The organism is Streptomyces pseudovenezuelae (assembly GCF_029892565.1).
GTDB classification, from domain to species: Bacteria; Actinomycetota; Actinomycetes; order Streptomycetales; family Streptomycetaceae; genus Streptomyces; species Streptomyces pseudovenezuelae_A.
Genome location: NZ_JARXVH010000016.1, coordinates 1 through 115,343, shown reverse-complemented (window position 1 = coordinate 115,343; position 115,343 = coordinate 1). Strand labels below are relative to the sequence as shown.

Here is a 115,343-nt window from a genome sequence, read left to right as displayed (position 1 = left end):
CCAGGGCGACTTCGTCCCCGGACCGCAGCCGCAGCACCGCTGCCCGCAGCCCCTCCGCGTCCCCCGGCACGGTGCGCAGACGTGCGTGCAGCCGATCCTGCGAGGGGGCGGACAGACGTATCCGGGCCAGCAGCGCGCCCGACTTGAACTCCGCCCAGCGATCGAATCCCAGGCTGCGGAACGGCGGTTCCTGCCATGGCCGCAGCGCGTCCAGGCGCACCAACAGCCGCCGCAGGAAGTCCCGGACCGTCGGCTCGTCATGCGGCTGCCAGGACAGATCGTCCTCCCAGGTCGCGGCGGCGACGGCTTCCGCGATGTCGTCGTACTGCTCCTCGATGGTGAGGTCGTAGAAGGGCCGCTCCAGGATCATGTGCGCGATCCGCTGGACCTCGTCGTCGCTCAACTCCTCGCTGAACTGAACGCAATAGAGGACCGCGACGACCACCCCGAGACGCATGCGCACAGTATGACCACGCGAGAGGTTCCGGTCATGAGGCGAGGGCGGCGAGAGGCCCCACGCTACGAAGCGGCGCCCTTCCGGCCGACCGTCGTGCGCCACAACTCCAGGGCCTCCTCGGCCGCTCCCGGCGCGACCAACAGCAACGGCTCGTCGTACGCCGGAAGTTGGGGAATCGCCACCGCGCCCGCCTCGGTCGCGATGAGGAGGGCGGGCAGGCCGTCCACCGGGTGGAACTCGCCGATCGCGGCGGCCGTCGCCCGGCCCGCCGCGACCTGGGCGAGGGACAGAGCGGTCGAGCCCATCACGCGGGCCGTGCAGTGGCGGGCCGAGAGCTGGGCCAGGAGGGTGTCCAGGCCGGCCCAGTGCGCGTGTGCCGCCCACTCCGTCATGAAGACATGGCCGGTCAGCGTCGTATGGCCCGCCGCGTGGATCGGGACGCCGTTGAGGTGGGCGCCGCCGCCCCGGACCGCCGTGAAGACCTCGCGCCGCCAGGGGTCCGCCACCACGCCCAGCAACGGCGAGCCGTCCTGCTCCGCCAGGCCCAGCGAGAAGGAGCACCAGCCGATTCCGTGGGCGTAGTTCGTCGTTCCGTCCACGGGGTCGATCACCCAGTGCGGCGCGCCGGACGCCCCCTCCTGGGCGCCGTACTCCTCGCCGTCGATGCCCCACTCGGGGTACTCCCGCCGCAGCACCGACCGGACGTGCGTCTCCACGGCCTCGTCCGTGTCCGTCACGATGTCCGCCGGGCTCGCCTTCTGCCGGACCGGGCCACCGGCACCGCCCTTCCCGCCGCGGATCGTCTCCGACGCCCACTCGGCCAACTCCACGGCCACCCGCAGGGCGCCGTCCAGGTCATGCCCGGTCACAGCTCTCCACCACCTTGATCACGTCGTCGCGGCTGTCTCGGCCGGTGAGGCCAGGGACATAGGACACGTGCCACGCCCCATGTCCGTCGTCTCCACGGCATACATGACCGGAACGATGGGTCAACAACCAGGGCCAAGCGCGCGCCGCACTGAGAGGATCTCTCCATGACGCGATCCGTTCGATCCCAGACATCCTGCGGCCGCCCCGGTTCCGGCTCCCGGCTCTCCCTCTGTTCGAAGAACTCGGTGCTGTCCATCGGCTCGGTGGACTCGTTCATGTCCATCGGCTCCGCCTCCTCGGTGCTGTCGATCGGCTCGGCCGCCTCCGCGTTGTCGATCGGTTCCGCCGCCTCCCTGCTGTCGCTCGGGTCCGCCACCAGCGTGCTGTCCATCGGGTCCGCGCTGTCGGCCGGTTCGGTGCTGTCGTTCGCTTCCGTGGGCTCCCGGCTCAGCGCCGGATCGCTCTTTGCCGGCCGCCCCTCCCGGGCCCTGGCGACCGGGGCGCTCGCCGTGGGAGTTGTCCTCGCACTCTCGACCACCCAGGTCGCCCGCGGCCGACGCCGGCAGCGCGGCGTCGGCCTGTAGGACGGCCCACCGGCGAATAAATCCCGCACGGTCATCGCGCGTACCGCCCTACTGTGGCGCGATGACAACTCGGGTGATCGTGTTGAACGGCGGTTCCAGCTCCGGCAAGTCCGGGATCGTACGGTGCCTGCAGGCCGTGCTGTCCGACCCGTGGCTGGCCGTCGGCGTCGACGTGCTGGTCGACGCGATGCCCGCCTCCCTGACGGCCTCGGACGCGGGCATCGAGTTCGCCGCGGACGGCGGGGTGAGCGTGGGCCCGGAGTTCCGGAACCTGCAGGCGGCCTGGCGGGAGGGCGTCGCCGCGATGGTCCGCGCGGACGCCCGGATCGTCGTGGACGACGTCTTCCTCGGCGGGGCCGCGTCCCAGCAGGAGTGGCGCAGGGCCTTCGAGGGGCTGGACGTGCTGTGGGTCGGTGTCCGGTGCGACGCCGAGGTCGCCGCGGGCCGCGAGATCGCCCGCGGGGACCGGGTACGGGGGATGGCCGTGTCGCAGGCGGAACTGGTCCACCAGGGCGTGGGCTACGACCTGGAGGTGGACACCTCGCGCACCGAGTCCCTGGAGTGCGCGCGGATCATCGCTGCCTGCGTCAAGTGAGCGGCGGGGCGTCGTCAACCCCGTGCGTCCTGGCGCAAATCCGGTGAGCCGGGCGGCCACCACTTGTTAGGTTCACCGAAGGCCGACCCCACAGGCCGGCCAGAACTCCGCTCGCCCTCCGGAAAGAGCACCATGCCGACGACCGCAGACCCCGCCACCCGCGCCGCCCTCCAACAGGCACGCCGTGACTACGCCGACCTCCGCGACCGCAAGCTGTCCCTGGACCTGAGCCGGGGCAAGCCCTCGCCCGCGCAACTCGACCTCGCCGCCGACCTGTTGTCCCTCCCCGGCGACAGGTACACGGCCGCCGACGGCACCGACTGCCGCAACTACGGTGCCCCACTGGGCCTGCGCGAACTGCGGGAGATCTTCAGCCCCCTGCTCGACGTGCCCACCGACCAGCTGCTCGCCGTCGGCAACTCGAGCCTGGAACTCATGCACGACTGCGTCGTCCACGCCCTGCTGGGCACCACCCTGCCGGGCGCGCAAGGGCGTTGGGTCGACGAGGGCCGTATCGCCTTCCTGTGTCCCGTGCCCGGATACGACCGCCACTTCGACCTGTGCGAGCGGTTCGGCATCGACATGATCCCCGTACCGCTCACGGAGACGGGTCCCGACATGGCGGTGGTGGAGGACCTCGTCCGCACCGATCCGCGGATCAAGGGCATCTGGTGCGTGCCCAAGTACAGCAACCCCTCCGGCACCACCTACAGCGACGACACGGCCCGCCGCCTCGCCGCCATGCCCACGGCCGCCGACGACTTCCGCGTCTTCTGGGACAACGCCTACGCGGTGCACCACCTCACCGACGAGGAGACCGAGGTCGCCGACATCCTCACGGCGTGCGCGGAAGCTGGTCACCCGGATCGCGCGTTCGTCTTCGGCTCCACCTCGAAGGTCACGTTCGGCGGTGCCGGGGTCGCCTTCTTCGGCTCCTCGCAGGCCAACGTCGACTGGCTGCGCCGGTACAGCGCAAAGCGGTCCATCGGACCCGACAAGGTCAACCAGCTCCGGCACGTGCTGTTCCTGAAGGACGCCGACGGAGTGCGCCGCCACATGCTGCGGCACCGCGAGATCCTGCGGCCGAAGTTCGACACCGTGGACCGCGTCTTCACCGAGCAGCTCGACGGCACCGGCCTCGCCGACTGGACGCGGCCCAAGGGCGGTTACTTCATCACGCTCAACGTCCTGGACGGCTGCGCGCGGGAGATCGTGCGGCTGGCGAGCGAGGCCGGCATCGCCCTGACGCCGGCGGGAGCCACCCACCCCTATCGCGAGGACCCGCAGGACAGCGTGATCCGGATCGCGCCGACCTATCCGACCGCGGACGACGTCGAGCAGATCGCGCACGCCGTGACGGTGTGCGTGCGGCTGGCCGGCTACGAGAAGCTGGCCGGCTGAGGCGGGACCGGGAAAGGCACCGATGTCAGGACGAGACGTCCTTGTCGAGGTGCCGGCGCAGTTCCGCGGTGACGGCCGGGATCTCGCGGCGGAAGGCCGCCTGGTCCAGGCCCTCGTCCGTCACGACCGCGAGCAGGGCCCGATCGCCGACCGCCGTCACGATGACATGGCCGGTGCTGCAGCGCGCGCTGATCTCGCGGAGCTGTCCGGTGTCGCCCTGGTCGGCGAGGCGATGACCGAGGGAGAGCGTCGCCGCTGCGACCGCGGCCATGGACTCGGGATGGGTCTTGTCGACGTCACTGGCGACGACGAGCCCGTCCACGGTGGCCAGCGTGGATTCGGTGACGCCCATTACGTTGTCCCGCAGGGCGGTGAGGAGGTCGATCACGGGGTCGCTCATATCGTCTTCTTCCTGTTGCGGGCAGACGGTTCAGTCCTGAGGCCGAGGCGCCGGCGAGGAGGTGTTGCCGGGGCGGCGACGCGGGAGCGACACGGGTTCGGGGGCGGCGGGCGACACCGCGGAGGGTGCGCCGCGTGCCGCCGTACTCGGTCTGGTGTCGGCCGAGGGCGTACGGGGTCGGACGAGCCCGCGGTCCAGCAGCTGCCGTAGGTCGACCATCACGGCGAAGAGACCCCGGCCGAGCGCGAAGGCGATGTCCCTCGCCGTCCTGCGTCCGTCCGCGTTGGCCAGGACGTCCTGGTGTCGAGCGGGCAGCGTGCCGACGGCTCCGGGGAGGCCGGCGGCGGTCGCCGACTCCATGCGGGTGCGGGCGAGCGCGGCCACCGAACCGGGTTCCCCGGCAAGGAGGTTGATACGCCGGGACACCTCGGCGAGGAGTCGCTCGGGGGTGACACCGGCATTGCGGTAGAGCGTCGGTACGGGATCGGTGACCTCCCAGCTGTCGGGTGTGGCGAGGGAGAGCGCGAAGGCGGCGTCGAACAGCGCGCTCAGGCTGACGACTTCGAGTTCGCCGGCGCCGACGAGGCCCCGGTGCACCAACTCGGCGGCGAGGTGTTCGTGTGTGGTGTCGGTGGCGCGGACCGACGACCATGCCTCTTCGCTGACCCGGCCCGACCTGAGCAGCAGGCCTTCGACACTCGGTGCGCCGGGGGTCTCCATGGCCACCACGAGGCCGTCCCGCACGTGGATCGAGCCGCCCGGAGCGCCGGCGACGACCACGGTGCAGGACCGCTCCTGACTCCGCAGGGCCGACAGCAGCGAGGGAATGTTGCGGGAGCCGGTGAGCGGCTCCGGGGGGCCTTCGGTCATGCGAGCAACTCGTCGGCGTACCGGGTCAGTTCGCGCAGCGCCCAGGTGAGGTTGGTGCGTTCGCGGTCCACGGTCGCGCACAGCAGCAAGGGATCGCCCTGCCGCGGGAGTTGGATCGTCACGATGTACTGGGTTGAGGTCGTCACGATGACGTTCTCCAACTCGCCCGACGCGCCCGCCTGCGTGAGGCGGGTACGGGCGAGTTCCGCTATCTCGCAGGAATCCCGACCGGCACTCACCTCGCCCGACTCCGCGTAGGAGAGGCCGGTGACGGCGTCGAGCAGTGCGGCTCCGCTGATGCCGGGCGTGTTCAGGGCACGGCTGAGCGCAGCGTCGAGCGATGACAAAGGGCCCCCCTTCAGTCACTCCGGCGAGCAGACTACTTTATTTGCCAACTATCGCAACACTGACCAAAGAATGGTGTTGTCTGATCTCGCACGGCTCGCATTGAGACCGTTTTCGGGGCGAGATCCTCCGTCTTGCCCGGTCGTGAAGGAAACGAGGCACCACGTGAACATTGAGGCGACACTCAAGGAAGCGATGACTATCGAGGGGGCCCTGGGGGTGTCCCTGGTCGACTACGAGAGCGGCATGACGCTCGGAGTGCTGGGCGGTGGGCCGAATCTCGACCTGGAGGTCGCGGGGGCGGGCAACACCGAGGTCGTACGGGCGAAGCAGCGGACGTTGAAGTCCATCAACGTGGACGACGAGATCGAGGACATCCTCATCACCCTCGGTCGGCAGTACCACCTGATCAGGCCACTTGTGCGCACACGCGGCTCCCTCTTCCTGTACCTGGCGCTGGACCGGGGGCGCAGCAATCTCGCACTCGCGAGACACCACCTCAAGCGGCTTGAGGCCGGCCTGGAGGTATGAACTCTCTCCGGCATATGACGATTGGGTAGTCGCGAGGTCGGTCGGCCTCGGTGCGTGAATATCTGCCGAGGCCGCCCGGTTCTTCGGAATGCCGTATTCCGGGGTGCCGTGCGGGCGGTTGAAACGGCCTTAATTGTCTAGGCCAGAAATGTCTAGTCCACTTTTTTTCATCTCGCCCAATCGGGCGGTCCGGCCGCATAGTCCAGCGGAGGTGCAATTGCCTGGACGTCCGCTCCCTCGCCGACCCACAGGGCGATGAATAGGGCCGCGGTCGCCTCCAGGAGTCCCGCCCTTTCGAGACCGCCGCCGGCCACGGGCGAGCAGCCGATGTCCCGCACCAACTCGTGCACGCGCGCTAGGGCGGCCTCGTCGTCCCCGCAGACCGGAACGGCCAGGGGCCGACCGTCGAAGACGGGCGGGCGCATCCGCCACACGTCCTCGTGACAGAGGTTGAACGCCTTGACCACCTGGGCGCCCGGTGCCGCCGCCGCCAACTGCCGTGCGGCCGAAGGGCCGCTCTCCGTCAGGAGCCGGAATCCCGGCCCGACCGGATTGACGCAGTCGATCAGCACCTTGCCGTCCAGAGCCGTCCGCAGCTCCCGGGCCACATCCGCCGCCGCGCCGAACGGCAGCGCGACCAGCACCACTTGAGCGAACTCTGCCGCCTCCGGCAGGCCGCCGGACCTCGCGCTGTACCCGATACGCCCCGCGAGCCGCTCCGCCCTGCCGACGTCCCGTCCGCCGACCGTCACCTCGTGGCCCGCCCGCGCCCAGTGGGTGGCGAGGGCGTCCGCCATGTTGCCCGTTCCCAGCACGCCGATTCTCATCACGCGATCCCTCTCCGTGCCCGCTTCGACCGTTCGGGACGACGCTAGGAGGCCGGTCGGGCACCATTCGGTACGTGACGACCGACGACTTCCTCGCCGACTGCCGTGCCCGACTCGCCTTCGATCTGCTCTCGAACACGTGGAACGCCGTGGTGCTCTGGGCGCTGCGCGAGGGCCCCAGTCGACCAGGCGAACTGCGGGAGCGGATCGGGGGCATCAGCTCCAAGGTCCTCACCGAGACACTGCGCCGGCTGCAGTTCAACGGACTGGTGACACGGCACGCACATCCGGGGGCACCGCCGCACGTCGAGTACGAACTCACCGCTCTGGGGCGGACCTTGCTGGCGCCCATCGACGCCTTCGGGGCATGGGCGTTCGAACACGGCGACGAGGTCATGGCCGCCCAGGAAGCCGCATGCACCACACCACGCCCACCTCTTACGGGCTGACCGGATCAAGGGGGTGGCTGCACCAACTGCCGTTTCTCTAGGATGGTGGGTCCGGCGGTAGGTCCGTCGGTGCGGTGTGGAACTGGGGGAGACGATGGAGTCCGAGAAGCGGTTGTCCACCAAGATCGATGCCACGGTACCGACGGCCGCGCGGATGTACGACCACTATCTCGGCGGCAAGGACAACTACGCCGTCGACCGGGCCGCCTGCGAGGAACTGGACAAGGTGGTGCCCAGCACCCGCGCGCTGGCACTGAACAACCGGCGCTTCCTCCAGCGGGTGGTCAGGACGCTGACGGGGGAGTACGGCATCCGGCAGTTCCTGGACCACGGCTCAGGCCTGCCCACCCAGGACAACGTGCACCAGGTGTCGCAGGGCATCGATCCGGCCTCGCGCGTGGTGTACGTCGACAACGACCCGATGGTCCTCGTGCACGGCCGCGCCCTGCTGGAGCAGAACGAGCGCACCGCCGTCATCCAGGCCGACCTGCGCGAGAACGACCAGATCTTCTCCCACCCGGACACCCAGCGGCTGATCGACTTCTCGCTGCCGGTCGCGGTGCTCTTCAACTCGGTCTTCCACTGCATCCCCGACAGCGACACCGACGGACCGCTCTCGGTGATCGGCCGGGTCGTCGAACAGCTCGTGCCCGGCAGCTGTCTGGTGATGTGTCAGCTGGTCAGCGAGGACGCCGAGGTCCGGAAGTTCGTCACGGACTTCATGGACCAGGCGACGCAGGGTCATTGGGGCCGGGTGCGCGAGCAGAAGGACGTCGCGGAGTGGTTCGAGGGGATGGAGATCCTCGACCCGGGACTGGTGGAGGTGTCCACCTGGCGCCCGGACACCGAGGTGGCGCCGCGTCAACTCACCCAGGAGTGGATCGAGTTCGGCGGAGTGGGCCGGCTTCGCTAGGGGACGGCACCCGAGGTCACGCCTCCGGATACCGGCTTGCGACGGTGTCACGGAGGCGGGCCAGGGACTCGCGCGGGTTCAGGGCCTCGTCCGCGAGCCGGTCGAGCACCACCCGGTATTCCTCCGTCTCGTCGCGATCCTCCAGGAACGTGGCGCTTCTGATCTGCTCCAGATAGACGACGTCGGGCAGGTCGAGGCCGCCGAAGCGCAGATAGGTGACGGGGATGTTCGGCGCGGAGGCGTTCGTGACGTCCAGTGGCACGATCTGGACGGTCACGTGCGGCAGTTGTGCCATCGTCACCAAGTGTTGGAGCTGCTCGCGCATCACCTCACGGCTGCCCAGCACGCGCAGCAGCACCGACTCGTCGACGACGGCCCACAGCTGCGGCGCGTTCCCACGCTCCAGCAACTCCCGTCGCCGCATGCGCAGTTCGACGCGGCGCTCGATCTCGCGGGCCGGAGCCGAGGGCAGCCCGCGCTCCACCACGGCGCGGGTGTAGGCCGGAGTCTGCAGGAGCCCGGGAACGTACTGGATCTCGAAGGTACGGATGGCGGCAGCCGCCTCCTGGAGTCCCACGAGCCGATCGAACCACTCCGGCATCAGCCGCTTGTCGAAGCGCTGCCACCAACCGGGCTCTCCGGCCCGCCGCAACAACTGCAGCAGGACCGACGTCTCGTAGTCCTCGGTCTTGTACAGCTCCAGGAGTGCGCGGACATCAGCCTCGGTGGGCGGCTTGCGCCCCTTGCCCGCCTCGATGCGGGACAGCTTCGCCGGGCTGAACCCCACCATGCGGGCGGCCTGTTCCTGCGCGTACCCGGCGTCCTCGCGGATGCCCGCGAGCTGGACCCCGACCAGCATCTTCAGCAAGGTCGGGGCGGGCTCGGTGCGATTCAAGTACGGTTCGAGGCGGGAGACGCGCGGTGACTCGGAGGGCATCCTGGCTCCCGGTGGGCAGGGAATGACAGCTCGCATTATCGCATTCCGGCCGCCGTCGGCGCATCTGTCGGCCGAAGCGGAACCCCATTGTTCGGCTGTGCCCCATCGACGACCGACCCGCCGAACACGCCCTCGCCGCCGACCACTTCACGCCGGACGGCCTGAGGCCGGAAGCCTCACAGCAGGTGGTCGAACTCGCCGTCCTTCGCGCCGGCCAGGAAAGCGGCCAGCTCGGCGGGCGTGTAGACCAGCGCCGGGCCGTGCGGATCACGGGAGTTGCGCAGCGCGACGCCTCCCTCGGCCAGGGCGGCGACCTCCACACAGTTGCCTTCGGCATTGCTGTGGCGGCTCTTGATCCAGTGGACGCCCAGTGAACTCGCTCGCACTCCGTTGGGAACTGCTGCCACAGCACTCTCCTTGCACGTGTTCCGCCACGGCGACCACCCGCCGACCACAGGTCAGGCATGTCTCGCGTGACGTCGACTCCCTTGACTCGTGCGCAATTTCTCGTGAAATTGCACAGAGTCGCTCTCGTCGTGGATAATAACCAAGGCGTCAACCTCTGTGTTGGCGCCCCGTCCTGACATCACCTCAGGGAGGCGCCGTGCCGTTGCCCGCACATGCAGCACCCTCGTTGGGCCCGTCCGCGTCAGCTGCCGCGGAGCGGACCGCCCCCGCAGGTGTCCCTCCGCGCAACGCACCGAAGACCGCCACGCTCCGCCTCTCCGGCACCGACCAGGGGCGCATGCAGGCCCGCGACTTCGTCGAACGCACGCTTGGTGACTGGCAGTTGGACCAGTGCCGTGACGACGCGCTGACCATCGTCACCGAACTGGCCGCCGGAGCCGTGCGGGACGCCCTGGCCGACAGTCCGGGCGACGAGACGGCCCCCGAGGTGTGGCTGAAGCTCACTCTGCGCCCCGCCCACCTGGTGTGCGCCGTGACCGACCGGAGCCGCAGCCTGCCCGGATACCCACCCGCGACGGGCCCGCTCAAGGAGCACGGCCGTGGCCTGCACATCGTCGAGGCTCTGTCCGAGCACTGGGGCTGGACCCGGTACACCCCTACGGGCAAGACCGTCTGGGCCATGCTGCCCACCCGGCCGCGCACCTGAGATGACGGAACGGCGAACGCCCGGAGCGATGACCACCCCTGTGAAGAGAGCGAAGCCGTCCGCGACGCTCGGGGACGTCCGGCACGTGCCCTGGCATGACATCAAGGACGCCACCGGCTCCGCCGCGGCCATCCCCTTCCTGCTCGCCGCCATCGCCTCGGGCGACCCGGCCGCCGCCACGTCAGGCCTCGACCGACTGCAGAACCGCATCTGCCAGTACGGCTTCGTCGTCGGCCAGGCGACAGCCGTGACGGTCCCCTTCCTGTGGGACCTCGCCCAGCGCCCGCAGGTCACCTGCCGGGTGCAGATCCTCCACCTGCTGAGGAACATCGCCGGCGCACGGCAATGGGGAACCACGGCCGACGCCTACCCCAAACTCCGCCGCCACCGCGACAACTACGTCGAATGGGAGTCCGCGGCCCGCCGGGCCGTACGCGCGGACGGCGGCGCCATCCCGCGTCTGCTCACCGAACGGGACACCGCACTCGTCCACGCCACCGAGGAACTCGCCGGCGCTCTGGCCGAATGAGACCGACCGGACCCGGGCCTCACCGTCTGCGCCGCAGCCGCCTTATGCGCGGTGCCGCAACGCCTTATCCGCGCTTGGGCAGGGCCGCGTCGATCAGAACCGACGCCGCCGCCCGGGCGGTCGCGCCCGCCGAGGGGTCACGGTCCATCCGTGCGGACAGCCCGCCTCCGTCGTACAGCAGGTGCAACTGCCGGGCCAGCGACTCCGGATCAGCGGCACCGGCGTCCCGGGCGAGTTCGGTGAACAGGGTCCGGATGGCGGCGCGGTAGGTGTCGGTGGTCTCTTCGATGGCACTGCCGTGCTTCGCCTCGGCGCTGGCGGCCACGAAGGCGCAGCCGCGGTAGGTGGGTTGGGCGAACAGCTCGCTCTGCGCCTCGAAGACCGCCAGCAGTCGCTCGCGCGGGTCCTCGACGCGGTCGATGGCGCGCAACAGCCGGCCGGTCACCGAGGCGTGCCGCGACTCGAGATACGCGAGGATGAGCTGTTCCTTGCCGCCGAAGGTGTTGTAGAGCGACGCCTTGGCCACTCCGGCGTGCTCGATGATCCGGTCGATCCCGACGGTCTGCACGCCCTCGGCGTAGAACAGTTCGCCCGCGGCCGAGAGCAGTCGCTCCCGTGCCGTCGGCGTCTGCGCGGTCCGCGTCTTCGCCATGCCGCTCACCTTCTCGACAGAGACTTCAAGTCTAACTCTTGACCAGACAGGTCTACTCAATATCGACGAGGGGGCCGGGGTCGCCTCCGGAAGACCGGGAGGGCGGGCGGCCGTCACCGCGCCGCATCCGCCTCCGCCAACGAGGCCCGGGCCCGCGCCGCCCGCACGGCCGCCGACAGAGAGGCGACGTCGTACGCGCCGTAGTGCCGTCGGCCGTTCACGAAGAACGTCGGGGTGCCCGAGACGCTGCTCAGATCCGCGGACTCGACATCGTCGGCCACCCGCTCCGCACCGGCGCGCGCCCGCAGATCCCGGCGGAAGGTGTCGGCATCGAGCCCGATCTGCTCGGCGTAGGCCAGCAGATCCTTCAGCCGCAGGTCTCCCTGATGGCCCATGAGGATGTCGTGCATCTCCCAGTAGCGACCCTGGAGGGCCGCTGCCTCGGCTGCCTCGGCGGCCAGTTGGGCGTTGGGGTGGACGTCCGTGAGGGGCAGGTGGCGCCAGACGTAGCGCAGGTCGTCGCCGAATTCGGCGAGCAGCTCGCGGACCACCGTTTCCGCCAGGCCGCAGTACGGGCACTCGTAGTCCCCGTACTCGACCACGGTCACCGGTGCGTCGAGCGGTCCGCGCACATGGTCGCGTGCGGTGTCGACGGGCTCGCTGAGGTCGACGATGGTGTGGCCCTGGCCGAGCAGGGCGCGAGTGCGGGCCGGCGCGGGCAGCAGCGCGATGATCCGCGTCACCGCCCAGGTGATCAGGAAGGAGGCCACGACGGCCGCCAGAATGCCGATCTTCGCCTGTTCGAGCTGCGGGCCGTCGAACGCCAGCGTCGCGATCAGCAGGGACACCGTGAAGCCGACCCCGGCCAGGGTCCCGCCCGCGGTGACGGCGCCCCAGCCGACCGCCGGGCGCAGCCGCCCCCGGCCGAGGCGGGCGGCGATCCAGGTGGCGCCGAGGATGCCCGCCGGCTTGCCCACGACGTAGCCGAACAGGATGCCGAGCGTGATGGGCGAGGTGAAAGCATCTTTGAGTGCGTCGACGCTGATCGTGAGGCCGGAGTTGGCCAGGGCGAACAGCGGCACGATGACATAGCTCGTCCAGGGGTGGAACATCCGCTGGAGCCGCTCGTTGGGCGAGAGCGCGGTGGCCAGACCGCGGCGCAGGGTGCGTTCCAGCTCGGGCGTCGGCTGTTCCCGGAACCCCAGGAAGAGCCGGCTGACCCGCTCCAGCGCGTGCCGCTCGGCCGGATGGGCATACGTGAGCAGACCCATGGCCAGCCCGCTCACCACGGGATCAACCCCTGACCGCAGCAGCGCGCCCCACAGGGCGATGCCCAGGACCGCGTAGACGCCGGAGGTGCGTACGCCGGCGCCGCGCACGACGAGGAGTGCGGCGAAGATGCCGACCGCCGTCAACAGGGCGGGCAGGTAGATGGAGCCGCTGTAGGCGAAGGCGATGACGGCCAGGGCCAGGAAGTCGTCGGCGACCGCCACGGTGAGCAGGAAGACGCGCAGACCGCTCGGCAGACGTGAGCCGAAGACGGCCAGCATGCCGAGGGCGAAGGCCGTGTCGGTGGACATGGCCGCGCCCCAGCCGTGCACCGAGGAGTCGCCGGCGTTGATGGCGAGATAGATCGCGACGGGTACGAGCATGCCGCTGACGCCGGCGACCGCCGAGAGCATGAGACGGCGGCGTTCACGCAGCTCACCCAGGTCGAACTCGCGGCGGGCCTCCAGCCCGACGATGAAGAAGAACAGCGCCATCAACCCGCTGTTGACCCACTCGCGCAGATCCAGGGACACGCCGACCGACCCGATACGGAACGACATCACGGTCTGCCACACGGATTCGTACGCGTCCGGGGCGGCGTTCGCCCAGACGAGCGCGACGACCACCGCGCCGAGCAGGACCGCGGCGCTGCCGGTCTCGGTCTCCAGGAAGGCACGCAGCGGACCGTGTGCTCCCTTCGGACACTCGGTCTGTCCGGTCATGGAGTCGTTCGCGGAGCCGTTCATGGACGACGCGGTCGTCCGTGGCGCTTCGTCTTGCACGCGCATCCCGATCACTCGTCGTGTGTGCGTCAGTGTAGTGAGCAACCGGTCAGGACACGCGTTCCGCGCTCTCCACCTCGACCGGCCGACGCCCGGTCACCGCGGGTCCGGAGGCCGCGGTCAGGCCGGGAGCGGGCTGTGGCCTGCCGCGCAGCAGCAGAGCCACGAGGGCCAGCAGGGCGAGGACGATGACCAGCGCACCGTACTCCTCGGAGGTCTGGATCAGGCCTCCGCCGTGCACCACGAGGACGCCCGCGATGACGGAGGGGATCCCCATGCCCAGGTAGGAGGTGACGAAGAGCAGGGACAGGACGCCGGAGCTCTCGTGCGGCCTGGTGAGCGGCAGCACGGTGCGGATGCCGCCCTGGAAGCCGCTGCCGAAGCCGAGGCCGGCCACGGCCGTGCCGACGAAGAACAGGGCCGGCGAACTCAGGTGGATGGCCAGCAGAGTGAGTGCCACTCCGGCGACGAGCGCCGCGATGCCGGTGTACATCACGGTGGTGGTCTGCGCCTTGCGCAGCGCGAGGACGGACATGGCCGCGACGATCGCGAGGACGAAGAGGCCGAGGCCGCCGTAGACGGCGGAGGTGGAGCCGACCAGGGTCCGGACCAGAGCGGGGCCGAGGGAGCCGTAGAACCCGGCGAGTGCCCAGACGGCGAAGATGACGGGAGCGGCGGCCAGGACGGCGCCGCGGACCGTGCGCGGGAGCTTGATCTCGGGCACCAGGCTGGCCAGGGCGCCGCGCTCACGGGTGACGGTTTCGTCGATGAGTGAGACGGCGATCGCCTGGACCACGAACACGGCGAGCAGGCCGAGGTAGATCGCGTGGGTCGGAGCGGGCAGGTACTGCACCACGAAACCGCTGACCAGGGCGCCGGTGGCGGTGCCCAGGCCGGGTACGAAGGCGTTCGCCATCGTGCCGCGCGGCCGGTCGATGTCCATCATCGCGGCGCCCACCGCGCCCAGCGCGGCCCCGGTGGACAGACCCTGGACGATGCGGGCCAGAAGAAGTTCGTCGACACCGCCGGCGGTCGAGAACAACACCATCGCCGCCGCCTGTGCCGCGATCGCGCCGATCAGGACGGGACGGCGTCCGACATGGTCGGAGAGCTTGCCGAAGACCAGCAGGCTCGACAGGACGGCGATCGCGTAGATGCCGAACACGACCGTGGTGGTGATGGGAGTGAATCCCCATTCCGCCTGGTAGGCGGCGTAGAGCGGGGTGGGCGCGCTGGACGCGGCGAGGAGGGAGACCACGATGGAGGCGAGGACGTAGAACGCTGCCCGTGGCGGTATGGGCCGGCTCGACGTCGTGGTGCGGTCGGGTAGTTCGAGGGGGTTCATTGGAGGCCCTTCGCGAGGACGAAGACGTTGATCATCGGAGTCCTGGGCTGTCTGCGCGGCGGTGAGTAGACAGGTCTGTCTGTGTTGCGGGGCAACAAGGTAGACAGCTCTGTCTATTCCCGTCAAGGTGCGGCGGAGTCGGCGCGGCCGGTGCTGTGGGAGCATGCGCCGGTGGGTGAGCTGACCGTGTTGGGGAGCTGCGGTGCCTGGCCGGAGGCCGGGCGGGCGGCGAGCGGGTTCCTCCTGGAGTTCGACGGGTTCTGCCTGGTCATGGACCTCGGTTACGCGACGCTGCCCCAGCTGCTTGGGCGGTGCACGGGGCGTGAGCTCGACGCGGTGGTCATCACCCACGAACACCCCGATCACTGCGCGGATCTGAGCGCGTTGTGCCGGGCGCTGCTCTTCGGTGAGGGGCGTGAGGGCCGTGTGCCGTTGTACTGCCCCCAGGGGGTGCTCGGGCGAGTGCAGGCGATGGAGCCGACCGAGGATCTCCGTGAGGTCTTCGACCCGCATCCGCTCCCGGGCAGCTACCAGGTCGGTCCCTTCCGGTTGGACGGACGGTTGCTTCCGCACCATGTGCCGCACGCGGGAGTGCGGTTGACGGCCCCAGGACTGACCCTTGCCTACAGCGGTGATGCCGGACCCGGCCACGCGCTCGGCCAACTGGCGGCCGGGGCGGACCTGTTGGTCGCCGGCGCGACACTGCAGGGCCCGGCCACCGATCCCTACCTGCTGAGTGCGGCACAGGCCGGCCAGTGGGCCGCTCGTGCGGGAGCGGAGCGCCTGCTGCTCACGCACTTCTGGCCCGGCACCGAGCGCGGGCGGTCCGTCGCGGAAGCGGGCGTCGCGTACCAGAGGGAGATCCTGGCCGCACGCGAAGGGATGACTCTTCCGCTCTGACGCGATCCTGACCGATGTTCGAACTTCCGTGTCTCGTACGGAGTTTCGGCCGACGGGTCGTCAGCTGCCCCTAAGCTGGGCCGCGCACATGGGGCAAAGCAGGTACGCCAGGAGGTAGTTGTGGCAGCGCTGGAGTCGGACGACCCGGGATCCGTCGGGGCGTACCAGCTGATCAGCCGACTCGGTGCGGGCGGGATGGGACGGGTCTACCTGGGGCGTTCGCCCGGTGGCCGGCTCGTCGCGGTGAAGGTGGTGCACGCCGAGCTGTTGCGGCGGCCGGAGTTCCGGTCGCGGTTCCGGCGTGAGGTGCAGGCCGCCCGGTCCGTGAGCGGCGCCTTCACCGCCCCGGTGATCGACGCCGATCCGGACGCGCCGCTGCCCTGGCTGGTGACCAGTTACATCGCCGGGCCCTCGCTGGAGCAGGCCGTGGCGGAGCAGGGACCCCTCACACCACCCGCCGTGTCCGCGCTGGCCGCCGGGCTGGCCGAGGCCCTCGTGTCGATCCATGCCGTGCACCTGATCCACCGCGACCTCAAGCCCTCCAACGTGCTGCTCGCCGAGGACGGGCCGAGAGTCATCGACTTCGGGATCGTACGCAGCGTCGAGGGCGACTCGCTCACCGGGACCGGACTCCTGGCCGGCTCGCCGGGATTCATGTCTCCCGAGCAGGTCGCCGGGGCCGGGATCACGCCGGCGAGCGATGTGTTCTGCCTGGGCGCGGTGCTGGCGTTCGCCGCGACCGGCGCCAACCCCTTCGGCGGCGGGCCCACCCCCGCCCTGCTCTACCGGGTCGTGCACGGCGAGCCCGACGTCGATTCCATCGCGGACCCCGCGCTGCGTTCGCTCGTCAGCGCCTGCCTCGCCAAGGACCCGGCCGCCCGGCCCACCCCGCACCAGATCCTCGCCCATGTCGGCCCCTTGGCCGCCGCGCACACACCTACGCGGGTCGGCCCCGCGCACACGGCCGGGACAGCCGCGCCGGGCGGCGGGATACGGGAGTACTCGCCCACGCAGGTCGCGACCGCGGCCCTCCCGCTCGCCCGCCCGGCCACCCGCCTCGACACCACGCCGCCCACGCTCCAGCCGGCGCCCCGGCCCGCGCCCTCGCGCCGCCGCTTCCTCCTCGCCGGCGCCGGGACCGCCGTCGCCGCGCTCGGCGTCGGCACGGGCCTGTGGCTCACCCGCGACGGGGAGTCCGACAACGAGGGCGCCGGGGCCGTCGTATCCCCGACCGCCTCCGCCGCCCATCTCCCTCAACCGGTCGGCGACTGGCCCCTCGACGAGACCTCCGGCGACATCGCCCGCGACGCCCTCGGCGGCAACGACGGCACCGCGACGGGCGTGCAATGGCAGGACGGGGCCGCGGTGTTCGACGGCACGAGCGGCCAGATCGTCACCGCCGGGCCGGTGATCGACACCAGCAAGGGACGCAGTTTCACCGTGTCGGCGTGGGTGCGGCTGAGCGCGGTCCCCGACGGCTTCGCCACCGCCGTCAGCCAGGACGCCGACGACCACAGCTGCTTCTACCTCCAGTACTCCGGCGACGACCGGCAGTGGGCCTTCGCCGGTGCCACCCAGCGCGCGGTGGCCCGCACCGCCCCCGCGGCGGGTGTCTGGACCCACCTCGCCGGCGTGTGCGACGGCCCCGGACGCCGGCTCCGTGTCTACGTCGACGGTGTCCAGGAGGGAACCGTGGCCGACACCACCGAGGCGGGCGGCTCCCTGGTGATCGGACGGGCCAAGTACAGCGGCGCTCCCGCCGACTTCCTCCCCGGCGCCGTCAGGGACGTACGCGTCTACGACCGGGCCCTGACCTCGGCCCAGATCGAGGAACTGAAGCTCACACCCTGAGCGCGTCGCCGCTCGACGCCTCCTGAGCTCCAGTGCAGAGCCACTCCGGCGATACCGGCCGCCCGCCGCTTCACCGCGCCGGTTTCACCACCGCCAACACCCCTGAGATCGCTCTGAAACCGCGCTGAATGCGTGGTCGGCGACGCTCCGCGGCATGAAGACAGCCCCGCTGGGGGCGGCGGACCGGAAGGGGACCACCATGAACAGCCTGCGACTGATCCGTCGGCACGCCGCGGCCTTCGGGCGTTTCGCGGGGCTGGGCTGCGGGGTCACCCTGGCGGCCTCGGCGGCCCTGGTGCTGCTCGCGCAGTGGATCCCGTGGATGGCGGCGAACGCGCTGACCACCGTCGTCTCCACCGTGGTCGCCACCGAGTTGCACGCCCGCGTCTCGTTCGGCCACGGTCGGCCCGGCCTGGCCGGTCACCTCAAGAGCGCGGCCACCATGGCGCTCGGCTGGGTGGTCACGTCCGTTGCGGTCGGCGCTCTGGCCGCGCTCCGGCCCGGCAGCGGACTCGTCCTGCAGCAGACGGTGTACCTGTCGGCCACCGCGCTCGTCGGGATCGGCCGCTATCTCGTACTGTGCCTGGTCGTGTTCGCGGAGCGCGCCCCGCGGTCTCGGACCGGCGGGAGTGTGCGGTTGCGGGTCGCGTACGACGCGGCGGCGTGAGGGGCGAGGGGGGGCCGGACAGCTGTCCGGCCCCCCTCGCGCCGAAGCGCATTCACCACGCGCCCTCGACGTCGCGCACAACTGACGTGGCTCGCCGCTTACTTGAGGCGCGGGCGCAGTCATCGGCAAGGTCGCCCACCACCTCCGTCATGTTCATGCCGCACGACTCTGGCTTCGCCGAGATTCCCTGAGTTACCGTTGGTAACATCTGGCTGCCGCAGCAGGCTCCCGCGCATCTCTTACCCCCCTCACCTCCTCTGGAAGGCAGTCCATGGAGAACTCGTCTGCCCCTGCGGCGATCACCCGTCGGCACGCCCTGACCGTGACGGGCGGCGTGCTCGCCGGTGCCGCCCTCGCCGCGAACGCCGTCCCTGCCTTCGGCGCCGAGTCGCAGGACGCCGACGCGATCGTCGTCGGCCACGGACTCGCCGGACTCGTCGCGACCTCCGAACTCGTCGCCGCCGGCCGAAAAGTGCTGCTGCTCGACCAGGAGCCCGAGGCGAGCCTCGGCGGCCAGGCCTTCTGGTCCTTCGGCGGACTGTTCTTCGTCAACTCCGACGAGCAGAGACTCATGGGCGTCCAGGACACCTACGACCTGGCCTGGCAGGACTGGCAGGGCGCGGCAGGATTCGACCGGGGCGTCGACGACCCGACCGGTCAGGACTACTGGGCCGCCAAGTGGGCCAAGGCGTATGTGGAGTTCGCGTCCGGCGAGAAGCGGTCCTGGCTCTCCGGGCTCGGCGTGCAGTGGTTCCCCATCGTCGGCTGGGCGGAGCGCGGCGGCGGCCTCGCCACCGGACACGGCAACTCCGTGCCCCGCTTCCACGTCACCTGGGGCACCGGCCCGGCCGTGGTCGAGCCGTTCGAGAAGAAGGTGCGGGCCGGCGTCGACGCGGGCAAGGTCACCTTCAAGTTCCGCCACCGCGTGGACGAACTCGTCACCACCGGCGGAGTCGTCACCGGCGTCCGCGGCGCGGTCCTGCAGCCGAGCGACGCCGCTCGCGGCAAGCCCAGTTCGCGCACCGTCGTAGGTGACTTCGAACTGCGTGCCCCGGTCGTCGTCGTCACCTCCGGCGGCATCGGCGCCAACCAGGACCTCGTCCGCCAGAACTGGCCCGCCCGGATGGGTACTCCGCCGAAGTTCATGGTCACCGGCGTTCCCGCACACGTCGACGGTCGGATGCTCGGCATCACCGAGAAGGCGGGCGGCCGGATCGTCAACCCGGACCGTATGTGGCACTACACCGAGGGCCTCAGGAACTACGACCCGATCTGGCCCAACCACGGCATCCGCATCCTCCCCGGCCCGTCCTCGATGTGGTTCGACGCCACCGGCAAGCGGTTCGACTCGCCCGACATCCCGGGCTACGACACCCTGCACACCCTCAGAACGATCACCGCCTCCGGCTACGACTACTCCTGGTTCGTCACCACCCAGAAGATCATCGCCAAGGAGTTCGCGCTCTCCGGCTCCGAACAGAACCCGGACCTCACCAACAAGAACATCTGGCAGCTGCTGTCCCGTATCTGGCAGACCCCGGAGCCGATCGAGAAGTTCAAGAACAAGGGCGCGGACTTCGTCGTCGCCACCACGCTCACCGACCTCGTCACCGGCATGAACAAGCTCACCGGCGACCACCTGATCGTCCTCGACGAGCTCAAGCGGCAGATCGAGGCCCGCGACCGGGAGATCACCAACTCGTACACCAAGGACGTCCAGGTCATGGGCGTCCGCAACGCCCTGAACTACACCGGCGACTCCCTCAGCCGTACGGCGGCCATCCACCGGATCCTCGACTCCAGCGCCGAACCGCTGATCGCCGTACGCCTCAACGTCCTCACCCGCAAGACCCTCGGCGGCCTCCAGACCGACCTCTCGGGCCGCGTCCTGAACGCCTCGGGCAACCCGATTCCCGGTCTGTACGCGGCCGGTGAGGTCGCGGGCTTCGGAGGCGGCGGCGTCCACGGCTACCGCTCCCTGGAGGGCACCTTCCTCGGCGGCTGCCTCTTCTCCGGCCGACAGGCGGGACGAGCCGCCGCGGCGGCGACCGCGACCTGACCGGCGGACGGCTCGCGGAGCGCGCCCACTTGGCCCACGCGGCCCTGGTGACTAGGCGCGCTCCACGAGCAACTCCGCGAGGTGGTCCACGAATTCGGTGAGCATGTCCAGCAGTGGGCCACCGCGGGCCATCCGGAACCCGTTGCGGCGGGCCCAGAACGCGGCCTGGACGGCGTGGAACTGGGCCCACCGCTGGACGCGTTCGCGGTCGACCTCCGCCGCCTCGGCGAAGACGTCCATGATGCGGTGGACGGCCTTGAGCGGGTCGTCCGCTTCCACGATGCTGAGCGCGCGTGACTTGAGCAGAATACCGCCGTCGTAGGCGGGGTCTCCCACGTAGCCCTTGGGGTCGACGGCCAGCCAGGGCTCACGCTCGGCGCGCAGGATGTTCCTGCCGTGGAGGTCGCCGTGGATGAGGAGGTCGGGCTGGTCGCGGCCCACCTCGCGGACGGTCGTCACGGCGGCGTCCACCGTTCGACGCGACAGCGCGTGACTCAACTCCTCGGCATCCGTGCGCAGTTGCTCCTCCCAGGCATCGGTCTGTTCCCGAAGCCGGGGCAGGTCGGGCGGTGCGGGAACGGCCAGGCGTCGATTGAGTCGGCCGGCCACCTTCACCACCTCGTCGCCGTCCTCGACCTCCGCCAGCGTCGACGCCCGCACCCGCTCCAGCAGCATCGCGTACCGCTCGTCGTCGCGCGCGTGCATCAGGACGGCTCCGCGTCCGCCCCAGGCGTCGAAAGCGTCCGGTTCATGGACGTTGCCGGGGTGGGGGAACGACACCTTCATCACCGCCGCCGACCGGTCCGGCCGCCGCACCGGGACGATGACCCCGACACCGCCGTGCATGACCTCGCCGTCCGGCGCGCAGCCCCATCGCTGCATCAACTCTTCGACGATGCCAGGCAGTTCGGTGAGCCAAGCCGTCCCCGTCGCGCCCTCGCGCTCGACCGTGCTCCGCGCGAATGTCTCCGGTACCTCGATCATTGGGGAACCCTACGCGCGGCCGTAGGACCCCGTCTCCCGGACCGGGCGATGACGCCCGGCCAGGAGACCGAGGCAGTGATCAGGCCTGGGCCGCTTCCTCCGGCGCAAGCAGGATCGCGGCGTGGCTGGTGTGGGCGACGGCGTCGCTGACCCGCGGGTCGAAGAGCGCCTCGAGGGATCCCCGGTGGTGCGGGGTCAGGACGATGAGGTCGGCGCCGAACTCGTCGGCCGTCTCGGAGATGGCGGCGGCGACCTGGGTGGTCAGGCCCCGGGCCAGCGCCGGCTCGGCCTTGATCCCCTTGTCCCGCAGGGCGGCCACGGCCTCGTCGAGGATGGCCTTCGCCTCGGCGTCGTCCTCGAGCGGGACGACCGCGGCGATGGAGGCGGCGGAGGCCACGACATGCAGGACCCGGACCTCGGCGCCGGTCAACTGGGCCATCTCGCCGGCCAGCCGGATGGTGGAGTGCCGGGCGGGGCTGGGGTCGACGGCGACCAGAATGCGCTTGAACATGGCTGTTTATTCCCCTTCTAAGAAGACCCGGGGGCCTTCGCTGTGATCAGGGACGCCGAAAACCGGTGTCATACGCATCAACATCCGGCGCGGCGCCAGGCTTCCCGAAATCCACCGCGTGATCGTTCTGTCCGGTGATCACCGGATCGGGATCGAGGTCCGTCGAGGATTACGGTGCTGTCATGCACGATGAGGCCCCCCACCGCGAACTGATCCGACGTCTGCACAGCGACCTCCCCGAGGGCCGCGTCGTCACCGACCCCGGCGTGATGGCGGGGTACGCGCACGACGAGGCCGAGTGGGCGCCGTACGGCAACCCGGCGGCGGTGGTCCGCCCGCGGACCGCCGAGGAGGTGCAGCGCGTGGTCCGCGCCTGCCTCGATCACGGGGCTGCGGTGGTCACCCGCGGTGCCGGGACCGGGCTGTCGGGCGGAGCGAACGCCGTGGACGGGTCGGTGGTGCTGTCCACCGAGGCCATGACGGCCATCAAGCAGATCGACCCGCTGGAGCGGCTTGCGATCGTGGAACCCGGTGTCGTCAACGACGACCTGCGCGCGGCCTGCGCGGAGCAGGACCTGTGGTACCCGCCGGACCCGGCCAGCGCCCCCTGGTCCACGATCGGCGGCAACGTCGCCACCAACGCGGGCGGGCTGTGCTGCGTGAAGTACGGGGTGACCCGCGACTACGTCCTGGGGCTCCAGTTCGTCACCGGGACCGGCGAACTGGTCCGGGTCGGGCGCCGTACGGCCAAGGGCGTCGCGGGCTACGACCTCACCGGTCTGCTGGTCGGATCCGAGGGAACGCTCGGCGTCATCACCGAGGTGACCGTGCGCCTGCGTCCCAGCCGCGCCCCGGAACACACGGTGGCCGGTTTCTTCTCCTCGGTCGTGGACGCGGGCCACGCCGTCGCCGCCGTGGCCGCCGCCGGGGTGGTTCCGTCGGCGCTCGAACTGATCGACCGGTACTGCCTCGAAGCGGTCGATGCCTGGAAGCACATGGGCCTGTCGACGGAGGCGGACGTGGTCCTGCTGGGGCGGACCGACGCGCCGGGCAAGGCAGGGGAGGAGGAGGCCGAGACCATCCGGCGTTGCTTCGAAGGGGCCGGTGCGACCTGGGCGGTCCGGTCCACCGACCCGCAGGAGGCGGACGCCCTGTTCGAGGCGCGGCGCCTGGCCTATCCGGCGCTGGAACGGCTCGGTCCGGTGCTCACCGAGGACATCTGCGTGCCGAAGTCGGCCGTGCCGGAGATGCTCGGCCGCATCCACGCCATCGCCGAGCGCCACGAGACCCTCATCGCGAACATCGCGCACGCGGGCGACGGCAACCTCCACCCGCTGCTGATCACGCCGCCCGGCGACGAGCCGGCGCGGGCCCGGGCCCAGGCCGCGTTCCACGACATCATCGCCGAGGCCCTCGCCCTCGGCGGGACGGTCACCGGCGAGCACGGCGTGGGCCTGCTCAAGCGCGAGGGCCTGCGCGCCGAGGTGGGTCCCGAGGTGATGGCGCTGAACCATGCCGTCAAGGACGCCCTCGACCCCCGGGGCCTGTTCAACCCGGGCAAGGTGCTGGGCCGTTGACGTGCGGATCCGACGCGGACCCGGGCAAGGCGTTGATCCGTTGAAGAGCGGACTCGACGCAGTGCCCGGCATCGCGAGCAGGTACGACTCGGCCCGCGGCGACATCCGCCGCCCCTCGGCCGGGCCGCATTAATGTCGTAGGCATGACCGACAACTCACTGCGCACCGTCACCGTCGAGCGAACCGCCCCCGGACGCTTCGTCGCGACCAATGTCCGCGGCGGCACGATCGCCTTCGGCACCGGCTCCGATGCCGACGACACCGCATTCACCCCCGTCGAACTGCTGCTCGCCGCGCTCGGCGGTTGCACCGCGGTGGACGTCGACGTCGCCACCAGCCGGCACGCGGAGCCCACGAGGTTCACCGTCACGGTCAGCGGCAACAAGGTCAACGACGAACTCGGCAACCGCCTGACCGATCTCGCGGTCGCCTTCTCCGTCGCCTTCGCGGACGGCGAGGGCGCCGATCGCGCCCGCGCGATCCTGCCCCGCGCGGTGAAGACCTCCCACGACCGGCTCTGCACGGTCAGTCGCACGGTCGAGATCGGTACGCCGGTCACCTCGACGGTCGAGGACGCGTGACCGGCGGCCCCTGACCCCGGCCGGTGGTCAAGCCGCCTGGTGCACCTCGTGCCGCCAGAACCCGGAGAAGGTGATGCGCTCCTTCGGCAGGCCGGCACGTCGCAGGTGCCGGCGCCCTTCGGTGGCCAGCGTGGACTCGCCGACGACGAAGGCGTATCCGGCCTCGTCGGCGGGGGAGTGCCGCAGGAGTTCGTCGAGGGCCGCGCTGCCGGGTACGGCGGTGGGGTCCTCGCGGACGACCCAGGTGACGGTGACTCCGGCGGGGGCGTCCAGGTCACGGCGGTCGTCCGGGGTGGGTACTTCCTGGATGATCCGGCCCACCGTCTCGCGTGGCAGGGAACGCACGATGCCGGTGGTGGCGGGCAGTCCGGTCTCGTCGGCGACGACCAGGACCTCGGAGGCGTCCGGCGGGCAGTCGAACAGGAGCCCCTGGTCGAGCACGGCGAGCGCGTCGCCGGGACGGGCGCGGCAGGCCCAGGTCGCGGCCCGTCCCGCGAGTTCGCCGGTGGGACCGAGGTGCACGACGAAGTCGATGTCCATCTCCGCCGCTTCGGGACGGAAGTCGGCCACGGTGTAGTTGGCGCAGTGCGGCCGTACCTCCTCCGGCATGGCCAGGTAGGGCGGCCACCAGCGCGATCCGGTGAACTCCGGCAGGTGAGCCGCTGTTGGTGGGGGAGTCGCAGGAAGAGACGGAACCAGTGGTCGTAGCCCTGCCACTGGAACCCGGAGAGGTCCGCCCCTGCGACCGTCACGCGGTGGATCGAGGGGGAGACACGCTTGGTGCGCGCGACTTCGGCGCGGAACATCCCGGGCTGCTGCGGCATCAGTCTGCGGATCTTCGCCATGCAGGAAGGTTAGCCTAACCTTCCTGAGTCCGGTCCGCTCTGATGACCTGGCGCCCTTTCCGGCGCTCCGCCAGTATTGGTCGCAGTTAGGTTAGGCTAACCTTCGCTCGTGAGTTCTGGTGAAGAGACGAGCGAGCCGTCCCGTCCGCGCGGACACGAGCTGATCGCGCGGGACGTGACCGTGGCGTACGACGGAACCGACGTCGTGCACGAGGCGGCGATCATGCTCCGACCCGGACACGTGACCGCACTGGTCGGCCCCAACGGCAGTGGCAAGTCGACGCTGTTGCGCACCCTGGCCCGACTCCAGCGCGCCCGCACCGGCACCCTCGGACTGGGTACCGAGGGCGGCGACACCACCGACGGACTCGCCCTGACCGCCCGTGAGTTCTCCCGACGGGTCGCACTGCTGACCCAGGGTCGTACCGCCCCGAGCGGGCTGACCGTGCGGGACATCGTGGAGTTCGGCCGCTACCCCTACCGGGGGCGCTGGGGCAGGGCGGACCCGGACGGCGCGGCGGCCGTACGACGGGCACTGGCCCTGACCGACGTCGAGAGCCTCGCCGACCGGGGCGCCGAACACCTCTCGGGCGGTCAGCTCCAGCGCGTCTGGCTCGCGAGCTGCCTCGCGCAGGACACCGGAGTCCTCCTCCTCGACGAACCCACGACCTACCTCGATCTCCGCTACCAGGTCGAACTGCTCGATCTCGTACGGGACTTGGCGGACGACCAAGGCATCGCCGTCGGCGTCGTCCTGCACGACCTGGACCAGGCGGCCGCCGTCGCCGACCGGATCGCTCTGCTGCACGCGGGACGGATCGTCGCCGACGGCACGCCCGAGGACGTACTGACCGCCGAGCGCCTCACCGAGACGTACGGCATCCGCATCGAAGTCGACACCGACCCGCTGACCGGCCGACTGCGCACCCGCGCGATCGGCCGCCATCACGCACGTACCGAAAGGCTCAGCACCACCTCATGAGACGTTCCCTCACCGCTATCGCCGCCGCTGCCGTCCTGACCGGATGCGGTACGACCGAACCCGCCGCCACCAGCTCCGAGAAGAGCGCGAAGAGCATCACCCTCACCGACGCGAGCGGCGCGAAGGTCAAGCTCGACGGGCCCGCCGAGAAGGTCGTCGGCACCGAGTGGAACGTCGTGGAGAGCCTCGTCACGCTCGGCGTCGACCCCGTCGGTGTCGCCGACGTCAAGGGCTACAAGACATGGGACACCGCAGCCCCGCTGAAGAACACGCCCAAGGACATCGGCACCCGCGGCGAGCCCAGCATGGACACCATCGCCTCGCTCTCCCCGGACCTCATCGTCGCCACCACCGACCTGACGGCCGCCGCCGTCAAGCAACTACGGAAGATCGCACCCGTCTTGGAGGTGCGCTCCGCCCAAGGCTCCGACCAGATCGCGCAGATGGAGGAGAACCTCGACCTGATCGCCGAGGCGACCGGCACCACGGCGAAGGCAGACGCGGCGAAGAAGGCCTTCGACGCCAAGGTCGCCGAGGGCAGGAAGGCACTCGCCGACGCCGGTCTCGGCGGCCGGAAGATCGCGTTCGCGGACGGCTGGGTCGCCTCCAACCAGGTGTCCGTCCGCCCCTACACGAGCAGTTCGCTCATCGGGGCCGTGAACGAGTCGATAGGCCTCAAGAACGCCTGGACCCTCAAGGGCGACGCCGACTACGGTCTGGCCGCCACCGATGTCGAGGGCCTGACGGACCTCGGCGACGTCGAGTTCGCCTACATCGGCAGCACGGAGAAGGCCAGCGATCCCTTCGCCAACGACCTTGCGAAGAACGCCGTTTGGACTTCGCTGCCGTTCGTGAAGAAGGGCAACGTGCACCGGCTGCCCGACGGCATCTGGATGTTCGGCGGCCCGCAGTCCATGCAGGCGTACATCGACGCCGTCGTCACCGCCCTCACGAAGTAGCGCCATGACCGTCACCGCACCAGCTCCCACCACCGGCGCGCCCGCCGTCACTTCCAGGACGGGCGCGACCGCGGTGACGGCCGTGCTCGTCCTCCTCGTCGCGGCCCTCGCCGTCGTCGACATCACCCAGGGCACGGCGGCCGTCGGCCCCGCCGAGGTGTGGAAGGCGCTCGCCGGCCACGCCGACTCCGCCGACGCGTCCGTCGTGATCTCCTCGCGGCTGCCCCGCATGACCGCGGGCCTGCTGGTCGGCGCCGCGCTCGGCATGGCCGGCGCGGCCCTGCAGTCCGTCACCCGCAACGTGCTCGCCGCGCCCGACACCCTTGCCGTGAAAGCCGGTTCCTACCTGGCCCTGGGCCTGCTCAGTGTCACCGGCGCCTCGCTGCCACTGCTCGCTTCCTCCGGCGTGGCGTTCCTCGGCGGGCTCGGCGCGGCGGCGATCGTGCTGTCCCTGTCCGGCCTCGGCACGGGGACGGTCCGTCTCGTCCTGGCCGGCAGTGCCCTGACCCTCGGGCTGTCCTCGGTCACCGAGGGACTGCTGCTCCTCTTCCCCGAGCGGACCCAGGGCCTCTACCAGTGGAACCAGGGCAGCATCGGCCAGAACGGCTTCGACGGCGTGGCACAGATGGCGCCCGTCGTCCTGGCCGGACTCGTCGGAATGCTGCTGGTGGCCCGCCGCGTGGACGCCCTGGCCCTCGGTGACGAAGCAGCCCGCGGCCTCGGCGTCCCGGTCCGGGCCACCAGGGTCACGGTCGTGGTGCTCGCTTCGCTGCTCTCGGCGGCAGCCGTCACCCTCGCCGGACCCATCGGCTTCGTCGGCCTGTGCGCACCCGCCCTGATTCGACCGCTCGCCCGGCACATCCGGCCGTTCGTCCGCACCAGGGCGAGCCTGCCGGTGGCGGGGCTGGCCGGTGCCGGACTGGTGCTCGGCGCGGACGTCCTGCTGCGCGCCCTGGTCTCGGCCGAGTCCGCGGTCGCCGTACCCACCGGAGTCGTCACCAGCATCCTCGGCGCGGTGTTCCTGATCACCATGGCCCTGCGGGTACGCGACACCACCACCGCGACCGGCCCGGAACGGCTGCGCATCCCCACCAGAGCCGTGTTCCTGACGACGGTGACGGCGCTGGTGGTCGTCCTTCTCGCGGTGACCGTCGCCGGTGTCCTGCTGGGCGACACGAAACTGCTGCTGGGCGATGTGGCCAACTGGGCCCAGAGCCGGGCCGCGCAGTCCGTCTCCTTCGTCCTGGACACCCGGGTCCCGCGCGTCCTGGCCGCGCTCCTCGCGGGCGCGGCACTGGCCCTGTCCGGCACCCTAGTCCAGGCCGTCACCCGCAACCCGCTCGCCGAGCCGGGCACCCTCGGCGTCCTGGGCGGCGCCGCCCTCGGCGCGGTCCTCCTCGTCACCACGGCATCGGCCGCCGGATCCTGGGGCGTAGCGGGAGCGGCGTTCGCGGGCGCGGCCCTGACCGCAGTCCTCGTGTTCGGACTCGCGGCGCGCGGCGGCTTCGGCCACAACCGGCTGGTCCTCGTGGGCATCGGCGTGTCCGCCGCCACGACCGCTCTCATCAGCCTGTTGATCGTCCTCACTGACCCCTTCAACGCCACGAAGGCACTCACCTGGCTGTCCGGTTCCACCTACGGCCGCACCCTGCCGGACACCCTCCCCGTCGCCGGCGCCCTCGTGCTGGGCCTCGCGGTGGCCGTGGCACGACGCACCGAACTCGACCTCGTGTCCCTCGACGACGACACGCCCGCTCTCCTGGGCCTGCGCCTCGCGCCGGCACGGCTCGGATTCCTGGTCGTCAGCGTGCTGTTGAGCGCCACCGCGGTCGCCGCCGCAGGCATGATCGCCTTCGTCGGCCTGGTCGCCCCGCACGCGGCCCGCACCCTCGTCGGCCGCCGCCACACCCGGGTCGTACCGGTGGCGGTCCTCCTGGGCGCGGCCCTCGTCGGCACGGCCGACCTCCTCGGCCGGACGGTGATCGCACCGGCACAACTGGGCGCGGGCCTGATGACCGCGGTCATCGGCACGCCGTACTTCCTGTACCTCCTGGTCCGGACTCGGCACTAGTGCGCGTGCGCCGGGGGTCGGGTCACGGCTCGGGGCCGCGTGCGCTCGGCTTCGCCTTCAGTTTCCGCGTCAGCTGAGGGGCAACCCCCAACGAGGCGCGTCCTCGTTCGGTCGTACGGGGGTGATGGTCAGGTCGGGCCGGTCGCCCCTGGCGGTGATCAGTGCCGACTCGCCCTTGCGCAGAGGGATTTGGATCGCACCGTCACCCGCGTCGGAGTGGCGGAGGGTACGGCCGTGCCCGTCCCGTACGTCGATCGGTCCCGTCAGTCCGTGCCGTACGACGCAGGGAGCGCCGGCCTCGCTGATCAGCCGGACCCAGCGGGTGGAGCCGCCCTGACGGCGAGCGCTGAGCAGGAAGGCGCCCTGTGTACGGAAGTTGTGGACCGCCAGATCCGCCCAGGCGGCCGGCAGTGCGGGGAAGACCTTGATGACACCGCCCCACGACTGGCACACCATGTCGTGCAGGGACTGGGCCGCCGACAGGGGTGTCTCGATGACCGGCCCCGACTCCTTGTACATGGTGTTGGGCTGGATGAAGCGGGTCATCAGTTCGCCGAGGTAGTTCAGGGCGTCCTCGCCCTTGCCGAGCAGCGCGGACATCGAGGCGGCGCCCGTGAAGGTGTAGCCCTGGAGGGCGCCCTCGAAGCCGACCCAGTGTGCCAACGACCGCTCGATCAGGGCGCGTTCGTCGGGGGTGCGGCCGGTCACCTCGTACAGCGGGTAGACCGCGAGGAGATGCGAGTAGTGGCGGTGCGACTTCGCGAAGGGGATGTCCGCGCCGATCATGAAGCCGTTCGCGTCCGTCGGATACGCCACCCGCTTCGCCAGTACCTCGCGCCACCGGGGCGCCAACGGGTCGTGCATGCCGAGGAGTTCGGCGCTCTCGAGAAGGGTGCGGCAGCCCCAGGTCAGGAGCATCAGGTCGTAGTTGCAGTCGCGTGAGTTGCCTCCGTACTCCGGGGAGAACGTGGCGGGCAGGTGGAGCTTGCCGTCCGGGCCGGGCTCGAGGAAGTGCAGGTAGTAGTTGACCGCCTTGCGCAGGAGCGGGAAGAGGACGTCCCGGAGGATCGCCCTGTCCATCGTGTGCCGGTAGGTGAGCCAGACGTTGTGCAACGCCCAGGTCAGATCGCCGACTTCGGGGGTCGGCGGGTCCTGGCCGGGGATGCCGACGCCGTAACCGGTGAGAGTGCCGGCGGCGCCGTTGACGAGGTGCGGGTCGGTGGTGCGCGGGATCCCGAGCGAGTCGGCCCGGTAGGGCTGGGCCACCTCTTTGGCGAGGTTGTCCCGGAACTCGCTCAACGCCCTTGTGATCGCGTCGAGTTCGAGGTGATTGGAGCCGTGGATGAGCCAGTACTCCAACTGGGCGTTGAGGTTCCACCAGGTGTTGGGCCACGGGGTGGGCTCCAGCCAGGGGCCGCTCGTCGCCATCACCGGGGCGTCGCGGCGGGCGGCGGAGGCGGTCTTGTACAGCTGGATCCAGTAGAAGCGCTGTATGCGGGCGTCGGGGAGGGACAGGAAGCTCTTGCGGTAGTAGGCGTGCCACCAGGCGCGATGGTCCAACGCCAGGGCGGAGTAGGGGAGTCGGGCCGTGGCGCGGACGGTTTTGAGGGCCCTGTCCAGGGCGGTGCTGCGTGGGTACGAGTGCGCGACATGTACGTACAGCGTCCGTGTCCCGCCCTTGGCCTGCTCCCGCCACGCGGTCACGTGCTGGCCGCCCGAGAGGAGCGGCTGCACGGCGGCGGTCACCCCGTCGTGATCGGCGACCTCGGCGGGCGGGTTGCCCTGGTAGCCGTCCGGCAGCGGCTTGAAGGCGGCACGGGGACTGATCGCGTCGGCGGGGTGGAACACCCAGCGGAAATCGCGCTCGCCCGCACTCGGCGTCACCTCCACGGCGAGGACCGAGCGGTCGTTGTGGACCAGGGCGCGCAGGGTCAGGCTGCCCTTCTCGGTGGTGAGCGTGCCGGTCAACTCGGCGTCCTGCAGCGACAGTCGCCAGTCGAGACCGGTGATCGCGCCGACCGGCTCCAGCGTGAAATACCCGATCGGCAACCGGGCCAGGCCGAACAGCGAGCCGAACTCGGGACGGTGGTCCTGTACTTCGGAGTGCTGGACGTTGAAGCGCACGGCGGTCGAGGTGGCGCCGGGCTCGGCGTAGATCCCGGACCCGAGGAAGCCGTTGCCGAGGAAGGGGCCTTCGTACCAGGTCGTCGGCATGCGCTGCCAGACCAGATCGGCGTCGTCCAGAACTGCGCGCCAGGGGTCGGCAGCGTGCTCGGCTTGACGTCCGGCGGGGTGTCCGGCAGAGGCCTCGGCGCGATCGGCCGCGCTCGCCTGTGCGGTCGTCAGGCCTGCGGTGACCAGTGTCCCGCCGAGGGCGGATCCGGTGGCGAGGACGGTACGTCTGGACGGGGCGGGCTCGGAGGGGTTGGGCATGTTGCCTCCAGGCGGCTCGGGTGATTCATCGGAGCTATCCCGTGACGCAACATAGAGATGGTGGTGAAGCGAGTCAATGCAGAGGGATAGATCCGATGTGTTCGTTGCCCGGTAGCCAACCGCCAGCCCCGCCAGGAGGCTCAGCCCGACCCGGTCGCCGCCTGGTCCTCCAGCATCCAGGCCCGCGTCCCGAACGAGGCGGACGCCCGCGAGGCCACCACGGCCGCGCCTCGCAGTGCCCGCACGAAGCCCTCCGACGTCAGGCTCAGGTGCCCTCCCTGAGCCCGAGCCTGAACCGCGAGGTAATAGGCAAGCGCCCCGTGCAGTACATCCCCCGCACCCAGCGTGTCCGCCACCCGGACCGTGGGCACGTCCACCGTGCCACCGCCCTCGGGCCCCGCCCACACGATCGGCTGCCCTCCCCGGCTGACCGCCGACCAGGCGACCCCGTGCTCGCCCAAGAACCTCAGGGTGTCCGCCGCTGTGCTCACGCCGGGCGGGTGGAAGTCGGCCGAGCAGACGGCAACGTCGATCCACGGCAGCAGGTCCGGCGTGCCGTCCTTCCAACTGCCCCCGTCCAGAACGGTCGTACGTCCGACGGCACGCGCCGCACGGGCCACGGCCACCGCGAGCTCCATGTGGTGACCGTCGAACTCGACGACGTCGCGGTCGGCCACCAACGCGTCGAGATCATCGGGCGGGGCCAGCCGGTGACCCGTGGCGTTGGTCGACGCGACCGCACGCTCGCCGGTGGACGCGGTCACCAGGATGGAGGACACCGCGGGCGGCTCGACCGCGTCGGCCGCGAGGTCCGACACGGCGACGCGCAGCCGGTTCAGGTCGGCCGTGACCCCGAGCCCCAGCGGATGCGAGCCGATCGCGGTCAACAGCTCGGCCGTGCCCCCGAGATGACGGAAGGTCACGGCCGCGTTCGTCGCCGGACCGCCCGCGGCGAAGGTCTGCTCACGGGCCGTCAGTTTCTCGTTGGAGGACGGCACATGGTCCACGAGCTGGATGACGTCCAGCGTGCACAGCCCCACGAACAGCCCGTCAGGGCGTCCCCGTTCCGTCGCACTCACCTGCCCGCACCTCCTCTTGCCCGTCCCTCCAGCCGCCTCAGTATCTCCGTCAACTCCGCCACGCGAGGGGCCGGTAAGGAGGCGGACACGCGTCGGTAGCCCGATCGGCCCTGGCGCACGAACAGTGGGTAACCAAAAGTCCCCTTCTCCTCGTCGTTGACGGCTGCTTCGCCTGTGTTCACCTCCACCGCCCACGCTTGCCATGGGCATGCCGTGCAGCGGGTTCGTCAGCATGCCTTTCACCTCGCAGCGATCAGGAAGGGCGACCTGATGGGGCCAACTCAGCGGCGAAGACGGCCAGATGACGGACACGGACTGCGCGGCACCCACCGCCTCGTAGGAGTGGTCCTCACCGCCCTGCTGCTCGTGAGCGGCAATCTCACGACGGCGTACGCCGACACGGATCCGGAGGAGCGCGGCCCGGGTCGGGACAAGTCGGCGGGGGCCACCAGCCTGCCCACCCTCACCCCCGGCGAGGGGGCCTACCTGGAGGGCACGCAGAAGGTCGCGGCCACGCCGACCCTGGCCGGTGACTCGGTGACCAAGCTCGCGGTCGACGGCAAGGCGATCGACGCCGAGCGGACCCTCGGCGTGTCCCGGCTGAGTTTTGACGTCGGCTCGAACTCGACGGAGGCCCGCTACCACAACTACGTCCTGGTCAACGGCGACTACCGGGTCGACATCGGCGATCTCGTCAACGAGCGCGGCACGATGGAGATCCCGAACCAGGAGCTGGTCAAGGGCGAGAACCGGATCGAGATCTTCGCCGGTACGGTCGACAGCTCCTGCGGCACCAACTACGACGACTTCGTGCTCTCCGACATCGGCCTGGACCTGCTCGGCGAGGTCGCGGACGGTGAGGAGAACGAGTACACCTACTCCTTCGGCGACGGCAGTTGCGGTTCCAACACGTCACTGCTGACGAAGGCGACGCTCAGCTTCTTCGTGCTCGGCGATCCGCAGGGCACCACCGGACGCACCGTCGACCTCGACTCCACAAAGCTCGCCAACGGACAGCACACCCTGTCCGCTACGACCACTTCGGGCAAGACCGTCAAGAACAAGGTGACGGTCAACAACGCCCCCGCGGGCGCCCCGCGGCTGCTGCCCAAGGACGGCACGCTCGTGGCGGGCCGTCAGCCGGTGTTCGCGAGCTTCCCGGCCGGCACCGACGGTTCCGTCGACTCGCTGACCGTGGACGGCAGGGCGCCGGCCACCGACCCGCACCTCGGCAATGGCGCGGCCACCTTCTCCTTCGACGTCGGCTCGAACTCCGTCGACGACCGGTACGACAACCACCTGCTCGTCAACGGCAAACGCATCGACCTCGGCGGCACCTGGGTCAGCCAGCGCGTCGACATCGCGATCCCGGCGCGCTTCCTGATGCCCGGCGACAACGTCATCAAGGTCGTCACCAGCCCCTACAAGGAGAGCTGCGGCAACAACCGCGACGACTTCGACCTCGCGGACCTCGCCCTCGCCCTGGACGGCGCCACCGTCACGGGCCACGACATCGCCGACACGTACGCCATGGGCGACGGCACCTGTGGCAGCACGGACACCCGGCTGCGCGAGGCGGAGCTGCGCTACACGATCGACGCTCCGGCCGTGCCCGTCACCGAGACACTCGGCTCCGGCAACGCGACACTCGGGTTCACCGTCGGCAGCAACTCGATCGAGGCCCGCTACCAGAACTACCTCCTGGTCAACGGTCAAAAGCACGTGCTGGACGGCGACTTCGTGAGCCGGCACGTCGACCTGGCGCTCCCGAACGAGTGGCTCGTCCCCGGCTGGAACACCGTCGACTTCGTCACCGGCACCTACACGACCTCGTGCGGCGACAACCGCGACGACTTCGCCCTCTCCGGCATCACCCTCACCCCGGCGAACGGCACCGCCGAGGGCCGGATGCTCAAGGGGTCGTACAGCTTCGGCGACGGCAACTGCGGTGACAACGTCAATCCGTTGACGGAGATCGACCTGGAGTTCTTCGTCGACGGCCCGGCCCAGGGACTGCGCGCCGACCTCGACACCAAGAAGATCGACGACGGCGCGCACACCCTGGCCGCGACGTCGAAGAGCGGCAAGAGGGCGACCCGCGTCCTGGCCACCGACAACTCGGCGCCCCGGGTGACCGCCAGCACCCCGGCCGCCGGGCAGAAGATCACCGCCTCGGTCGTCCTCGACGTCCGGATCGACGACTTCTCCGGTGTGGTGACGGGTCCCGACGTCAAACTCGACGGCCGCCCGATCCAACTCGGCGCCTCCGTCGGCCCCGGCCTCCCGGCCGGCGAGCACACTCTCTCGGTGTCCGGCACGGACAGCCTCGGCAACACCGGTACCAGGGCAGTGAAGTTCAGATCCGCCGGCATCCCCGACGCCCCCGCCGACCTCACCCCGAAGTCCGGCACGACCGACGCCGGCAAGAACGTCACACTCTCCGCCAAGGTCGCGGAACCGGACGGCGGCAAGGTCGACGCCACCTTCTCCGAGGCCGAGATCCTGACCCCGGGCCGGGTGTACGAGGGCACGGCCCCGTCCGTCCCCACGACCCTCAAGGTCAAGGGGGAGCGACGGGTGAAGGCCTCCGGCCTCGAACCCGCCGACGGCAGGACCCTCGACGCACCGGCCGGCGAGGACGTCACCTTCCAGCGCTTCGACGTCGAGGTGAAGGGTCACGTGGACGCGCCGGTACTGCGCTGGGAAGGCGTCATCGACCCCGAACGGCTCGCCGCCCTGCGCGTGTGGAACACCGGCACCAAACGGTGGGACGTCCTGACGAGCACCCGCGGCGCCGCCGACGGCGACACCGTCCTCAGCACCGTCGTCGACCGCACCTACGTCGACCGGAAACAGATCCACGTCATGGTCACCGGCGAGGACCCGTTCGCCGACGACATCGACGCCGGCGACCCGAACTCCTTCGCCGACCCTGACTCGTACGACTTCTCGATCGTCCACTACACCGACACGCAGTACCTCTCCGAGGGCGCCGTCGAGCAGGAGACGCCCGAGGAGCGCGCGGTGTGGGAGAAGGCGTACGGCGATGTCTCGCGCTGGATCGTCGCCAACAAGCAACAGCGGAAGATCGCGTACGTCGCCCACACCGGCGACATCATCGAGAACAACATCCGCAAGCCCGCCGACGAGGCGACCCAGCGGGAGGTCGTGGGCGAGATGGAGGTGTCGTCCGAGCAGCAGAAGATCCTGGACGACGCGGGCGTGCCCAACGGCGTGATCGCGGGCAACCACGACAACCAGTCGGGCACCGAGAACGGCGCGGACGCCATCTACAACAAGTACTACGGCCCCGAGCGCTACGAGGCGCTGTCCAAGGGGTGGGAGCACGCCGAGTACGGCGGCCCGTGGCGCGCGGGCGACAACCAGAACCACTACGACCTGTTCTCGGCCGGCGGCCTGGACTTCGTCGTGGTGGGGCTGTCGTACGGGGTGACACGCGAGGAGGCCGAATGGGCCGACTCGATCTTCAAGCGCTACCCCGACCGCAACGGCATCCTGCTCTCGCACGACTACCTCGCCCCGAGCAACAACCCCGACGGACGCGGCGCCGCGTTCTCCCCGCCCGACGGCTCGATGCTCTACAAGACGGTCGTCCAGGACAACCCGAACGTGTTCCTGATCCTCGCCGGTCACGAGCACGGCGTGGGCACCAACGTGAAACCGCGCGTCGGCGAGGTCGCGCACGACGTCGTCGAACTGCTCGCGGACTACCAGTTCTACACGGTCTCCGCGGACCGGCTCGGGCTCACCGAGATCGGCGGCTACCAGCCCGACACCCAGCTCCAGTTCGGTGCGAGCTTCTTCCGGATGCTCCAATTCAACGTCAAACGCTCCGAGTTGACGGTGGACACCTACTCCCCGCTGCTCGACGAGTTCGGCTCCACCGAGTACGACACCCTCCACCGGTACGACGGCACCGAGGACAACATGGTCCTCCCCGTCGACCTCGGCAGCCGCAGGACGACCTTCAAGACCGACTCGCTCGCGCTGTACAACCCGGTGAGCGTCATCGGCCGGGCCAAGGTCGACTCCGGCAAGGTCGCCTCGGTGACCTGGAAGGGCCTCAAGCCCGGCACGACCCACGCCTGGTTCGTCACGGCACGCACCACCGGCGGCGGGGTGACGGCCTCCGAGCCGAGCGTCTTCGTCACCAAGGACGCCCATGGCCGCCCGGGTACGTGGGGACCGGACGTGCCCGGCTACCAGTGGTTCACGTCGTCCGAGGATCAGCAGTGACGGCGCCCCCATGGTCGACGCGCCTGTCCACCTCACGGCCGGGCGCGGCGCTCCTCACGGTCGTAGCCGCTCTGCTGGCCGTGCTCACCGCAGGTCTCGCCCACCCGACCCCGGCCGCCGCACACGATCTCACCTCGACCGCGTACGTCGAGGTGAGGGGTGCCGGAACCCGGGTGCAGGCAGACCTCGATCTCGAATACGACCTGCTGATGAAGTCGGCCTGGCTGTACGCCGAGGCGTACGAGGCGAAGGGCCGCACCGCACAGCTGCATCAGCTCAAGAGCAACGCCGACGCGGTGACCGAGTACGTCACGGCACGCTTCGCCCTCACCCACGACGACAGGCCCTGCACGCCCCGGCTCGCGCGGGACGCGGACGTCCGCACCCGGGGCACCAAACCGTTCGCCGTCCTCACGCTGGCCTACAACTGCCCGGGCACCGGCGGTACTTACGCGATCTCCAGCGCCCTGTTCCCCGACGCCGAGAGCTTCGTCCACAGCACCCGGACGATCGTGCACTACGACCTCGACGGCCGGCGCGGCTCCCAGGTGCTGACGGCCGGCGAACCGACCGTGGAGACCGGCGGGCACCACGAGTCCCACCAGATCGTGGAGTTCTTCCTGCTCGGCACCGAACACCTCCTATTCGGCCTGGACCACATCCTCTTCCTGCTGTCCCTGCTCATCGGCGCCCGCACCCTGCGCGCGGTCCTCCTGACGGCGACCGCCTTCACCGCCGCGCACAGCGTCACGTTCCTGCTGGCGGCGACGGGTGTGGTGCACGTGCCCGCGGCGGTCGTGGAACCGGTCATCGCCGCGTCCATCGCGGTGGTGGCCCTGGCCGGCATCCTCCTGCGCGACCGCGAGGGCAGCGGACGCTGGCGGCTGCCGACGGTCTTCCTCTTCGGCCTTGTGCATGGCCTCGGCTTCGCCGGAGCGCTCGGCATCGACGAAAGCTGGTCCTGGGAGCTGCTGTTGTCGCTGCTTAGCTTCAACGTCGGTATCGAAGCGGTGCAGTTGGGCATCATCGCCGTCGTCTTTCCCCTGCTGCTCCTCCTGCGCCGCACCACCGTCCACCGATGGGTGCTGCCCGCACTGACCACACCGATCGTGGTGGTCAGCCTGTACTGGTTCTGGGACCGGGTGTCGTTCGGAGGCGCGCTTTTCGACTCTTGAACTCTCCTCACATACCCCTCCTGGTGTTTTCCGTCTCGCAGCCGACAGGTCATCCGGCAGTCACAGGCCGGTGACGGCTGGTTGGGCTCCGCGGACGCGAGCACGAGAGGCTGCGGCACAGGGCCTCCTGGCTGTCGGTGCTCAGGCAGGTGGGTCGATCTCGGCTGTGGTCAGGTCCGCGAGGCGTTGTGCGGTGTTGAAGTGGGGGGTGAGACGGGTCTTGGTCATGGCGAAGGAGGTGCCGGTGGCGGTGTCGGCATAGACGTAGCTGCCGCCGCCACCCACCCAGCCGAACGTGGTAGGTGCCTCGTCCGGCTGCGTACCGATCCGGCCGAGCGGATAACCCAGGGCCAGCCGCGCATGGTTGCCGAAGACCTGGTCGGTGCCCTCGAAGGCCACCGCCGTCAACTCCTCGAGCTGGTGTGAATCGATGAGCCGACCGTCGAGGACCGAGGCGTTCATGGCAGCCGCTCCCCGCGCGGTGAAGGTCCCGACCGACGGGATGTCCGCTTGCAGGGTCTCGTGGCTGTTGCCCATGGCCGCGGTCGGTCGCAGTTCCCAGGGCGCGAGAATGGCATCGCCCTCAGGTGGGGCGACCGGGGGCGGTACGGCGTCTTCGAGTCGTGCCAGCCGGGCAAGGTCGGTTCGGGGCACACCGAAGTACAGGTCACCGTCGATGCCCAGGGGCGCGGTGACCCACTCGCGCAGGAGTTGCCGTATCGGTTTGCCCGTGACCCGGCGTGCGATCTCGCCGACGAGGAAGCCGAAGGTGAACGAGTGGTATCCCGTCTTGGTCCCGGGTCGCCACCGAGGTTCGGCGTCGGCGATCGCGGTGCAGACCCGCGACCAGTCGGTCAGGTCGGCAGGGCCGATGCCACGAGGCATCGCCGGCACGCCGACCGAGTGTGTGAGCACGTGTCGAAGAGTCGCCGACTCCTTGCCGCGGGCACCGAACTCCGGCCACAGGTCGACCACTGGAGTGTCGTATCCGACAGCACCGGTCCTGACGAGCAGGTGAGCGATCAGTGACGTCATGACCTTGCCTGCCGAGAAGCTGAAGAACGGGGTCTCCGGGGTCACCCTGCGCCCGGTCCGGCTGTCGGCGAGGCCGGCGACGGCGTCGACAACAAGAACGCCGCGGTGGTGGACGGCAACCTGCAAGCCGGTCTCGGCTCCGGTGTCGACGAGTTCGTCGAGGACGCTTTGGACCTTTTGCTGCAGTGAGGTCATCATCGTCACCGGCTCGGCCACGTGCAGCGGGTCCCGCTGGACGTCGACGGCTTGCCGAAAGCGGATCCGGCAGCCGGCGTGTCTCGACACAGCCCCGTGTCGCGGGCGATGACGGACTCGCCCAACCGATTCGAGGCACCCTCGAAGACGACGTTCACACCGGCCAAGGTATTCGTTTCCGTGGTCAGGTGGATAGCGACGCCCCTCGACCGGTCCCACTCGCCTTGAGCTCCACGTGGCCGTACCGGATCCCAGGCACCCGCCGGCCTACTGGAGGCTCCAGCGGTGCGGGTGTTGGGGATCGGCCGGGCAGGCGAAGACGTTGAGTTCGCCGTCGCGCCCCACACGGATATCGGCGATGCGACGGCCACGTACACCGGCGTGAGTCTCGTCGCACACCGGCCACGGCTCGTCCGCCGGCCAGAGCATCGGCCGGCCCACGGAACTGGCCGACACATCCGGACCGCCCGGCCGCGGGTGCGGCCGGGTGGTCGGGCGAGAACAAGTAGCCGACCGATTTGTGCGGCAGGGCGCTCAGGCAGGGTCGGCGTAGGGGCATTGGAACGTGTGGCGTCCCGAGCCGATCTCGAACAGGGGTCTGCCGTCGGGGAGTTGGACCTCGGCCCGGATGCCCGGAGGTACCAAGGTCTCCACGACGAGAGTGCCCGCACTGTCGCCCTCGATGCGCCAACCCGCCTCGGCCCTGCCGTACGGAGTGTCGTGAGCCGCCCTCGCCCACCTCAGACCGCCACCCGGGACCGGGGCGATGCGCAGCCGTCGCCAGCCGGGTTCGGCGGCGGCGAGGCCCGCGACCGTACGGTGCAGCCAGTCGGCGACGGCGCCGAGCGCGTAGTGGTTGAACGAGGTCATCTCGCCGGGGTTGACGGTGCCGTCGGGCAGCATCGAGTCCCAGCGCTCCCAGACGGTGGTGGCGCCCATGGTCACCGGGTACAGCCACGACGGGCAGCCCTTCTCCAGGAGCATGCGGTAGGCGAGTTGAGGCTCGCCCGCCGCGCACAGGGCGTCGCAGATCAGCGGCGTGCCCGTGAAACCGGTGGCGATACGGAAGGACGCGCGGCGCACGATCTGCGCCAACCGTTCGGCAGCGCCCCGCCGTTGACGTTCCGTCGGCAGGAGCGAGAAGGCGATGGCGAGGGCGTACGCGGTCTGGGTGTCCGAGGACAGGAGGCCGTCAGGGGTGACGTAATGGTCGGCGAAGCGCTCGCGTACGGCCTGTGCGTGTGCGCGGAAACGAGCGGCGTCGCCCTTGCCGTCCAAGTGCCCTGCCCCGTCCAGGAGGCCGGCGACCTCGGCGAGGACCTCCGCGGAGCGGATGACGTACGCGTTGGCGACGAGGTCGCCGTCGGTCCGCGACTCGCCCGGACGGTCCGGCGGAGCCTGCGGGTCGAGCCAGTCGCCGAGTTGGAAGTCCTGGCGCCACAGTCCGTCGCCCTCGGCGGTGAGCCGGATCGTGGCCTCGCCCCAGGCCCGCATGCTCGGGTACTGGGTGCGCAGCACGTCGAGGTCGCCGAAGCGCTGGTACAGCGTCCACGGCAGGAGCACCGCGACATCGGCCCACACCGCCTGGGCTCCCACGTCCGGGAAGGTGTCCGGCAGGACATCGGGGACGACGAGGGGCGGTACGCCATCCGGTCGCGCCAACTGCTCCGCGGACAGGTCCCGCAGCCAGCCGGTCAGCATGCCGGACCAGTCGTGGAGGAAGGTCGCGGTGGGTGCGAAGACCTGGATGTCGCCGGTCCAGCCCATGCGTTCGTCGCGCTGGGGGCAGTCCGTGGGGACGTCGAGGAAGTTGCCGCGCATGCCCTGCACGACGTTCTCGTGCAACTGGTTGACCAGTGGGTCGGAGCATTCGAACCAGCCGGTGCGGGCCATGTCCGTGTGCAGCACGACCGCCTCGATGTCGGTGGGGTCGAGCGGGCCGGGCCAGTTCCCGATCTCGGCGTATCTGAAGCCGTGGAAGGTGAAGTGCGGTTCGTAGGTCTCCACACCTTGGCCAGTCTCCATGCCTTCGCCGCGCAGGACGTACGTGTCCGTTGCGGCCGCGAACCGCAGGGGGCGGGTGCACAGTTCGCCGTGCTCCAGCACCTCGGCGTGGCGCAGGGTGATCTCGTGGCCGGCGGCGCCCGAGACGCGGATGCGCAGTCGGCCGACCAGGTTCTGCCCGAAGTCCAGGACGGTCTTCCCGGACGGTGTCGTGGTGACCGCGACCGGGGCGACGGTCTGAGTGCGCCGCACGGGAGGACCCGTCGGTGCCACCAACTCGGCGCGAGGTGCCGGGAGTTCAAGGACGGGCGCCCAGCCGGCCGTGTCGTGTCCCGGCGTGGACCATCCCGGCCTTTCCCGCCGCGCGTCGTAGACCTCACCGTCGTAGATCTCCGAACGCAGCGCCGGGCCGGTCGCGGTACGCCAGTGTTCGTCGGTGCGGACGGTCCGCGTCGTGCCGTCGGCGTACGTGATCTCCAACTGGGCGAGGAGCGCGCGGTGTTCACCGTAGATGTGGCGTCTGCCGCCGTGGAAGCCAAGGCGTCCGGTGTACCAACCCTCGCCGAGCAGTGCTCCGATGGTGTTCTCACCGGTCCGTAGCAGTGGGGTGACGTCGAAGGTCTGGTAGCGCAACCGGTGTTGGTAGGAGGTCCAGCCGGGGGACAGGACGTGGTCGCCGACGTGCTCGCCGTTGATCTCGGCTGCGTAGACGCCGTACGCGGTGATGTAGAGCCGGGCCGAGGCGACGGGACCGGTGAGGGTGAAGTCGTGGCGGAGCAGTGCGACGGGCAGCGGCTCGTCGGTGGGGGCGTGGTCCGGGGTGACGGGGCGGGCCGTCCAGTCGGCCGGTTCCAGGAGTCCGGTTTCCGCGTACGTGGTCCTCGACCAGGGCGACGGCTCGTCCGCGGTGTCGCCCCAGACGCGTACGCGTACGCCGACTCGTTCCCGGGAGCCGAGGTGCGGCCCCGGCCAGGGGACGAGGACGGAATCGGCGGATTCCACGCGTCCGGTGCCGGCGAGGACCGTGCCGTCGGCGGCGGTGATCTCCACCTGGTGGGCAGCTTGCCGCCAGTCCGTGGCGTCGGTGACCGTGCGCCAGCTGAGGCGCGGAGCGGACTCGCCGATGCCCAGGGGCTCGCGGTGGTGCTCGAAGGTGGGCGGCGTGACATGCACGGGGATCAACTCCGGTTCGGGTCATGGCAGATGTACACCCGTGGGGCACCGCCCTCGTCGGGCACGGGTTCCGCGGCCGTGGCGCGTACCCCCTCACGGACGGTCTCGCCGGTTCGGGGGTCGACCACCCGGTAGGGGAGCGGGACGTTCGCCGGGTCGGTGATGAACAGCGGTCCGCCCTCCTCCGCGTAACAGAGGTACAGCACGCCGGGGACGGACAGGCCCCGGGGCGCCAGGGCGGAGCGCCAGTCGGGCCGCATGTCCGTCAGTGGCAGGCCCTCAAGGATCCGGGCGACGAGCCCGACATGGCGCGAGCCCTCGAAGTCCAGTGCCTCCCGCCAGTCGGCGCCTTCGGCGAGGAAGAACTCCTCGTGCCCGGCTTCGGCGGAGTGCAGCCGCCACTGCCACAGGCTCGCCGCGCCGTACACCACGCCCATCGTGCCGCCGGCGCAGAGGTTGCTCCAGGCCTCGTGTCCCTGCCACCAGCCCGCGGCGCGGCCGGGGCGGCCGGTGTTCTCGTACGTGGGCTCGCCGTTCGCGACCGCCTTGGCGGGGGTGTTGCGCCACATGTCGGCGACCCGTTCCTGGACGTGCCCGCCCATGTGGCCGGTCTGGCACCACTGGAAGTGCAGCCAAGTCTCGCTCTGGTGGGCGCGGTTGTCGGCGTGCGGACGGTAGTGGATGCCACAGGGCTGGCCGTAGCCGTCCCAGCGGCCGACTTCCGCGCCGCCCGCCGCGATCTGCGGTTCGTGGCCCCCGCCGTCGGCGCCGACCAGGTAGACGGTGGGGGCGGCACCGTAGCGAGCCACCAGATAGCGGCAGTAGCGCGCGTACTCCTGCGGGGGGACCACCGGACCCGCCACCCGCAGGCCCTTCCAGCCGAACCCGTGGAAGAGCGGCTGGAGTACGGGGACGATCCCGTGGTCGCGCAGGATCCCGATCAGGTGGTCGAGGCACCGGAAGTACGCCGGCCTGAGCACATTGACGTGGCCGGTGGGCAGGTCTTCGAAGCCGACGTCGAACCCCTCGTCCGCGGTGCGGTCGCGGGGCCCGCGCGCGTCCATGTCGGGCTGGACGCTCATCAGCAGGGCCGCGTTGAAGCCCTTGGCCCGTCGGTCGTCCGCGTATCTCGTGACCTGGTCCTCCGTGGCCCGCCAGGGCAGGGCCCAGGCCGTGTCGCCGACCAACAGCGCGGGCGTCCCGTCGGCGTGCACCAGGCTGCGTCCGCCGGGTGACATCCGCCAGAAGCCGTGCCGGTGGAAGGCGTCGCCGTCGTCCGCGGCGGGGCGGACGACGAGTTCGCCGCTCTGCCCGGACAGTCCCTCGTCCGGGACGGAATTGCCGCTGAGCCAGGTCCAGCGGCCGTCCGTCTCCGGGGAAGCGAAACGGACCTTCCAGTCCCGGCCGCCGTCCCAGAAGGCGGGGCGGCGCAGTACGGTCCCGGACTCGTGCGTGAACTCGGCCCATACGTCGACGTCCGTGTAGGGGTTGGCGTAGTCGCGTGCCCCGGTCAGGGCGATCTCGGTCTGCCGCCAGGGGCCGGCCACTCTTTCCGCCTCCGACCGTGAATCGCTCATGACCGGCTCCGCCTCCGGACGCCTACGGCTCATTTCCGGCTCACCCCCGGTCTACGGCGATGTCGGCGGTGAGCGGCAGGGTCGTCGACGACGGGCCCGCTGCCAGCCTGAAGCTCCCCGGCTCGACCGCCCAGCCGCCCGACTCGGTGTCCCAGTGCCGCAGCGCCCGTGCGTCCACCGTCACCGTCGCGACGACCTCCTCGCCGGCCGACGCCTCTACTACGGCGAACCCGGCGAGCCAGCGGACCGGGCGCTCGACGGTACCGTCCGGACGGCCTGCGTAGACCTGCACGACCTCCTTGCCGTGGCGCGTTCCGCTGTTCCGTATCCGTATTTCTACGGTGAGATCGGCGCCGGACGGCACCTCACCGGGCACGTCGATCGAGACGTAGTCCCAGGTGGTGTACCCGAGTCCGTGCCCGAAGTCGTAGCGGGGCGGCTGCCATCCGGCACGGCCGGCGCCCCGATAGCCGATGAACAACCCCTCGTCGTAGGCGAGGACGCCGTCGACCGGCTCGGTGGCGGGCAGCCCCCGCTCGGACGCGGGCCAGACCGTCGGCAGCCGTCCACCCGGCTCCCTCACTCCCAGCAGCACATCGGCGAGCGCGTCGCTGAGCGCGCGGCGCTCCTTTGCGCCCAGGCCCGAGATGACCTTGCCGCGGTAGCGGACGGTGCCGGAGGCGACCGGGACCAGTCCGAGGACGGCTCGGCCCAGGGTCGTCTTGCCCGAGCCCGACTCACCGACCAGCCCGAGCGTCTCGCCCGCGCCGATGGTGATCGACACCCTCTTCAGCACCCGGAAAGGCGGCTTGCGCCAGCCCTTCGCCGGGTACTCCACGACCACGTCCTCGGCGACCAGCAGGGGTTCCGCCAGGAGTTCCTTCTTCGGTGTCCCGTTCATGGTGCCGGTCATGCCGGACCCTCCTGACGTCCGGTGTTCGTGATCCCCGCGACGCTCGCCGGCACGGTGTGGCCCGGACTCAGCGCGGCCCGCGGCTCGGCGTCCTCCAACGTCGACGACAGGAGCATGCGGGTGTACGGGTGCTGCGGAGCGGCGAACAACTGCGCCACGGGTGCGGACTCCACCACCGCGCCGGTCTGCATCACCGACACGCGATCGCAGATGTCGGCCACCACACCGAAGTCGTGGGTCACCAGGATCACGCCCATGTTCCGCTCGCGCTGCAGGGACCGCACCAGGTCGAGGACCTCGGCCTGCACGGTCACGTCGAGGGCCGTGGTCGGCTCGTCGGCGATCAGCAGATCCGGTTCGCAGGAGACGGCGCCGGCGATGAGAACGCGCTGGGCCATGCCGCCGGAGATCTGGTGCGGATAGGCGTTGAAGACCCGTTTCGGGTCGGCGATGCCGACCCGCTCCAGCAGGCCGAGGGTCTTCGCCCTCGCCTCCGACGCCGACAGCCCGAGGTGCCGGCGTACCGGCTCCACCAGTTGGGCGCCGATACGGAAGGACGGGTCGAGGTTGGACATGGGTTCCTGCGGGACGTAGGCGATCCGGCGGCCTCGGTAGCGGTTCATGTCCGCGCGGCCGAGCCGCCCCAGTTCCGTGCCGTCGAACACCAGCCGTCCGGTGGAGACTTGGGCCTCCCGGGGCAGCAACCCGAGGAGGGCGAACGCGGTTTGACTCTTCCCGGAGCCCGATTCCCCCACGAGGCCGAGGACTTCGCCCCGGCGCACCTTCAGGGAGACACCGTCGACGACAGCCTTGTCTCCTTCGGCCGTCGGATGGGTGACCGTGAGGTCTTCGAGGACGAGCAAGGCGTCGTCCGCGTCCGCCGTCTCCGACATTCCGTTCATGGCGGATGTCACGGACGTGGTGTGCCGCGCCTTCTTCGCCGCGACCGGCCTACGACCCGCGGCGCCACGCGACGGCCTCCGCCCGCCGACCGCGCTCCCGGCCAGCGCGTCCCGCACGGCGTTGCCCAGCAGGCCGAACGCGGCGACGGTCACCGCGAGCGCCACGCCGGGCCAGACCATCAGGACCGGCTTGGTGTAGATGTTCGCGAAGGCGTCGTTGAGCATGGAGCCCCAGCTCGCCTGGCTCGCCGAACCCAGGCCGAGGAACTCGAGCCCGGACTGGATCACGATGCCGAGACCGAGCATCTGGGCGGCCTGGATGATGGTCGGCGCCTGCACGACGGGCAGGATGTGCCGGCGGATGATCCGGGGGTCCGTCAGGCCGGACACCCGCGCCGCGTCCACGTACAGCTCTTCGCGTACGGAGATCACCGAGGCGCGGATCAGCCGGAAGACGCCCGGTGACATCAGCACGCCGAAGACCGCCATGGCGAGGTACGTGTTCTGCCCCACCGCGGACATCACGACGAGCAGCACGATGATCGCGGGGACGGCCATCAGCAGGTTGGACAGCCAACTGCTCACGGCGTCGAACCACTTGCGGTAATACCCGGCCACCAGACCGGCGGGAACACCGATCGCCAGGGCCACGGCCACCGCGAGCAGGGCTCCCAGCAGGCTGGTGCGACCGCCGTAGAGCAGTCGGGCCAGGACGTCACGGCCGACGCCGTCACCGCCCAGGGGATGTTGTCCGCTCATCGGGGCCAGGCTGTCGGTCAGTGAGGTGTGGGCCGGGTCCTGGCCGGTCAGGAGCGGCGCGAACAGGCTGGCCAGCGCGAGGAGCACCAGGCAGGTCACGGCCACCGGGCTGCGCAGGAGCCGGCGCAGGAGTCCCGCCCGCCCCGGTGTGGCGACGGCGATCGTGTGTGCCGCTTCTTCGGGCTGAGGGAGCGTCATCCGACACGCACCTTCGGGTTGAGCCATCCGTACGCGAGGTCCATCAGGATGTTCACCACCACGACGAGGGCGACCATGACCACGACGACGCCCATGACGACCGGGGTGTCGCTCTGGGATCCGGCTGTGGTCGCCTGGCTGCCGATCCCGTTGAGGCCGAAGACCTTCTCGACGACGACCGCGCCGCCGACCAGGCCGATGAACTGCAGCGCCAGCACGGTCAGCGCGGCCGGTGCCGCGTTGCGCAGAGCGTGGCGGAACAGCAGGCTCCGTTCGCTGATGCCACGGCTGCGGAGGGTGCGTATGTAGTCCGCGCGCAGGACGTCGACCATGGAGCCGCGTACCTGTTGGGCGGTGGCGGCGATCGCTCCGACGGCGAGCGACAACGCCGGGAGGGTGATCGACCGGAGCCAGCCGTCCGCCGAGTCCGCCAGCGGGACGTAACCGGTCGCGGGCAGCCAGCCCAGGTGGACGCCGACCACGACGGCGAGGACCAGGGCGACCAGGAAGCTGGGTACGGCGAATCCGAGGACCGCGAGCAGTTGCACCACCTGGTCCAGTGCACCGCGGCGGCCACGCCCAGCACCGTGCTCAGTACCGCCGACAGCAGTAGCGCCGCCAGCACGATCGACAGTGTGACCGGCAGTTTGTTGGCGAGTGACGTGGTCACGGACTCACTGCTGAACCACGAGCTGCCGAGGTTGCCGTGCACCGCGTCCGCGAGCCAGTGGCCGTAGCGGACCACGAAGGGCTGGTCGAGGCCGAGTTCGGCGGACTTGGCCGTCACCTGCTGCTGGGTGGCGGTCTGCCCCACGATCTGGCGCACCGGATCGGAACCGGTGAGGCCCATCAGCGCGAAGGTCGTGGTCGCGATCACCAGGACCAGGACCAGCCCGGCGGCGATGCGCCGGACCAGGAAAACGATCATCTGTCTCTCCCTGACCGTGTTCGTTTGCGGGCCGGGTCAGCCGACGGGCTTGAAGTTGTAGATCGGCGGTACGGCGGCGAACGTCTGCGGGGTGAAGGTGACCCCCTTGGTCGTCGCGTAGGTGGCCTCGACGGAGTCCCAGGGCGCGTTCCACGCCTGGTCGACGAGGTAGGTGTTGAGCTCCTTGAACAGCGCGTCCTGGGTGGCGCCGGTCGCCGAACGAGCCTTGGCGATCAGGCTGGTGACCTTGGCGTCCTCGCTGTGCAGCGGATTCCACAGCGCGCTCTTGGCCACCTCGATCTGGATGGTGTCCCAGGCACGGAAGGAGGCCAGAGTCATGTACGACAGCGGGTACTTGCCCGCGAGAAGGGCGCTGATGAACTGTGTGGCCGGGATCTTGTCGACCTTGACCTTGATCCCGATGTCCTCCAACTGCTGGACCATGGCCGCCTGTTGGTCTGGGAAGACCTCCGAGACATCCGGGACGGTGACCGAGAAGCCGTTCGGGTAGCCCGCCTCGGCCAGTAGTTGCTTGGCCTTCGTCGGGTCGTAGGAGTACTTGGAGTTCAGTGAGTCGTCGTAGGCAGAGCCCGCCGGGTTGAAGATCTGGGTCGTCGACTTGCCCAGCCCCTGCTTCGCCGTCTTGACGATCGTGGAGCGGTCGAAGGCGTAGTTCAGGGCCTGCCGCACCCGGACGTCCCCGAGTGCCTTGACGATCTTTCCGGCGCGGTCCCAGATGTAGACGCCCTCGACGTCACCGGAGGTGAACTTGGTGACGGTCAGGCCGCTGCTCTTGGCCGGTGCGATGTTCTTTGCGCTGGCCAGCAACGCGCCGTTGACCTGCCCCGAGCGCAGCGCGTTGAGCACGGCGGGCGGGTCGGTGAGCGGCTTGAGGACGATCTTGTCGAAGGGGAACGCGGCCTTGTTCCAGTACCCGGGATTGCGCACGAAGGTGTACGTGCTGCCCGCCGTGGTGGCGGACTTGTCGAGGGTGTACGGCCCTGAGCCCACCGGGTCGGTCTTGATCGTCCCAGCCGTGATGGCCTTGGGACTGGCGATCATGCCGGCCACATTGCCGAGGTTCGGCACCAACGAGGGGTCGGGAGCCGAGAGTTTGATCGCGACCGTGGTGGCGTTGACGACGTCGACACCGCTGATGCTCGTGAGCTGGCCCGCCGCCTCGCTGGTGCCTCCCTTGGTGTGCAGCAGATTGGCCTTGACCGCCGCCGCGTCCAGGGCGGTGCCGTCGGTGAACTTGACGCCGCTGCGCAGGGTCAGCGTGAGGACCGTACGGGCCGCGTCGTACGACCACTTGGTCGCCAGGTTGGGCTTGACCGCGGCCGTCGGGGACAGCCGGAACAGCGAGTCGTATACCGGCTGGTAGTACTGCGCGTTGTTGCCGAGTCCGGCGTCGGCCAGGTCCCAGGGCTGCGCCGCGACCAGGGGGGGGCCAGGGTGAGGGTGCCGCCGGTGGCGGTCTTGCCCGAACCGGAACCCGATCCCGAGCCGCAGGCGGCCGCGGACAACATCAGGACAGTGGATACGGCCGTCAGCGCGATTCTTCGCATGGGTACTCCGCTGGTGAGTGGATGACCGGGCGGCGGCGGGCATCGAGCCGCCCTCAAGAGCCTCGGAGGTAGGGGAGAACCAGGTCCTGACGCGGCTTGGACCGCTCTTGGCAGTCAGCCGTCCCTGGCCGAAGGGGGTGTGGTCGCCACCGTTTTCGGTGGGTGAGAACCAGCCACTGATACGTACAAGTGAAACGTATGCGTGACGTAAGCCCAGCCCATGGCGAGCCACAAGACCCGTGCGTCAGTGTTTTGCGGAAAGCCGGAATCCGGGGGAGAGCGGCGTCATGTCACGCCTGTTGGAGTTCCCGCGACCGAGGAGGGCCGGTGTCAGGCCGACTCGCGCACGACCAGGCTCAGCGGAGTGATCTGGGGCTGCGTCGGCAGCGATCGGCCGGTCACGCCATTGACGATCATCCGGGCCGCGCGGCCCACGACGACATCGAGGTTGTTGTCGATCGTCGTCAGCGGCGGCATCGCGAAGGGCGCCAGCTTGTCGTTGTCGACACCGATCACGGCGAGGTCGCCGGGGGCGGAGAGACCCACCCTGCGCATGCCCGCGAGCAGGGCGAACGCCGTCTCGTCGTTGTAGGCGCACACGCCTGTGACGGCCGGGACGGCCGAGTGCCAGCGCTCGGCCGCCGCCGCGGCGGCCGAGATGTCGAGGGGTACTTCGAGCACGACGGGCGGTTCAAGACCGAGTTCCGCACAGGCGGCGCGGGCGCCCTCGAGCCGCAGGACCAGGAAATCCTGGAGCCGGGGATCCCCGGGAGTGGCATAGCCGATGCGTGTGTGCCCCGTCGTCGCCAGCCGTTCGACCTGCATGGTGCCGATGAGGCGTTGGGGAACGGTCAGGACGCCCGGGCTGTCCGACGGGCTCATCCCGGCGCTGACCACGTGGATGCCGGCCGCCCGCATGCCGGCCACGTCCTCTTCGGGGACGTCGAAGGCCGTCATCACGGCCGCCGGTGCGAGTTCCCGCCACAGCGACTCCAGCGGGGTGTGCCGCTCGCGCCGTGTGACGAGATTCAGGCCGTGGCGCTCCAGCTCGTCACCGAGCAGCTCGACCAGGGCCGTCAGAGAGCCGCCGACAGGAACGTCCGGAAGGAACATCAGCACCAGATCGCTGCGGCCCAGGCGGAGCGCGCGTGCGGCGGCCGACGGCTTGTAGCCCAGCTTCGCCACCGCATCCAGCACCTTGCGCCGGGTCTGCTCGGAGATCTTCTGGTGCGGCGCGTCGTTCAGCACGTAGCTGACCGTCGTCTGGGAGACACCGGCCTCCTTGGCGACATCGGTCGCCGTCACGCGGCCGGTCCTGCCCGCCATGGGAGCCTCCTGGGAACATCTCGGACAAGCCGGTGCGGCCCGTCCGGCTGAGTGGTGTGCGTCACTGAATCGTAACAGTGACGATAGGGCGTGTCCGAGGAGTCGGACACCCCACACGCTCGAAATGCCGTGTTGTCGGGTCGGTCGGCGAGTGGTGAGATGGATGTCCTCACGCGTCGGAACGCGCGAGGGGGAGGTGACGCGCAGGCGACTGGTGCCGGGCGCAACGTCACGCTCCGTGGGTCTTCGACCGTGCCGGGCGTGCTCGCCGGCGAGGCCCGCCCCCTCACCCCTCCTGCTCGACTTCTGTTCGACGCGCGCGATCGGCCCGCGGCTGATCCACTGGTGCGGGGGCGGTCGTACGCGACTTCCGGGGAGACGCATGAGTACCTATCGAGTTGCACAAGTGCCCGCCGCCGGCGGGACCTTCGAGATCACCGAGCGTGACGTACCGCAGCCGGGTCCTCGCCATGTGCGGGTGGCCGTGGAGGCCTGCGGGGTCTGCCACAGCGACACCCTGTTCGTGAACGGCGCCGTGCCGGGCCTGGCGTTCCCGGTGGTGGCCGGGCACGAGATCGCCGGCCGTGTCGACGAACTCGGCGAGGGCGCGGGCGAGTACGGCTGGCAGGTGGGCGACCGGGTGACGGTCGGCTGGTTCGGCGGCAGCTGCGGCCACTGCACCCCCTGCAGGCAGGGCGACTTCATCGTCTGCCAGAACCTCAAGGTCCCGGGCTGGGCGTACGACGGCGGCTTCGGCGAGATGATGATCGCCCCGGTCGACGCCCTGGCCCGGATCCCCGAGGCGCTGTCGGCGGCCGACGCGGGCCCGATGGCCTGCGCGGGCGTGACCACGTACAACGGACTGCGGCGCAGCTCCGCGCGGGCCGGCGATCTGGTCGCCGTGCTGGGCATCGGCGGTCTCGGTCACCTGGGGGTGCGGTTCGCGATCGCCATGGGCTTCGAGACCGTCGCGATCGCCAGGGGAGCCGACAAGGCCGACTTCGCCAAGCAGCTCGGCGCCCACCACTACGTCGACAGCACGGCGGACACACCCGTCGCCGAGGCCCTGCAGTCGCTCGGCGGAGCCAAGGTCGTGCTGGCCACGGCCAGCAATTCCGCCGCCATCAGCTCGACCGTGGACGGACTGGCAGCCCGCGGTGAACTGGTCGTCGTCGGAGCGGCGCCCGAGGCACTCGACATCAATCCGACCCAGCTGCTCATGAGCGCCAAGATCGTGCGCGGCCACCCGTCCGGCACGGCACAGGACGTCCAGGACACCCTGGAGTTCAGCGCCCTGCACGGCATCCGCCCGATGACCGAGACCGTACCGCTGGACCAGGCCGACCAGGCGTACCGACGGATGCTCTCCGGCGCCGCCCGCTTCCGGATGGTGCTCACCACGGCGGAGAAGTAATGGTCAAGACTTGTAAATGAACACTTGTGTGCTTTTGGGGCGCGCCCGATCATTGGCCGAATCCCACCCGTGGCACGAGCACACAGGAGCTCCCGGTGACCGCTGGCCAGACAGTTCTCGACCCGGCCGGCACGCCGGCAGCAGCCGAGACGGAGCGGCAGAAGCTGCGCAAGCACTTCGGCCGCTTCGACATCCTCTTCTTCCTCCTCTGCACCATCGTCGGCGTCGACACCATCGGCACCGTGGCCTCGTCCGGCGCCGAGGCGTTCACCTGGCTCATCGTGCTGGCCGTGGTGTTCTTCGTGCCCTCCGCGCTGCTGACCGCCGAACTGGGGGCCGCCTTCCCGGACGAGGGCGGCCCCTACATATGGACCAGCCGCGCCTTCGGACGCCTCGCAGGCGCCGTCAACAACTTCCTGTACTGGATCACCAACCCGGTGTGGCTCGGCGGCACGCTCTCGGTCTCGGCAGTGACCGCGTACACGACCTTCTTCAACGACGGCAAGGACCTGAGCACCCCGGCCTTCTACGTCTTCACCCTCCTCTTCGTCTGGGTGGGCGTCCTCGCCGCGATCCTCTCCTTCGACGTCGGCAAGTGGATCCCCACCATCGGCGCTTGGAGCCGATTCGTCCTCCTCGGCCTGTTCACCGTCACGGTCGTCGTCTACGGCATCCAGCACGGCCTGCACGGATTCGGGCTCGGCGACTTCTCCCCGACGTACGTGGGGTTCGTCGGCCTGGTGCCCGTCCTGATGTTCAACTACGTCGGATTCGAGCTGCCCAACACCGCGGGCGACGAGATGACCGACGCCCAGAAGGACGTGCCCTTCGCCATCTTCCGCAGCGCCGTCCTCGCCGTACTGCTCTACGCCCTGCCGATCCTCGGCATCCTGCTGGTCCTCCCGGTCAAGGCCATCACCGGCCTCGGCGGCTTCATCGACGCGATCCGCCAGGTGTTCACCGTCTACGGCGGTCACGTCGGCGCCGACGGCACGGCCACCCTCAGCGGCGCCGGCAGCGTGCTCGGGGACCTCGCCGCGATCATGTTCATCCTCACGGTGCTGTCCTCCGGCGTCACCTGGGTCATGGGTTCCGACCGCGCCCTCGCCGTCTCCGGCTACGACGGCGCCGCGCCCCGCTTCCTCGGCGTCATCTCCAGCCGGTTCGGCACGCCGGTACGGGTCAACGTCCTCAGCGGCCTTGTCTCCACCCTCGTCCTGGTCCTGGCCCACGAACTGACCGACGGCAGCGCGGCCAAGCTCTTCGGCGCCGTCCTCGGCCTCGCCGTCTCCACCACCCTCGTCAGCTACCTGGGCATCTTCCCCGCCCTCGCGGTACTGCGCCGCAAGGCTCCGCACGTCCCGCGCCCGTACAAGGCGCCCTTCCCGCGCACCATCAGCGTGGTCCTGACCCTGCTCATCCTGTTCGCGAGCGTGCAGTTGGTCGCCCCCGGACTCGGCGACCACTGGTTCGGCTCCGACTACGCGCCGGACGGCTGGAGTTACGGCGAGCGCTGGAAGTACCTCCTGACGGAGGCCGTCCCGCTCGCCGGGTTCGTGCTCCTCGGCGTCCTCTTCTGGGCCCTGGGCAGTCCGACGCGCAGGGCGGCCGCCGCGAAGGAGTAGCCGCGGCCCAACTCGCCTCCTGACCAGCCGTTCACGTGGATGAACTCCGCACATGTGGGTGTACGCCGCTGAGACTGCTGTGCAAAGCTCGGTCAACTGCGTTCTCCCGTTGACCAGTTGGAGGTGCGGGCATGACTGTTTCCCGACGTACGGTCCTGGCCACGGCGGCGGGTGCCGCAGCGGTCTAGGCTTCCGCGTCACCGGCCGCGGGTGCGGTCGACGGCCGGTTGGCGGCACCGAACCTGAGCACGCTGAGCGCGGCGGCCGACTACGCGGTCGCGAAGGTCCGCGCGGTCGCGCCGCGCGTGACCGGCTTCCCGGTCGGGACCAAGTTCGAGAAATGGACGTACTCCCAGAACGGCGACTGGGTCGGCGGATTCTGGCCCGGAACGCTGTGGATGGCCTGGCTCCACACCGGGGACACCGCCTTCCGCACCTGGGCACTGGAGTCGGCGGCCAAACTCGCGCCCAGACAGACCGACACGGCGACCCACGACCTCGGCTTCCTCTTCTACCCGTCGTGGGTCACCGCCTGGCGGCTGACGGGCGACGCGAGTTGGCGCACGGGCGCCGTGCGGGCGGCCGACTCCCTGATCCAGCGGTACAACCCGCGAGGTCACTTCATCCGGGCCTGGGGCGCACTGGGCGATCCCGCCAACGCGGGCCGGGTCATCATCGACACGATGATGAACCTCGACCTGCTGGCCTTCGCGAGCAAGCAGACCGGCGACCAGAAGTACCTGAACATCGCCGTTGAGCACGCGAAGACCGCGCAGCGCGTGTTCCCCCGTGCCGACGGATCGATCCCGCACGTGTTCGACTTCAACCCGGACACCGGCGCGGCCATCGGGCCCAACACCGTGCAGGGCTACAGCCCCACGTCCGCCTGGTCGCGCGGACAGGCCTGGGGCATCTACGGATTCACCACGATGTACCGGCGGACCGGCAACGCGGAGTTCCTGACCACCGCACGCAGACTCGCGGACTTCGCCGTCGCAGCGCTGACCCCCGACTCCGTCCCGGTGTGGGACTACCGCGCACCGCAAGCGCCCAACGACATCAAGGACGCGTCGGCCGGCGCCATCATGGCGTGCGGACTGCTCGACCTGGCCGCCGCGTCGGGCCGGCCCGCCTACCGCGACGTCGCCCTACGCCTGCTCACCGCGCTGTCGGAGACCTGCCTCACGAAGAACTCGACCCGAGCCGAGGCGGTCGTCGCCCGCTGTACCCGCAACCGCCCGGCCGAGGACGGCATCGAGGTCTCGCTCCCGTACGCCGACTACTACCTTCTGGAAGGCATCCTGCGGGTGCTGCGCCCGAACGACGTCGACCGGGCCATCGACCTGTCCACCTGGGCCTGACTCCGACCCACCGTCTCCGCATGTAGACGCCATCCGTACCCTGGGACGTGCACTACCCGGGCCCGCTCCCGACAGCGGGCCGAGTCGCGACGGCGCGGCGTGGGACCGCTCGACCCAGGGAGCAAGCAACCGCGTGGACGCCGGCTCCGTACTGCTGCTCGCGCTCGCCGGCGTCGCCTCCGGGCTGGCCGGATCGATCGCCGGGCTCGCCTCACTGTTCAGCTATCCGGCGCTGCTGGCTGTGGGACTGCCGCCGGTGGCCGCCAACGTGACCAACACCGTGGCGCTGTTCTCCAACACCCTTGGCACCGCGGCCGGTTCGCGGGAGGAACTGCGCGGCCAAGGGCGCCGACTGCTGAGACTCTCGCTCCTCGCGGCCACCGGGGGAGCGGTGGGAGCGGCGCTGCTCCTGGGCACTCCGTCCTCGGCGTTCGAGCAGGTCGTGCCCTGGCTGATCGCCCTGGGCTCGGTGCTGATCCTCGTCCGCGAACCACTGCGACGACTGGCCGCCCGGCGCGACCCGGACGCCGGCGGCGTGCGCTCAAGACTGCCGCTGGTCTGCGCGGTGCTGCTGGTCGGGCTGTACGGCGGCTACTTCGGCGCGGCGGCCGGCGTCCTGATGCTGGCCGTACTGTCCTTGTCCGCGAACGAACCGCTGCCCGTCACCAACGCCGTGAAGAACATAGCCACCGGCGCCGCCAACGTCACCGCGGCCGTCGCCTACGCCTTCCTCGCCCCCGTCGACTGGACGGCCGCCTTCGCCCTCGGCCTCGGGTGTCTGGTCGGCAGCCGGGTGGGACCGGTGGTCGTCCGGCGGCTTCCCGAGAAGCCGCTGCGCATCGCCATCGCCCTGGCCGGCCTCGGTCTCGCCGTCTCGCTGTGGCTCCGGGCCGATTGACCCTCGTTGCCCCTGTATAAGGTGCGTCCATGGAACGGATCTTGGTGGTGGGTGTCACCGGAGCGGGAAAGTCGACTCTCGCTCGGGCAGTGGGCGAACGGCTGGGGATTCCGTACCACGAGATGGACGCGCTGTACTTCGCGGGCCCGAACTGGGCCGTGAACGACAAGCTGACCGAAGAGATCACACGGATCGCCGCCGAACCCCAGTGGATCATCGACTCGATCGGCTACCCAGAGGTCCGTGACCTGCTCTGGGACCGGGCAGACACCGTGCTCTGGCTCGACTACCCCAGGCGCGTGGTCATGCCCCGCATCCTGCGCCGCTCTCTCCGTCGCACGGTCACCCGCGAGGTTCTCTTCGGCGGCAACAAGGAAACCTGGTCGGGCTGGCTGAGCAGAGAGCACCCCGTGTGGTGGGCCTGGTCCCAACACGCCCGCCGACACCGGGAGATCGCCGACCGCGCGGACGACCCACGCTTCGCCCCTGTCCAGACCCGCCAGTTCAAGCGCCCAGCAGACACAGCGACTTGGCTGACCTCGCTCTGACGCGGGAAGCAGTGGCGGGCCCGACAACCGTGCTACGACGGCGTGTTGTGCCGGCTCTGCGGAGTCTCCTTGGTCTCGCCGGTCGCGGGTGACGGGTCCTGTCCGGCGGGTTTCGGCTCGGCACGATGGCTGCCCCGCAGGGCGGAGGCCACGGCGGAGACCAGAGCCATGCCGGCGGCGACGCTGAACACGATCGCCAGACCGTGGTGGAACGGCCCGGAGACCAGCCGTGGGAAGAAGGTGTGGCCGGTCAGCACCGCTCGCTGGGCCGCCGACACATGGTCGAGGGCTCCGTCGGCGGAGAGCAGGTGCTGGATGGGGTTGTTGCCGAGGAACGTGGCGAAGAGGGTGCTCACCGGCGGCAGCGAAGCGGCATGCTCGGCCGCTCCGGCCGGTACGCCGTTGGCCTGCAGTCCGCTGCTCAGCGTCGTCGGCAGCCTGGACGCGAGCCCCGAGACCATCAGCGAGAAGAACACACCGATGGACAGGGCCGTACCGGAGTTCTGGAAGGTGGAGCGCATGCCCGAGGCGACGCCCCGGAACTCGGCCGGCACGCTGCCCATGATGGACGACGTGTTCGGCGCGGAGAACAGGCCCTGACCAAGACCGTTGAGCAGCAGCAGCGCCGCGAACAGCCCGTAGTCGAAGTCGACGGGCAGTGCGAGCAGCCCGAGGAAGGAGATTGCAACGACGATGAGACCGGCCGTGGAGAAGAGGCGGGCACCGAACCGGTCGGACAGATAGCCGGAGATGGGGCCCGCGACGAGGAAGCCGATCGTGAGCGGCAGCATGAAGATGCCGGCCCACAGGGGAGTGTCCTCGAAGTCGTAGCCGTGCAGGGGCAGCCAGATCCCCTGCAGCCAGATGATCAGCATGAACTGCAGACCGCCCCGCGCGATCGAGGTCAGCAGCGCGGCCACGTTGCCCGCGGTGAACGCCCGTATCTTGAACAGGGCCAGGTTGAACATGGGCTCGGCGACATGTGTCTCGATGTAGCAGAAGAGCAGCAGCAGGGCGACGCCGCCGAACAGGCCGGTGAGCACCCAGGGGTTGCCCCAGCCGGTGGCGCTGCCGCCGTAGGGCTGGATGCCGTAGGTGATGCCGGCCAGCAGGATGCCGGCGCCCGACGCGAAGGTGAGGTTGCCCAGCCAGTCGACACGGCCGGGGCGGCCCGCCGAGGTCTCCCGGAGGCTGAGGTAGGACCAGATCGTGCCGGTGATGCTGATCGGGACGCTCACCCAGAACACGGCACGCCAGTCGACGACGGCGAGCAGGCCGCCCGCGAGGAGACCGAGGAACTGGCCCGCGAGAGCGGTGATCTGGTTGATGCCCAGGGCCATGCCGCGTTGCCGGGCGGGGAAGGCGTCGGTGAGGATGGCGGCCGAGTTGGCGGTGAGCATCGACCCGCCGAAGGCCTGCACGAGGCGCCACAGGATCAGCCACATCGCGCCCGCTCCCGCGTGGAACGGGTCCAGGGAGAGCGCGACGGAGGCGCACGCGAAGATCAGGAAGCCGAGGTTGTAGATCCGCACCCGGCCGAACATGTCGCCGAGCCGGCCGAGCACGACGACCAGCACCGCCGAGACCAGTAGATAGCCCAGGATCATCCACAGCAGGTAGCCGATGTTGCCCGGTGCGAGCGGATCGAGGCCGATACCGCGGAAGATCGCGGGCAGCGAGATGATCACGATGGAGGCGTCCATCGTGGCTATCAGCACGCCCAGCGTGGTGTTCGACAGCGCGACCCACTTGTAGCCCGGGCCGACGGGCGTGGTCTTGTGGCGTGCCGATCGCAGGGAGCCCGGCCCGGACGCCCCGCCGCGTCGCGCGGGTGTCTCGTGCCCGTCGCCGTTCTTGTGCGCGCTCACAGTCGCTCCGCCAGTAGGTCGAGCAGGGGCAGGGCCGCCGCGAGCGTGGCCCGCTCCTCGGCGCTGAACTCGTCGAGGACGGTGCTGAGCCGGTGGATCGACTCGGAGCGCCGCTCGTCCAACATCGAGCGCCCCTCCTCGGTGACCGCCACGATGCTGCGCCGCCCGTCCGCGGGGTCGGGGGTACGGCGGACGAGTCCGCGCTGCTCCAGCACGGCGAGCGTGCTCGCCATCGCCTGCGGGCGCACGCGCTCCGTCTCGGCGAGGGACGTCGGCGAGTCCGGACCGTCGGACGCGAGCCGGGCGAGCACCGACACACCGGAGAGGGACACGTCCCCCACGGCATGGGCCTGCCGCAGTCGCCGTCTCACGCGGCCCACCGCGAGCCGTAGATCGGCCGCGAGCCGCGCGCTGTCGCCGGGGTCGAGGGTGTCGCCGCTGCCTGCTTCTGTCTCTACCTGCACGTTTACTAACACTAGGCTTATCAGCCTGGACTGCTCAATCAATTGTTAGTAAATGAGTGCCGGACGTCGATGTCACCGCTGCGGCTGTCGGAGCCCCGCGATGAGCAGCTCGACCAGCCGGCGCGCGTCGTAGTCGGGGTCGCTCTCCGCGCCGATGCAGAGGTTCCCGACGCCGCGCATGAGCTCGTAGGCCTTGAGGCCGGAGCGGATCTCGCCGGCGTCGGCCGCGGCTTCGAGGAGCTGGGCGCACACGGGCACGAGGCGGTCGAGGAAATAGGCGTGCAGCGTGTCGAAACCGGCGTTGTCGGACTGCAGTACGGCGGCGAGTCCGTGCTTGGTGACCAGGAAGTCGACGAAGAGGTTGATCCACTGTCCGAGCGCGGCGTGCGGGGTCTCGCTGCTCGCCAGCAGGGCCGGGCCCGCCTCGGCGCAGGCGTCGACCTGGTGCCGGTAGACGGCGACGATCAGGTCCGCGCGGGTGGGGAAGTGGCGGTAGATCGTGCCAAGGCCGACGCTCGCCTTGGCCGCGATGTCGCGTACCGGTGCCTCCACGCCCGAGGTGACGAAGACCGAGGCCGCCGCGTCGAGCAGGGTCTCCTTGTTGCGCCGGGCGTCCTTCCGTTTGGGCTGGGCCGCCTGCCCCGCGTCCTCGTCGTCGTTCCCCACCGTGTCGCTCCCTTCGCCACCGCGCGCTTGCCAAAGCGGAACATGGTTCCGTATCGTTGTTTCCGGAACAGGGTTCCGTTTGCTCATGATGTCAGAGCAGGGGTCCCGGTCACCACTCCGCGCATTTGTCACCGCGTTTCACCCGCAATGGAGGAACCCGTCATGCAGTACCGCACCTTGGGCCGCACGGGCGTACAGGTCAGCTCTCTCGCGCTCGGCGCCATGAACTTCGGCCAGATCGGGCGCACCACCCAGGACGAGGCCACCGCGATTGTCGACGCCGCCCTGGAGGCGGGGATCAACCTCATCGACACCGCCGACATGTACGGCCGGGGCGAGTCGGAGGAGATGGTCGGCAAGGCCGTCGCCGGCCGCCGCGACGACATCGTGCTCGCGACCAAGGCGGGCATGCCGATGGGGGAGCAGCGCCACCAACAGGGCAGCTCGCGCCGCTGGTTGGTCACCGAACTGGACAACAGCCTGCGCCGCCTCGGTGTCGACCACGTCGACCTCTACCAGATCCACCGCTGGGACCCGAACACCGGCGACGAGGAGACCCTGTCGGCGCTGACCGACCTGCAACGCGCGGGAAAGATCCGCTACTTCGGCTCCTCGACCTTCCCCGCCTACCGCATCGTGCAGGCCCAATGGGCCGCCCGAGACAGCCACTTGAGCCGCTATGTCACCGAGCAGCCCGGCTACTCGATCCTGCAGCGCGGTGCCGAGACCCACGTCCTGCCGGTGACCGAGGAGTACGGGCTCGGCGTACTGGTGTGGAGTCCGCTGGCGTCGGGCTGGCTGTCGGGCGCGATCCGCGAGGGTCGCGACGTCACGACCAGCCGTTCGACGTTCATGCCGCAGCGCTTCGACATCACCATCCCCGCCAACCGGGCCAAGCTCGACGCCGTCGAGCAGCTCGCCAAGGTCGCCGACGAGGCCGGCCTCACGATGATCCAGCTCGCGCTCGGATTCGTGACCGCCCACCCCGCAGTCACCAGCGCGCTCATCGGCCCCCGCACGTTGGACCATCTCCATTCGCAGCTCGCCGCCGCCGACACCGTGCTCTCCGCCGACGTCCTCGACGCGATCGACTCGATCGTCGCCCCCGGCCTCGACCTGGCCCCGCACGAGAAGTCCGACACCCCGCCCGCACTGCTCGACCCGTCACTGCGGCGGCGCTGACCGCCCGAGAGGACCAACAACCTCATGACACCCACAGCTCGCCCCCGCTTCGGCATCATGACCGCGCCTCAACAGGTCGACTACCACGACGTCTTGAGGGTCTGGCGCGAGGCGGACGCGATCCCGGCGATCGAGCACGCCTGGCTGTTCGACCACCTCATGCCGATCGGCGGTGACCCGGACGGACCGGCCTACGAGGGCTGGACCCTGCTCTCCGCCCTGGCCGCCCAGACCCGACGACTGCGGCTCGGCGTCATGGTCACCAGCAACCGTTTCCGACCGCCCGCGATGCTGGCCAAGATCGCCACAACCGTCGACATCGTCTCCGAAGGACGCCTCGACTTCGGCATCGGCGTCGGCTCACGCCCCGACCACCCACTGGCCCGCCGCGAATACGAAGCACACGGACTGCCCTTCCACGACTCCGCGACCGCCGTGGCGAGCCTTGCCGAAGCCTGCACGGTGATCCGGCGCCTGTGGACCGAGGAGAAACCCTTCGACTTCCACGGCACCCACCACCACCTCACCGGCGCCTTCGGCAACCCCAAACCCGTCCAGCGCCCCCACCCGCCGATCCTCATCGGCGGCCGCTCGTCCGCGACCCTGCGCGTGGTCGCCGAACACGCCGACCTGTGGAACATCCCGGGCGGCGACATAAACGACGTGGTCGGCCGCAGCGCCCTGCTGGACCGCTACTGCACCGAGATCGGCCGCGACCCCGCCGAGATCACCCGCTCGATCCACCTGCCGGTCTCCTACGACCACCCCGGCGTCACCCGCTCCGCGATCGGCCTGGCGACCGACGCCGGTTTCCACCACATCGTCCTCGGCCTGCCGACGCCGTACCCCGCGCAGGTCGCTCGGTGGGTCGCCGACGAACTCATCGGGGCGACCTCACCGTCGGGGTGACGTAGCGACTCGGACCGCGTCCTATGGCGCGGCGCTGGTGGCCGAGCGCCGCCCTGACCGGCCGGTACCGCGATAGCTGGTACCGGCGCGATCGGGGCAGTCGTGCATCTGCCGGCTACCGGTTGCTGCCGGGCCGGCCGCCTGGCCTCACTTCAGGTGCCGGGTGAAGAACTGGGCCGCGGCGTCTCCCGCGAACTGCGGGACTCCGGTGTGACCGCCCAGATTGGCGTGCAGCGTCTTCTCCTTGGAGCCGAAGGCGTCGAACAGGTCCAGGGCCTGCTGCCGGTCGTTGCCTTCGTCGTCCCACTGCAGCAGGACGTGCAGCGGAATGGTGACCTGCCGGGCCTCCTCGAACAGGGCGCGAGGCACGAAGCTCCCGGCGAACAGGACGGCGGCCGAGATGCGCGGCTCGACCACCGCCAGCCGGGTCCCGATGGCGATCACTCCCCCCGAGTACCCGACCGGGCCGCCGATCTCGGGCAGCGCAAGGAGGGCGTCGAGGGTGGTCTGCCACTCCGGGACCGCCTTGTCGACCAGCGGGAGGACGAGCCGGTCCACGATGTCGTCGTCGACCGGCTCGCCGGCCTCCAGCGCCCGGCGCAGGTCGGCGCGGGCCTGCTCGGCGGCGGCGGAACGGGGCCGGTCACCGCTTCCGGGTAGCTCGATGGTGGCCGCGGCGTAGCCCTCCGCCGCGGAGTGCCGGGCGCGGGCCGCCAGCCGGGGGTACATCTTGTGCAGTCCGCCGGGGTGGCCGAGCAGGATCAGCGGCGCCGGTGCGGATGCGGATGCGGATTGAGGCGTCCACAGGGTGCCAGGGATCTCGCCGAGGGTGAATTCGCGCTCCAGGACGCCGTCGTCGAGGCGTTGTTCGGAAGTGAAGTGCATGGTCGTGCCTTTCGGGAGTGCGCAGAGCGGCGCTCCCGGACGACCTATCGCCCGACCGTGACCCCGGAGGAGAGCACCCACGTCGATACTGTGTTCACGGGTACCACCTCCTCGTTCTCTCGCACGGCCTCCGGGAAAGTAGCAGCGGTCGCGGTGCTCCGCCAACGGGTTTTTTGCGGAGGCCGCGTGACCCGGTGCCGCCTCACCACGCGGGACACGGTCCTACGTCCTTCACGAGGGGCTTCTTTCCGCCGAAGTCCTTAGTGGAGAAATTCTCTCCAGTTGTAGTGGCGGCGGGACGCGGTTGCTCCCGGCCCCATTCAGTACGGAGGATCCGGATGCGCGACCTGCTCCCATCCCTCGCCGACTGATACGCCGCCAAGCGGCCGTTCGCCATGGCCGTGGTGACCGGGGTGGAAGGGAGCTCGCCGCGGCGTCTGGGTGCCGTATCCGCCCGGGGCTCGGCCGGTGAACTGCTCGGTGGAGTCTCGGGGGACCCGCTGGATGCCGCGCTCCACGATCTGTCGGGGCGAGTCCTGGCCGACGGCTGCCCCCAGGTGGCGCGGTTCGACACCGAGCTGGCGGATCCGTTCGAACCGGATCTGCCGTCCCCGGGACACGTCGAGGTTCTGGTCCGCCGGGTCGATCCCGGAACGGACGAGGTCTTCGCCCTGCTCTTGGCGTCGCTCGCGCGCGGAGTCGCCGTCACGCTCGCCCTCACCGTCGACTGCGCCCACCCCGAACGGGTCGGCTCCGCCCTGGCCGTCACCCGCGAAGCCGTCCGAGGCACGCTCGGCGCGGAGAAGTGGGACCGTGAGTGCCTTGCGCGGCGAGCGGGGATCGAGGTGGAGATGCCCGAACCGGTGTCCAGCGAGGTGAGTGGCGGCGTCCGGTACGACGTGCAGGTTCCCGGCAATCCCCGGGTCACGTCGGCCGCCGTCGCCGACGCGCTGGAGACACGGGCGCGGGAGATGGACCGCTGGATGGCCCGCTGAGCCGGCGGGCCCGGTACCACCCTGATGGGCCCACCTCCGACGCGAGGCTCAACAGGTCAGTCCTGCCAGTCCAGTTGCGGTTCCGGGATCCCGATCGAGCGTGCGTAGGCCTGTGCCTGTCGGCGGCCTTCGGTCTGCTTGCGTGGGTAGCGGAAGATCTTGTCAGCGAAGACCACGAATGCCTCGGCGGTCGTGTTGTAGTTGACGTACCAACCGCCTGTCGGGGCCAGGCAGGCAGCCAACTGCTCGGCCAGACGCGCGGCGTCGGCCTCCTCGGCGGCGAAGTCCAGGAGAGTCCACTGCTGCGGTTGCTCAGCCGCCGCGTTGCCGACTTCCACTCTCGCCATCTTGGTGACGTGCAGTGGTACTCCCGCCAACTCGGCCCCGACCCGCAGACTTTCGGCGATCAGCACGCCTTCAAGCATCCGCTCCTCCTGGCTCTCGACGCCGTGAGAGTAGCGGGAACCCCTGCCGGCCGCCGTGACGGACTGGCAGGAGAGCCGCCTGAGAGTCGGATGCCATGTCACCTGTGCTTCAGGACGACGGCCCCCAGTTGTCGTCGCTCGGCGTCGCCGCACTCGGTGAAGTCAGTGGGAGGTTGATGAACGAGGCTGCTTCCGGGGAGCGCTTGATTGTGTAGAGACCGCCGGCCAGGTTGGTGAGTTGTTGTGGGATGGGGGCGACCTGGAGGTGGTAGTCGGCCGGGGGTTGGCTGTTGATGGTGAGTTGGATTCTGTAGCCGGCCGGGATCTTTGCGAAGTGTGACAGGAGGGAGATGTCGTAGCGGGTCGTCCGGCCCGGTGTCACGGGTTGCTGGGAGGCCTGCGTGAAGGGGTGGCTGGGCTTGAGGAGTGTCTTGTTCTCGCCGTACAGGCTTTCCTCTGCGTCCGTGGCGCGTTGGCTGCCCAAGAGGATTCCGTCGGCTTGTTCGGTGACCGTTCCGTCCGGCGCGACGATGTTGAGTGTGGCCGTCAACTCGGTCTCGACTGTTGTCGACTTGGCGTAGAGGGTGACGTCGGTCGGGCCGTTCAGCAGGGCGGCATGGGTGAGCGGCGCCGTTGTGTAGGTCAGGGTGTCTGCCGCGGTCGCTGCGTCCCAGGGGAGGCTGTCGCTGCCCTTGGCTGCTGGCTTGGCGGCCGTCAGGGATCCGTTGCCGAGGTAGTAGGTCCGGGCATCCAGAGACAGCGGCCAGGCGGCGCTGTCGACCCACCTGTCCGCGCCGTTCTCGAACAGGTGCAGGGGAGTTGAAGTGGCGGCCATGCCGGTGGGCGCGTTCTTGAGCCATGTGTCGAACCACTCCAGGCGAATGGCCTGCAGCGATGCCTCGTCGACGTGTTCGCCGTGGGTCCAGGGCCCGACGATCGCCTGGTACCGACCCGTGACGGAATCGCCCGGCGCAATGGGTGTGTTCAACGGCCGGTGGTAATAGGCGTTCTGACCCGCCACGTAGGCGTCGAGGTTCCCGCCCGGGAAGATGTCGTTCCACCCGGCCTCACTGAGCGCCGGAACGTTGTTCTTCACGATCTGCGGCAAGAGTTTCTGGACGTTCCGGGCCTGCCAGTACGCATCGTTGTACGAGCGTGAGCCGCCCATGGCCTGCTGGGCGATCGTCACGGCCTGAGGGTCGGTGGCGGGATCGTCTTCGGGGCCACGGGGTTCGGCTCTGGCGATGCCGGCCACGAAGGTGGTGGGAATGCCGCCGGCGGCCGTGAGGTCGTTGTAGAAATCCGAATCGGTACAGAACGGTGCGATGGCTTTGAGCGCGGAGTTCTTGCCCACGGCCGCTGCGGTGAACCACTGGTTCACCCCGAGGTAGGAGCAACCCTCCAGACCCACCTTGCCGTTGGAACCGGCCAGACTGTGAGCCGCCCACTCGACCAGGCTGGCTCCGTCACGGCCCTGCCGGTCGCCGAACCAGTCGACCTGCCCGCCGGAGTCACCGGTGCCCCGCACCGCCGAGGCCACGAAGATGTATCCCCGTTGCACGAAGTAGGTTCCGCTGTCGGTGGGGTCGGAACGCCCTGCGCCGTAGGGATTCTGTGTCAGCAGTACCGGGAACGGGCCCGCCGCTCGCTCCCCGGTGCCTGGGTCCGTCGGATAGACGACTTCCACGGAGATCTTCACGCCGTCGTCCATGGTCACGGTCGTGTGCACGGGCTGGCTCGGGGTGTAGGTGGCAACCGGTGGTTGCCAGGTCGCCGCCGCGGCCGGCGTGACGGTGGCTGCTGTCTGACCTGCCACTACGAGGATGAGCGCTGCTGAACTGCTGGCCAGTACCGCGACCGGGTGAGTCGCTCTGACGCGGTGCCTGGTCATGGATTTCGGCATGCGGGTTCCTTGAGGTTGGTGGTGGTCTCCGTTGTGCGTGGGGGAACAGGGCCCTGTGCGGTCGGTCAGGGTGAGGTGTGGGGGGTGGGTGGGAGCGAGTTGGCGCGCTGGCTGTGTGTGCACGCGCCATGCGCCGACTGTGCCGGTGCTGACTGGGTGTGCCGGATGACGGCCGCTCGCCAGGATCCTGGACGACCGAATGGTCGGTAGTCTCAGGATGGTTGCAGGGGGCTGTCAAGGGTTTGCACGAGCCGGGAAGTTGGTCCGAGCCGGGCAGTTGGTCCAAGCCCCCTGGGGCGACAGGTGTCCAACGTCGGTAGAGCATCAGGAAGGTTCAACCGAGGGCTTCCCGGGTCACGGTAACCGGAGGTAAGTTCTCCAATTGACTTGTCCCGCCCCCACACCCATGCCTCACACCCCGCGCGCCGTGCTCCGCGCCGAGAGGAGAACGTCATGGCCGTACCCGGACCGGCTCGACGCCTCCTCTTACCGCACTTGCCGTACACCACTCGTGGGTGTGACAAGGCGTCCGCCCACGAAGGTGTGAGTGGGGTTGAGGTCGCGCAAGGTGTCACCGGGGGAGTGGGCCGGGTCCTGGTCCCAGAGGGTGAGGTCGGCGAGGCGGCCAGGAGTGAGAGTGCCGCGCAGGTGTTCCTCGCCGAGCAGGCGGGCGGCTTGAGTGGTGTGCAGAGTCAGGGCTTCGTCGTAGGTGACGGCATGTTCCGGACCCTGGACGCCGATGACGGTCTGGCGGGTCGTCATGCCCCAGACGGAACGCATGGCGCCGAACTGGCCGACGGGGAAGTCGGATCCGGCGCTGACCTGGGCGCCCAGGTCGACCCAGCCGCGGGCGGGGAAGAGGCGTGCGACGCGTTCCGGGCCCCAGAAGCCCAGTTCCACTTCGGCGGTGTCGTGCAGCAGTGGCTGCTGGATGGTGACGGGGATGCCCAACTCGACGGCGCGGGCGCGCTGTTCGGGGCCGGCCAGGCCGCCGTGCTCCATCACGAGTGTGCCGGTGGGCAGGCCGGAGTTGCGGGCGAGGACCCGATCGTAGACGTCCAGGAGGATGCGGACCGCGCGGTCGCCGTAGGCGTGGGTGCCGACCCGCCAGCCGCGGCGGACCACGGCCTCGACGGCCTCGACGAGCGCGTCGGGCTCCCAGGTCAGCGTTCCGGAGTACGAGTGGTCGCAGACATAGGGCTCTTCGGTGGCACCCGTCTCCAGCCCGCCGTCGAGGACGAACTTCACTCCCCACACCCGCAGCCACGGGTCGGAGCTGTAGCGCCAGTCCTCCATGACGTCCAGCAGGTCCTCCACCTGGGCCGCGCTGGTCAGGCCGATCGCCGCGATCAGGGCACGGACCCGGGTGCTGAGCGCCCCCGACTCGCGGGCGGCCAGGAGGGTCGCGTAGTCGTCGGGGGAGACCGCGCAGTCGCGGACGGTGCCGATGCCGGTGGCGGCGTACTGGCCGGTGGCCAGACGCAGCCCGTCGATGCGGCGAGCCCGGTCGGGGGCCGGGACCAGGTGTTCCACCAGGCTCAGGGCGTTGTCGATCAGTCGGCCGTCGAGCCTTCCGTCGGCGTCGCGGCCGATGACACCGCCCGGCGGTACGGGAGTGTCCTCGGTGATGCCGGCCAGGCGCAGGGCGTAGGTGTTGACGACGTCGTTGTGTCCGCCCCGTTTGACCAGGACGGGGTGGCGGTCGGCGGCCTGGTCGAGTTCCGCGGCCGTGGGCATGCGGCGCTCCGCCAGGTTGAGTTCCTGCCAGTTGGTGGTGGTACGGATCCACTGGCCCTCGGGGGTGACCTCGGCCCGCTGCCGGATCAGGTCCAGGAACTCGGGGATGGTGCGGGCCTGGTGGACGGGCACGTCGTGCGCGCCGTGCGCGGCGAAGATCAGGTGGGTGTGCGTGTCCTCGAAGGCGGGCAGCACCGTGGTGCCTGGCAGGTCGTGGACCGTGGTGTGCGCGCTCACCCAGTGGTCGAGACCGTTCGGGTCGGGCGACAGGGCCGCGATGCGGTCACCCCGCACGGCCCGCGCCCGCTGCGGGGCTTGGCCGGGCACCAAGGTGTGCACCGCGGCGGCCCGGATTACGAGATCGGCTCCGTGATCGGTCATCGTTCACTCCCGCTTGTTCACTGCGTTCGCTGACGATGCTGTTGTACGGGCCTTGAGCTGATGGGCGCATATTCGGCGGTCTGTGGCGGAGGAAGCACGACACGATCGCCGTCTTCGATGCAGATCATGCGCCAAGGACTCGACGAGACGGGCCGTCGGTTCCCAGCCCGCTGCGTCGGTCGGTTCCGTAGGTCAGCTGTTCTCGTGGATCACCCTTAGGGAGTGTTCGCGAGCCGGCGCGCTCAGGAGGCCGTTCAGCTCGGAGAAGAGGGCGCCCGCGGTGACGCCGTTCCAGCCCGGGGGCAGCAGCGACAGCGGCAGGCCCGGATCGCGGTAGGGCAGTCGCCGCCACTGGGTGAGCATCGGGATGTACGTCCGGAACGCGTCCGGCGGTGTCGTGCCGCCGGTCGGGGCCGCCTCGCGGACGGGGTCGTAGCGCCGCAGGAAGTCGGCGTAGAGCTCGGTGAGTTCGTCCAGGTCCCACCATGTGCGGACCTTCGACCGCAGGTCCCCGAACGCGAAGTGGTCGCCGGTGAAGATGTCGACGTACTCGGCCAGGCCCCGACGCTCCAGGGTCCGGCGGGTCTCCACCGCCAGGTTGCCCGGTGCGACCCATACGCCCGGTGCCGCGGTGCCGAGGCCCAGTCGGGTCAGGCTGGTGCGGAGGTCGTGGCGCTTCTCGCGCTCGGACTCGGGGACGGAGAAGACGACCACGAGCCAGCCGTCCTCGGTTGTCGCCCGGGCGCGCTCGAAGATCCGCACGTCTCCCTCGGCGAGCGCCGCCAGGGTCGAGTCGGCGACGGAGTAGCCCGCCGCGCCCTCGTGGGGCTGGCTCCGCAGCACCTCGCGACGCTTCAGGCGGGAGACGGCCGAGCGCACGGCGGGGCCCTCGAACCCGAGGTCCGCCATGAGCTTCACCACCGACGCCACGGAGAGCCAGTTGTGCTCGCCCCGGGCGTACAGGCCGAAGATCGTGGTGATGAGCGGGCCCAGGCGAGTGTCACGTCCGCCGGCGGACGGTGGGTCCGCCGTCATGGCCGTACCGTCGGCGCGTTCGGTGTCCGCGTTGTCGCCGTCTCGCTCGCGCCGTTCAGGTGCCCGCTCCCTCTGTTCTTCCGGCGGGCCTCGGTCGACCGTCGGATCATCGTTCGGCGGGCAGTTTATCGGTGCCCGCCGACCGACGATCCCCGCGTCACCTCCCACGTGGGACACCGACCGTGAGGTGCGCGGCCGATCACGTCAGGCGGGTGCGCGTCACCGTGTTGCGCAGCTCGCCCAGGCCGCTGACCCGGGTGACGACCACGTCTCCGGCGCCGAGGAAGATCTGCGGATCACGCGCACTGCCGATGCCGCTCGGGGTGCCGGTGAGGATCACGTCCCCCGCGCGCAGGGTCATGCCGCGGCTCAGCTCGGCGATGATCTGGGCGAAGGAGAACGCCATGTCGCTGCTGGAGGCGTTCTGCAGCAGCCGCCCGTTGACCTCGCACTGCACCCGCAGACCCGCCGGGTCGGCGATCTCGTCGGCGGTGGTGAGCCAGGGGCCGAGCGGCATCGTGGCGTCGATGCTCTTGCCCTTGAGCCACTGGCCGCCGTGCGCGCGCTGGAGGTCGCGCTGGGAGACGTCGTTGGCGACGAGGTAGCCGAAGACGTGCTCCAGGGCCTTCTCCTCGGGGATCGACCGGCCGTCGCGGCCGATGACCAGGGCGATCTCGGCCTCGTAGTCCCACTTGGCGGACAGATCGGGGTCGTAGGAGATGTCGTCGGTGGGGCCGATGACGGTGTCGGGGCCCTTGGTGAAGAAGGTCGGGTGCTCGGGGCGGGTGACGGGGTCCTGGCCCTCGCGCTTGCCCTTGGACTCCTCGAAGTGGTCCCAGTAGTTCCAGCCGGTGCACAGGATGTCGCGGTTGAAGCGGTGCAGCGGCGACTCCAGGCGGGCACCGGCCAGCGGGATCGTGTCGGCGTCGGCGAGGGCGGCCCGGGCCGTGTCGAGGGCGGTCGGGCCGCCGCGGACTATGTCGTCGACCGTACCCACCGTCGGCGGCAGCAGGGCTATGGCCTGCGCGGCCTCCTGGACGACGCCGGCCCGGCGGACGCCGTCGACGGTGAGGGATGCGAGTTTCATGCCGATCGGCCTTTCGGTTCTCTGGCGTACAAGAGGCATTTGGTCGCTACGTAGCTTTCTGGCCGCATCAGCAGCCGTACTCCGCATCCGTGCCGGTCACGCGCCCGGCGTCACGAGCCGATCGTCCGGGATGACCGCCACGCCGACGATCTCGATCATGGCCTCGGGCTGCCACAGAGCGGTGCAGCCGATCCCCGCCATGGCCGGGTACACGGAGCCGGCGAGCTCGCGCCAGACCTTGCCGATCTCCTTGCCATGGGCCTGGTAGTCGGGGATGTCCGTGAGGTAGATGGTCAGGCTGACCAGGTCTTTCGGCTCGCCGCCCGCCTCGCGGAGCGTGGTGAGGACATTGCCGAACGACTGGCGGAACTGGGCGACGATCCCGCCCGGCACGATCTGCATGTCCGCGTCGAGCGCGGTCTGTCCGCCCAGGTAGAGCGTGTTTCCCGCGAGGGTCCCGTGCGAGTAGCCGCTGGGGGCGGGGAGGGAGTCCGGGTTCACGGCGACGGGTGTCATTGGATCTCCAGGTCGATTCGGGGTGGAAGCGGGTCCACTCGGCAGCTGGTATTGACTTTAATTGACGACAGTGAAAAATACGAGATACCGGCGTCATCGTCTCGACCCGCTCGCTCGTCCCGCGGCACAGGCGCCCTCCTCGCCACCGAACGGAGCCGACCACCATGGAGCCCGACCTCAGCAAGTACCGCCTCGAAGGCGACAACTCGATGTACCGACTGCCCAGCGGTTTCGTCGCGCCCGTGGTGACGCGCGGCGGCCTGGAGGACGCGGGTACCGCCGACTCCGGCGGGGCCGTCCGTATCTCGGGCGTCAGCATTCAGCACACCCCGGCCACCAAGCTCTGGTTCGGCAAGGTCAGCAACGAACCCGGCTACCGCTCGGTCTCCCACCACCACGGAGAGGCCGAGACCGGCGGCTACGTCCTCTCGGGCCGGGCGCGCATCTACTTCGGCGAGAAGTTCGAGGACTACGTCGACATGGAGGAGGGCGACTGGGTCTTCGTGCCGCCGTTCATGCCCCACGTCGAGTGCAACCTCTCGCGCAGCAAGCCACTGACGTGGATGACGACCCGGACACCGGAGAACATCGTCGTCAACCTGCCCGACATCGCCGATTCCGAACTGCGCGACTGGCTGAACCGATGACGGCCGAGACCTCCCCGACCTCCAAGGTCTTCACCGACGCGGTCACCCTGACCGCCACCGAGCCCGAGCACTTCGACCTCGCCTTCACCGCCGTCACCCAGCCCTGCCCCTGGCCAAAGGCGTACGGCGGCGACCTCGTCGCGCAGGCCGCCGCCGCGGCGATGCGGTCGGTGACCGACGGCAAGTCGCTGCACTCGATGCACAGTTACTTCCTACGCCCCGCCGACATCGGGGCGAGCGTGCGCTACGAGGTGGAGCTGCTGCGCGACGGCCGCGGCTACAGCACCCGGCAGGTGCGCGGCTACCGGAACGGCAAGCCCCTCTACGTCTGCCTGGCCAACTTCGCCGCGGGCGAGCCCGGCGGCACCTTCGAGGCCGAGTTCACTGACGACGTTCCCGCTCCGGAGGAACTCCCCAGCTCCGCCGCCTACTTGGCGGACCTCGACGGCGGCACGATGACCGAGGAGTCCAAGGCCTACTGGTCCGCCGGCCGCGGCTTCGACATGCGGCACGTACCCGGACCCGTCTACCTCACCGTCGAGGGCAAGCAGGTCCCGCACCAGGCGGTCTGGCTCCGGCCGTTCGACCCGCTCCGCCCGGTCGACGGACTGACCGACGCCCAACGGGACTTGGCCGCCCTCGCCTACGTCTGCGACTACACGATCCTCGAACCCGTCCTACGGGTCCTCGGTCTGGCCTGGGCCATGCCCGGGCTGATCACCGCCAGCCTCGATCACGCCATGTGGTTCCACCGCCCGGGACCGGTGGGCGGCTGGCTCCTCTACGTCCAGGAAGCGGCCGCCGCCGACGCGGGCCGCGGCCTTGGCGCGGGCCGCTTCTACACCCGCGATCACCGTCACCTGGCCACCGTCGCCCAGGAAGGCATGCTCCGTTCCGCCTGACCCCGCCGGCCCGCCGACGGATTCCCGGAAGGACCCTTCCGATGCCTCCCCCTTCTTCTCCCTCCGCCCTCTCGCCCTCCGCGCATGTGGACAGCTTCACGCGCGACCACCTGCCCCCCACCCACCTGTGGCCGGTCGTCGAATTCACGACGCCGGAGCTGCAGTACCCGGACCGCCTCAACGCCGCCACCGAGCTCATCGACATCCCCACCGCCAGGTTCGGCCCCGACCGGCCGGCCCTGTGCACGCCGATGGGGGAGAAGTGGACGTACGGCGAACTGCGCACGCGTGCCAACCAGGTCGCCCAGGTGCTGACCGAGGATCTCGGCCTGATGCCGGGCGGACGCGTCCTGCTGCGCTCGCCGAACACCCCCTGGACGGTCGCCGCCTGGCTCGGCGTGCTCAAGGCCGGGGGCGTCGTGGTGACCACCATGGCCGCCCTGCGCGCCCGTGAGGTGACGCCGGTCGTCGAACGGACCCGGCCCTCGATCGCGCTGGTCGACCACCGGTTCGCCGAGGACATGCACACGGTCCGCGCCACCGCGTGGCCGTCGCTGACCGTCGTCGAGTACTGCGGCGGCACCCCCGACGACCTCGTCGCCCGCGCCACGGCCAAGCCGGGCGAGTTCACCAACGTGGAGACCGCCGCCGACGATGTGGCGCTCCTCGGGCCGACCTCGGGCAGCACCGGCGTACCCAAGATCACCATGCACTTCCACCGCGACATCCTCTCCATCGACAACACCTTCGGCCGCCACGCCCTGCGCCTGACCGCGGACGACACGGTCGCCTGTACGGCCCCGCTGGCCTTCACCTTCGGCCTCGGCATGCTCGTCGTCTTCCCGCTGCGGGCCGGCGCCTGCACCCTGCTGACCGAGGCGGCCACCCCCGCTCAACTGGCCGATCTGGTCGAACGGCAGGGCGTCACCGTGCTCGCGACGGCGCCCACCGCGTACCGGGCGATCGTGCGCGCGGGGCAGGCGCGACAACTCGTCGGGCTGCGGGTGGCGGTGTCGGCGGGCGAACACATTCCGAGCACCACATGGGAGCAACTGCGGGACGCGGCCGGGCTGGAGGTCATCGACGGCATCGGCGCCACCGAACTCCTGCACATCTTCATCACGGCCGTCGGCGACGAGATACGTCCCGGTGCCACGGGCAAACCGCTGCCGGGCTACCGGGCCACCGTGCTCGGGCCCGACGGCGAGGAACTCGGCCCCGGTGAGCCGGGCCGGCTGGGTGTCATCGGGCCGGTCGGCTGTCGCTACCTCGACGACGAGCGGCAGAAGGACTATGTCGTGGAGGGCTGGAACACCACCGGCGACATCTTCCACCGGGACGAGGACGGCTACTTCTTCTACCACGCACGCGGCGACAACATGATCATTTCCTCGGGCTACAACATAGGCGGACCCGAGGTCGAGGCCGCCGTCGACACCCACCCCGACGTGCTGGAGTGCGCGGTCGTGGGCCGCCCCGACAAGGAGCGCGGCTCGGTGGTGTGCGCCTTCGTCGTGCTGCGGGACGGCGTGCGGGGCGACGCGGCCAAGGTCAAGGAGATCCAGGACCACGTCAAACAGGTCATCGCCCCCTACAAGTACCCGCGCGACGTCCGGTTCTGCGACTCCCTGCCGCGCAACGTCAGTGGCAAACTCCAGCACTTCGCACTCCGCAAGATCATCCAGGACGAGCTGGGCGCCACGCCCGCCGCCGAGCAGTGAGAGGAAGCTCCGTGAAAATCGCGATCGTCGGCGGAGGCCCCGGTGGGCTCTACTTCGCTGCTCTGATGAAGCAACTGGACGCGACCCACGAGGTCACCGTCTGGGAGCGCAACGCCCCTGACGACACCTTCGGATTCGGTGTGGTGTTCTCCGACGAGACCCTCGGCGGAATCGAGAACGCCGACACCGAGTTCGCCGAGGCGATGGCCCGGCGCTTCGCCCGGTGGACGGACATCGACATCCACTACCGCGGCGAGAGCCACACGATCGGCGGCCAGGGCTTCGCCGCCATGAGCCGCAAGGAACTCCTCCGCCTGCTCCAGGAGCGCTGCCGCGCCCTCGGCGTCGACGTGCGCTTCTCGACGCTCGCCCCCGACATCGAGGAACTCCGCGCCTCGCACGACCTGGTGGTCGGGGCGGACGGCGTCAACTCCCGTATCCGGCAGGAGCACGCGGACGTCTTCCGGCCCACCCTGGACCGGCGGCACAGCAAGTACATGTGGCTGGGCACGGACCGCGTCTTCGAGGCGTTCCAGTTCTTCGTCAAGGAGACCGAGTGGGGGACCATGCAGGTCCACGGTTACCCCTACTCCGAGACCGGCTCCACCTTCATCGTCGAGATGCACGAGGACGTCTGGCGCCGCGCCGGCTTCGACGCCACCGAGGGTGCGGAGTTCGGGCCCGGCACCTCCGACGAGCAGGCCGTCGAACGCATCCGCGGCCTGTTCGCCGAGGAACTCGCCGGCCACCAGGTGTTCGCCAACAACTCCAAGTGGCTCAACTTCACCACCGTACGCAACGAGCGCTGGCACCACGGCAGTCTGGTCCTCATCGGCGACGCCGCGCACACCGCCCACTTCTCCATCGGCTCGGGCACCAAGCTGGCCATGGAGGACGCGCTCGCCCTCGCCGCCTGCCTGCACGAACACCCCGACGCCGAAACGGCGTTGACCGCCTACGAGACCGAGCGGCGGCCGGTCGTCGAGTCCACCCAGCGGGCCGCGCAGGCGTCACTTGAGTGGTTCGAGAACATCGGCATGTACGTCCAGCAGGAGCCGACCCAGTTCTGCTTCAACCTGCTGACCCGCTCCCGCCGCATCACCTACGACAACCTGCGCACCCGCGACCAGGAGTTCGCCGACCGCGTCGACGCCGCCTTCGCCAAGTCCCAAGGGCTCGGCGGCAGTTCACCGGCGATGTTCCAGCCCTTCCGGCTGGGACAGCTGGAGCTGAAGAACCGGGTCGTCGTGTCACCCATGGACATGTACTCCGCCGTCGACGGCGTACCCGGCGACTTCCACCTCGTGCACCTCGGCTCCAAGGCCATGGGCGGTGCCGGACTGGTGATGACGGAGATGGTCTGCGTCTCGCCCGACGCCCGCATCACGCCCGGCTGCACGGGCCTGTGGAACGACGAGCAGCGTGACTCGTGGGCACGGATCGTGTCCTTCGCGCACGAGCGGAGCACCGCCCGCATCGGCCTCCAGATCGGCCACTCCGGCCGCAAGGGTTCCACCAGGCTGATGTGGGAGGGCATGGACGACCCGCTGCCCGAAGGCAACTGGGAGACCGTCGGACCCTCGCCGGTCGCGTACGGTCCCGGCTGCGCCGTGCCTCGCGAGGTCACCCGCGAGGACATGGACGGGATCGTCGCCGACTTCGTCGCCGCCGCCCGCCGGGGCGCCGAGGCGGGCTTCGATCTGCTCGAACTCCACTGTGCGCACGGCTACTTGCTCTCTTCCTTCCTGTCCCCGGCAGCCAACCACCGCACCGACGCGTACGGTGGTTCGCTGGAGAACCGGCTGCGCTTCCCGCTGGAGGTCTTCGACGCCGTGCGCGAGGCATGGCCCGCCGAGCGGCCGATGATCGTGCGCATCTCCGCCACCGACTGGGTGCCGGACGGCAACACCGAGCACGACGCCGTCGAGATCGCCCGCGCGTTCATAGCGCACGGGGCGGACGGCATCGACGTCTCCTCCGGCCAGGTCACCAAGGACGAGACCCCGGCGTTCGGCCGCTCCTACCAGACGCCGTTCGCGGACCGGATCCGGCACGAGATCGCCGCCGCGACCGGCACGGCGGTCATCGCCGTCGGCGCCATCGCCTCGTACGACGACGTCAACTCGATCCTGCTGGCGGGCCGCGCCGACTTGTGCGCCGTGGGCCGGACCCACCTCTACGACCCGCACTGGACTCTCCACGCGGCGGCCGAACAGGACTACCAGGGCGAGGCGGCTCAGTGGCCGGTGCAGTTCGGGGCCGGTCGCCGCAAGCCGCCGACCGCCCGCACCGACGCCGTACGACCCCGCCTCTCGCTGCTCCGGGCCGACGACTCCGAGCAGGACATCCATCTTCGCTGGACCCCCTCGCATGCACCGGCCTCCGTCTGACGAGGCGGTGGACGGCATCGGCGATCTCGCCCGTGCCGTCCACCGAGGCCGCGTGGAATGGGTGGACACCGATGCCGCAGGGCACCACCACAACACGGCCGTCGTGCGCTTCGTCGAGGCGGCCGAGGCAACGTTGATGCGGGAGTACGGCGTCGACGGCTACTTCGGATCCGCGCCGCGCGTGCGGTACGAGGTCGACTTCGCGTCCCCGCTGTGGTTCGGGCAGGAGGTCACGACGACCGTCCTGGTCGAACGCATCGGCAGGTCGTCGTTGACCTTCCGCTTCGAGGTCTGGGGCGAGGAGTTCGACCAGCGGCCACGACGGCTGTCGGCTTCGGGTCGGTACGTCACCGTGCATGTCCCGCGTGGTGCTCGCGAGAGCGCACCGTGGCCCACCGAGTGGGTCGCCGCGCTGGGAGGCGATGCGTTGAGCCGTGGTTCTGTTGGTGGGTGACGTACCGTCAGGCAGCTTCTTGTTCAAGGGAGTTGCGCAGGCGCAGCAACTCCCGACGGCGGGCGTGCGCCCGTAGCAGGAGCAGTCCCGCGGCCACGACGAGGGCCGTGCCGGCCAAGGCGGTGGTCAGGGCCTCGGCCGTGGTGCCGCGGACCGCGGCCGGCGAGGCGCCGGCTCAGGACCCACCCGGCGAAGGCGGCCCTGGCGAGGCCCACGGCGATCAGTGCGGCGAAGGCGACCTGGGTACGCGCCGGAAGCGGATGTGTGGGTCGTGCAAGAGGTTGCACCAGCGTGGAACGCCTCGGGCTCCCCGAGCCGGCAGCGCACCACCAGCAAGCCCTTCGTGCCCGTCGTCGCTCACCGCGTCTCCCTGCCTCGCCTCATGTTTCACCGGGACAGTCGGTGTCGGGGAGGGAAAGGCGCGCGGGCGGCCGGGTGAGGCGACGAGTCACCCCGTCGCCCGGCGCGTCCAGTCGCGTCCGCAGTCTGGCCGCTAGTCCGCGTCCGCGGCCTGTTCGCCGGAGCGGCGCCGGCGTGCGCCGTAGAACACCGCGGGGATGCCCGGTACCAGGATCCAGCACAGGTACGCCCACTGGGTGGCGAGCGCGACCGGAATCGAGACCAGGAACCCGGCCGCCACCACGCTCATGCGGCGCATCGCCCGGGGGAGCAGGTCGGGCGGGGTGCCCGGCCGGTAGAGGCCCTCACGGTTGATCTCCCGGACCATGAACACGAACAGCACACACGCGACGAACTGCACGACGGCGTAGAAGATGAACCGGGCCTGGAACGCGTCATCGCCGCCGATCACATCGGTCGCGAACGGGGTGATCACCAGCATGAGGAGCCAGTACACGGTCAGGCTCGTCAGCAGCTTGTTCGACGACGTGACATAGCGGAACACCCGGTGGTGGGCGCGCCAGTGCGCGGCGATGACCACGAAACTGATCATGAACGCCAGGTAGGCCTCACGATGATCGGTGGCCGAGTGCCACAACTCGGAGTTGGTCTTGCCCTCGGGCACCGGCAGTTCCAGTGCCAACAGGGTGAGTGCGATGGCGATCACAGCGTCCCCGAAGAACGTGAGTCGCTCCGCGGCGACCGCCCGGATCTCCGTGTTCTCGGACGCTTGTTGATCAGTCGAGAGAGCCATGGCGCAGAGAATGCCACAGGCGGTTGTGGGCCCCGCACACCGGTTGCCCGCACCCAGGTTGCCGGTTGCCCGGGAGCCGGGCCGGGGAGTGGTACTGCTGTTCCCACCCACTCCGCTGGCGGCCGCCGTAGGGGCCGGAGGAGGATCAAGCACGACCGTCGTTCCCCACTGACGAAGGCGCCGAGTCCGCCGGTGCCGCAGAACGGACACCGTCATGACCATGGCCTATCTCGCACAGCCCGAGCAGCAGCAGAAACTCGAATGGCTCGACGGCGGCGAGTTCGCCGTACTCCTGGACAGTGCGGCCACCGCCGGGCAGTTGACCGTCGGACGGTTCTCCGTCGGCAAGGGCGAGGCACCGCCGTACCACCAACACACCCGCGAGGACGAGGTGTTCATGCTGATCAAGGGCAGTGCGCTGCTGTGGTGCGACGACCAGGAGATGGAACTGTCCGAGGGCGGCGTCGTCTTCCTGCCCCGCAACGTCCCGCACGGCTACCGGATCACGTCCGACACCGCCGACCTGCTCATGATCTGCACCCCGGGCGGCATCGAGGGCATGTTCCGCCACGCCGGACGTGACCTGGCCACCCCGCGCCCCGAGGGCTTCGAGATCTCCCGGGACCTCATGGCCGAAGCAGCCGACATGTACGGCCAGATCATCGTCGGCCCGCCGCGCTGACCGTCGGCAGGTCCGCAGCGATCACCGCTCCGCCGTACGGCACTTACCGGAACCACGATCAAGAAAGTAGGGCACAGCCATGTCCCGGCAACAGCGCGAAGCTCTCGACGACCTGCTGCGGCACGCCCCGCTCGATGTCGGGGGAGACGTCGGCGAAGCGCGTGCCGTCTTCCACGACATGATGACGGGCGTGCCGTTGCCGCCCGATGTCACGGCCACGGCGGGGGAGTTGGGCGGCGTACCCGTCGTGACGGTGGAGACACCGGCGAGCGACCCGGCGCATGTGTTGCTGTATCTGCACGGTGGTGCGTACGCCATCGGGTCGGCGGCCGACGCCGTGGGCCTGGCCGGGGATGTCGCCCGGCGCGGCGGGGCACGTGCCGTGTGCGTGGACTATCGGCTGGCCCCCGAGCACCCGTTCCCCGCTGCCGTCGACGACGCCCTGGCCGTCTACCGTGCCCTGCTCGACGACGGTGTTCCCAGCTCCGCCATCGCCTTCGTCGGTGAGTCGGCGGGTGGTGGTCTCGCCGTCGCGACGCTCGTCGCCGCCAAGGACGCGGGGCTGCCCCAGCCCTCGTCCGCCGCCGTCTTCTCCCCGTGGGCCGACCTGAGCGTGTCCGGCGACAGCGCGATCGGCAAGGCCGCCGTCGACCCCGCGCTGACCCCGGAGGGCCTGCGCACCCGCGCCCGCGACTATCTGCGGGACACCGATCCCCGTACGCCGCACGCCAGCCCCGTCTTCGCTGATCTCACCGGCCTGGCGCCCCTGCTCATCCAGGTCGGCTCGCACGAGATCCTGCTCGACGACGCCGTACGGCTGGCAGCACGCGCCGCCGCGGACGACGTCCACGTCGAGCTGCAGGTCTGGCCCCAAGTGCCGCACGTCTTCCAGGCGTTCGCCGTGATGCTCGACGAGGCCGACGCCGCGCTGCGGGCCGCCGCCGACTTCACGCGTGCGCACTGGGCCGCGTCCCAGGCCACCGACGCGTTCGGCGAGGAACCGCTGGCGGGTAAAGAGTCCGTTGTGCGGCAGTAGAAGCACCCTGTGGTCCACGGCATGTGGACCACCATGACCTGTATGGCAACGACGAACCACTTCGGCATCGCACTGCGGGGCTGGCGTGAGCGTGTGTCGCCCGGCGACTGCGGGGTGGCGACCGACGGGGGCCGGCGCATCCCCGGACTGCGTCGCGAGGAACTGGCCCGACTGTCCGGACTGTCGGTCGACTACGTGGTGCAGCTCGAACAGGGCCGCGCCCGCCACCCCTCCGCCCAGGTCGTCACCGCCCTGGCCAGAGCGCTGCGCCTCGACCCGGCCGAGCGCGACCACCTGTTTCGCTGCGCCCGACTTGCACCGCCCGCCACCGGGAACGTGTCCCGGCAAGTGCCCGCGCGGGTACACCAGTTGGTGAACCGGCTGGGAGACAACCCCACCGCGGTCTTCGCCGCCGACTGGACCCTCGTCGGCTGGAACGGGATGTGGTCCGCCACGGTCGGCGATCCCCGTACGTACGGCTGGGACGAGGGCAATCTCGTCGCCGCGATGTTCCGGTCGAGAGGCGGACCGGCGGAAGTGCCCATCGCGGCCTGGCCCGTGCGGTCCTGGGCCGGTGACGAGGCCGAGGAGGAGGACCTCGTCGCCGACCTGCGCGTGACGGCGGCCGCCCATCCGCACGACGGACGGCTCGCCTCGTTCGTCGACCACCTGCGGCGCAGCAACCCCCGCTTCAAGCGCCTGTGGTCCAACGGCAGCGCCCGCGCTCATGTCGGCGACCGTAAGACGATCGAGCACCCCCTGGTCGGGGACATCGACGTCGACCTCGACGTCCTGATGCCCGCCGGTACCGACCTCAGGGTCGTCACGTACACGGCCGGGGCCGAGACCACCGGCGCGGAGAAGATCGACGCCCTGCGTGCCGCCCGCGACGCGTCGCGCACGAGCCCGTCCCGGCTCAACTCGGAGATGCCAAAGGTCGGTTGATGGTCACGGTTCGGTGACGAAGGCCGGTGCGGTGTGCGCCGGGCGGACCTCTGCGGCGTGGGAGTGGTGCGACGGTGACGGGGCTCGCCCCGGTGGTTCGAGCCGTCGCACTTCCTCCAGGACGAACGAAGGGCCGACCATGCAGTTCCGCATATCGACCACTCAGCACCGCACATGGGGATTGACCGCTGTCGGCGTCGCCGCCGCGGGCCTTTGCGCCGTGTTGGCCACCACGGCACTGGCCTCGTCCGACCACGGAACCAAGCCGCAGGCCGACAAGCAGTCGTCGAGCACGGCCCAGGAGGTCCCGGGGACGAAGGCGCCGGCCGTCGCCGGGACCGACTCCCAGCTGTCCAAGGAGCAGAAGACGTCCCCCGCCGACGGGACCAAGCCCCAGATGTCCGAGGAGAACCAGCAACTCCTGCAGATACAGCGGGAGATCAAGGGCACGACGACCGGCCCGACCGCGGACCAGATCGCCAGGGCCGACAAGTTGATCGGACAGTTGAAGGCGGACGGCAAGGCCACCGCGGACCAGCTCGCCTGGCTGAAGCTGACCACCACGGAGAAGACCACGCAGCCGGCCCCGGTCGGCAAAATCTGAGTGGCGCGTGAAAGCGACGGTGTCCGGGAGCGGCAGGTCGCAGTGACGGACTTCGAGGAGTTCTACCAGTCGGCGTACGCGCGACTGGTCGGTCAGCTGTTCTCGGTCACCGGCAGTCTCGAACAGGCCGAGGACGTCGTACAGGAGGCGTTCGTCCGGGCCCTGGACCGCTGGCCCACGATTCAGGCGTACGACGTGCCGGAACTGTGGGTGCGCCGGGTGGCGATCAACCTCGCGGTCAGCGAGATCCGGCGACTGCGCCGACGCGCCGCGGCCTTGCTGCGCCTGGGCGCCCAACGCCCGCAGCCCCACCTCACACCGGAGACGGCCGGTGTCGCCGAGATGCTGCACCGGGTGCCGGTGAACCAGCGGCTGGTGCTGTTGCTGCACGACGTACTGGACCTGCCGATCGAACAGGTCGCCGAGCAGTTGGGCCTGCCGGTGAGCACCGTGCGCGGCAGGCTCTCCCGAGCCCGCGCAAACCTGGCCCGCCAACTGGCCGCAGATCCGGAAGGAGCGCTGTCCCGCCATGGCAGAACCTGAGCGCAGTCTTCGCCGGCTCGTCGAGGAGGGCACCCGGGCCGCTCGGCAGCCACCGGTCGGCGACCTGCGACGCCGGGCCCGGCGCCGCCGTACCGTCCGCCAGGCCGCTACCGCCACGGCTGCGGCCCTCGCCGTGGCCGCCACGGTGGTGGCCGTCCTCCCGCTGATCGGCTCCGAGCCGTCCGGAACCGGCCCTCCCGCTCCGACGACGCCCGGCGCCCCCCGTCCCTCGGTCGCCCGATCCCTGACCGCCACGCCGACCCAGACCGTGCGCGGCGGCGCCATCACGCTCCACGGCACGGGCTGCGCGCCGGGCAAGTCGGTGTCCGTCGGAATCCGCTGGGAGCGCGGCGCGAAGCTGAGCCTCTCGATGGAGGAGCAGAAGGGGCAGAGCACACCGCGGACAACCGCCACGAGCGCCGAGACACACACGCTGACCTCGGTTGACGCACGCGCAGACGGTTCCTTCGAAGCGAAGGTCACGCTCCCGACCAGCCCCGCGATCGCCGAGCCCACCCTGTGGGCACGCTGCCGGACTCCGACCCCGGCCCACCAGCTGACCCAGGACATCTCGATCGTCGTCAGCGGCGACTGACGGCTGTGTAACCGCCTAGATTCTCTTGACAGGTTAGGGGTCGAGTGGTTGGCTCGTGCTGTAACCACTCAGGGCGATGTCAGGAGTTAGACGTCATGGCGACCATTCATCACCGTTACGCGACCGTCCGTGGGCAGCGGCTGTTCTACCGGGAAGCGGGACCGAAGGACGCGCCGGCCGTCGTGCTGCTGCACGGCTTCCCCACCAGCTCGTTCATGTTCCGGGATCTGATCCCGCTGCTGGCCGACCGCTATCACGTCATCGCCCCGGACCACCTCGGCTTCGGCCTGTCCGACGCGCCGTCCGTGGACGACTTCGACTACACCTTCGACGCCTTGGCCGACCTGACCTCGGATCTGCTGGCTCAACTCGGTATCAGCCGCTACGCGATCTACGTGCAGGACTACGGCGCCCCCGTGGGCTGGCGGCTCGCCCTGGCGGACCCGGCCGCGGTCACGGCGATCATCAGCCAGAACGGAAACGGCTACGAGGCGGGGTTCGCGGAGGAGTTCTGGAAGCCGGTGCGGGCGTACTGGCAGGAGCAGGGCCCGCAGACCGAGCCCGGGGTGCGCGCGGCGCTGACCCTGGAGGCCATCCAGTGGCAGTACCTGAACGGCGTGCCGGACGAGAGCCTGGTCAGCCCCGACACCTGGCACCACGACCTCGCCATGGTGTCCCGGCCCGGGAACGACCTGGTGCAGCTGAAGCTGTTCGCCGACTACGCGAACAACCTCCCGCTCTACCCGAAGCTCCACGCCTATCTGCGCGAGAGCGAGGTCCCGGTGCTCGCGGTGTGGGGCCGCAACGACGAGATCTTCCTCCCGGCCGGCGCGCTGGCCTTCGCCGACGACGCGCCCCACGCCGAGATCCACCTCCTCGACGGCGGCCACTTCCTGCTCGAAAGCCACCTCGACCCCACCGCCGACCTCATCCGCGGCTTCCTGAACAAGTCCCTGTCATGACGGGGCCGCTGCACGGCGAGACCGTGCTCGTCATCGGGCGGGGCGGCGGCATCGCCCGCGCCGTGGTGATCGCCGCCCGGGACGCCGGAGCCCGCGTCATCGCCGCGGGCCGCGACCAGCAGGCACTCGACAAGGCCTACGCCGGCGAACCCGACATCGACACCGAGACGGTCGACCTCACCGACGAGACCTCCATCGCCGCCCTCGGCGAACGGCTCGGGACGGTCGACCATGTGGTGTCCACCGCCTCGGCACGCGCCCGCGGCCGGCTCGCCGACCTGGACCGGGACGCGGTCAGGCGCTCCTTCGACACCAAGGTGATCGGCCCGCTGATGCTGGCCAAGCACCTCGCTCCCCGGATCCGCGAGTCCGGGTCCTTCACCCTCTTCTCCGGCGTCGCCGCGGCGAAGATCGCGGTCGGCACGCTGGCCGTGGCCATCACCAACGGAGCCGCCGACGTCCTGGCCCGCTCCCTCGCCCTCGAACTGGCCCCGATCCGGGTCAACGCCATCTCCCCGGGAGTCATCGACACCGGCGCCTGGGACGCCCTCGGCGAAGCGGGCAAGGCGGACTACTTCGCCGACATCGCCGCCCGCAACCCGGCCCGCCGCATCGGCACCGCCGACGACATCGCGAGCGCCGTCCTCTACGCCATGACCAGCACCTTCCTGACCGGCGTCACCCTGCGCATCGACGGCGGCGAACCGCTCACCTAGCCCACCCCGGACCGAGCGACACCGCGTCGAAGGGAACGAGACGATGGGCCTCTCCTGGCAGCAAGGACCACTCGCCCCCGGCGCGGTCGGCCGGTTCCTGGTTCCCGCCCCGCTGCCCGCCAGAATGCTGTTCGCCGAACCGCTGCGCCGCCGCATGCGGGTCCTGTTCGGCGACGAGTGGATCGCCGACAGCGAGGACGTCGTCCTGCTGCACGAGCCCGGCCGCTATCCGGTGGCGTACTTCCCGCTCGCGGACATCACTGCCGACGCCTTGCACCCGGGCGAGCACACCACCCGCCACCGTGACCTCGGGCCGACGTCCTGGTACACCGTCCACGCCGGTACGCGGAGCACGCAACGCGCGGCCTGGCGGCACACCGAACTACCCGCCCACGCACGGGAGTTGGAAGGCCGCGTCGCCTTCGCCTGGCGCGCGATGGACGCCTTCTACGAGGAGGACGAGCGGATCGTCGGCCACGCCGCCGACGGCTACCATCGCATCGACATCCGCCGCACCGGCCGCCACCTCGTCGTCCGCAGCGGCGACAGCGTCGTCGCCGACACCATCGTCCCCCTGGTCCTGTACGAATCCGGCTTCGCGCCCCGCTGGTACGTCCCGCGCGCCGACGTGGACGAATCCACGCTGACACCGGTCGAGGGGCAGACGTTCTGCCCGTACACGGCGCCCGGCGCGCGGCCTGGGCGTACGAGGACGCCTGGGCCGAGGTGCGGCGCGTCTGCGGAATGGTGTCGTTCGAACCCGACGAGGTCGAGGTGCGCCTGGACGGCGTCCGACTACGGTTGGAACCCGGCCAGAACGTCGTCCCGCACGGCGTCGACCGCAACCTCGACCTCGACGAGACGACCACCGTCCGAGAGCCCTGACAGGCAGCCCTGACAGGCGCCGCCGGACCGGCCGTCAGCGCACGAAGGAGTGGGCGATGCCGTCCCTGTTGTCGGTGAACGTCGGTATGCCGAAGGACGTGGCCTGGCAGGGCCGGACCGTTCACACCGGCGTGTGGAAGTACCCGGTGCACGGCCCGGCGATGGTCCGCCGCCTCAACATCGACGGCGACGGCCAGGGGGACACCGCCGGTCACGGCGGCGAGCAACGGGCCGTGCTGGTTTACCAGATCCAGTCCTACGAACACTGGCAGCGCCACTTCGGACGCGACGACCTCGAGTACGGCAACTTCGGCGAGAACCTCACCGTCGACGGCCTGTCCGACGACGAGGTCTGCATCGGCGACCGCTACCGCATCGGCGAGGCCGAGTTCGAGGTCACCCAGCCACGGGTCACCTGCTACCGCGTCGGCCTGCGCCTCGGCACGCCCGAACTGCCCGCCCTCCTGGTCGGCCACCACCGCCCCGGCTTCTACATGCGGATCCTGCGCGAGGGCACCATCGAGGCCGGCGACGAGATCGTCCGGACCAGGATCGGGCCGGGCGCGCTGAGCGTGGCCGACACCGACGCGCTGCTCTACCTCCCGGACCGGGACCCCGAGCAGCTCCGGCTCGCCCTGGACATCCCCGCCCTGAGCCCCGGCTGGCAGGGCTCGTTCCGCGAACTGCTCGCGAGCGCCTCGGGCACGGCGACGGGAACGGCGGCGGCCACGGGTCCGGCCTGGACCGGATTCCGGCCGCTGCTCGTGGCCGACGTGATCGCCGAGAGCGCGACGGTCTCCTCGATCCTCCTGGCCGCCGCCGACGGCTCCGCCCTCCCCGCCGCAGACGCGGGCCAGTACCTCACCCTGCGTCTGCCCGAAGCGGCGGACCCCGTCCCGGTCCGCAACTACTCGCTGTCCTCGACCCCTGATTCCGGCCGCTACCGGATCAGCGTCAAACACGAACCGCACGGCACCGCGAGCGGCTACCTCACCACCCGGCTGAAGCCAGGCGCGACCCTCGAAGTCGCCGCGCCCCGGGGCGACTTCGTGCTCACCGAGGACACCGGCCCGGTGCTCCTGGTCTCCGCAGGCATCGGCCTCACACCGGTGCTGGCGATGCTGCACGAACTCGCCGCCGGGGACCGCGACCGGGAGATCTGGTGGTTGCACGGCGCGCGTGGTCCCGGAGAACATCCGCTGGCCGCGGAGGCGCATGCGCTGCTCACCGGGCTGCCACACGCTCATGGGCATGTGTTCTACAGCGCGGGCGAGGGGCACGCCGACACCGGCCCGTACAAGACGCACGCGGGTCGCCTCACGAAGGACGCGCTGATCGCGCTGTCCGTCCCGGCCGACGCGACCGCCTACGTCTGTGGACCCGCCGCCTTCATGACGGACATGCGGCACGCCCTGACCGAGGCAGGCCTCGACCCGGCCCGCGTCCACACCGAACTCTTCGGCGCCCTGCCCTCCCTCGACCCCGGCCTCGTCGCGCAGGCCGCCAGGCCTCCCCACCAGCCCCCGGGCCCGTCCGGCACCGGCCCGCTGGTGACCTTCGCGCGCAGCGGCCTCGCCGTCCCGTTCCCCGAGGACGGGCGCAGCGTGCTCGAACTCGCCGACGCCTGCGACGTCCCCGCCCGCTGGAGCTGCCGTACCGGCGTCTGCCACACCTGCGTCACGCCCCTGCTGTCGGGCGAGATCACCTACGCGCCGACTCCGCTGGAACTCCCCGCCGACGGCCAGGTCCTCATCTGCTGCGCCCGGCCCGGCACCGACGTCGTCCTCGACATGTAGGGCTCGTGTGCGGCCCGCTCGGTGCGCAAGGCCGACGCAGACATTGATTCTCACTACACGTAGATGCATAATGTGGTTATGCATAAGCGGGTTATGGAAGTGGCCGCACCGGACGAAGGCCTGATCGTCGCCCTGGAGGAGATGGTCCGCTATGTCCGCCACAGTGCCACCGCCGGCGGCCTGAGCACCGCGGCCTCCGCGACACTCGGCCGACTCGGCCGGGAGGGCCCGCACCGGCTCACCGATCTGGCCCGCGCCGAGCGCGCGACCCAGCCGAACATGACGCAACTCGTGACCCGCTTGGAACGCGCCGGTCTGGTCCGCCGTGTAGCCGACGCGAGTGACGGCCGAGGCGTGCTGGTGGAGATCACCGACGCCGGCGAGGAGATGTTCCGGCAGCGGCGCGCCGAGCGCGCGAACGCGCTGGAAGCGCTCATCGAGGAACTGACCGAGGCGGAACGGCGCGCGGTGGAGGTCGCCCTGCCCGCGCTGGCCCGCGCCATCCAGGAGGGCCAGGCCAACTCCTGACCCCCACACCCCAGTTCGTACGCACCCCTGAACCGTCCCGAGACGCTGGAGAGAACCGCACATGAGTGCACCGCAAGGAAAGGCTGCCAGCCCCTTCCGGCAGCCGAAGGCCGTCTGGGCCGTCGCGTTCGCCTGTGTGATTTCGTTCATGGGCATCGGCCTGGTGGATCCGATCCTGCCCGCCCTGGCCGACAGCCTGCACGCGACACCGAGCCAGGTCTCGCTGCTGTTCAGCAGCTACCTGATCGTGACGGCGGTCGCGATGCTGCTCGTGGGCTGGGTCTCCAGCCGGATCGGCGCCAAGCTCACCCTGGTCATAGGCCTGGCCGTCATCGTCGTCTTCGCCGCGCTCGCCGGGACCAGCGGCTCCATCAACGAAATCGTCGGCTTCCGGGCCGGCTGGGGTCTGGGCAACGCGCTCTTCATCGCGACCTCCCTCGCCGTCATCGTCGCCTCGGCCAGCGGCGGCTTCGGCGGCGCGATCATCCTCTACGAGACCGCGCTGGGCCTCGGCATCGCCGTCGGCCCGCTGCTCGGCGGCGAGTTGGGCGGCATCAGCTGGCGGGGCCCCTTCTTCGGCGTAGCGGTCCTCATGGCGATCGCCCTGGTCGCGACCCTCGCCTTCGTCCCCTCCCTGCCCAAGCCGGAGCACCCCACCTCGGCCCTGGCCCCACTGAAGGCCCTGCGCCACCGAGGCCTGCTGACCATGGGCATCATGGCCCTGCTGTACAACTGGGGCTTCTTCTCCATGCTCGGATACGCCCCGTATCCCATGGAGTTGAGCGCCCACCAGCTCGGCCTGGTCTTCACCGGCTGGGGCCTGCTGGTCGCCGCCTTCAGCGTGTTCTTCGCCCCGCGCCTGCAGGCGCGCTTCGGCACGGCCCCGGTGCTGTACGCCAATCTCGTCGGCCTGAGCATCGTGATGGCGGTCATCGCCGCCGGTGTCGCCACGCCGACGGTGGTGATCGTGGCCGTCATCGTCAGCGGCGCGTTCATCGGCGTCAACAACACCCTGACCACACAGGCCGTCATGCTCGTCTCGCCCGTCGAGCGCCCCGTCGCCTCCTCCGCCTACGGCTTCCTGCGCTTCATCGGCGGCGGTCTCGCGCCGTACGTGGCAGGCAAGTTGGCCGACGCCACCGACCTGAGCGTGCCCTTCTACGTCGGCGCCGGCACCTTCCTGCTCGCCATTCCCGTCCTCGCCAGCGGCCACAGCCTGTTGCGCGCGGCCGAGACGCACACGGGTGACAGCGGGCCCGTCGCGCCGTCGCTCACCCCGGTCGGTGCTCAGGCCACGACCGATGTCCCGCTCGTCATCGTCGCCGTCGGCTCCGACGCCAAGGCCGCCGCGGTCGTCGACGCCGCGGCCCGGCTCGCCCGCGACACGAGCAGCCCGCTGGAGATCGTCCACGTCCAACAGACCGCGGTGGTCGAGGAACAGGCCGTCGACACCGAGACCCACGACCAGGCCCGCGCCGCCGTCACCGCGCACCTCGACCGCCTCGCCGCCCAGGGCGTCACCGCCACGGGACAGATCCTGACCAGCGTCGGCGACCATGCCGCGGCCGGCCGGGCACTGGCTCAGCACGCCGCCGACGTCGGCGCCCGTGCCGTGGCCATCGGACGTTCGCCGCGCGGCCCGGCCGCCCAGTTCGGCGACGGCAGCATCACCACCGCCCTCACCCACAGCGCCACCTGCACGGTGGTCCTCGTCGACCCGGACACCACACCCCGCAACCTGACCACGGCCACGCTGGCGGAACTGCGCGGCGGCGACGCCTGAGCCACCGCCGGAGGCGTGCGGCCGAGCGGACCGTCGTTCCCGCGACGGCCCGCTCGGCCGCCTTCCGTCCCGGAGCCGCTCTGCGCGCTTCGTAAACGCCTTCCGCCCAGCGCGAACCGACACTGCTCGAAAGTGTGAATGCCCCTGATGCCACGGCGTGTCGCGGACGAAGGACCAGCACCCTTCGACCTCAGGAACGGTGTGGCGGACAGCAGGGGGCGGATGTGGCGAGGCGGCAGTGGCCGACGGAGTTAGGGGACCGGGCACGCTACCTCTTCGACAGCACGCTGGCCCGCAGCACCGGTGCGCTGCTGGGCTGGCTGAGCGCGTGCTGTCTCGCGGTGGTCGTACCCGTCAGCGCGCTGCTGGTGTGGACGGACCCGAAGGCCCCGCGGTCGCTGTCGGGGCGGCTCACGGACGTATGGCGCACCAGCGCGGAGACCCTGCGTCTGGGCGGGGTGACCGGCGCGCCGCTGCGCATGCTGCTGTCGGCGCTCCTCGGACTGATCGCCCTGCTGTGCGTGTCGACCCTGGTGGGCGTGATCACCACCGGGCTCGGCGACCGGCTGACCGAGCTGCGGCGAGGGCGGTCGACGGTGCTGGAGCGGGAGCACGCGGTCGTACTCGGCTGGTCGGACCAAGTCTTCACGGTGGTCGGTGAGTTGATCGCGGCGCGGGTCGGCCGGGGCAGGGGAGTGGTCGCCGTGCTCGCCGACCGCGACACCGCGGAGATGGAGTCGAGGCTGAGAGCCTCACTGGGCGTCCGCGGCCGAACCCGCCTGGTGTGCCGTACCGGCTCGCCGACGGATCCCCAGGCCCTCGCGCTGGTGGCCCCGGCGTCGGCCGGCTCGGTGCTGGTGCTGCCGACGGAGGACGCCGACGCGGACCTCCAGGTCGTACGCGTCCTGCTCGCGCTACGCGCGGTGCCCGCCGGGCAGGAGCCACCGCCCGTGGTGGCCGCCGTGCGGGACCCGCGCTATCTGTCGGCCGCGCGACTGGCGGCCGGGCCGCGCGGCACGGTCCTGGAGTCCGACCTGACCACGGCACGCCTGCTGGTGCAGGCCTCCCGGCGCCCTGGGCTGCCGGCGGCCCTGCGTGACCTCCTCGACTTCGACGGAGCCGAGTTCCACGTACTTGACGTCCCTGACCTGGCGGGACTGTCCTTCAAGGAGGCCGCACTGCGCTTCGAGGCGTGCTGCGTGGTGGGGCTGTTACGGGCCGACGGCCGCCCTCTGCTCGCCCCGCCGGCGGACACCGTCCTCGCACCCACGGACCGACTGGTCGTCGTCGCGCACGACGACACCGACCTCCCGTCCACCGACTGCCGAGAGCACGTCGATCCCACCGTCTTCGCCGCGCCCGGCCCGCGCCACGTCAGACCCTCGCGCACGCTGCTGCTCGGCTGGAACCGCCGTACGCCCCTGGTCGTCGACACCCTGCGCCGGACCGTCGAGCCAGGATCCGTCCTCGACGTGGTCGTCGGCCCGGACGACGCGCCATCGGAGGAGGAGCCCGTGCACCCCGCGCGACTCGATGTCGTCTTCCACGTCGCCGACCCGCTCCACGCAGAAGCACTGCGCGGCCTCGACCTGTTCGGCTACGACAGCATCGTCGTGTCGGGGCCTGACGCGGACGCGGGCCCCGAACGGCCTGACGACCGGGCCCTGTTGACCCTCCTGATGCTGCGGTCACTGGAGGATGAGGAGGGCCGGGCGCTGCCGGTGGTGGCGGAACTGCGCGACCACCGCAGCCGTCCCCTCGCCCCCTTGGGCCCGGCAGCCGACGTGGTCGTCCGGGGCGAGCTCACCGGTCTGCTGATGGCGCAGATCTCCCACAACCCCGCGCTGGCTCCGGTGTTCGAGGAAGTCTTCGCCGCCCGTGGTGGTGGGCTCGCGCTGCGCCCGGCCGGCGACTATGTGCTGCCCGGCCGCGAGGCGACCTTCGCCACGGTCGTCGCCGCGGCACTGGAGCGCGGCGAGTGCGTGATCGGCCACCGCGCCCACGGCCCGGACACCGCGCGCCGCGACGACGGATTCCGGCTCAGCCCGCGCAAGACCGACCGGCGTGTGTGGAGCGCCGAGGACGAGATCCTCGTACTGATCCCGGCTTCCGGCGGCCCCGTCACCGTGGTCGGTGGGCTCGACGGTGTTCCCGGGATGCGACGGGCGCACGAAGGCGGCGACTCACCGACCGGCGTACCGCTGGCATGACACCGCCGCTCTGCTCAGCAGCGTCAGTAGCCGAGGCTCGTCGTGTAGGCGCACTCGGTGTAGATGTAGCCCGGCGTCAGCTTGGCGGTGTCCGAGGCCGGGGACTTGCCTAGTCCGGTCTGGGACTTGTGGACGAAGTAGGTGGTGCCGGCGGGCAGTCGGATGGTCTTCTGCGGGTAGTTCTTGCCGCTGTCGCTGCACGGTTCCGAGTTGGACCCGAGAGAGGTGAGCAGCGAGGAGTAGGTGGAGCAACTGCCACAGGCCTTGAGGCTGAAGCTTCCGGTCACCGGTCCGGTGTACATGACGGTGATGTCGTCGGGGCTGTCGTTCTTGACCGTGACGGTGATGCTTCCGCCCGATCTCGTGGTCGGCAGGCGCTTGCCGGCCGCGGGCACCGTCTCGGCGACCTCCGCGGCGATGGCGATCTTCCGGGCGCGACTCCGGTTCGCGCTGCCGGGGTTGTCCTTGATGAACTTGTTCATGGAGGTGATGGCCTCGCTGAAACTGCCGTCCTTGTACTGGTCCACACCGCAGTTGTAGGTGCCCGACGTCGCGCTCCGGTCGGCCCGGTCGGCGTCCTTGTCGAGAGCGTCGGTCAGCCCGGCCTGCTCCCCGGACACGCCACGAATCTGCGTGGACAGGGAGTCCAGTCGCTCGACGGCAGCGCAGGGATCGTTGCCGCGTACGGACTTGACCGCCTTGCCGACCTCGGCGGCGATCGCGGGCTCGACCTTCTTGGCCTGCTCGGAGTTCGGGAACGTCGACAGCAACTCGCCGAACTGCGTGGGCCAGTCCGCGGTGCGGCCGCTCATCGACGTTGCCGCACACTCGTAGAGCGAGGTGGCCAGCCGGTCGTCGGGCCAGGTGGACAGGGACCCGAGTGCCTTCTTGTCCATCGTGCGGGGGACGGTACGGAGGTACTTCAACGGCGGTACGGCCCCGCAGTAGTTCTGCTCCGAGTAGGGGGCGGCGACAGTGGAGTAGTAGGTCTTGAGACGGTCCGGCACTCGCGCGGCGGCTCGTGACGCCGGGTGGTCCGCGGTCAGCCCGTGGTAGATGGTCAGCGCCTGGCGGTATTCCGTCTGCGCCAGTTCGAAGGGTCGCGTGCCGCCCGATGTGACCAGCTCGTTCGCCTGCTCCAGCCGGTCGAGGAGCATCTGCTCGGTGGCCTCGTCACGCGCCCCGTCGTACAACACGACGCCACCGGCCGGGACGGCCAGCAGCACGATGCCGAGCCCGGCCGCGACCAGAGGATTCGGCGGCCACGCAAGCCGCGTCCGCAGCCCCAGCCACGCACCGTGCGCGGCTGCCGCCACCAGGAGGATCAGGTAGAGCACGACCAAGGGGCCGGGGACCCCGTTCGGATCCGCGGGCAGCGCCACGACGAGCAGGATTCCCGTCGCGGCCAGGCACGCGATCATCAACCCCCAGCGGCGGACGAGGGCATACCCGAGTCCGAGTCCGCTGAGGTTGAGGAAGGCCACCGCGAAGGCCCGCCACGGGTCCGCCGGAGCGGGTGGTGGGGCGGTCGGCATAGGTGGAACGACAACATCCGGACGTGCCTCATGGTCCCAGGACATGACGGCTCCCCCAGTCAATCACGCCTGAATTTCCCTGACTTGACAGTGTACGGCCAGTGGCGGGGGGAGGACAGAGGGTGAATCGAAAAGGGGTACGGTTCCGTTGGCCGGAGGGCGTGGGGCGGTTGGCCCGGCTGTCGCGCGATGAACCCTGGCAAGTCACCGTGAGTCGAATCGGTGCACGCCTGGCGCCGAGGCGCGGGACACTGTGTCCGTGTCGTACCACCTACCGCCCGTTCTTCCCGGATTCGTCGGCCGCGAGCGCGAGTTGCCCGCTCTCACCGATGCCCTCCGTGAGCACCGCTTGATCTCCCTGACCGGGGCCGGAGGTGTCGGGAAGAGCAGGCTGTCTCTGCACGCCGCGCACGGGTTCCGTGAGGCGACGGGCCGTGAGGTGGCGTGGGCCGATCTGTGGCAACTCCCCGACGACCGGCTGCTGGTGGCCGCGGTGGCCGACGCGCTCGGTTTCGCCGACCACACCCCGGCCGTCCCCCTCGACGCCCTGGGCGGGTGGCTGGCGGACGAGGATCCGCTTCTCGTCCTGGACTCGTGCGAGCACCTCCTGGACGGGTGCCGGTCCCTCGTGTCTCAACTGCTGCGGGAATGCCCGAAGGTGAGCGTGCTGGTCACCAGCAGGGAGCCGCTCGGCGTGCCCGGTGAACGGTGCGTCGCGCTGGGTCCGTTGCCCTTCGGGTCCGATGCGCTGAGCTTGCTGGAACGGCTGGCCGACGACGCGGGCCGACCACTGACGGGTACGGCGGACATGATGGCGGCGACCCGGCTGTGCGCGCGTCTCGAAGGCGTCCCGCTGGCGATCGAACTGGCCTCGGGTCAACTGGCCGAGCGTGACATCCACCAAGTGGACCGCGAACTCGCCCAGTTGCTCGACCTCCAGACGCCCCGACCTCGTGGCGGACCCCGCCGGCATCAGGCGCTGCGGACGACCATCGGCTGGAGCCACGAGCTGTGCGCTCCCGCCGAACGCCTGCTGTGGGCGCGGGTGTCGGCGTTCCGAGGGCCGATGGGCGCCGACGCCGTACGCGAGGTGTGCACGGGCGGCCCGCTCGCGCCGGAGGACGTGGAGGCGGCGCTGGCCGGGCTGGTGCGCAAATCCGTGCTCACGCGGTCCCGGGAGTGCTATCGCATGCTGGACACCGTCCGTGAGTACGGCCGGATGTGGCTCGATGCCCTGGCGGAGTCCGACCGGATCGACGACCGGCATGCCCTCCATCACGCGCGGACGGCGCGGCGGGCCGACCAGGCCTGGTTCGGAGCCGACCAGGTCCACTGGTACCGGTGGATCAGCGCCTCCCACGTCGATCTCTGCTCCGCTCTGGACCACCTGCTGGCCACGGACCCCGAAGCGGCCGTGGAGATGGCCGGCCACCTCGGCTTCTTCTGGAGCTGCTGCGGTCATCTGCCTGAAGCCGACCGGTATCTCGAAGAGGCGCTGCGGTTGTCCTCCGCTCCCGGCCCGGCCCGCAACAGGGCGCTGTGGGCGCTGGGGGTCGTCAGAGTCCTGCGCGGCGAGCACGAGGCCGGACGCGATCTGGCCCGCGCCTGCCGCCACCAGGCGGAGCAGACCGGTGACACCGACGCGGTGCTGCGGGCGGCCTACCTGCTCGCGCTGACCCACCTGCTCGGCGGCCGTCCACTCGCCGCCGAGCACGTCGTGGACACGGCCCTCGCGCAGGTCGGCGGATCGCCGGCCCGCACGCAGACCGGCGGATGGCCTGCTCTCGCGGCGCCCCGGGCAATGTGCCGCCTGGCGCGCGTGTTCGCGCACACCGCGCGCGGACTCCTCGACCGTGCGCGTGAGGGCGCCGAGGAACTGCGCCGGGAGTCCATGGAACGAGGGGAGTGGTGGACCCGTTCCTACGCCGACTACCAGCTCGCCCTGATCGCGTTGTTCGAGGACCGCGCCGACAGCGCCACCGCCCACGCCATCTCCATGCTGGAGGGCAAGCTGCGGATCGGGGACAGTTTCGGACTGGCCCTCGGTCTCGACCTGCTCGCGTCCGCCCTCGCCGCCCAGGGCGCGGCCGAGCGTGCCGTCGCCGCACACACGGCCGCCGAGCGGTACTGGAACGCGGTCGGCCATCCGCAGCGCGGCACACCGGAGCTTGGTCCGGTACGGGACCGGTACGAGGCGACCGCCCGCTCGCAGCTCGGTGACGCCGGCTACGACGAGGCCGCGGCGCGCGCGATGCTGCGCGGACCCGGCGCGATCACGTGGGAACTCCTGGGCCGCACGCCTCCGGGACGGTGAACGCCCACGCCTCACCGGCGCCGCAACCGCCGGCGTAGCCCCACCGGCTCAGAGGTGGGGAAGTCTTTGCCTGTGGCCGATTTCCGATGAGGTCGACCCGGTGGTGCGGGGCTTCACGGGTTTCGCGCATGCAAAGTGAGGCTGAAAACGCCGGGTAGGACGGCCCGCCCGTGTTACGGCCGTGTTGACCGACCCGGGGAGTGCGGCGCACCCTCGCATATGGATGGTGAATACATCTTGTTTGCTCATGGGGCGTGATCGCCTGCACGTAGTTGCAGGCCGTCGCAGGTCAGAGCGGCGCCCCGGGCGGACTCGGAGCGGGAGGCAACGTATGTGCGGCATCACCGGCTGGATCTCCTTCGACCGCGACCTGCGCTACGAGGCCGCCACATTGGATGCAATGACCGAGACGATGGCCTGCCGCGGCCCCGACGACCGCGGCGCCTGGGTGCAGGGGCCGGCGGCGCTCGGGCACCGCAGGCTCGCGATCATCGACCTGCCCGGCGGACGGCAGCCGATGAGCGCCGACACCCCGCACGGGACCGTGGCACTCGTCTACTCGGGAGAGACGTACAACTTCACCGAACTGCGCCGTGAACTCATCGGCCGGGGCCACCGGTTCACCACCGACTCCGACACCGAGGTGGTGCTGCGCGGCTACCTCGAATGGGGCGACCGGATCGCGGAGCGGCTCAACGGCATGTACGCGTTCGCCGTCTGGGACGGCCGGCAGGACAAGCTGGTGATGATCCGGGACCGCATGGGCATCAAGCCCTTCTACTACTACCCGACGCCCGACGGCGTCCTGTTCGGGTCCGAACCCAAGGCGATCCTCGCCAACCCCCTGGCCCCCGCGCGCGTCACCCTGGACGGGCTGCGCGAGCTGTTCACCATGATCAAGACGCCGGGGCACGCTGTCTGGGACGGCATGGCGGAGGTCGAACCCGGCACCGTCGTCACCGTCGACCGCTCGGGCCTGAGCCACCGTGTCTACTGGGAGTTGGAGACCCGGCCGCACTCCGACGACCGCGACACCACCGTCGCCACGGTCCGCTCCCTGCTCGACGACATCGTCCGCCGCCAACTCGTCGCCGACGTGCCCCGCTGCACTCTGCTCTCCGGCGGCCTCGACTCCTCCGCCATGACCGCGATCGCCGCCCGCCAACTCGGTGAGCGGGGCGAGAAGGTGCGCAGCTTCGCCGTCGACTTCGTGGGCCAGGCGGACGCCTTCGTCGCCGACGAACTCCGCGGCACCCCCGACACCCCGTTCGTCCACGACGTGGCACGCACCGCGCACACCGAACACCAGGACATCGTGCTGGACGCACAGGCGCTCGCCGACCCCGACGTCCGCGCGAAGGTGATCCGGGCCCGCGATCTGCCCGCCGGTATGGGCGACATGGACGCCTCGCTGTACCTGCTGTTCCGGGCCATCCGCGACCAGTCGACCGTCGCCCTGTCCGGCGAGTCCGCCGACGAGGTCTTCGGCGGCTACCTGCAGTTCTTCGACGAGGAGGCCCGGCGCGGCACCACCTTCCCCTGGCTCGTGCGCTTCGGCCGCCACTTCGGCGAGGACGCCGAGGTGCTGCGACCCGACCTCCTGGCCGCACTCGACCTGAACGGATACGTCGCCGACGGCTACCGCACGGCCGTCCAGGGCATCCAACGCCTCGACGGCGAGAGCGACTTCGAGTACCGGATGCGACGGATCAGCCATCTCCACCTCACCCGCTTCGTCCGCGTCCTGCTCGACCGCAAGGACCGCGCGAGCATGGCCGTCGGCCTCGAAGTGCGGGTCCCGTTCTGCGACCACCGGCTCGTCGAGTACGTCTACAACGCGCCCTGGGCGCTGAAGTCCTTCGACGGCAGGGAGAAGAGCCTGCTCAGGGAGGCGACCGCCGACGTGCTCCCGCAGTCCGTGTACGACAGGGTCAAGAGCCCGTATCCCTCCACGCAGGACCCCAAGTACGCGGCCGCGCTCCAGGACCAGGCCAAGGACCTACTCGCGCAACCCGCCCACCCGGTCTTCGATGTCGTGGACCGCGACCGCCTGCACCGCGTCGCCCACCGCGACGCGCCCGTGAACACCCAGCCCGAGCGGCGGGGTCTGGAGCGCACGCTCGACCTCGCCCAGTGGCTCGACATCTACCGCCCGGACGTCAGGACGGCCTGAGCGACTCTGCGGTTCCCCGCCCCACCCTGACAGTTCACAGGATGTGGTGCTCCCTGTTCGCTGCCAGGGTGGGACACCGGCGAAGATCGAACGGAGGGGCCGATGTCCACCTCACGACTGCTCACTTCCCGGCTGGGGGCCGCGGCCGGTACGGCCGTCCTGCTGGCCGGTGCCGGGCTGCTGGCGGCCACGCCCGCCCAGGCCGCGCCCCGCGCCTGCCCGGGTTCCGGAGCGGGAGACCCCGCACGCTGTGCCCAGGTGATCGGCATCAACGCGGGCTCGTCCCTGGTGATGCGCACCGCCCCGCGCTACAGCGCCGGCGCGGTGGCCCGCTGGGGCAACGGCCAGTGGCTGGAGCTCAACTGCTGGACCACCGGCGACCCCGACGCGGACGGCCACGGCTACCGCTACTGGATGCTCGTCTCCACCGGCAGCTCCAGCGGCTACGTCAACGACTGGTACCTGGACAGCGGCGGCCCGGCCACCTGGAAGCCCGTGATCCCGCAGTGCTGAACCGGCCGGCCCGCGAAAGGAACGAACACCTGTGAACAGCAAGTCCCAGCGGTCGGTACGGTCGCCGCGCCGCCCCCGCGCCCTCGCCGCGGCGGGCGCCGTGCTCGCCGTCGCCGCCACCACCGTGCTGACCGGAGCCGGCCCGGCCGGCGCCGCGATCCACGAGTGCAGCATCTCCGGCGACCGGGCCAAGTGCGCCTACGTCACCGGGATCGACGCCGGCTCCGCACTCGTCGTACGCACCGCCCCGCGCTACAGCGCCTCGCAGTCTCCGGTCTTCAGCCGCTACCACAACGGCGACCAACTCGGCCTGGACTGCTGGACCACCGGCGACCCGGACGCGGACGGCCACGGCTACCGCTACTGGATGCACGCCGACAACGGCATCGGCGACGGCTACGTCAACGACTGGTACCTGGACACCGGCGGCCCCGCCACCTGGAAGTCCCAGATCCCGCAGTGCTGACGAACCGCACGACCCGCGGGCCCCGGCGAGACGACCGCCGGGGCCCATCGGCCTGTCAGCAGGAGCCCTCGTCCTGCCAGGGACCCCACTCGGCGGCGCCGGGTGTCTCGTTCTGGGTCCACCACTTGGCCTTCCAGTTGTGGTGGTTGTAGGAGGCCTCGTCACCCTGCACATAGACCGAGGCCGAACTCCACGCCGTCTTGCACCCGGTGGACGGCGGGGGCGTCGTCGGGGGAGAGGTGGGCGGGGTGACTCCCGCGAACTTCACCGAGTACTTGGCGAAGTCCCAGGCGCTCTGCGCCACGCTGGAGCAAGTGCCGGACGTGGCACCGCCGTTGTCGGGCGTGGCGCACTGACGGTCCCGGTTGAGCGACCAGAAGGTGAACCGGTCCATGTTGTGGCTGGTGGCGAAGTCCAGCACGGTCTGGAAGTCGTTCTGGGTGAAGTACTCCCCGGTGTCGCTGCGCCCGTTCATGCCCGAGAAGCCCTCATGGGCGTACGCGGTCGCCTGGTCCCAGCCGAAGGTGGACTGCAGGATCGAGTTGAAGTTGGTGAGCGCGCTGGTCTGTGAGGCCGCGCCGTTGAAGCCGCCGTCGAAGGGCATGATGGAGAAGTTGTTCGGGGTGAACCCCTGCGACTTCGCCTCCAGAAGCATCTGCTTGCCGAACCAGCCCGTGCCGTCCGCCGTGCCGGCCGTGGTGACGGAGACGTAGAGCCCGGGGTTGTTCTGCTGGAGGATCTTGGCGGCGCCGATCTCGTTGTGGATGGCCGCCGTGTTCTCGTACTCCGGCTCCTCCAGGTCGAAGTCGATCGCGTGCAGACCGTACTTGGTGATCACCTGCTGGTACGCCGCCGCCGTGGCGGCCGGGTCCGAGCAGGCCTGGCCGAGCTTCGTGCCCCCGTAGCCGCCGATGGAGACCGACACGTCGCCGCCCTTGGCGCGGATCGTGTTGACGACCGACTGTACGGCGGTGTCCGAGGAGACCGCGGACGTACCGCCCCAAGTCGGCGAACAGCCACCGCCGTTGGGGGCGAGGACGAAGGCGAGCTGGAAGGCCTTGAGACCGGTGGCGTCCATGATGGCCGACGCGTCCGGCGGGTTGTTGTCGAGCGGCATCAGGTACGGGGCGGCGGCGTACCAGCGGTTGCTCAGCGCGGTCGTCGCGCCCGAGGCGTTGGCCGCGACGAGAGCGGTCGTGGAGGCCGCGACGGTGGTGACCGCGGCGGCTGCGGCCAGGGATGCCCGAAGACGTCTCACTCTGTGCCTCCAGTGGGGGAGTGGGGGAGGTGTCCCAGGGTGATGAGGGTGAGATGACCACGTCAACGGAGTGGCCTAGACCAAGCACTTCTTTGGACTAGACCATGCAACTCCTTTACCCGACGCGGGTTTTGGTGCGGTGGATCTGAACACGTGAAATATCGTTGCTCGAGTCAAAGTGAGCAAAGGTCTCCGGATTTTTCAATGTGCCTGCACGGGGGTTGTCCGGACATTAGGTCGGGTCCTAGGGTCACCCGCAGACGCAAGCGCTTTCTGCACGTCAGTCGTCCCTGTCCGCGGGCCGTCAGAGGAGTACCGCATGTCCGCACGCTCCGTCCGCCGCAAAGTCGCCGTGGTCGGCACCGGCTCCATCGTCAGCGGCAGCCACCTGCCCGCGCTCCGGGCCCACGCCGAGCGAGTGGAGCTGGTCGCCGCCGTCGACGTGGACCAGGGCAGACTCGACGCCTTCCGGGAGCTCGCCGGCGCAGAGGTCGCCGGGTACACCTCGATGGGCGCGATGCTGGACGCCGTACGCCCCGGCCTGGTCCTCATCGGCACCCCGCCCTCCCTGCACAAGGAGCAGACGGTGGCCGCGCTCAAGACGGGCGCCTGGGTTCTGTGCGAGAAGCCGCTGACCCTCTCGCTCGCCGAATACGACGAGATCGCGGCGGCGGAGGAGGCGTCGGGGGCATACGCCTCCGTGGTCTTCCAGCACCGCTACGGCTCCGGCGCCGTCCACGCGCACGAGCTGATCGCGAGCGGCGAACTGGGCGCCCCGCGCGTCGCGCACTGCCAGACCACCTGGCACCGCGACGAGGCCTACTACACCGTGCCCTGGCGCGGTACCTGGGCCAGCGAGGGCGGCGGGCCGACGATGGGCCACGGCATCCACCAGTACGACCTGCTGCTGCACCTGCTCGGCCCGTGGACGGAGATCCGGGCCATGGCGGCCCGGCTGGTCCACGACACGGAGAGCGAGGACGTCTCCACCGCCCTCGTGCGCTTCGAGAACGGCGCCCTCGCCACCGTCGTCAACAGCGTGCTGTCACCCGACGAGGTGAGCCGCATCCGCATCGACTGCGCCGACGCCACCGTCGAACTCACCCACCTGTACGGACACCGCAACGAGGACTGGGTCTACACCCCGGCCCCGCACGTGGCCTCCGAGCGCGCCGCCGCCTGGCGCACCCCCGCCGCCGACGCGCCCAGCTCGCACACCGCCCAGCTCGGCGTCCTCCTCGACGCGTACGACAACGGTGTCAGGCCGCCCGGCAGCGGCCCCGACGCCCGTGCCACCCTCGAATTCGCCGCAGCCCTCTACAAGTCCGCGTTCACCGGACAGCCCGTGCACGCGGGCGAGATCGCGCCGGGCGACCCCTACTACCCGGCCATGCACGGAGACCACCCCCACTGGGCCCCCAAGGAGCGCGCATGAGCATCCGCGTCAGCCACGTCCACGGCGACCACATCGCCGTCGCGGCCGCGAACGGCACGGAGATCCTCCGCTACGTCTACCGACCCGACCCCGAGGCCTTCGAGGCCCGCAAGCCGTACGCCCACCCGGTGCGCACCCTCTCCGGCCGCACGGTGACCGGATACCGGCCCAAGGACCACCGCTGGCACAAGGGCTTCCAGATGACGGCCAGTCACCTCTCCGGCCAGAACTTCTGGGGCGGCAACTGCTATGTCCACGGGGAGGGTTACCTCCCGCAGCCCGAGCGCGTCGGCTCGATGCGGCACGACGGCTTCCCCGAGTTCGCGGTCGAGGACGACCGGCTGGCCTTCACCGAGGAGCTCACCTGGGTGGAGAACGGCGGCGCGGAATGGGCGCGTGAAGTACGGGAGTTGGTCGTTCACTCGGTCGACGAGGAGGCGGGCGTCTGGGCCTTCGACTGGTCGATCCGGCTCACCAACGTCCGTGACGAGCCCCTGGTCTTCGGCTCCCCGACCACCGAGGGCCGTGAACTGGCCGGCTACACCGGCCTGCAGTGGCGCGGCCCGCGCGACTTCACCGGCGGCACCGCCTTCGGCCCGGACTCCGACGGCGGCGCCGAGAAACTGATGGGCAGCCAGGGACCCTGGCTCGCCTACACCACCGAGCACGACGACGTCGACGGCCACTCCACGATCGTCTTCGCGCACGCGCCCGAGAACCTGGACGGCTCCGCGATCCACGAGTCGCACTGGTTCGTGCGCTCCGAGCCGTTCCCGACGGCCGCGTTCTCCTGGGCGTTCTTCGAGGAGTTCGAGCTGCCGCCGGGCGAGTCCTTCGCGTACCGCTACCGCGTGGTCGTCGCCGACGGCGCCTGGGACCACGACGGCGTCGACACCTACCTGAAGGGCCTGTCGTGGTGAACGAGCCCAAGCCCACCCTCCCGCACCCGCTGCCCGGCGCCGTCGGCCTGTCCCACCTGAGCGCCTACGACTGGGAGGCCGCCGACGGCGTGTGCGGCGGCAGCCCGCATCTGCACCTGGTCTGCACGGAGGCGTACGTCGTCACCGGCGGCCGGGGCGCGGTGCAGACCCTCAGCCCCGACGGCTACCGGGACATCCCCCTGGAGGCGGGCTCGGTCGCCTGGTTCACACCGGGCACCGTGCACCGCATGGTGCAGGGCGGCGATCTGCGGATCACCGTGCTGATGCAGAACAGCGGACTGCCGGAGGCCGGGGACGCCGTCTTCACCTTCCCGCCCGACGTGCTCGCCGACCCCGAGCGCTACGCGGCCGCGGCCACCCTCCCGCCGGGCACCGGCGAGGACACGGCCGCGGCGGCCCGCCGTCGCCGCGACCTCGCCGTCGAGGGCTACCTCGCCCTGCGCGAGGCCCTCGAAGCCGGCGACAACCGCCCCTACATCGAGTTCCAGCGCGCCGCAGCCGCGCTGGTGCGGGCCAAGGTGCCCGCCTGGCGCGAGCTGTGGCGGGCCGGCGCGCTGGCCACCGCCGAACGCACCGGCGCCCAGCTGGACGCGCTCGCGGACGGCGAGCCGGCGTATCTCGACCGGGCGACCGCGTACGAGACCGCGCCCACCCGGCTCGGCGGCTTCGGCATGTGCGGCCGACGCGACGAGTACAACCTGCCGGGGACGACGCTGCCGTACCAGGGCACATGACCTGACCGGGGGCACGGGGGCCATGAAGGTTGGTCCGAGAGAGAAATGAGGTGACCTCGGTATGCCCGGACACAGGACAAAGGGGTTCTGCGCATCGGCCGCCGCACTCGCGCTCTGCGCGATGCTGGCCGCTTGCGGGGGATCCGGGGAATCGGTCGGCGGTGGCGGCAAGGTCGTGCTGCGCTACGCCTGGTGGGGCAACCCCGACCGCGCGACGCTGACCGACAAGGCCGTCGCCCTGTTCGAGAAACGCCATCCGAACGTGCAGGTGCAGACGTCGTACTCCGGTTACGACGCCTACAAGCAGAAACTCGCCGTGCAGGCCACCGGCGGCGACGCACCCGATGTGATGCAGCTCGACTACCGCCAGATCAACCAGTACGCCAACGGCGGGGTCCTGCTCGACCTCGGGAAGCAGAAGGCCGTACTGCACACCTCCGAGATCGACCAGGGCCTGCTCGCGACCGGCAAGGTGGACGGCACGCAGTACGCGATCCCGCAGGGCCGCGGCACCGAGACCATCGTCTACGACGCCAAGGCCTGGAAGGACTCGGGCGTACCGCTCCCGCAGAAGGGCTGGACCTGGGACGACTGGGCCGACGACATGCGTGCGCTGGCGAAGAAGACCGGCAAGCCCGGAGCGACCGACCCCGGCTGGAGCGAGGACGGCTTCGAGGTGTGGCTGCGCGGCCAGGGCAAGTCCCTCTACACGAAGGACAACGGACTCGGCTTCACCGCCGACGACCTCACCAACTGGTGGACCTTCACCGACCAGTTGAGGCGGGAGGGCGCGGTCTCGCCCGCCGAACAGACCACCCAGCTCGCCGGCTTCGTCGAGAACACCCCGCTCGCACGCGGCAAGGCGACCTCCGACAACAACTGGGACGCGCCGGCGAGCGGTTACGTCTCCTTCATCCCTACCGGTATCGCGCTGGCGCCGATGCCGTCCGGCGAGGACGGCACGCCCGGCCAGTACTTCAAGCCGTCGATGTTCATGGGCGTCTCCGCCAACACCGGCCACCCCAAGGAGTCGGCCGAACTCATCGACTTCATGATCAACGACAGGGACGCGGCGAAGATCCTCGGCGCCACCCGCGGCATCCCGGTCAACGAGACCATCCGCAAGGAGACCGAGGGCCGGCTCAAGGACTTCGACAAGACGATCTCCGAGTACCAGGCCTCCGTCGACGGCACCCTCAAGGACCCGCCCCAGGCGCCGCCCTCCGGCGACAACGCCCTGCAGTCCACGTTCCAGCGCGACTACGACCAGGTGTCGTACGAGCGCCTGTCGCCCCGCAAGGCGGCCGAGAACTACATCACCGAGGCCAAGGCGGAGCTGAGGTCATGACCACCACCGAGATTCCCGCGCCCACCGCTCGCCCGGGGCGCGCCGCGACCACGCCCAAACACCGGCCCAAGCGCGAACGAGAGGGCGCCGCCTGGGTGTTCCTGTCCCCGTGGGTCCTCGGCGCGTGCCTGCTCACGGTCGTGCCGATGGCGGTGTCGCTGTACCTGTCCTTCACCGACTACAACCTCTTCGATCCGCCCCACTGGATCGGCCTGCGCAACTACACGCAGATGTTCACCGAGGACCCGCGCTACTGGCGCTCGGTCGTGACGACGCTTGAGTACGTCGTCATCGCGGTGCCCCTGCAACTCGCGCTCGCCCTCGTCGTAGCCCTTGCCCTGAAGTCCATGAAGGGCGGCAAGGCCTTCTACCGGTCCGCGTTCTACGCCCCCTCGCTGCTGGGCGCCTCCATGTCCATCGCCCTCGTCTGGCGGCAGGTCTTCAACGACGGCGGCCCGGTGGACAACGCGCTCGGCAACGGCGGCTGGATCAACAAGCCCGGCTGGTCGCTGCTGGCCGTGGCCCTGCTGACGGTGTGGCAGTTCGGCGCACCGATGGTCATCTTCCTGGCCGGGCTCCAGCAGATCCCCGCCGAGCTGTACGAGGCGGCGGCCGTTGACGGGGCGGGCAAGTGGCGGCAGTTCCTGTCCATCACCGTGCCGATGCTCTCCCCGGTGCTCTTCTTCAACCTGGTGCTCCAGACCATCCAGGCCTTCCAGGTGTTCACCCCCGCCTTCGCGGTCAGCGGAGGCAAGGGCGGCCCCGCCGACTCGACCCTCGTCTACACCCTCTACCTCTACGACCGCGGCTTCGTCGCCTCCCACATGGGCTATGCCTCCGCGATGGCCTGGGTGCTGCTCCTCGTGATCGGTGCCGTCACGGCGGTGCTGTTCCGATCCTCGCGTTCCTGGGTCTTCTACGCGTCCGAGGGGGACCGATGACCGCCATCTCCACCGCCACCGACCGCAAGCCCGTCGCCTGGGGGCGCATCGCGCTCCACGTGGGGTGTCTCGTCGCCCTGCTGGTGGTGCTGTACCCGCTGGTCTGGCTGCTCACCACCTCGCTCAAGCCCGCCAGCGAGGTCATCACCAGCCTCAACCTGCTGCCCAGCCACCTGGAGTGGTCCAACTACAAGACCGCCCTGGACGGCGTGAACGACGTCTCCATCTGGCGGCTGCTGTCCAACTCGCTGCTGATCGCGGGCGGCGCGGTCATCGGCAACGTGATCAGTTGCTCGCTCGCCGCCTACGCCTTCGCCCGGCTGCGCTTCCGCTTCCGTGGCCCGCTGTTCGCGTTCATGATCGTCACGATCATGCTGCCGCACCACGCGATCCTGATCCCGCAGTACATCATCTTCAACCAGCTCGGCCTGGTGAACACCTACTGGCCGCTGATCCTGCCCAAGTTCCTCGCCACCGAGGCCTTCTTCGTCTTCCTCATCGTCCAGTTCATGCGCGGCCTGCCCCGCGAACTGGAGGAGGCCGCCCGGATCGACGGCTGCGGACCCTTCCGCAGCTTCTTCCTGATCGTCCTGCCGCTCACCAGGCCGGCACTGATCACCACGGCGATCTTCACCTTCATCTGGACGTGGAACGACTTCTTCACCCAGCTCATCTACCTCTTCGACCCGGACAAGTTCACACTCACGCTCGCCCTGAGCTCGTTCGTGGACTCCTCCAGCCAGTCGGCGTTCGGCCCCATGTTCGCCATGTCGGTGATCGCGCTTCTGCCGATCGTGCTGTTCTTCCTCGCCTTCCAGCGCTTCCTGGTGGAGGGCATGGCCAGTTCGGGACTCAAGGGATGAGCGGCATGCGCACACGAGAGCCCGGCGAGGTCTTCGGCCCGCGGATGACCCTGTTCGCCGACATGCTGAGCGTCGGCCTGCTCACGGCGGTGCTGTGCCTGCCCCTGGTGACCGCCCCGGCCGCGCTGTCGACCGCGTGCGCGGTCCTGCGCGGCGGGGCGACGGGCCAACCCGCCACCGCGGGGCGGTACTTGGAGGTGCTACGGCGCCGCCTGCGGGCCGGCGACCTGGCGGCGGGCGGCGTCTTCCTGATCGGCGCCCTGGTGGTGGTCGCGGACCTGGCCCTCGCCGGGGCCGGACTGCCCGGGGCGCCGGTGTTCGCGGTGGTGGCCTCGGCCATCGCCTCGGGCGCCCTGGTCGTGGGCCTGCGGGCCTGCGCCCGGCCCGAGTCGCTCACCGACTGGCGGGCCGCCCTGCGCGAGGCCGCCCGGGACGCCGTGCGCGACACAGGAGGCAGCGCCCTGGTGCTGCTCGCGGTGGCGGCGGCTGTCGCGAGCGCCTGGATGCTGGTGCCGCTGGCCTTCCTCACGCCCGGGCCGCTGGCCCTGGCGCTCACGGCCGTCGACGTCCGTTTGACTGCAATGTCCCAGAGTTAATAGCCAATTAAGGGGACTTGAGGTGTGAAAGGGCCTTTGAGGTGCCGATCATCTTGACATGAACCTGCGGTCCGACGGACGGGCCGCAGTCTCATGGAGGTGTGGAATGCACCGCAGACTCGCCACCGCACTGGGCGCCTCCGCCCTGGCCCTCGTCACCGTCGTCGCCACCGCGGCCGCCGCCGAAGCCGCCCCCGCCGACAAGCCCCAGGTCCTGTCGAGCTGGACCCAGACCAGCGCGTCGAGCTACACCCAGTGGACCACCGCCCGCGCCGGCCGGACCACCTGGGCCGCCTACGCCTTCGACTGGTCCACGGACTACTGCTCCTCCTCGCCGGACAACCCCTTCGGCTTCCCCTTCGCCATGTCCTGCGCCCGGCACGACTTCGGGTACCGCAACTACAAGGCCGCGGGTGCCTTCAGCGCCAACAAGAACCGCCTCGACAGCGCCTTGTACGAAGACCTCAAGCGCGTGTGCGTGAACTACAGCGGCGCGACCAAGACCGCCTGCAACAGCACGGCCTGGACCTACTACCAGGCGGTCAAGGCCTTCGGCTGAGACACCGGCAGGCAAATGCCCGTGCTTTCGGGGTAGTTGGGGGTACTCGGAGTCCACGTGGGGCGACGACCTCAATCAACGGAAGGGGCGGACATCATGCTGGCCATCATTTCTGCGGTCCTGTTCTTCATCGCTTTCCTGATCAACGCAGCCGACATCTCGACCAACGACACCTTCACCTCGACCAACGTGATGCTGCTGGGGCTCACCGTGCTCGCGCTGCACGTGGCCGGAATCGGAAGCGGGTGGTCGGTGCGGGGCCGCAGCCGGCGGTGACCTCGCCGTAAGGGCGACACGACCGCGTGACGGACGGGGTGGGCTGTGCTGACAGCCCACCCCTCGCGCTGTGATCCGCACCTTGGGCGTCACCCGTCGCCGAGTGGGCATACGCAGCCGAGGCCGTACCCACTGGGCAGGGCCGGAGTGGCGGGCCGGCCGCCCTGCCACCAGGCTGGCGGCAGGGGTACCGGCACGCGGGACGGACAGACGCGACAAAGGGACTGGTTCCAGATGCGGATCGACCTGGCGGGACGCACCGCCCTGGTGACGGGCTCGACACAGGGCATCGGCGCGGCGATCGCCGCCGGACTCGCGCGCTCGGGCGCCCGGGTCGGGGTGAACGGCCGCGACGAGCAGCGGGTCGGGGAAGCCGTGGCCCGGCTGGCGACGGAGGTGCCCGGAGGCTCCTTCGTGCCCGTGGCCGCCGACGTGGCGAGCGAGGAGGGCGCGCGGCAGGCCCTGGAGGCGCTGCCGCAGGTGGACATCCTCGTCAACAACCTCGGCATCTTCGGCTCCGCCGACCCGCTAGACATCAGCGACGACGAGTGGCGGCGCTACTTCGAGGTGAACGTGCTGGCCGCCGTACGACTGATCCGGCAGTACCTGCCGGGCATGACGGAGCGCGGCCGAGGCCGGATCCTGAACATCGCCAGCGACTCGGCGATCGTCATCCCGGCCGAGATGATCCACTACGGCATGTCCAAGACCGCACTCCTCGCGGTCGGCCGCGGCTTCGCGAAGGAGGCGGCGGGCACCGGGGTGACGGTCAACTCGGTCATCGCCGGACCCACCCACACGGGCGGGGTGGAGGACTTCGTCTACGAACTCGTCGACCGGGACCTGCCCTGGGACGAGGCCCAACGCGAGTTCATGCGCGAGCACCGGCCGCAGTCCCTCCTGCAACGGCTGATCGAGCCCGAGGAGATCGCCCACATGGTCGTCTACCTGAGTTCCGACCAGGCGTCGGCCACGACGGGCGGAGCGTTGCGGGTCGACGGGGGATACGTCGACTCGATCCTTCCCTGACTGCGCTTTGTCCCGAACATGCTCTTTCTTGACTGCGCGACTGCATACATCGGATGAGTTGATGTGCGAGCCGAGCGTATCGGCTGTGAAAGTCGTTGACAGGTTCACGAAGGCTGCTTAAGTTCGCCAAGACACCCGATGTATCGACGATCCATCAGGCTTGGGGGACAACGATGACCTCACAGTTGCGGAAGCGCTCACCGCGTCCGCTCAGATCCGCGGTCGCCGCGTTATGCGCTGGGCTGGCGGCCACACTCTGCATCACCGCGCCCGCCTGGGCCGACCAGGACGCCGACCGGAACGCGGGTCACCCCGGCCACGTCTGGTCCGTGTCCGGTCCCGATCGCGCCGCAGCGGCACACGAACCGCGCGCCCGAGTGTCCCTGGACGCCACCACCGGCACCCTGAGCCTCTCCGTGACCCGAGCCGACCGAACGGTCATCGAGCCGTCGCCCGTGGGCATCGTCACCGAACAGGCCGATCTCTCCAAGGACTTGAGGTTCCTCCACCGCAAGGACCGGCTGGTGAAGGAGCGTTACCGGGCGAAGTCCGGCAAGCGGCTCGACCGCCGGGTCCTGATGAACGAGACGCGCCTGTCGTTCGCCACCCCCACGGAGGCACGGTTCGACCTCGTGATCCGTGCCTCCGCCGACGGCGTCGCCTACCGGTACGTCCTGCCCGCCGGCCACGGCGACGTGCTCGGTGAGACCTCCGCGTTCAACCTGCCGCCGGACGCGAGCGCGTGGCTCGGCACCTACCGGGTCGACAACGAGGGCCAGTTCAACCAGTACACCGCCGCCACCGCGCCCACCGGCGAGTACTCGGACCAGGCGCTCTTCGCGACCGACGGCGGCTACACCCTGCTCGCCGAGTCCGACCTCACCGGCGCCTACTCCGGTGCCCGGCTCGCCCACACGCAGGGCACCGGCACCTACCGCATCAAGCTCGCCGACGACCGCGTCCACACCGACGGCACCCTCGCAACTCCCTGGCGGGCCATGGTCACCGGCGACCTCGCCACCGTCACCCGGTCCACCTTCACCGACGACCTCGCCCCCGCCTCCAAGGTCGCCGACGCCTCCTGGATCCGCCCAGGCACCGTCCTGTGGACCTGGCTCGCCGGCGGCCGCGAGGCGGGCCAGAGCCTCACCGCGCAGAAGGCCTACGTCGACTACGCGGCCCAACGCCACTGGCCCTACGAGGCAGTTGACGCGGGCTGGTACTTCAAGGCCGACGAGTGGGACACCACCGACCCGAACTGGCAGACCGACAGCTGGCTGCCCGAACTCGTCGACTACGCACACGCCAAGGGCGTCGGAATCATCGTCTGGATCCATCAGCGCGACCTCGACACCCCCGAGGAACGCGCCCAGTGGCTGCCCACCCTGGAGCGCTGGGGCGTCAAGGGCGTAAAGATCGACTTCATGAACTCCGAGGCGCAGCCCATGCTCCAGTGGTACGACGCCATCCTCCGGGGGACCGCCGCCCACCACCTCATGGTCGACTTCCATGGCTCCACGATCCCCAAGGGCATCCAGCGCACCTGGCCGCAGGTCATGACCCTGGAGGGCGTCGGCGGCGAGGAGAAGCGGACCAACACCGCGGCCCACCTCACCACCCTCCCCTTCACCCGCAACGTCATCGGCTCCATGGACTTCACCCCCGGCGGCTTCCAACGCGTCGGTCAGCGCCCCAACTCCGACGCGGCCGAGGTCGGACTCACCGTCGCCTACGAGTCCGGCCTGCAGATGTTCGCCGGCACCCCGGAGTCGTACGACACCCGACCGCTCGCCCGCGACTTCCTCGACCAGATCCCCGCCGCCTGGGACGACACCCGCCTGCTCGCCGGACAGCCCGGCCAGGAAGCCGTCCTCGCCCGCCGCAGCGGCGACCGCTGGTTCCTGGGCGGGGTGTACGCCGGCGCCGCCCGCACGGCCGAGGTGCCGCTGACCATCGGTCCGGGGCGCTGGCTGGTGGAGACGATCCGGGACGGCAGTGAGGGGCTGGTCCAGGACCGGCAGGTCCTGCGCGGCGGCGACACGATCGGCGTCGACGTGGTGGCCAACGGTGGCTTCGCGGGTGTCGCCTGCCGTTGGCACCCGGGTCTCACCACCTGCTACCGGTAGGAGTACCGCTCCAAAACTCACTGGCGAGCCCGTGCCCCGACGGACGAACATGGCCCGCATGAGTGACCAACCCGCACGATGGACCCAGGCGACCGTCTACCCCGACATGTGGGCCAACCCGGAGGACGACCCTCGCGACAACGAAGGACCCGGCCCGGACGGTGAACTCGCCACACTGCTGGACGTGTTGACGAACTACCGCATGACCCTGCGGATGAAGTGCGAGGGCCTGGACGCCGAGCAGTTGGCCCGTCGGTCGGTTCCGCCGTCGACGATGTCACTGCTCGGCCTGGTTCGGCACCTCGCCGAGGTGGAACGGGACTGGCGCAACTGGATCAGTGACGGTGATCCGCTGCCGAAGCTGTACGGCAGGCGGGACGCGGACTTCGACGAGGCTGTCGCCGAGCAGGCCGTGGTCGATGCCGCGTACTCCGATCTGGAGCGCGAACAGGCCGCGACCGACGCCGTGTTGGCCGAGCATGAGCAGGATCTGGGCGAGCGGCTGGGGAAGGACGGGATCGCGGTTCGGGAGCTGCTGGTGCACCGGATCGACGAGTACGCCCGGCACTGCGGGCATGCGGACCTGTTGCGCGAGTGCGTCGATGGACGGGTAGGGCAGTAGCGAGAGGTCGGGCGGATACTCGGCTCACCCCGTGGCCTTGAGCACGGTCGTACGGCCTCCCAGCGCGGCGGAGAAGAGGTCGGTGACCTGTTCCAGCGCCGTGGCCGTGGCGGGCGCGATCGTCGGGGTGCCGTCGTCGCCGACCGTGATGTCCTTGTCGAGGGTGAACCACCCCGGCACGATGTGCGAGGCGCCCATGGAACTCAGCACCGGACGCAGGGCGTAGTCGATGGCCAGGACGTGGGCCGTGCTGCCACCGGTGGCCAGGGGCAGCACGGTCTTGCCGGTCAGCGCGTACTGCGGGAGCAGGTCGAGGAGCGACTTGAGCAGTCCCGAGTAGGCGGCCTTGTACACGGGCGTACCGATCACCACACCGTCCGCCTGCTGAAACAGGGCTGTGGCCGCGGTGATCGCCGGATGCCCGAAGTCGGCGCCCAGCAGCGCCTGCGCGGGGAGCGTGCGCACCTCCAGCGGGATCACGTCATGGCCCTGCAGGCGGAGCCGGTCGTCCAGGTGACGCAGCAGGCGGGTGGTGCGGGAGGTGGGGGAGGGGCTTCCGGAGACGGACAGGATGGCGGCCATGACGGACCTTCCGATGTCGGGGTTCAGACGTACGAAGGGGGCGGCAGCAGTGTGGTGAGCCGCGCGCGAGAGACGCTCACCAAGCGCTCGACCGCACCGTGATCAGCGGTCGCAGTTCGTTGCGCAGGGTCTCCAGGAACGTGACGACCTCGGCGGCCACCGAACGATGCTGGAGATCGTTGAGCACGTCGTGGTGAGCGCCGTGCACGACCGAAAGGCGGGCCCGCGAAAGGGACTTGGCGGTCTGCGCGAGCGCTTCGTGGTCGGCGAGGGGGTCCGCGTCACCGACCAGAAGCAGGGCGGGGACGGCGGCGTCGCTGTCGTAGGCGGCGTTGAGCACGGCCTCCGGCACCACGTCGTCGAGCGAACCGCGCCGCACCTCGGGGTCCTGGCTGAGAGTGCCCCGGTGGGCGGGCAGGAGGTGCGGACGTCGAGTTCCTCGCCCCAGGTTCCGGCCGTCGCGGTGGTACCGGGGGAGCGGCCGGGAAGGCCCGCGAGGACCACCGCGTCGGGCCGGGTGTCGGGTGCCCGGCCGATCAGCGCGGCGATCGCGGCGGCGCCAGAGTCGGCGCCGACAAGGACGAGAGGCCGTACGACACCGTCCTCGGCTGCCGTGCTCTCGGCGGCGTCGGTCAGCCGGGAGGCAAGACCGGCCAGATCCTCGGTGTCGAGGTCGGGGGCGTCGATCACCCGGACCCGGTAGGCATCGGCGGCGAGCCGCCGGCCGAAACGGGCATAGGTCGCCCGGGTCTCGCCGCGGCCGGGAACGACGATGACCGTCCCCCGGACACGAAGACCCTCGGGGCCGAAGTAGTCGCTGTACTGGGTCACTTCACACTCCTGCGGATGCGGTCACGGCCGTCGGCGCGGGCTGCCAGCCCAACGCGGGTGCCACCTCGGTCGCGATGAGTTCGAGGGCGCGGACGGCGGCGTCGTGGTCGGGGACGGCGGGGTTGAACTGGGTGATCAGGTCGGTCGCGACGGGCAGCACCTTCTCCTGCGCCAGCGCCGCGACGATCTCGTCGGGATGGCCGTAGAAGGAGTGAAAGCGGCGCAACGCCTCGTCCTGGTCAAGGCCCTTGGGGAACGCGCCGTGCTCCGCCATGCGCAGCGCGGCCCGGTGGACGTCGTCGCCGATCGCGGCGAGCGCCGTACGCCGGTCCTTGGCCGGGAACACGAACCGGGACAGGCCGATGCGCGGGCGGCGCTGCTGGTCCCAGGCGGCCAAGTAGGTGTCCGCCCAAGGGTGTTGGACCTCGTCGGTGGGGGCGTCGAAGCCGTAGGCCGCCCGGTTGAGCAGCAGGTTCGATCCGCGCTGTGCCGCGTACTTGGCACCCTGCTCGCTGAACACCCCTTGCCAGACACGGTCGTTGAAGTCGCCGGGCCGGGGCTGGATGCGGAAGCCGGGTGTGCCCACCTCGCGCCGGTCGAGAGCCTGGCGCACGATGTCGAGGTTCTCGCTGGTCAGTTCCCGCTTGCGGGCCACGTCCTTGCCGAACGCCGCGTACTCCACCTCGCTCGATCCGCTGCCGACGCCGAGCTCCACGCGGCCCCCACTGAGCGTGTCGACGGTGGCGATGTCCTCGGCGAGCCGCACCGGATCCTCCAGGGGGAGGACGGTGACGGCGGTACCGAGCCGGATACGGGTCGTCCGGGCCGCCGCGTGGGCCAGGAAGGTCCACGGCGACGACAGCCCGCCGCCTCCGAGGGGGACGTGGTGCTGGGCCACCCAGCCGACGTCGAAGCCCAACTCGTCGGCCGCGACGAAGAGTTCCTGTGCGTTGCGGTAGGTGCGGGCGATGTCGTCGTCGCGGCCCTGGACGTGGGTGAGGAAACCGAGCCGGAAGCGTGGTCTCTCGGTCGTCATGGGGTGCCGGCCCGCTCAGTCGTTCACGAGCTGGCGCTCGCGGGAGTGGCGGTTGGCCGGGATCGGCAGGCCGAGGTTGCCGCGCAGGGTGTCGGACGTGTACTCGGTGCGGAACAGGCCGCGCTTCTGGAGGATCGGGACGACACCGTCGACGAAGTAGTTCAGTTCGTCCTCGGTGCGGAAGGCCAGGTTGATGCCGTCGAAGGCGCCGGCGTCGAACCACCGCTGGATGGAGTCGGCCACGGTCCGCGGGTCCCCGACGAACGGCGACTGACGGAACTGGTTGATGGACTCGGCCACTTGACGCAGGGTCAGGTTCTCGGTCCTGGCCCGCTCGATGAGCTGCGTGGCACCCGTGCGTCCGCCCTTCTCGGCGAGGTGGGCGACATCCGGGAAGGGCGCGTCCAGGTCGTGCACGCTGAAGTCGTACGCCCCGAAGGAACGGCCAAGGAGAGCCAGGTTGCGGCCGAAGTCGTCGTCCTCCTCGAAGATCTCCCGCTCGCGACGGCGGGCCGCGTCGTCGGTGGCGGCGACGACCGGGCCGCCGTGGATGAGGACCTTGACGTGGTCGGGGTCGCGGCCGTAGGCAGCGGTGCGCTTCTTGATGTCGGCGTAGTAGTCCCGTGCCGACTCCAGGGTGCCGCCGGGCGCGAAGATGCCCTCGGCGACCTGCGCCGCGAGATCACGGCCCTCCTCGGACACCCCGGCCTGGAAGATGACCGGCTGGCCCTGCGGGGAGCGGGAGAGGTTCAGCGGGCCCGCGATCTTGAAGTGCTCGCCCGCGTGGTCGAGTTCGTGCAGCTTGGCCGGGTCGAGGAACACGCCCCGATCGACGTCGGCGGGGAACGCGTCGTCCTCGTAGGAGTCCCACAGCCCCCTGGCCACCTGGACGAACTCCAGAGCGCGGCCGTAGCGGGTGGCGTAGTCGAGATGCTCGTCGAGCCCGAAGTTCTTCGACGTACCGGTGTCGAAGCTGGTCACCACGTTCCAGCCGGCCCGCCCGCCGCTGATGTGGTCGAGCGAGGCGAACCGGCGGGCGAGGTTGAACGGTGAGTTGTAGGTCGAACTCGCCGTGCCCACCAGGCCGAGGTGCTTGGTGTGGGTGGCGACGGCCGACAACAGGGTCAGCGGTTCGAGGCGGTTGAGGTAGTGCGCCGGGTAGGTGGAGTTGATGAACTGGCTGTCCACGATGAACAGGGCGTCGAACAGGGCGTGTTCGGCCGCCTGGGCCAGCCGGATGTAGTAGTTGATGTCGATGCTGGCGTTCTTCGCGACGCGCGGGTCCTTCCACAGGCCGTGCTGGCCGGGGCCGCCCACGCCGTAGGGGTGCACGGCTAGGTGGAGCGTGCGGGACATGGCTGTTCCTGTTCTGTCAGGGGGAGTTCAGGGAGGTTGAGGGGGTGTCAGGCGTGCAGGAGGGCGCGCAGGGCCTCTCGTTCGGCCCGGTCCGCCGCCGCGCTGTGCAGCGTCGGAGCCGACCGGACGAGCAGGCGCGTGTAGACGTGCTGGGGCTGGTTGATGACGTCGGCGGCGGCGCCGACCTCGACCAACTCGCCCTGGTACAGCACGGCGATGCGGTCGGCGACCCCGGCGACGGACCCGAGGTCGTGGGAGATGAAGACGAGGGCCACCCCGTCGGAGCGGAGTTCCTTGAGGATCTGCAGGATCTGGACGCGGTTGGCGGAGTCCAGGGCGCTGACCGGCTCGTCGAGGATGACCAGCCGGGGCTCGGTCACCAACGCCCGTGCCACCGCGACGCGTTGACGCTGCCCACCGGACAACTCACCGGGCAGCCGGTCGAGCAGATCCTCGGACAGTCGGACCCGGTCGAGGAACGCGCGCACCCGCGTCGCCGCCTCCTGCCCTGACACACCCTGGATCAGCAGGGGTTCGGCGAGGGACGCCTCGACCGTCACGTCCGGGTCGAGGCTGCGCAGCGGGTCCTGGAAGACGTACTGGATCACACCCCGGCGACGCAACGCGCGCCACTGACGATGACCGTACGCGCCGACCTCCTCGCCGTCGATCACGATCGACCCCGCCGACGCACGCACCAGTCCGAGCGCGGCCCGCGCGAGCGTCGACTTGCCCGAACCGGTCTCGCCGATGATGCCGACGGTCTCGCCCGGCGCGACGCTGAGGGAGACCCGGTGCAGGGCCTGGCGGCGGCGTCGGCGGAGGCCGTAGTGCACCTCCAAATCGGTGACTTTCAGTACGGGTTGGCGTGCCAGGTGGTCGGTGCTCATTAGAGGACCATCCTTTCTGCAGCCCTCACGAGTAGGGTTGTGACCTCTCGGTCCCGGTGGGTGCATGGCCAGTAGTGCGAGCCGTTCGT

At 70.2% G+C, this 115,343-nt stretch carries 99 protein-coding genes and 4 pseudogenes (1 of these 103 running past the window's edge); 61 read left to right on the top strand and 42 right to left on the bottom strand.

All coding sequences use genetic code 11. The features are described 5' to 3' along the window. On the bottom strand, positions 1 to 457 hold the 5' portion of the coding sequence (locus M2283_RS38475; protein WP_280881157.1) for a hypothetical protein. The gene continues 170 nt to the left of window position 1, outside the view; only the first 457 of its 627 coding nucleotides appear in the window; its start codon is at positions 455 to 457; its stop codon lies off the left edge, out of view. A 62-nt stretch (positions 458 to 519) separates the two neighbouring features. Next, positions 520 to 1,326, bottom strand: a complete 807-nt coding sequence (locus tag M2283_RS38470) for an inositol monophosphatase family protein (protein ID WP_280881156.1) — start codon at positions 1,324 to 1,326, stop codon at positions 520 to 522. Between the two features lie 165 nt (positions 1,327 to 1,491). Here M2283_RS38470 and M2283_RS38465 point away from each other — a divergent pair, with 165 nt between their 5' ends. From M2283_RS38465 to M2283_RS38455, 3 genes are all read left to right on the top strand, one after another. After that, positions 1,492 to 1,911: a hypothetical protein gene (locus M2283_RS38465; RefSeq protein ID WP_280881155.1), complete on the top strand. Its 420-nt coding sequence runs from the start codon at positions 1,492 to 1,494 to the stop codon at positions 1,909 to 1,911. A 61-nt stretch (positions 1,912 to 1,972) separates the two neighbouring features. After that, positions 1,973 to 2,506 carry a chloramphenicol phosphotransferase CPT gene (gene cpt / locus M2283_RS38460; RefSeq protein WP_280881154.1) on the top strand — a complete coding sequence of 178 codons (534 nt, stop codon included), beginning with the start codon at positions 1,973 to 1,975 and terminating at the stop codon, positions 2,504 to 2,506. 132 nt (positions 2,507 to 2,638) lie between these two features. After that, entirely contained in the window at positions 2,639 to 3,907 is a 1,269-nt protein-coding gene (locus M2283_RS38455; RefSeq protein WP_280881153.1) for an aminotransferase class I/II-fold pyridoxal phosphate-dependent enzyme, read from the top strand. 25 nt (positions 3,908 to 3,932) lie between these two features. Here M2283_RS38455 and M2283_RS38450 read toward each other — a convergent pair whose 3' ends face one another. From M2283_RS38450 to M2283_RS38440, 3 genes are read right to left on the bottom strand one after another with little or no spacing between them, the layout of a single operon-like run. Then, positions 3,933 to 4,307 carry a roadblock/LC7 domain-containing protein gene (locus tag M2283_RS38450; protein ID WP_280881152.1) on the bottom strand — a complete coding sequence of 125 codons (375 nt, stop codon included), beginning with the start codon at positions 4,305 to 4,307 and terminating at the stop codon, positions 3,933 to 3,935. A 30-nt stretch (positions 4,308 to 4,337) separates the two neighbouring features. After that, positions 4,338 to 5,177 carry a hypothetical protein gene (locus M2283_RS38445; RefSeq protein ID WP_280881151.1) on the bottom strand — a complete coding sequence of 280 codons (840 nt, stop codon included), beginning with the start codon at positions 5,175 to 5,177 and terminating at the stop codon, positions 4,338 to 4,340. Continuing rightward, positions 5,174 to 5,524, bottom strand: coding sequence for a hypothetical protein (locus tag M2283_RS38440; RefSeq protein WP_280881150.1), 351 nt, complete (start codon positions 5,522 to 5,524; stop codon positions 5,174 to 5,176). Before M2283_RS38440 ends, M2283_RS38445 begins: the two co-directional genes overlap by 4 nt. Positions 5,525 to 5,687: 163 nt before the next feature. Here M2283_RS38440 and M2283_RS38435 point away from each other — a divergent pair, with 163 nt between their 5' ends. After that, complete coding sequence (locus M2283_RS38435; protein WP_280881149.1) at positions 5,688 to 6,053, top strand: hypothetical protein; 366 nt, start codon at positions 5,688 to 5,690, stop codon at positions 6,051 to 6,053. Positions 6,054 to 6,220: 167 nt separating this feature from the next. On the opposite strand, the gene M2283_RS38430 is transcribed toward M2283_RS38435, so the two are convergent. Then, a complete protein-coding gene (locus M2283_RS38430) occupies positions 6,221 to 6,880 on the bottom strand; it encodes an NADPH-dependent F420 reductase (protein ID WP_280881148.1) in 660 nt (219 codons plus the stop codon). Positions 6,881 to 6,954: 74 nt separating this feature from the next. Here M2283_RS38430 and M2283_RS38425 point away from each other — a divergent pair, with 74 nt between their 5' ends. Together M2283_RS38425 and M2283_RS38420 are read left to right on the top strand one after the other, a co-directional pair. Beyond that, positions 6,955 to 7,329: a winged helix-turn-helix transcriptional regulator gene (locus M2283_RS38425; RefSeq protein WP_280881147.1), complete on the top strand. Its 375-nt coding sequence runs from the start codon at positions 6,955 to 6,957 to the stop codon at positions 7,327 to 7,329. A 94-nt stretch (positions 7,330 to 7,423) separates the two neighbouring features. Continuing rightward, entirely contained in the window at positions 7,424 to 8,242 is an 819-nt protein-coding gene (locus M2283_RS38420; RefSeq protein WP_280881146.1) for an SAM-dependent methyltransferase, read from the top strand. A 16-nt stretch (positions 8,243 to 8,258) separates the two neighbouring features. Here the strand turns inward: M2283_RS38420 and M2283_RS38415 are convergent, their stop codons facing one another. Both M2283_RS38415 and M2283_RS38410 read right to left on the bottom strand, forming a co-directional pair. Further along, positions 8,259 to 9,179, bottom strand: coding sequence for a helix-turn-helix domain-containing protein (locus tag M2283_RS38415; protein ID WP_280881145.1), 921 nt, complete (start codon positions 9,177 to 9,179; stop codon positions 8,259 to 8,261). A 176-nt stretch (positions 9,180 to 9,355) separates the two neighbouring features. Further along, a complete protein-coding gene (locus M2283_RS38410; protein ID WP_280881144.1) occupies positions 9,356 to 9,586 on the bottom strand; it encodes a DUF397 domain-containing protein in 231 nt (76 codons plus the stop codon). 197 nt (positions 9,587 to 9,783) lie between these two features. Between M2283_RS38410 and M2283_RS38405 the strand changes: the two genes are divergently transcribed. Further along, positions 9,784 to 10,293: an ATP-binding protein gene (locus M2283_RS38405; RefSeq protein WP_280881143.1), complete on the top strand. Its 510-nt coding sequence runs from the start codon at positions 9,784 to 9,786 to the stop codon at positions 10,291 to 10,293. Between the two features lie 28 nt (positions 10,294 to 10,321). Next, positions 10,322 to 10,822: a hypothetical protein gene (locus M2283_RS38400; protein ID WP_280881142.1), complete on the top strand. Its 501-nt coding sequence runs from the start codon at positions 10,322 to 10,324 to the stop codon at positions 10,820 to 10,822. Positions 10,823 to 10,886: 64 nt separating this feature from the next. Here the strand turns inward: M2283_RS38400 and M2283_RS38395 are convergent, their stop codons facing one another. The 3 genes from M2283_RS38395 to M2283_RS38385 form a co-directional block, all read right to left on the bottom strand. Next, the gene (locus M2283_RS38395) at positions 10,887 to 11,474 is read right to left on the bottom strand and encodes a TetR/AcrR family transcriptional regulator (RefSeq protein WP_280881141.1); all 588 of its coding nucleotides are present in this window, start codon (positions 11,472 to 11,474) and stop codon (positions 10,887 to 10,889) included. A gap of 113 nt (positions 11,475 to 11,587) precedes the next feature. Further along, positions 11,588 to 13,489, bottom strand: coding sequence for a Na+/H+ antiporter NhaA (gene nhaA, locus M2283_RS38390; RefSeq protein WP_280881140.1), 1,902 nt, complete (start codon positions 13,487 to 13,489; stop codon positions 11,588 to 11,590). 85 nt (positions 13,490 to 13,574) lie between these two features. Continuing rightward, positions 13,575 to 14,870, bottom strand: a complete 1,296-nt coding sequence (locus M2283_RS38385; protein ID WP_280881139.1) for an MFS transporter — start codon at positions 14,868 to 14,870, stop codon at positions 13,575 to 13,577. Between the two features lie 171 nt (positions 14,871 to 15,041). Between M2283_RS38385 and M2283_RS38380 the strand changes: the two genes are divergently transcribed. The 4 genes from M2283_RS38380 (at position 15,042) to M2283_RS38365 (ending at position 20,347) form a co-directional block, all read left to right on the top strand. Beyond that, positions 15,042 to 15,770, top strand: a complete 729-nt coding sequence (locus tag M2283_RS38380) for an MBL fold metallo-hydrolase (protein ID WP_280881138.1) — start codon at positions 15,042 to 15,044, stop codon at positions 15,768 to 15,770. A gap of 120 nt (positions 15,771 to 15,890) precedes the next feature. Beyond that, positions 15,891 to 17,621, top strand: a complete 1,731-nt coding sequence (locus M2283_RS38375) for a protein kinase domain-containing protein (protein ID WP_280881137.1) — start codon at positions 15,891 to 15,893, stop codon at positions 17,619 to 17,621. 199 nt (positions 17,622 to 17,820) lie between these two features. Further along, on the top strand, positions 17,821 to 18,288 hold the full coding sequence (locus tag M2283_RS38370) for a hypothetical protein (RefSeq protein WP_432423185.1): 468 nt from the start codon (positions 17,821 to 17,823) through the stop codon (positions 18,286 to 18,288). A gap of 271 nt (positions 18,289 to 18,559) precedes the next feature. Next, on the top strand, positions 18,560 to 20,347 hold the full coding sequence (locus M2283_RS38365; protein ID WP_280881135.1) for an FAD-binding dehydrogenase: 1,788 nt from the start codon (positions 18,560 to 18,562) through the stop codon (positions 20,345 to 20,347). Between the two features lie 51 nt (positions 20,348 to 20,398). On the opposite strand, the gene M2283_RS38360 is transcribed toward M2283_RS38365, so the two are convergent. Together M2283_RS38360 and M2283_RS38355 are read right to left on the bottom strand one after the other, a co-directional pair. Then, positions 20,399 to 21,331 (bottom strand): aminoglycoside phosphotransferase family protein, encoded by a 933-nt coding sequence (locus tag M2283_RS38360; protein ID WP_280881134.1) that lies wholly within the window; start codon positions 21,329 to 21,331, stop codon positions 20,399 to 20,401. A gap of 79 nt (positions 21,332 to 21,410) precedes the next feature. Then, positions 21,411 to 21,842 (bottom strand): universal stress protein, encoded by a 432-nt coding sequence (locus M2283_RS38355; RefSeq protein ID WP_280881133.1) that lies wholly within the window; start codon positions 21,840 to 21,842, stop codon positions 21,411 to 21,413. 269 nt (positions 21,843 to 22,111) lie between these two features. Between M2283_RS38355 and M2283_RS38350 the strand changes: the two genes are divergently transcribed. Both M2283_RS38350 and M2283_RS38345 read left to right on the top strand, forming a co-directional pair. Further along, a complete protein-coding gene (locus M2283_RS38350) occupies positions 22,112 to 23,419 on the top strand; it encodes an FAD-binding oxidoreductase (protein WP_432423184.1) in 1,308 nt (435 codons plus the stop codon). Positions 23,420 to 23,562: 143 nt separating this feature from the next. Beyond that, positions 23,563 to 24,000 carry an OsmC family protein gene (locus tag M2283_RS38345; RefSeq protein ID WP_280881131.1) on the top strand — a complete coding sequence of 146 codons (438 nt, stop codon included), beginning with the start codon at positions 23,563 to 23,565 and terminating at the stop codon, positions 23,998 to 24,000. Positions 24,001 to 24,027: 27 nt separating this feature from the next. Here the strand turns inward: M2283_RS38345 and M2283_RS38340 are convergent. After that, positions 24,028 to 24,845: pseudogene (locus M2283_RS38340) on the bottom strand (siderophore-interacting protein). Positions 24,846 to 24,954: 109 nt separating this feature from the next. Between M2283_RS38340 and M2283_RS38335 the strand changes: the two are divergent. The 3 genes from M2283_RS38335 to M2283_RS38325 are packed head-to-tail and all read left to right on the top strand — an operon-like array spanning position 24,955 to position 28,857. Then, positions 24,955 to 25,827: an ABC transporter ATP-binding protein gene (locus M2283_RS38335; RefSeq protein WP_280881130.1), complete on the top strand. Its 873-nt coding sequence runs from the start codon at positions 24,955 to 24,957 to the stop codon at positions 25,825 to 25,827. Beyond that, positions 25,824 to 26,786 carry an iron-siderophore ABC transporter substrate-binding protein gene (locus M2283_RS38330; RefSeq protein ID WP_280881129.1) on the top strand — a complete coding sequence of 321 codons (963 nt, stop codon included), beginning with the start codon at positions 25,824 to 25,826 and terminating at the stop codon, positions 26,784 to 26,786. Before M2283_RS38335 ends, M2283_RS38330 begins: the two co-directional genes overlap by 4 nt. A 4-nt stretch (positions 26,787 to 26,790) precedes the next feature. Further along, positions 26,791 to 28,857, top strand: coding sequence for an iron ABC transporter permease (locus M2283_RS38325; RefSeq protein ID WP_280881128.1), 2,067 nt, complete (start codon positions 26,791 to 26,793; stop codon positions 28,855 to 28,857). A 69-nt stretch (positions 28,858 to 28,926) separates the two neighbouring features. Here M2283_RS38325 and M2283_RS38320 read toward each other — a convergent pair whose 3' ends face one another. Together M2283_RS38320 and M2283_RS38315 are read right to left on the bottom strand one after the other, a co-directional pair. Further along, positions 28,927 to 31,290: a glycosyl hydrolase family 95 catalytic domain-containing protein gene (locus tag M2283_RS38320; RefSeq protein WP_280881127.1), complete on the bottom strand. Its 2,364-nt coding sequence runs from the start codon at positions 31,288 to 31,290 to the stop codon at positions 28,927 to 28,929. Between the two features lie 140 nt (positions 31,291 to 31,430). Continuing rightward, positions 31,431 to 32,369 carry a PfkB family carbohydrate kinase gene (locus M2283_RS38315; protein WP_280881126.1) on the bottom strand — a complete coding sequence of 313 codons (939 nt, stop codon included), beginning with the start codon at positions 32,367 to 32,369 and terminating at the stop codon, positions 31,431 to 31,433. Positions 32,370 to 32,639: 270 nt separating this feature from the next. On the opposite strand from M2283_RS38315, the gene M2283_RS38310 reads away from it, so the two are divergent. Both M2283_RS38310 and M2283_RS38305 read left to right on the top strand, forming a co-directional pair. After that, positions 32,640 to 36,626, top strand: a complete 3,987-nt coding sequence (locus M2283_RS38310; protein WP_280881125.1) for a metallophosphoesterase — start codon at positions 32,640 to 32,642, stop codon at positions 36,624 to 36,626. After that, positions 36,623 to 37,801: a HupE/UreJ family protein gene (locus M2283_RS38305; RefSeq protein WP_280881124.1), complete on the top strand. Its 1,179-nt coding sequence runs from the start codon at positions 36,623 to 36,625 to the stop codon at positions 37,799 to 37,801. The genes M2283_RS38310 and M2283_RS38305 overlap by 4 nt, the downstream gene beginning before the upstream one ends. A gap of 141 nt (positions 37,802 to 37,942) precedes the next feature. On the opposite strand, the gene M2283_RS38300 is transcribed toward M2283_RS38305, so the two are convergent. From M2283_RS38300 to M2283_RS38265, 8 genes and pseudogenes are all read right to left on the bottom strand, one after another. Beyond that, a complete protein-coding gene (locus M2283_RS38300; protein ID WP_280881123.1) occupies positions 37,943 to 39,121 on the bottom strand; it encodes a serine hydrolase domain-containing protein in 1,179 nt (392 codons plus the stop codon). A gap of 444 nt (positions 39,122 to 39,565) precedes the next feature. Continuing rightward, the gene (locus M2283_RS38295) at positions 39,566 to 42,208 is read right to left on the bottom strand and encodes an alpha-L-rhamnosidase (protein WP_280881122.1); all 2,643 of its coding nucleotides are present in this window, start codon (positions 42,206 to 42,208) and stop codon (positions 39,566 to 39,568) included. Between the two features lie 5 nt (positions 42,209 to 42,213). Then, positions 42,214 to 43,785 carry a DUF4038 domain-containing protein gene (locus M2283_RS38290; RefSeq protein ID WP_280881121.1) on the bottom strand — a complete coding sequence of 524 codons (1,572 nt, stop codon included), beginning with the start codon at positions 43,783 to 43,785 and terminating at the stop codon, positions 42,214 to 42,216. A 40-nt stretch (positions 43,786 to 43,825) separates the two neighbouring features. Further along, on the bottom strand, positions 43,826 to 44,698 hold the full coding sequence (locus M2283_RS38285; protein ID WP_280881120.1) for a glycoside hydrolase family 3 protein: 873 nt from the start codon (positions 44,696 to 44,698) through the stop codon (positions 43,826 to 43,828). Then, the gene (locus M2283_RS38280) at positions 44,695 to 46,557 is read right to left on the bottom strand and encodes a dipeptide/oligopeptide/nickel ABC transporter permease/ATP-binding protein (RefSeq protein ID WP_280881119.1); all 1,863 of its coding nucleotides are present in this window, start codon (positions 46,555 to 46,557) and stop codon (positions 44,695 to 44,697) included. Before M2283_RS38280 ends, M2283_RS38285 begins: the two co-directional genes overlap by 4 nt. After that, positions 46,554 to 47,485, bottom strand: a pseudogene (locus tag M2283_RS38275) (ABC transporter permease). The gene M2283_RS38280 and the pseudogene M2283_RS38275 overlap by 4 nt, the downstream one beginning before the upstream one ends. 36 nt (positions 47,486 to 47,521) lie before the next feature. Next, a complete protein-coding gene (locus M2283_RS38270; protein WP_280881118.1) occupies positions 47,522 to 49,096 on the bottom strand; it encodes an ABC transporter substrate-binding protein in 1,575 nt (524 codons plus the stop codon). A gap of 287 nt (positions 49,097 to 49,383) precedes the next feature. Next, the gene (locus tag M2283_RS38265) at positions 49,384 to 50,379 is read right to left on the bottom strand and encodes a LacI family DNA-binding transcriptional regulator (RefSeq protein ID WP_280881117.1); all 996 of its coding nucleotides are present in this window, start codon (positions 50,377 to 50,379) and stop codon (positions 49,384 to 49,386) included. 382 nt (positions 50,380 to 50,761) lie between these two features. Between M2283_RS38265 and M2283_RS38260 the strand changes: the two genes are divergently transcribed. The 5 genes from M2283_RS38260 to M2283_RS38240 all read left to right on the top strand — a co-directional run bounded on the left by M2283_RS38260 (position 50,762) and on the right by M2283_RS38240 (position 56,225). Next, complete coding sequence (locus M2283_RS38260; RefSeq protein ID WP_280881116.1) at positions 50,762 to 51,793, top strand: alcohol dehydrogenase; 1,032 nt, start codon at positions 50,762 to 50,764, stop codon at positions 51,791 to 51,793. 95 nt (positions 51,794 to 51,888) lie between these two features. Then, positions 51,889 to 53,418, top strand: coding sequence for an APC family permease (locus M2283_RS38255; RefSeq protein ID WP_280881115.1), 1,530 nt, complete (start codon positions 51,889 to 51,891; stop codon positions 53,416 to 53,418). 227 nt (positions 53,419 to 53,645) lie between these two features. Next, positions 53,646 to 54,779 (top strand): glycoside hydrolase family 88 protein, encoded by a 1,134-nt coding sequence (locus M2283_RS38250; protein WP_280881114.1) that lies wholly within the window; start codon positions 53,646 to 53,648, stop codon positions 54,777 to 54,779. 133 nt (positions 54,780 to 54,912) lie between these two features. Beyond that, the gene (locus tag M2283_RS38245) at positions 54,913 to 55,677 is read left to right on the top strand and encodes a sulfite exporter TauE/SafE family protein (RefSeq protein WP_280881113.1); all 765 of its coding nucleotides are present in this window, start codon (positions 54,913 to 54,915) and stop codon (positions 55,675 to 55,677) included. Between the two features lie 29 nt (positions 55,678 to 55,706). After that, a complete protein-coding gene (locus M2283_RS38240) occupies positions 55,707 to 56,225 on the top strand; it encodes an AAA family ATPase (RefSeq protein WP_280881112.1) in 519 nt (172 codons plus the stop codon). 32 nt (positions 56,226 to 56,257) lie between these two features. Here the strand turns inward: M2283_RS38240 and M2283_RS38235 are convergent, their stop codons facing one another. From M2283_RS38235 to M2283_RS38225, 3 genes are all read right to left on the bottom strand, one after another. Further along, positions 56,258 to 57,928 carry an MFS transporter gene (locus M2283_RS38235; protein WP_280881246.1) on the bottom strand — a complete coding sequence of 557 codons (1,671 nt, stop codon included), beginning with the start codon at positions 57,926 to 57,928 and terminating at the stop codon, positions 56,258 to 56,260. 161 nt (positions 57,929 to 58,089) lie between these two features. Further along, positions 58,090 to 58,557, bottom strand: coding sequence for a MarR family winged helix-turn-helix transcriptional regulator (locus tag M2283_RS38230; protein WP_280881111.1), 468 nt, complete (start codon positions 58,555 to 58,557; stop codon positions 58,090 to 58,092). 72 nt (positions 58,558 to 58,629) lie between these two features. Next, the gene (locus M2283_RS38225; protein WP_280881110.1) at positions 58,630 to 59,223 is read right to left on the bottom strand and encodes a TetR/AcrR family transcriptional regulator; all 594 of its coding nucleotides are present in this window, start codon (positions 59,221 to 59,223) and stop codon (positions 58,630 to 58,632) included. 162 nt (positions 59,224 to 59,385) lie between these two features. On the opposite strand from M2283_RS38225, the gene M2283_RS38220 reads away from it, so the two are divergent. Then, positions 59,386 to 60,405, top strand: a complete 1,020-nt coding sequence (locus tag M2283_RS38220) for an aldo/keto reductase (protein ID WP_280881109.1) — start codon at positions 59,386 to 59,388, stop codon at positions 60,403 to 60,405. Between the two features lie 24 nt (positions 60,406 to 60,429). Continuing rightward, the gene (locus M2283_RS38215) at positions 60,430 to 61,314 is read left to right on the top strand and encodes an LLM class flavin-dependent oxidoreductase (RefSeq protein WP_280881108.1); all 885 of its coding nucleotides are present in this window, start codon (positions 60,430 to 60,432) and stop codon (positions 61,312 to 61,314) included. 147 nt (positions 61,315 to 61,461) lie between these two features. Here M2283_RS38215 and M2283_RS38210 read toward each other — a convergent pair whose 3' ends face one another. Next, on the bottom strand, positions 61,462 to 62,199 hold the full coding sequence (locus M2283_RS38210) for a dienelactone hydrolase family protein (RefSeq protein ID WP_280881107.1): 738 nt from the start codon (positions 62,197 to 62,199) through the stop codon (positions 61,462 to 61,464). 386 nt (positions 62,200 to 62,585) lie between these two features. Between M2283_RS38210 and M2283_RS38205 the strand changes: the two are divergent. After that, a pseudogene (locus tag M2283_RS38205) lies at positions 62,586 to 63,194 on the top strand (XdhC family protein); the annotation flags it as partial. A gap of 56 nt (positions 63,195 to 63,250) precedes the next feature. Here M2283_RS38205 and M2283_RS38200 read toward each other — a convergent pair. The 6 genes from M2283_RS38200 to M2283_RS38175 form a co-directional block, all read right to left on the bottom strand. After that, positions 63,251 to 63,619, bottom strand: coding sequence for a hypothetical protein (locus M2283_RS38200; RefSeq protein ID WP_280881106.1), 369 nt, complete (start codon positions 63,617 to 63,619; stop codon positions 63,251 to 63,253). A 109-nt stretch (positions 63,620 to 63,728) separates the two neighbouring features. Continuing rightward, a complete protein-coding gene (locus tag M2283_RS38195) occupies positions 63,729 to 65,330 on the bottom strand; it encodes a CocE/NonD family hydrolase (protein ID WP_280881105.1) in 1,602 nt (533 codons plus the stop codon). A gap of 678 nt (positions 65,331 to 66,008) precedes the next feature. Then, a complete protein-coding gene (locus M2283_RS38190) occupies positions 66,009 to 67,640 on the bottom strand; it encodes an amidohydrolase (protein WP_280881104.1) in 1,632 nt (543 codons plus the stop codon). A 192-nt stretch (positions 67,641 to 67,832) separates the two neighbouring features. After that, entirely contained in the window at positions 67,833 to 68,675 is an 843-nt protein-coding gene (locus M2283_RS38185; RefSeq protein ID WP_280881103.1) for a PaaX family transcriptional regulator, read from the bottom strand. 199 nt (positions 68,676 to 68,874) lie between these two features. After that, entirely contained in the window at positions 68,875 to 69,762 is an 888-nt protein-coding gene (locus M2283_RS38180) for a fumarylacetoacetate hydrolase family protein (protein WP_280881102.1), read from the bottom strand. Positions 69,763 to 69,858: 96 nt separating this feature from the next. Then, complete coding sequence (locus M2283_RS38175) at positions 69,859 to 70,278, bottom strand: RidA family protein (RefSeq protein ID WP_280881101.1); 420 nt, start codon at positions 70,276 to 70,278, stop codon at positions 69,859 to 69,861. A gap of 164 nt (positions 70,279 to 70,442) precedes the next feature. On the opposite strand from M2283_RS38175, the gene M2283_RS38170 reads away from it, so the two are divergent. The 5 genes from M2283_RS38170 to M2283_RS38150 are packed head-to-tail and all read left to right on the top strand — an operon-like array spanning position 70,443 to position 76,392. Continuing rightward, a complete protein-coding gene (locus M2283_RS38170; protein ID WP_280881100.1) occupies positions 70,443 to 70,925 on the top strand; it encodes a cupin domain-containing protein in 483 nt (160 codons plus the stop codon). Next, positions 70,922 to 71,827, top strand: a complete 906-nt coding sequence (locus M2283_RS38165) for an acyl-CoA thioesterase (RefSeq protein WP_280881099.1) — start codon at positions 70,922 to 70,924, stop codon at positions 71,825 to 71,827. Before M2283_RS38170 ends, M2283_RS38165 begins: the two co-directional genes overlap by 4 nt. 41 nt (positions 71,828 to 71,868) lie before the next feature. Further along, positions 71,869 to 73,548 (top strand): AMP-binding protein, encoded by a 1,680-nt coding sequence (locus M2283_RS38160; protein WP_280881098.1) that lies wholly within the window; start codon positions 71,869 to 71,871, stop codon positions 73,546 to 73,548. A gap of 11 nt (positions 73,549 to 73,559) precedes the next feature. Further along, on the top strand, positions 73,560 to 75,938 hold the full coding sequence (locus M2283_RS38155) for a bifunctional salicylyl-CoA 5-hydroxylase/oxidoreductase (RefSeq protein WP_280881097.1): 2,379 nt from the start codon (positions 73,560 to 73,562) through the stop codon (positions 75,936 to 75,938). Then, positions 75,919 to 76,392, top strand: coding sequence for an acyl-CoA thioesterase (locus M2283_RS38150; protein WP_280881096.1), 474 nt, complete (start codon positions 75,919 to 75,921; stop codon positions 76,390 to 76,392). The genes M2283_RS38155 and M2283_RS38150 overlap by 20 nt, the downstream gene beginning before the upstream one ends. Before the next feature lie 493 nt (positions 76,393 to 76,885). On the opposite strand, the gene M2283_RS38145 is transcribed toward M2283_RS38150, so the two are convergent. Next, positions 76,886 to 77,545 carry a TMEM175 family protein gene (locus M2283_RS38145; RefSeq protein WP_280881095.1) on the bottom strand — a complete coding sequence of 220 codons (660 nt, stop codon included), beginning with the start codon at positions 77,543 to 77,545 and terminating at the stop codon, positions 76,886 to 76,888. 220 nt (positions 77,546 to 77,765) lie between these two features. Between M2283_RS38145 and M2283_RS38140 the strand changes: the two genes are divergently transcribed. The 13 genes from M2283_RS38140 (at position 77,766) to M2283_RS38080 (ending at position 90,830) form a co-directional block, all read left to right on the top strand. Continuing rightward, entirely contained in the window at positions 77,766 to 78,227 is a 462-nt protein-coding gene (locus M2283_RS38140) for a cupin domain-containing protein (RefSeq protein ID WP_280881094.1), read from the top strand. A 79-nt stretch (positions 78,228 to 78,306) separates the two neighbouring features. Continuing rightward, positions 78,307 to 79,263 (top strand): alpha/beta hydrolase, encoded by a 957-nt coding sequence (locus tag M2283_RS38135; RefSeq protein WP_280881093.1) that lies wholly within the window; start codon positions 78,307 to 78,309, stop codon positions 79,261 to 79,263. 42 nt (positions 79,264 to 79,305) lie between these two features. Further along, positions 79,306 to 80,208 carry a helix-turn-helix transcriptional regulator gene (locus tag M2283_RS38130; protein ID WP_280881092.1) on the top strand — a complete coding sequence of 301 codons (903 nt, stop codon included), beginning with the start codon at positions 79,306 to 79,308 and terminating at the stop codon, positions 80,206 to 80,208. Positions 80,209 to 80,347: 139 nt separating this feature from the next. Further along, on the top strand, positions 80,348 to 80,812 hold the full coding sequence (locus M2283_RS38125) for a hypothetical protein (RefSeq protein WP_280881091.1): 465 nt from the start codon (positions 80,348 to 80,350) through the stop codon (positions 80,810 to 80,812). Further along, complete coding sequence (locus M2283_RS38120) at positions 80,813 to 81,355, top strand: sigma-70 family RNA polymerase sigma factor (RefSeq protein WP_280881090.1); 543 nt, start codon at positions 80,813 to 80,815, stop codon at positions 81,353 to 81,355. Continuing rightward, on the top strand, positions 81,342 to 81,950 hold the full coding sequence (locus tag M2283_RS38115; RefSeq protein WP_280881089.1) for a hypothetical protein: 609 nt from the start codon (positions 81,342 to 81,344) through the stop codon (positions 81,948 to 81,950). Before M2283_RS38120 ends, M2283_RS38115 begins: the two co-directional genes overlap by 14 nt. A 95-nt stretch (positions 81,951 to 82,045) precedes the next feature. Continuing rightward, positions 82,046 to 82,912, top strand: coding sequence for an alpha/beta fold hydrolase (locus M2283_RS38110; RefSeq protein WP_280881088.1), 867 nt, complete (start codon positions 82,046 to 82,048; stop codon positions 82,910 to 82,912). Beyond that, complete coding sequence (locus M2283_RS38105) at positions 82,909 to 83,628, top strand: SDR family oxidoreductase (protein WP_280881087.1); 720 nt, start codon at positions 82,909 to 82,911, stop codon at positions 83,626 to 83,628. The genes M2283_RS38110 and M2283_RS38105 overlap by 4 nt, the downstream gene beginning before the upstream one ends. Before the next feature lie 43 nt (positions 83,629 to 83,671). Beyond that, positions 83,672 to 84,526, top strand: coding sequence for a DUF427 domain-containing protein (locus M2283_RS38100; RefSeq protein ID WP_280881086.1), 855 nt, complete (start codon positions 83,672 to 83,674; stop codon positions 84,524 to 84,526). Between the two features lie 43 nt (positions 84,527 to 84,569). Next, positions 84,570 to 86,309, top strand: a complete 1,740-nt coding sequence (locus M2283_RS38095) for an MOSC and FAD-binding oxidoreductase domain-containing protein (protein WP_280881085.1) — start codon at positions 84,570 to 84,572, stop codon at positions 86,307 to 86,309. Positions 86,310 to 86,387: 78 nt separating this feature from the next. Continuing rightward, positions 86,388 to 86,837 (top strand): MarR family winged helix-turn-helix transcriptional regulator, encoded by a 450-nt coding sequence (locus M2283_RS38090; RefSeq protein WP_280881084.1) that lies wholly within the window; start codon positions 86,388 to 86,390, stop codon positions 86,835 to 86,837. Between the two features lie 61 nt (positions 86,838 to 86,898). Further along, positions 86,899 to 88,620, top strand: coding sequence for an MFS transporter (locus M2283_RS38085; RefSeq protein WP_280881083.1), 1,722 nt, complete (start codon positions 86,899 to 86,901; stop codon positions 88,618 to 88,620). A gap of 224 nt (positions 88,621 to 88,844) precedes the next feature. Then, a complete protein-coding gene (locus M2283_RS38080) occupies positions 88,845 to 90,830 on the top strand; it encodes a CASTOR/POLLUX-related putative ion channel (protein ID WP_280881082.1) in 1,986 nt (661 codons plus the stop codon). Positions 90,831 to 90,853: 23 nt separating this feature from the next. Here the strand turns inward: M2283_RS38080 and M2283_RS38075 are convergent, their stop codons facing one another. Then, on the bottom strand, positions 90,854 to 92,365 hold the full coding sequence (locus M2283_RS38075; RefSeq protein ID WP_280881081.1) for a hypothetical protein: 1,512 nt from the start codon (positions 92,363 to 92,365) through the stop codon (positions 90,854 to 90,856). Between the two features lie 259 nt (positions 92,366 to 92,624). Between M2283_RS38075 and M2283_RS38070 the strand changes: the two genes are divergently transcribed. From M2283_RS38070 to M2283_RS38055, 4 genes are all read left to right on the top strand, one after another. Next, positions 92,625 to 94,679, top strand: a complete 2,055-nt coding sequence (locus tag M2283_RS38070) for an ATP-binding protein (RefSeq protein ID WP_280881080.1) — start codon at positions 92,625 to 92,627, stop codon at positions 94,677 to 94,679. Positions 94,680 to 95,010: 331 nt separating this feature from the next. Next, positions 95,011 to 96,852: an asparagine synthase (glutamine-hydrolyzing) gene (asnB, locus tag M2283_RS38065; protein WP_280881079.1), complete on the top strand. Its 1,842-nt coding sequence runs from the start codon at positions 95,011 to 95,013 to the stop codon at positions 96,850 to 96,852. 102 nt (positions 96,853 to 96,954) lie between these two features. Further along, positions 96,955 to 97,365 carry a hypothetical protein gene (locus M2283_RS38060; RefSeq protein ID WP_280881078.1) on the top strand — a complete coding sequence of 137 codons (411 nt, stop codon included), beginning with the start codon at positions 96,955 to 96,957 and terminating at the stop codon, positions 97,363 to 97,365. 31 nt (positions 97,366 to 97,396) lie between these two features. Next, positions 97,397 to 97,831, top strand: a complete 435-nt coding sequence (locus M2283_RS38055; RefSeq protein WP_280881077.1) for a hypothetical protein — start codon at positions 97,397 to 97,399, stop codon at positions 97,829 to 97,831. A 55-nt stretch (positions 97,832 to 97,886) separates the two neighbouring features. Here the strand turns inward: M2283_RS38055 and M2283_RS38050 are convergent, their stop codons facing one another. Further along, complete coding sequence (locus M2283_RS38050) at positions 97,887 to 99,089, bottom strand: chitinase (protein WP_280881076.1); 1,203 nt, start codon at positions 99,087 to 99,089, stop codon at positions 97,887 to 97,889. A gap of 319 nt (positions 99,090 to 99,408) precedes the next feature. Here M2283_RS38050 and M2283_RS38045 point away from each other — a divergent pair, with 319 nt between their 5' ends. The 12 genes from M2283_RS38045 to M2283_RS37990 all read left to right on the top strand — a co-directional run bounded on the left by M2283_RS38045 (position 99,409) and on the right by M2283_RS37990 (position 110,559). Next, a complete protein-coding gene (locus tag M2283_RS38045) occupies positions 99,409 to 100,524 on the top strand; it encodes a Gfo/Idh/MocA family protein (RefSeq protein WP_280881075.1) in 1,116 nt (371 codons plus the stop codon). Then, positions 100,521 to 101,444 carry a PmoA family protein gene (locus M2283_RS38040; protein WP_280881074.1) on the top strand — a complete coding sequence of 308 codons (924 nt, stop codon included), beginning with the start codon at positions 100,521 to 100,523 and terminating at the stop codon, positions 101,442 to 101,444. The genes M2283_RS38045 and M2283_RS38040 overlap by 4 nt, the downstream gene beginning before the upstream one ends. After that, positions 101,438 to 102,199 (top strand): cupin, encoded by a 762-nt coding sequence (locus M2283_RS38035; protein WP_280881073.1) that lies wholly within the window; start codon positions 101,438 to 101,440, stop codon positions 102,197 to 102,199. Before M2283_RS38040 ends, M2283_RS38035 begins: the two co-directional genes overlap by 7 nt. 61 nt (positions 102,200 to 102,260) lie before the next feature. Beyond that, entirely contained in the window at positions 102,261 to 103,547 is a 1,287-nt protein-coding gene (locus M2283_RS38030) for an ABC transporter substrate-binding protein (protein WP_280881072.1), read from the top strand. Then, the gene (locus tag M2283_RS38025) at positions 103,544 to 104,488 is read left to right on the top strand and encodes a carbohydrate ABC transporter permease (protein WP_280881071.1); all 945 of its coding nucleotides are present in this window, start codon (positions 103,544 to 103,546) and stop codon (positions 104,486 to 104,488) included. Before M2283_RS38030 ends, M2283_RS38025 begins: the two co-directional genes overlap by 4 nt. Then, positions 104,485 to 105,351, top strand: coding sequence for a carbohydrate ABC transporter permease (locus M2283_RS38020; protein ID WP_280881070.1), 867 nt, complete (start codon positions 104,485 to 104,487; stop codon positions 105,349 to 105,351). The genes M2283_RS38025 and M2283_RS38020 overlap by 4 nt, the downstream gene beginning before the upstream one ends. Further along, positions 105,348 to 105,947: a hypothetical protein gene (locus tag M2283_RS38015; RefSeq protein ID WP_280881069.1), complete on the top strand. Its 600-nt coding sequence runs from the start codon at positions 105,348 to 105,350 to the stop codon at positions 105,945 to 105,947. The genes M2283_RS38020 and M2283_RS38015 overlap by 4 nt, the downstream gene beginning before the upstream one ends. Positions 105,948 to 106,053: 106 nt before the next feature. Continuing rightward, positions 106,054 to 106,506, top strand: a complete 453-nt coding sequence (locus tag M2283_RS38010; RefSeq protein WP_280881068.1) for a phospholipase — start codon at positions 106,054 to 106,056, stop codon at positions 106,504 to 106,506. A 96-nt stretch (positions 106,507 to 106,602) separates the two neighbouring features. Then, entirely contained in the window at positions 106,603 to 106,782 is a 180-nt protein-coding gene (locus M2283_RS38005; RefSeq protein WP_280881067.1) for a hypothetical protein, read from the top strand. Between the two features lie 234 nt (positions 106,783 to 107,016). Further along, entirely contained in the window at positions 107,017 to 107,811 is a 795-nt protein-coding gene (locus tag M2283_RS38000) for an SDR family NAD(P)-dependent oxidoreductase (RefSeq protein WP_280881066.1), read from the top strand. Between the two features lie 173 nt (positions 107,812 to 107,984). After that, positions 107,985 to 109,937, top strand: coding sequence for a glycoside hydrolase family 97 protein (locus tag M2283_RS37995; protein WP_280881065.1), 1,953 nt, complete (start codon positions 107,985 to 107,987; stop codon positions 109,935 to 109,937). Positions 109,938 to 109,986: 49 nt separating this feature from the next. After that, on the top strand, positions 109,987 to 110,559 hold the full coding sequence (locus M2283_RS37990) for a DinB family protein (RefSeq protein ID WP_280881064.1): 573 nt from the start codon (positions 109,987 to 109,989) through the stop codon (positions 110,557 to 110,559). 24 nt (positions 110,560 to 110,583) lie between these two features. Here the strand turns inward: M2283_RS37990 and ssuE are convergent, their stop codons facing one another. From ssuE to M2283_RS37965, 5 genes and pseudogenes are all read right to left on the bottom strand, one after another. After that, entirely contained in the window at positions 110,584 to 111,141 is a 558-nt protein-coding gene (gene ssuE, locus M2283_RS37985; protein ID WP_280881063.1) for an NADPH-dependent FMN reductase, read from the bottom strand. Between the two features lie 76 nt (positions 111,142 to 111,217). Next, positions 111,218 to 111,972: pseudogene (locus M2283_RS37980) on the bottom strand (alpha/beta hydrolase). A gap of 1 nt (position 111,973) precedes the next feature. After that, positions 111,974 to 113,008 (bottom strand): LLM class flavin-dependent oxidoreductase, encoded by a 1,035-nt coding sequence (locus M2283_RS37975; RefSeq protein ID WP_280881062.1) that lies wholly within the window; start codon positions 113,006 to 113,008, stop codon positions 111,974 to 111,976. A 15-nt stretch (positions 113,009 to 113,023) separates the two neighbouring features. Next, positions 113,024 to 114,364: an LLM class flavin-dependent oxidoreductase gene (locus M2283_RS37970; RefSeq protein ID WP_280881061.1), complete on the bottom strand. Its 1,341-nt coding sequence runs from the start codon at positions 114,362 to 114,364 to the stop codon at positions 113,024 to 113,026. A gap of 47 nt (positions 114,365 to 114,411) precedes the next feature. After that, positions 114,412 to 115,254: an ABC transporter ATP-binding protein gene (locus tag M2283_RS37965; RefSeq protein ID WP_280881060.1), complete on the bottom strand. Its 843-nt coding sequence runs from the start codon at positions 115,252 to 115,254 to the stop codon at positions 114,412 to 114,414. Positions 115,255 to 115,343: the final 89 nt, after the last annotated feature.

Excerpts from the sequence above, each read along its gene's own strand:
- M2283_RS38195 (WP_280881105.1), bottom strand. The coding sequence starts at position 65,330 with ATGGACGACGGCGTGAAGATCTCCGTGGAAGTCGTCTATCCGACGGAC.
- M2283_RS38075 (WP_280881081.1), bottom strand. The coding sequence starts at position 92,365 with ATGCCGACCGCCCCACCACCCGCTCCGGCGGACCCGTGGCGGGCCTTC.
- M2283_RS37995 (WP_280881065.1), top strand. The coding sequence starts at position 107,985 with ATGACCTCACAGTTGCGGAAGCGCTCACCGCGTCCGCTCAGATCCGCG.
- M2283_RS38045 (WP_280881075.1), top strand. The coding sequence starts at position 99,409 with ATGTCCGCACGCTCCGTCCGCCGCAAAGTCGCCGTGGTCGGCACCGGC.
- M2283_RS38140 (WP_280881094.1), top strand. The coding sequence starts at position 77,766 with ATGGCCTATCTCGCACAGCCCGAGCAGCAGCAGAAACTCGAATGGCTC.
- M2283_RS38180 (WP_280881102.1), bottom strand. The coding sequence starts at position 69,762 with ATGAAACTCGCATCCCTCACCGTCGACGGCGTCCGCCGGGCCGGCGTC.
- M2283_RS38040 (WP_280881074.1), top strand. The coding sequence starts at position 100,521 with ATGAGCATCCGCGTCAGCCACGTCCACGGCGACCACATCGCCGTCGCG.
- M2283_RS38210 (WP_280881107.1), bottom strand. The coding sequence starts at position 62,199 with ATGCACTTCACTTCCGAACAACGCCTCGACGACGGCGTCCTGGAGCGC.
- M2283_RS38105 (WP_280881087.1), top strand. The coding sequence starts at position 82,909 with ATGACGGGGCCGCTGCACGGCGAGACCGTGCTCGTCATCGGGCGGGGC.
- M2283_RS38285 (WP_280881120.1), bottom strand. The coding sequence starts at position 44,698 with ATGACCGGCACCATGAACGGGACACCGAAGAAGGAACTCCTGGCGGAA.
- M2283_RS38000 (WP_280881066.1), top strand. The coding sequence starts at position 107,017 with ATGCGGATCGACCTGGCGGGACGCACCGCCCTGGTGACGGGCTCGACA.
- M2283_RS38150 (WP_280881096.1), top strand. The coding sequence starts at position 75,919 with ATGCACCGGCCTCCGTCTGACGAGGCGGTGGACGGCATCGGCGATCTC.
- M2283_RS38085 (WP_280881083.1), top strand. The coding sequence starts at position 86,899 with ATGAGTGCACCGCAAGGAAAGGCTGCCAGCCCCTTCCGGCAGCCGAAG.
- M2283_RS38190 (WP_280881104.1), bottom strand. The coding sequence starts at position 67,640 with ATGACCGATCACGGAGCCGATCTCGTAATCCGGGCCGCCGCGGTGCAC.
- M2283_RS38060 (WP_280881078.1), top strand. The coding sequence starts at position 96,955 with ATGTCCACCTCACGACTGCTCACTTCCCGGCTGGGGGCCGCGGCCGGT.
- cpt (WP_280881154.1), top strand. The coding sequence starts at position 1,973 with ATGACAACTCGGGTGATCGTGTTGAACGGCGGTTCCAGCTCCGGCAAG.
- M2283_RS38115 (WP_280881089.1), top strand. The coding sequence starts at position 81,342 with ATGGCAGAACCTGAGCGCAGTCTTCGCCGGCTCGTCGAGGAGGGCACC.
- M2283_RS38355 (WP_280881133.1), bottom strand. The coding sequence starts at position 21,842 with ATGTTCAAGCGCATTCTGGTCGCCGTCGACCCCAGCCCCGCCCGGCAC.
- M2283_RS38005 (WP_280881067.1), top strand. The coding sequence starts at position 106,603 with ATGCTGGCCATCATTTCTGCGGTCCTGTTCTTCATCGCTTTCCTGATC.
- M2283_RS38325 (WP_280881128.1), top strand. The coding sequence starts at position 26,791 with ATGACCGTCACCGCACCAGCTCCCACCACCGGCGCGCCCGCCGTCACT.
- M2283_RS38455 (WP_280881153.1), top strand. The coding sequence starts at position 2,639 with ATGCCGACGACCGCAGACCCCGCCACCCGCGCCGCCCTCCAACAGGCA.
- M2283_RS38020 (WP_280881070.1), top strand. The coding sequence starts at position 104,485 with ATGACCGCCATCTCCACCGCCACCGACCGCAAGCCCGTCGCCTGGGGG.
- M2283_RS38220 (WP_280881109.1), top strand. The coding sequence starts at position 59,386 with ATGCAGTACCGCACCTTGGGCCGCACGGGCGTACAGGTCAGCTCTCTC.
- asnB (WP_280881079.1), top strand. The coding sequence starts at position 95,011 with ATGTGCGGCATCACCGGCTGGATCTCCTTCGACCGCGACCTGCGCTAC.
- M2283_RS38310 (WP_280881125.1), top strand. The coding sequence starts at position 32,640 with ATGGGGCCAACTCAGCGGCGAAGACGGCCAGATGACGGACACGGACTG.
- M2283_RS37970 (WP_280881061.1), bottom strand. The coding sequence starts at position 114,364 with ATGTCCCGCACGCTCCACCTAGCCGTGCACCCCTACGGCGTGGGCGGC.
- M2283_RS38010 (WP_280881068.1), top strand. The coding sequence starts at position 106,054 with ATGCACCGCAGACTCGCCACCGCACTGGGCGCCTCCGCCCTGGCCCTC.
- M2283_RS38465 (WP_280881155.1), top strand. The coding sequence starts at position 1,492 with ATGACGCGATCCGTTCGATCCCAGACATCCTGCGGCCGCCCCGGTTCC.
- M2283_RS38290 (WP_280881121.1), bottom strand. The coding sequence starts at position 43,785 with ATGAGCGATTCACGGTCGGAGGCGGAAAGAGTGGCCGGCCCCTGGCGG.
- M2283_RS38240 (WP_280881112.1), top strand. The coding sequence starts at position 55,707 with ATGGAACGGATCTTGGTGGTGGGTGTCACCGGAGCGGGAAAGTCGACT.
- M2283_RS38100 (WP_280881086.1), top strand. The coding sequence starts at position 83,672 with ATGGGCCTCTCCTGGCAGCAAGGACCACTCGCCCCCGGCGCGGTCGGC.
- ssuE (WP_280881063.1), bottom strand. The coding sequence starts at position 111,141 with ATGGCCGCCATCCTGTCCGTCTCCGGAAGCCCCTCCCCCACCTCCCGC.
- M2283_RS38135 (WP_280881093.1), top strand. The coding sequence starts at position 78,307 with ATGTCCCGGCAACAGCGCGAAGCTCTCGACGACCTGCTGCGGCACGCC.
- M2283_RS38450 (WP_280881152.1), bottom strand. The coding sequence starts at position 4,307 with ATGAGCGACCCCGTGATCGACCTCCTCACCGCCCTGCGGGACAACGTA.
- M2283_RS38445 (WP_280881151.1), bottom strand. The coding sequence starts at position 5,177 with ATGACCGAAGGCCCCCCGGAGCCGCTCACCGGCTCCCGCAACATTCCC.
- M2283_RS37965 (WP_280881060.1), bottom strand. The coding sequence starts at position 115,254 with ATGAGCACCGACCACCTGGCACGCCAACCCGTACTGAAAGTCACCGAT.
- M2283_RS38345 (WP_280881131.1), top strand. The coding sequence starts at position 23,563 with ATGACCGACAACTCACTGCGCACCGTCACCGTCGAGCGAACCGCCCCC.
- M2283_RS38025 (WP_280881071.1), top strand. The coding sequence starts at position 103,544 with ATGACCACCACCGAGATTCCCGCGCCCACCGCTCGCCCGGGGCGCGCC.
- M2283_RS38280 (WP_280881119.1), bottom strand. The coding sequence starts at position 46,557 with ATGACGCTCCCTCAGCCCGAAGAAGCGGCACACACGATCGCCGTCGCC.
- M2283_RS38145 (WP_280881095.1), bottom strand. The coding sequence starts at position 77,545 with ATGGCTCTCTCGACTGATCAACAAGCGTCCGAGAACACGGAGATCCGG.
- M2283_RS38385 (WP_280881139.1), bottom strand. The coding sequence starts at position 14,870 with ATGAACCCCCTCGAACTACCCGACCGCACCACGACGTCGAGCCGGCCC.
- M2283_RS38015 (WP_280881069.1), top strand. The coding sequence starts at position 105,348 with ATGAGCGGCATGCGCACACGAGAGCCCGGCGAGGTCTTCGGCCCGCGG.
- M2283_RS38265 (WP_280881117.1), bottom strand. The coding sequence starts at position 50,379 with ATGGCGGGCAGGACCGGCCGCGTGACGGCGACCGATGTCGCCAAGGAG.
- M2283_RS38185 (WP_280881103.1), bottom strand. The coding sequence starts at position 68,675 with ATGACGGCGGACCCACCGTCCGCCGGCGGACGTGACACTCGCCTGGGC.
- M2283_RS38030 (WP_280881072.1), top strand. The coding sequence starts at position 102,261 with ATGCCCGGACACAGGACAAAGGGGTTCTGCGCATCGGCCGCCGCACTC.
- M2283_RS37975 (WP_280881062.1), bottom strand. The coding sequence starts at position 113,008 with ATGACGACCGAGAGACCACGCTTCCGGCTCGGTTTCCTCACCCACGTC.
- M2283_RS38370 (WP_432423185.1), top strand. The coding sequence starts at position 17,821 with ATGAACAGCCTGCGACTGATCCGTCGGCACGCCGCGGCCTTCGGGCGT.
- M2283_RS38260 (WP_280881116.1), top strand. The coding sequence starts at position 50,762 with ATGAGTACCTATCGAGTTGCACAAGTGCCCGCCGCCGGCGGGACCTTC.
- M2283_RS38365 (WP_280881135.1), top strand. The coding sequence starts at position 18,560 with ATGGAGAACTCGTCTGCCCCTGCGGCGATCACCCGTCGGCACGCCCTG.
- M2283_RS38130 (WP_280881092.1), top strand. The coding sequence starts at position 79,306 with ATGGCAACGACGAACCACTTCGGCATCGCACTGCGGGGCTGGCGTGAG.
- M2283_RS38415 (WP_280881145.1), bottom strand. The coding sequence starts at position 9,179 with ATGCCCTCCGAGTCACCGCGCGTCTCCCGCCTCGAACCGTACTTGAAT.
- M2283_RS38170 (WP_280881100.1), top strand. The coding sequence starts at position 70,443 with ATGGAGCCCGACCTCAGCAAGTACCGCCTCGAAGGCGACAACTCGATG.
- M2283_RS38235 (WP_280881246.1), bottom strand. The coding sequence starts at position 57,928 with ATGGACGCCTCCATCGTGATCATCTCGCTGCCCGCGATCTTCCGCGGT.
- M2283_RS38420 (WP_280881146.1), top strand. The coding sequence starts at position 7,424 with ATGGAGTCCGAGAAGCGGTTGTCCACCAAGATCGATGCCACGGTACCG.
- M2283_RS38125 (WP_280881091.1), top strand. The coding sequence starts at position 80,348 with ATGCAGTTCCGCATATCGACCACTCAGCACCGCACATGGGGATTGACC.
- M2283_RS37990 (WP_280881064.1), top strand. The coding sequence starts at position 109,987 with ATGGCCCGCATGAGTGACCAACCCGCACGATGGACCCAGGCGACCGTC.
- M2283_RS38175 (WP_280881101.1), bottom strand. The coding sequence starts at position 70,278 with ATGACACCCGTCGCCGTGAACCCGGACTCCCTCCCCGCCCCCAGCGGC.
- M2283_RS38320 (WP_280881127.1), bottom strand. The coding sequence starts at position 31,290 with ATGCCCAACCCCTCCGAGCCCGCCCCGTCCAGACGTACCGTCCTCGCC.
- M2283_RS38360 (WP_280881134.1), bottom strand. The coding sequence starts at position 21,331 with ATGATCGAGGTACCGGAGACATTCGCGCGGAGCACGGTCGAGCGCGAG.
- M2283_RS38330 (WP_280881129.1), top strand. The coding sequence starts at position 25,824 with ATGAGACGTTCCCTCACCGCTATCGCCGCCGCTGCCGTCCTGACCGGA.
- M2283_RS38090 (WP_280881084.1), top strand. The coding sequence starts at position 86,388 with ATGCATAAGCGGGTTATGGAAGTGGCCGCACCGGACGAAGGCCTGATC.
- M2283_RS38165 (WP_280881099.1), top strand. The coding sequence starts at position 70,922 with ATGACGGCCGAGACCTCCCCGACCTCCAAGGTCTTCACCGACGCGGTC.
- M2283_RS38215 (WP_280881108.1), top strand. The coding sequence starts at position 60,430 with ATGACACCCACAGCTCGCCCCCGCTTCGGCATCATGACCGCGCCTCAA.
- M2283_RS38430 (WP_280881148.1), bottom strand. The coding sequence starts at position 6,880 with ATGAGAATCGGCGTGCTGGGAACGGGCAACATGGCGGACGCCCTCGCC.
- M2283_RS38270 (WP_280881118.1), bottom strand. The coding sequence starts at position 49,096 with ATGCCCGCCGCCGCCCGGTCATCCACTCACCAGCGGAGTACCCATGCG.
- M2283_RS38095 (WP_280881085.1), top strand. The coding sequence starts at position 84,570 with ATGCCGTCCCTGTTGTCGGTGAACGTCGGTATGCCGAAGGACGTGGCC.
- M2283_RS38110 (WP_280881088.1), top strand. The coding sequence starts at position 82,046 with ATGGCGACCATTCATCACCGTTACGCGACCGTCCGTGGGCAGCGGCTG.
- M2283_RS38395 (WP_280881141.1), bottom strand. The coding sequence starts at position 11,474 with ATGGCGAAGACGCGGACCGCGCAGACGCCGACGGCACGGGAGCGACTG.
- M2283_RS38200 (WP_280881106.1), bottom strand. The coding sequence starts at position 63,619 with ATGCTTGAAGGCGTGCTGATCGCCGAAAGTCTGCGGGTCGGGGCCGAG.
- M2283_RS38350 (WP_432423184.1), top strand. The coding sequence starts at position 22,112 with ATGGCGGGGTACGCGCACGACGAGGCCGAGTGGGCGCCGTACGGCAAC.
- M2283_RS38160 (WP_280881098.1), top strand. The coding sequence starts at position 71,869 with ATGCCTCCCCCTTCTTCTCCCTCCGCCCTCTCGCCCTCCGCGCATGTG.
- nhaA (WP_280881140.1), bottom strand. The coding sequence starts at position 13,489 with ATGAACGGCTCCGCGAACGACTCCATGACCGGACAGACCGAGTGTCCG.
- M2283_RS38400 (WP_280881142.1), top strand. The coding sequence starts at position 10,322 with ATGACCACCCCTGTGAAGAGAGCGAAGCCGTCCGCGACGCTCGGGGAC.